Annotated in this window: 86 protein-coding genes, 1 tRNA gene and 1 riboswitch; of the genes, 61 read left to right on the forward strand and 26 right to left on the reverse strand. The window is 71.4% G+C overall.

The genetic code is table 11. The annotated features are described in order from the left end of the window. Window positions 1-917: 917 nt before the first annotated feature. Both C7444_RS16210 and C7444_RS16215 read right to left on the reverse strand, forming a co-directional pair. Window positions 918-994: transfer RNA gene (locus tag C7444_RS16210), tRNA-Pro, on the reverse strand. A gap of 28 nt (window positions 995-1,022) precedes the next feature. Beyond that, window positions 1,023-1,964, reverse strand: coding sequence for a polyprenyl synthetase family protein (locus C7444_RS16215; protein ID WP_110401899.1), 942 nt, complete (start codon window positions 1,962-1,964; stop codon window positions 1,023-1,025). 343 nt (window positions 1,965-2,307) lie between these two features. On the opposite strand from C7444_RS16215, the gene rplU reads away from it, so the two are divergent. From rplU to C7444_RS16250, 7 genes are all read left to right on the forward strand, one after another. Next, complete coding sequence (gene rplU / locus C7444_RS16220; protein WP_110401900.1) at window positions 2,308-2,619, forward strand: 50S ribosomal protein L21; 312 nt, start codon at window positions 2,308-2,310, stop codon at window positions 2,617-2,619. A 30-nt stretch (window positions 2,620-2,649) separates the two neighbouring features. Continuing rightward, window positions 2,650-2,907 (forward strand): 50S ribosomal protein L27, encoded by a 258-nt coding sequence (gene rpmA, locus C7444_RS16225; RefSeq protein WP_110401901.1) that lies wholly within the window; start codon window positions 2,650-2,652, stop codon window positions 2,905-2,907. 154 nt (window positions 2,908-3,061) lie between these two features. Further along, window positions 3,062-4,165 carry an Obg family GTPase CgtA gene (gene cgtA / locus C7444_RS16230; RefSeq protein WP_110401902.1) on the forward strand — a complete coding sequence of 368 codons (1,104 nt, stop codon included), beginning with the start codon at window positions 3,062-3,064 and terminating at the stop codon, window positions 4,163-4,165. A 46-nt stretch (window positions 4,166-4,211) separates the two neighbouring features. Continuing rightward, window positions 4,212-5,330 (forward strand): glutamate 5-kinase, encoded by a 1,119-nt coding sequence (proB, locus tag C7444_RS16235; RefSeq protein WP_110401903.1) that lies wholly within the window; start codon window positions 4,212-4,214, stop codon window positions 5,328-5,330. A gap of 136 nt (window positions 5,331-5,466) precedes the next feature. Beyond that, on the forward strand, window positions 5,467-5,835 hold the full coding sequence (locus C7444_RS20315) for a hypothetical protein (RefSeq protein WP_170130778.1): 369 nt from the start codon (window positions 5,467-5,469) through the stop codon (window positions 5,833-5,835). A gap of 206 nt (window positions 5,836-6,041) precedes the next feature. Beyond that, window positions 6,042-6,692: a hypothetical protein gene (locus C7444_RS20320; protein WP_170130779.1), complete on the forward strand. Its 651-nt coding sequence runs from the start codon at window positions 6,042-6,044 to the stop codon at window positions 6,690-6,692. Window positions 6,693-6,733: 41 nt separating this feature from the next. Then, window positions 6,734-9,646, forward strand: a complete 2,913-nt coding sequence (locus C7444_RS16250; RefSeq protein ID WP_170130780.1) for a YjbH domain-containing protein — start codon at window positions 6,734-6,736, stop codon at window positions 9,644-9,646. Between the two features lie 7 nt (window positions 9,647-9,653). Here C7444_RS16250 and metH read toward each other — a convergent pair whose 3' ends face one another. Then, window positions 9,654-12,425, reverse strand: a complete 2,772-nt coding sequence (gene metH, locus C7444_RS16255) for a methionine synthase (protein ID WP_110401906.1) — start codon at window positions 12,423-12,425, stop codon at window positions 9,654-9,656. A 76-nt stretch (window positions 12,426-12,501) separates the two neighbouring features. Then, window positions 12,502-12,580, reverse strand: a riboswitch (S-adenosyl-L-homocysteine riboswitch). Window positions 12,581-12,659: 79 nt separating this feature from the next. Between metH and C7444_RS16260 the strand changes: the two genes are divergently transcribed. Beyond that, window positions 12,660-13,244: an OmpA family protein gene (locus tag C7444_RS16260; RefSeq protein ID WP_146219416.1), complete on the forward strand. Its 585-nt coding sequence runs from the start codon at window positions 12,660-12,662 to the stop codon at window positions 13,242-13,244. 9 nt (window positions 13,245-13,253) lie between these two features. Here the strand turns inward: C7444_RS16260 and C7444_RS16265 are convergent, their stop codons facing one another. The 3 genes from C7444_RS16265 to C7444_RS16275 all read right to left on the reverse strand — a co-directional run bounded on the left by C7444_RS16265 (window position 13,254) and on the right by C7444_RS16275 (window position 15,950). After that, on the reverse strand, window positions 13,254-14,324 hold the full coding sequence (locus tag C7444_RS16265; RefSeq protein ID WP_110401908.1) for a homocysteine S-methyltransferase family protein: 1,071 nt from the start codon (window positions 14,322-14,324) through the stop codon (window positions 13,254-13,256). 36 nt (window positions 14,325-14,360) lie between these two features. Then, window positions 14,361-14,624, reverse strand: coding sequence for a BTH_I0359 family protein (locus C7444_RS16270; RefSeq protein ID WP_110401909.1), 264 nt, complete (start codon window positions 14,622-14,624; stop codon window positions 14,361-14,363). 132 nt (window positions 14,625-14,756) lie between these two features. Further along, window positions 14,757-15,950, reverse strand: coding sequence for a hypothetical protein (locus C7444_RS16275; protein WP_110401910.1), 1,194 nt, complete (start codon window positions 15,948-15,950; stop codon window positions 14,757-14,759). A gap of 55 nt (window positions 15,951-16,005) precedes the next feature. Here C7444_RS16275 and C7444_RS16280 point away from each other — a divergent pair, with 55 nt between their 5' ends. From C7444_RS16280 to glcF, 6 genes are all read left to right on the forward strand, one after another. Continuing rightward, complete coding sequence (locus C7444_RS16280) at window positions 16,006-16,965, forward strand: fumarylacetoacetate hydrolase family protein (RefSeq protein WP_110401911.1); 960 nt, start codon at window positions 16,006-16,008, stop codon at window positions 16,963-16,965. Window positions 16,966-17,023: 58 nt separating this feature from the next. Next, window positions 17,024-17,992, forward strand: coding sequence for a PhaM family polyhydroxyalkanoate granule multifunctional regulatory protein (locus C7444_RS16285; protein WP_110401912.1), 969 nt, complete (start codon window positions 17,024-17,026; stop codon window positions 17,990-17,992). Window positions 17,993-18,002: 10 nt separating this feature from the next. After that, the gene (locus C7444_RS16290; protein WP_110401913.1) at window positions 18,003-19,211 is read left to right on the forward strand and encodes an FIST signal transduction protein; all 1,209 of its coding nucleotides are present in this window, start codon (window positions 18,003-18,005) and stop codon (window positions 19,209-19,211) included. A 244-nt stretch (window positions 19,212-19,455) separates the two neighbouring features. Continuing rightward, complete coding sequence (locus C7444_RS16295) at window positions 19,456-21,039, forward strand: FAD-linked oxidase C-terminal domain-containing protein (RefSeq protein ID WP_110401914.1); 1,584 nt, start codon at window positions 19,456-19,458, stop codon at window positions 21,037-21,039. 8 nt (window positions 21,040-21,047) lie between these two features. After that, window positions 21,048-22,172 carry a glycolate oxidase subunit GlcE gene (gene glcE / locus C7444_RS16300; protein WP_110401915.1) on the forward strand — a complete coding sequence of 375 codons (1,125 nt, stop codon included), beginning with the start codon at window positions 21,048-21,050 and terminating at the stop codon, window positions 22,170-22,172. Then, window positions 22,172-23,446 carry a glycolate oxidase subunit GlcF gene (glcF, locus tag C7444_RS16305; protein ID WP_110401916.1) on the forward strand — a complete coding sequence of 425 codons (1,275 nt, stop codon included), beginning with the start codon at window positions 22,172-22,174 and terminating at the stop codon, window positions 23,444-23,446. The genes glcE and glcF overlap by 1 nt, the downstream gene beginning before the upstream one ends. Before the next feature lie 4 nt (window positions 23,447-23,450). Here glcF and C7444_RS16310 read toward each other — a convergent pair whose 3' ends face one another. The 4 genes from C7444_RS16310 to C7444_RS16325 form a co-directional block, all read right to left on the reverse strand. Then, window positions 23,451-24,383, reverse strand: coding sequence for a diguanylate cyclase domain-containing protein (locus tag C7444_RS16310; protein WP_170130781.1), 933 nt, complete (start codon window positions 24,381-24,383; stop codon window positions 23,451-23,453). 173 nt (window positions 24,384-24,556) lie between these two features. Continuing rightward, window positions 24,557-25,963 (reverse strand): sensor histidine kinase, encoded by a 1,407-nt coding sequence (locus C7444_RS16315; protein ID WP_110401918.1) that lies wholly within the window; start codon window positions 25,961-25,963, stop codon window positions 24,557-24,559. Beyond that, window positions 25,960-26,622, reverse strand: coding sequence for a response regulator transcription factor (locus C7444_RS16320; RefSeq protein WP_110401919.1), 663 nt, complete (start codon window positions 26,620-26,622; stop codon window positions 25,960-25,962). The genes C7444_RS16315 and C7444_RS16320 overlap by 4 nt, the downstream gene beginning before the upstream one ends. 23 nt (window positions 26,623-26,645) lie before the next feature. Continuing rightward, window positions 26,646-26,999, reverse strand: coding sequence for a PepSY domain-containing protein (locus tag C7444_RS16325; protein WP_245909599.1), 354 nt, complete (start codon window positions 26,997-26,999; stop codon window positions 26,646-26,648). 175 nt (window positions 27,000-27,174) lie between these two features. Between C7444_RS16325 and C7444_RS16330 the strand changes: the two genes are divergently transcribed. The 3 genes from C7444_RS16330 to C7444_RS16340 are packed head-to-tail and all read left to right on the forward strand — an operon-like array spanning window position 27,175 to window position 28,892. Further along, window positions 27,175-27,594, forward strand: coding sequence for a DUF1924 domain-containing protein (locus tag C7444_RS16330; protein ID WP_110401920.1), 420 nt, complete (start codon window positions 27,175-27,177; stop codon window positions 27,592-27,594). Next, window positions 27,591-28,094 carry a diheme cytochrome c gene (locus C7444_RS16335; RefSeq protein ID WP_110401921.1) on the forward strand — a complete coding sequence of 168 codons (504 nt, stop codon included), beginning with the start codon at window positions 27,591-27,593 and terminating at the stop codon, window positions 28,092-28,094. Before C7444_RS16330 ends, C7444_RS16335 begins: the two co-directional genes overlap by 4 nt. A 21-nt stretch (window positions 28,095-28,115) precedes the next feature. Further along, complete coding sequence (locus C7444_RS16340; RefSeq protein WP_110401922.1) at window positions 28,116-28,892, forward strand: cytochrome b/b6 domain-containing protein; 777 nt, start codon at window positions 28,116-28,118, stop codon at window positions 28,890-28,892. A 39-nt stretch (window positions 28,893-28,931) separates the two neighbouring features. Here the strand turns inward: C7444_RS16340 and C7444_RS16345 are convergent, their stop codons facing one another. The 6 genes from C7444_RS16345 to C7444_RS16370 form a co-directional block, all read right to left on the reverse strand. Next, window positions 28,932-30,620, reverse strand: coding sequence for a toll/interleukin-1 receptor domain-containing protein (locus tag C7444_RS16345; RefSeq protein ID WP_110401923.1), 1,689 nt, complete (start codon window positions 30,618-30,620; stop codon window positions 28,932-28,934). Between the two features lie 67 nt (window positions 30,621-30,687). Further along, the gene (locus C7444_RS16350; RefSeq protein ID WP_110401924.1) at window positions 30,688-31,692 is read right to left on the reverse strand and encodes a caspase family protein; all 1,005 of its coding nucleotides are present in this window, start codon (window positions 31,690-31,692) and stop codon (window positions 30,688-30,690) included. A 163-nt stretch (window positions 31,693-31,855) separates the two neighbouring features. Beyond that, window positions 31,856-34,810, reverse strand: a complete 2,955-nt coding sequence (locus C7444_RS16355; RefSeq protein WP_146219417.1) for an EAL domain-containing protein — start codon at window positions 34,808-34,810, stop codon at window positions 31,856-31,858. Continuing rightward, a complete protein-coding gene (locus C7444_RS16360; RefSeq protein ID WP_110401926.1) occupies window positions 34,807-36,552 on the reverse strand; it encodes a FecR family protein in 1,746 nt (581 codons plus the stop codon). Before C7444_RS16360 ends, C7444_RS16355 begins: the two co-directional genes overlap by 4 nt. Window positions 36,553-36,883: 331 nt before the next feature. Continuing rightward, window positions 36,884-37,708 (reverse strand): segregation and condensation protein A, encoded by an 825-nt coding sequence (locus C7444_RS16365; protein WP_245909600.1) that lies wholly within the window; start codon window positions 37,706-37,708, stop codon window positions 36,884-36,886. 26 nt (window positions 37,709-37,734) lie between these two features. Then, the gene (locus C7444_RS16370; RefSeq protein ID WP_110401927.1) at window positions 37,735-37,935 is read right to left on the reverse strand and encodes a DUF3460 family protein; all 201 of its coding nucleotides are present in this window, start codon (window positions 37,933-37,935) and stop codon (window positions 37,735-37,737) included. Window positions 37,936-38,087: 152 nt separating this feature from the next. On the opposite strand from C7444_RS16370, the gene C7444_RS16375 reads away from it, so the two are divergent. Next, on the forward strand, window positions 38,088-39,641 hold the full coding sequence (locus C7444_RS16375; protein ID WP_110401928.1) for a CYTH and CHAD domain-containing protein: 1,554 nt from the start codon (window positions 38,088-38,090) through the stop codon (window positions 39,639-39,641). 68 nt (window positions 39,642-39,709) lie between these two features. On the opposite strand, the gene C7444_RS16380 is transcribed toward C7444_RS16375, so the two are convergent. Next, complete coding sequence (locus C7444_RS16380; protein WP_245909601.1) at window positions 39,710-41,446, reverse strand: SulP family inorganic anion transporter; 1,737 nt, start codon at window positions 41,444-41,446, stop codon at window positions 39,710-39,712. A gap of 47 nt (window positions 41,447-41,493) precedes the next feature. Beyond that, window positions 41,494-41,616: a hypothetical protein gene (locus tag C7444_RS20805; RefSeq protein WP_259372562.1), complete on the reverse strand. Its 123-nt coding sequence runs from the start codon at window positions 41,614-41,616 to the stop codon at window positions 41,494-41,496. 108 nt (window positions 41,617-41,724) lie between these two features. On the opposite strand from C7444_RS20805, the gene asd reads away from it, so the two are divergent. The 6 genes from asd (at window position 41,725) to C7444_RS16410 (ending at window position 47,089) form a co-directional block, all read left to right on the forward strand. After that, window positions 41,725-42,576, forward strand: a complete 852-nt coding sequence (asd, locus tag C7444_RS16385; protein ID WP_110401929.1) for an archaetidylserine decarboxylase — start codon at window positions 41,725-41,727, stop codon at window positions 42,574-42,576. A 51-nt stretch (window positions 42,577-42,627) separates the two neighbouring features. Then, window positions 42,628-43,212 (forward strand): IMPACT family protein, encoded by a 585-nt coding sequence (locus tag C7444_RS16390; protein WP_110401930.1) that lies wholly within the window; start codon window positions 42,628-42,630, stop codon window positions 43,210-43,212. Further along, a complete protein-coding gene (locus C7444_RS16395; protein ID WP_110401931.1) occupies window positions 43,209-44,132 on the forward strand; it encodes a bestrophin family protein in 924 nt (307 codons plus the stop codon). The genes C7444_RS16390 and C7444_RS16395 overlap by 4 nt, the downstream gene beginning before the upstream one ends. Before the next feature lie 290 nt (window positions 44,133-44,422). Next, window positions 44,423-45,439: an NAD(P)/FAD-dependent oxidoreductase gene (locus C7444_RS16400; protein WP_170130782.1), complete on the forward strand. Its 1,017-nt coding sequence runs from the start codon at window positions 44,423-44,425 to the stop codon at window positions 45,437-45,439. A gap of 7 nt (window positions 45,440-45,446) precedes the next feature. Next, window positions 45,447-45,632 (forward strand): DUF2256 domain-containing protein, encoded by a 186-nt coding sequence (locus C7444_RS16405; protein WP_110401933.1) that lies wholly within the window; start codon window positions 45,447-45,449, stop codon window positions 45,630-45,632. A 29-nt stretch (window positions 45,633-45,661) separates the two neighbouring features. Next, window positions 45,662-47,089: an FAD-binding domain-containing protein gene (locus C7444_RS16410; protein ID WP_245909602.1), complete on the forward strand. Its 1,428-nt coding sequence runs from the start codon at window positions 45,662-45,664 to the stop codon at window positions 47,087-47,089. 7 nt (window positions 47,090-47,096) lie between these two features. On the opposite strand, the gene metG is transcribed toward C7444_RS16410, so the two are convergent. Continuing rightward, a complete protein-coding gene (metG, locus tag C7444_RS16415; protein WP_110401934.1) occupies window positions 47,097-49,166 on the reverse strand; it encodes a methionine--tRNA ligase in 2,070 nt (689 codons plus the stop codon). A gap of 84 nt (window positions 49,167-49,250) precedes the next feature. On the opposite strand from metG, the gene C7444_RS16420 reads away from it, so the two are divergent. The 5 genes from C7444_RS16420 to apbC all read left to right on the forward strand — a co-directional run bounded on the left by C7444_RS16420 (window position 49,251) and on the right by apbC (window position 54,998). Next, window positions 49,251-49,550 (forward strand): 2Fe-2S iron-sulfur cluster-binding protein, encoded by a 300-nt coding sequence (locus C7444_RS16420; RefSeq protein WP_110401935.1) that lies wholly within the window; start codon window positions 49,251-49,253, stop codon window positions 49,548-49,550. 131 nt (window positions 49,551-49,681) lie between these two features. Further along, entirely contained in the window at window positions 49,682-51,553 is a 1,872-nt protein-coding gene (locus C7444_RS16425) for a sensor domain-containing diguanylate cyclase (RefSeq protein WP_170130783.1), read from the forward strand. A 110-nt stretch (window positions 51,554-51,663) separates the two neighbouring features. Then, complete coding sequence (locus tag C7444_RS16430) at window positions 51,664-53,070, forward strand: alpha/beta hydrolase family protein (RefSeq protein ID WP_110401937.1); 1,407 nt, start codon at window positions 51,664-51,666, stop codon at window positions 53,068-53,070. Between the two features lie 22 nt (window positions 53,071-53,092). Next, window positions 53,093-53,788 carry an OmpW/AlkL family protein gene (locus tag C7444_RS16435; RefSeq protein ID WP_110401938.1) on the forward strand — a complete coding sequence of 232 codons (696 nt, stop codon included), beginning with the start codon at window positions 53,093-53,095 and terminating at the stop codon, window positions 53,786-53,788. A gap of 109 nt (window positions 53,789-53,897) precedes the next feature. Then, on the forward strand, window positions 53,898-54,998 hold the full coding sequence (gene apbC / locus C7444_RS16440; protein ID WP_110401939.1) for an iron-sulfur cluster carrier protein ApbC: 1,101 nt from the start codon (window positions 53,898-53,900) through the stop codon (window positions 54,996-54,998). Window positions 54,999-55,004: 6 nt separating this feature from the next. Here apbC and C7444_RS16445 read toward each other — a convergent pair whose 3' ends face one another. Then, window positions 55,005-55,547 carry a hypothetical protein gene (locus C7444_RS16445; protein WP_110401940.1) on the reverse strand — a complete coding sequence of 181 codons (543 nt, stop codon included), beginning with the start codon at window positions 55,545-55,547 and terminating at the stop codon, window positions 55,005-55,007. A gap of 335 nt (window positions 55,548-55,882) precedes the next feature. Between C7444_RS16445 and C7444_RS16450 the strand changes: the two genes are divergently transcribed. From C7444_RS16450 to fdhD, 9 genes are all read left to right on the forward strand, one after another. After that, window positions 55,883-56,836 (forward strand): LysR family transcriptional regulator, encoded by a 954-nt coding sequence (locus C7444_RS16450; RefSeq protein WP_110401941.1) that lies wholly within the window; start codon window positions 55,883-55,885, stop codon window positions 56,834-56,836. Between the two features lie 116 nt (window positions 56,837-56,952). Then, window positions 56,953-57,522, forward strand: a complete 570-nt coding sequence (locus tag C7444_RS16455) for a formate dehydrogenase subunit gamma (protein WP_110401942.1) — start codon at window positions 56,953-56,955, stop codon at window positions 57,520-57,522. After that, window positions 57,519-59,108 carry a formate dehydrogenase beta subunit gene (locus tag C7444_RS16460; protein ID WP_110401943.1) on the forward strand — a complete coding sequence of 530 codons (1,590 nt, stop codon included), beginning with the start codon at window positions 57,519-57,521 and terminating at the stop codon, window positions 59,106-59,108. Before C7444_RS16455 ends, C7444_RS16460 begins: the two co-directional genes overlap by 4 nt. 10 nt (window positions 59,109-59,118) lie before the next feature. Beyond that, window positions 59,119-62,055 carry a formate dehydrogenase subunit alpha gene (gene fdhF, locus C7444_RS16465; protein WP_110401944.1) on the forward strand — a complete coding sequence of 979 codons (2,937 nt, stop codon included), beginning with the start codon at window positions 59,119-59,121 and terminating at the stop codon, window positions 62,053-62,055. Continuing rightward, window positions 62,052-62,336 (forward strand): formate dehydrogenase subunit delta, encoded by a 285-nt coding sequence (locus C7444_RS16470; RefSeq protein ID WP_245909603.1) that lies wholly within the window; start codon window positions 62,052-62,054, stop codon window positions 62,334-62,336. Before fdhF ends, C7444_RS16470 begins: the two co-directional genes overlap by 4 nt. A 284-nt stretch (window positions 62,337-62,620) precedes the next feature. Next, window positions 62,621-63,700, forward strand: a complete 1,080-nt coding sequence (locus C7444_RS16475) for a glycosyltransferase family 2 protein (protein WP_110401945.1) — start codon at window positions 62,621-62,623, stop codon at window positions 63,698-63,700. 5 nt (window positions 63,701-63,705) lie between these two features. Beyond that, the gene (locus C7444_RS16480; RefSeq protein ID WP_110401946.1) at window positions 63,706-64,836 is read left to right on the forward strand and encodes a DegT/DnrJ/EryC1/StrS family aminotransferase; all 1,131 of its coding nucleotides are present in this window, start codon (window positions 63,706-63,708) and stop codon (window positions 64,834-64,836) included. Between the two features lie 102 nt (window positions 64,837-64,938). Continuing rightward, the gene (locus C7444_RS16485) at window positions 64,939-66,348 is read left to right on the forward strand and encodes an ArnT family glycosyltransferase (protein ID WP_110401947.1); all 1,410 of its coding nucleotides are present in this window, start codon (window positions 64,939-64,941) and stop codon (window positions 66,346-66,348) included. A 54-nt stretch (window positions 66,349-66,402) separates the two neighbouring features. Further along, window positions 66,403-67,272, forward strand: a complete 870-nt coding sequence (gene fdhD, locus C7444_RS16490) for a formate dehydrogenase accessory sulfurtransferase FdhD (RefSeq protein WP_110401948.1) — start codon at window positions 66,403-66,405, stop codon at window positions 67,270-67,272. Window positions 67,273-67,290: 18 nt separating this feature from the next. Here the strand turns inward: fdhD and C7444_RS16495 are convergent, their stop codons facing one another. After that, entirely contained in the window at window positions 67,291-67,983 is a 693-nt protein-coding gene (locus C7444_RS16495) for a TetR/AcrR family transcriptional regulator (protein ID WP_110401949.1), read from the reverse strand. Window positions 67,984-68,174: 191 nt separating this feature from the next. Here C7444_RS16495 and C7444_RS16500 point away from each other — a divergent pair, with 191 nt between their 5' ends. After that, entirely contained in the window at window positions 68,175-69,824 is a 1,650-nt protein-coding gene (locus C7444_RS16500) for a putative bifunctional diguanylate cyclase/phosphodiesterase (protein WP_170130784.1), read from the forward strand. Window positions 69,825-69,928: 104 nt separating this feature from the next. Next, window positions 69,929-70,480, forward strand: a complete 552-nt coding sequence (locus C7444_RS16505) for a cell division protein FtsI (RefSeq protein ID WP_110401951.1) — start codon at window positions 69,929-69,931, stop codon at window positions 70,478-70,480. Window positions 70,481-70,486: 6 nt separating this feature from the next. Here the strand turns inward: C7444_RS16505 and C7444_RS16510 are convergent, their stop codons facing one another. Further along, a complete protein-coding gene (locus C7444_RS16510; protein ID WP_110401952.1) occupies window positions 70,487-71,215 on the reverse strand; it encodes a flagellar basal body L-ring protein FlgH in 729 nt (242 codons plus the stop codon). A 337-nt stretch (window positions 71,216-71,552) separates the two neighbouring features. Here C7444_RS16510 and C7444_RS16515 point away from each other — a divergent pair, with 337 nt between their 5' ends. The 4 genes from C7444_RS16515 to C7444_RS16530 all read left to right on the forward strand — a co-directional run bounded on the left by C7444_RS16515 (window position 71,553) and on the right by C7444_RS16530 (window position 73,533). Then, a complete protein-coding gene (locus C7444_RS16515) occupies window positions 71,553-71,954 on the forward strand; it encodes a hypothetical protein (protein ID WP_110401953.1) in 402 nt (133 codons plus the stop codon). Window positions 71,955-72,016: 62 nt separating this feature from the next. Further along, window positions 72,017-72,586, forward strand: coding sequence for a dCTP deaminase (gene dcd / locus C7444_RS16520; protein ID WP_110401954.1), 570 nt, complete (start codon window positions 72,017-72,019; stop codon window positions 72,584-72,586). Between the two features lie 87 nt (window positions 72,587-72,673). Next, window positions 72,674-73,072 carry a hypothetical protein gene (locus C7444_RS16525; RefSeq protein ID WP_146219419.1) on the forward strand — a complete coding sequence of 133 codons (399 nt, stop codon included), beginning with the start codon at window positions 72,674-72,676 and terminating at the stop codon, window positions 73,070-73,072. An 86-nt stretch (window positions 73,073-73,158) separates the two neighbouring features. Next, the gene (locus tag C7444_RS16530; RefSeq protein WP_110401956.1) at window positions 73,159-73,533 is read left to right on the forward strand and encodes a DUF1801 domain-containing protein; all 375 of its coding nucleotides are present in this window, start codon (window positions 73,159-73,161) and stop codon (window positions 73,531-73,533) included. A gap of 40 nt (window positions 73,534-73,573) precedes the next feature. Here the strand turns inward: C7444_RS16530 and C7444_RS16535 are convergent, their stop codons facing one another. From C7444_RS16535 to flgA, 3 genes are all read right to left on the reverse strand, one after another. After that, window positions 73,574-73,987, reverse strand: coding sequence for a hypothetical protein (locus C7444_RS16535; protein ID WP_110401957.1), 414 nt, complete (start codon window positions 73,985-73,987; stop codon window positions 73,574-73,576). A 53-nt stretch (window positions 73,988-74,040) separates the two neighbouring features. Then, window positions 74,041-74,361: a flagellar biosynthesis anti-sigma factor FlgM gene (flgM, locus tag C7444_RS16540; protein WP_110401958.1), complete on the reverse strand. Its 321-nt coding sequence runs from the start codon at window positions 74,359-74,361 to the stop codon at window positions 74,041-74,043. Window positions 74,362-74,665: 304 nt separating this feature from the next. Then, window positions 74,666-75,376, reverse strand: a complete 711-nt coding sequence (gene flgA / locus C7444_RS16545; protein ID WP_110401959.1) for a flagellar basal body P-ring formation chaperone FlgA — start codon at window positions 75,374-75,376, stop codon at window positions 74,666-74,668. Window positions 75,377-75,542: 166 nt separating this feature from the next. On the opposite strand from flgA, the gene flgB reads away from it, so the two are divergent. The 14 genes from flgB (at window position 75,543) to C7444_RS16615 (ending at window position 91,288) form a co-directional block, all read left to right on the forward strand. After that, window positions 75,543-75,947 carry a flagellar basal body rod protein FlgB gene (gene flgB, locus C7444_RS16550; protein ID WP_110401960.1) on the forward strand — a complete coding sequence of 135 codons (405 nt, stop codon included), beginning with the start codon at window positions 75,543-75,545 and terminating at the stop codon, window positions 75,945-75,947. A gap of 28 nt (window positions 75,948-75,975) precedes the next feature. Beyond that, a complete protein-coding gene (gene flgC, locus C7444_RS16555) occupies window positions 75,976-76,383 on the forward strand; it encodes a flagellar basal body rod protein FlgC (RefSeq protein WP_110401961.1) in 408 nt (135 codons plus the stop codon). Between the two features lie 54 nt (window positions 76,384-76,437). Then, complete coding sequence (locus tag C7444_RS16560; RefSeq protein ID WP_110401962.1) at window positions 76,438-77,118, forward strand: flagellar hook assembly protein FlgD; 681 nt, start codon at window positions 76,438-76,440, stop codon at window positions 77,116-77,118. A gap of 28 nt (window positions 77,119-77,146) precedes the next feature. Further along, a complete protein-coding gene (gene flgE / locus C7444_RS16565; protein WP_110401963.1) occupies window positions 77,147-78,391 on the forward strand; it encodes a flagellar hook protein FlgE in 1,245 nt (414 codons plus the stop codon). 20 nt (window positions 78,392-78,411) lie between these two features. Beyond that, the gene (flgF, locus tag C7444_RS16570; RefSeq protein WP_110401964.1) at window positions 78,412-79,137 is read left to right on the forward strand and encodes a flagellar basal-body rod protein FlgF; all 726 of its coding nucleotides are present in this window, start codon (window positions 78,412-78,414) and stop codon (window positions 79,135-79,137) included. A 22-nt stretch (window positions 79,138-79,159) separates the two neighbouring features. Continuing rightward, window positions 79,160-79,942, forward strand: coding sequence for a flagellar basal-body rod protein FlgG (gene flgG, locus C7444_RS16575; RefSeq protein ID WP_110401965.1), 783 nt, complete (start codon window positions 79,160-79,162; stop codon window positions 79,940-79,942). Next, window positions 79,939-80,619, forward strand: coding sequence for a flagellar basal body L-ring protein FlgH (locus tag C7444_RS16580; RefSeq protein WP_375136940.1), 681 nt, complete (start codon window positions 79,939-79,941; stop codon window positions 80,617-80,619). The genes flgG and C7444_RS16580 overlap by 4 nt, the downstream gene beginning before the upstream one ends. Before the next feature lie 44 nt (window positions 80,620-80,663). Beyond that, the gene (locus tag C7444_RS16585; RefSeq protein ID WP_110401966.1) at window positions 80,664-81,794 is read left to right on the forward strand and encodes a flagellar basal body P-ring protein FlgI; all 1,131 of its coding nucleotides are present in this window, start codon (window positions 80,664-80,666) and stop codon (window positions 81,792-81,794) included. Between the two features lies 1 nt (window position 81,795). Beyond that, window positions 81,796-82,752, forward strand: a complete 957-nt coding sequence (gene flgJ, locus C7444_RS16590) for a flagellar assembly peptidoglycan hydrolase FlgJ (protein ID WP_110401967.1) — start codon at window positions 81,796-81,798, stop codon at window positions 82,750-82,752. Window positions 82,753-82,765: 13 nt separating this feature from the next. Beyond that, window positions 82,766-84,688 carry a flagellar hook-associated protein FlgK gene (gene flgK / locus C7444_RS16595; RefSeq protein WP_110401968.1) on the forward strand — a complete coding sequence of 641 codons (1,923 nt, stop codon included), beginning with the start codon at window positions 82,766-82,768 and terminating at the stop codon, window positions 84,686-84,688. Window positions 84,689-84,699: 11 nt separating this feature from the next. Next, on the forward strand, window positions 84,700-85,938 hold the full coding sequence (gene flgL, locus C7444_RS16600) for a flagellar hook-associated protein FlgL (RefSeq protein WP_110401969.1): 1,239 nt from the start codon (window positions 84,700-84,702) through the stop codon (window positions 85,936-85,938). A 20-nt stretch (window positions 85,939-85,958) separates the two neighbouring features. Then, entirely contained in the window at window positions 85,959-87,158 is a 1,200-nt protein-coding gene (locus tag C7444_RS16605) for an EAL and HDOD domain-containing protein (protein WP_110401970.1), read from the forward strand. 130 nt (window positions 87,159-87,288) lie between these two features. Continuing rightward, the gene (locus C7444_RS16610; protein ID WP_110401971.1) at window positions 87,289-90,606 is read left to right on the forward strand and encodes a PAS domain S-box protein; all 3,318 of its coding nucleotides are present in this window, start codon (window positions 87,289-87,291) and stop codon (window positions 90,604-90,606) included. Window positions 90,607-90,688: 82 nt separating this feature from the next. Then, window positions 90,689-91,288, forward strand: coding sequence for an ANTAR domain-containing response regulator (locus tag C7444_RS16615; RefSeq protein WP_245909604.1), 600 nt, complete (start codon window positions 90,689-90,691; stop codon window positions 91,286-91,288). A gap of 12 nt (window positions 91,289-91,300) precedes the next feature. Here C7444_RS16615 and C7444_RS16620 read toward each other — a convergent pair whose 3' ends face one another. Further along, complete coding sequence (locus C7444_RS16620; protein WP_146219420.1) at window positions 91,301-92,662, reverse strand: sensor histidine kinase; 1,362 nt, start codon at window positions 92,660-92,662, stop codon at window positions 91,301-91,303. Window positions 92,663-93,036: 374 nt separating this feature from the next. Between C7444_RS16620 and C7444_RS16625 the strand changes: the two genes are divergently transcribed. The 3 genes from C7444_RS16625 to C7444_RS16635 all read left to right on the forward strand — a co-directional run bounded on the left by C7444_RS16625 (window position 93,037) and on the right by C7444_RS16635 (window position 98,678). After that, window positions 93,037-95,202, forward strand: a complete 2,166-nt coding sequence (locus C7444_RS16625) for a putative bifunctional diguanylate cyclase/phosphodiesterase (protein ID WP_110401974.1) — start codon at window positions 93,037-93,039, stop codon at window positions 95,200-95,202. Between the two features lie 132 nt (window positions 95,203-95,334). Then, complete coding sequence (locus tag C7444_RS16630; protein WP_110401975.1) at window positions 95,335-97,206, forward strand: GGDEF domain-containing protein; 1,872 nt, start codon at window positions 95,335-95,337, stop codon at window positions 97,204-97,206. Between the two features lie 260 nt (window positions 97,207-97,466). After that, window positions 97,467-98,678: a porin family protein gene (locus C7444_RS16635; protein ID WP_146219421.1), complete on the forward strand. Its 1,212-nt coding sequence runs from the start codon at window positions 97,467-97,469 to the stop codon at window positions 98,676-98,678. The last annotated feature ends 261 nt before the right edge of the window (window positions 98,679-98,939 follow it).

Genomic DNA, 98,939 nt, shown 5'->3' on the forward strand with positions numbered 1-98,939 from the left:
GCGGCAGCGGCGAGGGCGGTCAGGGCCAGGCGGGTGGCGGAACGGCTCATGGGTTTGTCTCCTGTGGTGTGGGCGGGAAAGTGCCGCTGTCGCGGTGCACTGAACATTAACGTCGGTTAACTTGTTGTTTATTCAGGGTTAACCTTGTGTCGGCGTGTGCTGTTGCTTTGAGGTGACACGCCGCTGACGCATTCTGCAAGTCAGTTCCGATCAGGCCTGAGCGGGTTTGCCTTGTGTACTGGGCAATTACCTGGGGGTTCCACGCCCGGGGGGCGCTCCCGCGCTGCATTCGTGGCGCTTCCCAGGCGTCGCGATGCTTGTTTAGTCGTGCGTGTATCTGTTTATCAGGGTAGGTCTGCGTCTGAGTTTCACGACATTTCAGCGTCGGAGGGGCTCCTGACGCGTCAGCAGACGTTCAGATGCCGGCTGGGCGTGATGACCCTCGGGTGAGGGGTGGGGGGGCGTGCCGCTGATGCGGGCCGTCCTGGTGCCGGGGTGCGGAGATCCGCGGGGGAAGGGTCCTGGAACGGGTTCGCCGTCCCGACGTCTCGCCGGCCATGTCTGCCTGCCTGCCTGCGTGCGGCCGTCCCCGGCTTTGCCTGGGTCGACGTCCGCGACGTGCCGGCGGCTGATGTCTCGTGGGGCCCGGGGCCCGGGGCCCGGTCAGCTTGGTGATGGATCCGCGTGCAGGCCGACGCGGACGACTCCGTGACGAGCGGGCCTTTGTCGGCCTGTCGGCCAATTTTGTCCACATCCAGGCGGAGCAGCCTGGTCACGCTGGCCCGAGGGGCGGTGGCCCATCCAGCGTGGATGTGAATGCATCGGCGGCGTGCGCGGCCGAGGTTGATGGTTCTTCCAGAAACGACAAAACCCCAACGAGTGGGGTTTTGTCTGCCCTTGATGGCCAAGGAAAATTCTGGTCGGGGTGAGAGGATTCGAACCTCCGGCCTCTACGTCCCGAACGTAGCGCTCTACCAGGCTAAGCTACACCCCGATTTTTCTGCTGTCTTCTTGGCAATTTTTTAGTTTTGCCTGTCAACTGCAGAGAGGCATAACTTTAGCAGTGAATTCTTGAATTGGGAAGGGGGTAGTGCAGAAATATGTGATTCCGCCCGGCTCGCCTCGGCGCGGGCGGCTTCGCGCGTGCCTTCCAGGGCGCCGGTCAGGCGCACGATCTCGATGATCTCGGGCAGGCGCTCGACCTCGCCGTGCTCGATGGCGTGGCGGATGACCTCGCGCTGGGCTGCGCTGCCGTTCGACATGGCCAGCAGCAGCGGCATGGTCGGCTTGCCTTCGCGCAGGTCGTCGCCGACGTTCTTGCCCAGCTGGGCGGCGCTGCCTTCGTAGTCCAGCAGGTCGTCGACCAGCTGGAAGGCGGTGCCCAGGCAGCGCCCGTAGGCCGCGCAGGCCTCCTCGACCTCGCTGCTGGCGTCCGCGAGCAGCGCGCCGAGGCGGGCGCTGGCCTCGAACAGCTTGGCGGTCTTGTAGCGGATGACACGCAGGTAGTCCTCGATCGAGATGTCGGGGTCGTGCATGTTGAGCAGCTGCAGCACCTCGCCCTCGGCGATCACGTTGGTGGCGTCGGCCAGCACTTCCTGCACGCGCATGCGGTTGACCGACACCATCATCTGGAAGGCGCGTGAGTACAGGAAGTCACCCACCAGCACGCTGGCGGCATTGCCGAACAGGGCGTTGGCCGTGTCGCGGCCGCGGCGCAGCTGGGACTCGTCCACCACGTCGTCGTGCAGCAGGGTCGCGGTGTGGATGAATTCGACCGTGGCGGCCAGCTCGAAGCGGGCGTGGCCCTCGAAGCCGAGCGCACGCGAGAACAGCAGCACCAGCAGCGGACGCAGGCGCTTGCCGCCGGCGCTCACGATGTAGTGCGAGATCTGATTGATCAGGACCACCTCCGAGGCCAGGCGCTGCTGGATGACGGTGTCGACCTGCGCCATCTCGTGCGCCATCAGGGCGGCTGGCGAAGGCGTCAGGGTGTCGGTGGTGGCTGAGCTCACGGGGGTTCTGATCGGGCAGGATATGGGGCGAAGGCGCGGTCGGCGCCCCCACGGATGGACCGGGCATTATAGGAAGCTCGCCTGCGGGCCCGACCTGGCGTGTGCGATCCTTGCGCAGTCCACGAGAACAGGCGCGTGGACCTGTCGGATTTTGTGCTATGCTGTCGGGCTTCGCGTGGGTCAAGTGTGAGTTGCGCCTGCATCATGGGCTCGTCCGTTCAGTGGATGGCGGGTCCGGGAGTGATGCAGCGCGCGACACATCCGCGCGATTGTTCTTTAGCTGGAAAGGGCTGATATGTACGCGGTCATAAAAACCGGTGGCAAACAATACAAGGTTGCTGCTGGCGAGAAGATCAAGGTAGAACAGATTGCTGCGGAAGTTGGCCAAGAGATTGTGATCGACCAGGTTCTCGCCGTGGGTAGCGGTGCGGAACTGAAGGTGGGCACGCCCTTGGTTGAAGGCGCAACTGTGAAGGCCATCGTGGTGGCCCAGGGCAAGCACGACAAGGTGCGCATCTTCAAGATGCGTCGTCGCAAGCACTATCAGAAGCGCCAGGGTCACCGCCAGACCTACACCGAGCTGGAAATCAGCGCGGTCCAGGCCTGAACGATCCTTCTGTCACCAAGGAGCTGATAAATGGCACAGAAAAAAGGCGGCGGTTCCACACGGAACGGCCGCGATTCCCAACCCAAGATGCTCGGCGTCAAGGCCTTCGGTGGCCAGGTCGTCAGCGCAGGTTCGATCATCGTGCGTCAGCGTGGAACCCGTTTCCACGCCGGCCCGAACGTCGGCATGGGCCGCGACCACACGCTGTTCGCGCTGGTCGACGGTACCATCTCGTTCGCCGTGAAGGGCTCGCAAAGCCGCAAGACGGTCGTCGTCACGCCGGTCTGATCGACCGCGTCGTCCTGACGAACCAAGCCCCGGCCTGCCGGGGCTTTTTGCTTTTCACCGCCTCGCTGCCATGCGTGACGGCGTCGGATGTCCGCCAGGAGGTCCTGCGGCGCCGTGACGCATGTGTGGTGAGTTGGTCTCTGGGAGACAGTCCATGAAATTCGTCGACGAAGTCACCATCGACGTGGCCGCTGGCAACGGCGGTGCAGGTTGCGCCAGTTTCCGGCGCGAGAAGTTCATTCCTTTCGGCGGCCCCGACGGCGGCAACGGGGGGCGGGGCGGCCATGTCTACGTGGTGGCCGACCGCAACCTCAACACGCTGGTCGATTTCCGCTACACCCGTCGCCACGAGGCCCGCAACGGCGAGGCGGGCCGGGGCTCCGACCAGTTCGGCGCCGCGGGCGAGGACGTCACGCTGCGCGTGCCGGTGGGCACCATCATCCGTGACGTCGAGACCGGCGAGATCATCGCCGAGCTGCTGACCCACGACGAGCGCATCATCCTTGCCAAGGGTGGCGATGGCGGTTTTGGCAACCTGCACTACAAGACCAGCACCAACCGGGCGCCGCGGCAGAAGACGCCCGGCTGGCCGGGCGAGATCAAGAACGTGCAGCTCGAGCTGCGCGTGCTGGCCGACGTCGGTCTGCTGGGCATGCCCAATGCCGGCAAGTCGACGCTGATCGCCGCGATCTCGAACGCGCGGCCGAAGATCGCCGACTATCCGTTCACGACGCTGCACCCCAATCTGGGCGTGGTGCGGGTCGGTCCGAGCCAGAGCTTCGTGGTCGCCGACGTGCCGGGGCTGATCGAGGGCGCGTCCGAAGGGGCGGGCCTGGGGCATCTGTTCCTGCGCCACCTGCAGCGCACCCGCGTGCTGCTGCACATGATCGATGCGGCGCCCTTCGACGAGGAGGTCGATCCGGTCGCCCAGGCCAAGGCCATCGTCAAGGAGCTCAAGAAGTACGACCAGGCGCTCTACGAGAAGCCGCGCTGGCTGGTGCTCAACAAGCTCGACATGGTGCCGGCCGAGGAGCGGGCCGCGCGGGTCAAGGACATCGTCAAGCGCCTGCGCTGGAAGGGTCCGGTGTTCGAGATCTCGGCGTTGACGCGCGAGGGCTGCGAGCAGCTGATCCGGGCGATCTACACCCACGTCGCCGCGCTGAACGCGCCGCCGATCGAGGTGCCTGACGTGCGTTTCGCGGCGCTGGACGAGGCCCCGGCTGCCCAGCCCGATCCGACCGATCCGCGTTTCCGCTGATCTTTTCGTTCCTTGTGTCCGTCCTGCAGCCCAGTCGAGTCGTCCCATGAGTGAGGTCCTGAAGAGCGCCCGTCGCATCGTCGTCAAGGTCGGTTCCAGCCTGGTCACCAACGAGGGACGCGGGCTGGATGCGCAGGCCATCGACGCCTGGTGCGTGCAGCTGGCGGCCCTGGTGCGCCAGGGCCGCGAGGTGGTGATGGTGTCCTCGGGCGCGATCGCCGAAGGCATGAAGCGGCTCGGCTGGGCGGCCCGGCCGAAGGAGCTGCACGAGCTGCAGGCGGCCGCGGCCGTGGGTCAGATGGGCCTGGCCCAGATCTACGAGACCTCGCTGCGCCAGCAGGGGCTGGGCAGCGCGCAGGTGCTGCTGACCCATGCCGATCTGGCTGACCGCGAGCGTTACCTCAACGCCCGCTCCACGCTGCTGACGCTGCTGCGTCTGGGGGTGGTGCCGGTGATCAACGAGAACGACACGGTGGTCACCGACGAGATCAAGGTCGGGGACAACGACACGCTCGGCGCGCTGGTGGCCAACCTGGTCGATGCCGATGCGCTGGTCATCCTGACCGACCAGAAGGGCCTGTACTCGGCCGATCCCCGCAAGGATCCCGAGGCCCGTTTCATCCACGAGGCCGTGGCGGGCACGCCCGAACTCGAGCAGATGGCGGGCGGGGCAGGCAGCTCCATCGGCAAGGGCGGCATGATCACCAAGATCCTGGCGGCCCGGCGCGCGGCGGGCAGCGGTGCCAGCACCGTGATCGCCTGGGGGCGCGAGCCCGACGCGCTGCTGCGGCTGGTCGCTGGCGAGTCCATCGGCACCCTGCTGGTGGCCACGACCCCGAAGGTCGCGGCGCGCAAGCAGTGGATGGCCGACCACCTGCAGATGCGTGGAGCGGTCGTGGTCGACGACGGTGCGGCCGTCAAGGTGCGCGACGAGGGCAAGAGCCTGCTGCCGATCGGCGTCGTCGAGGTGTCGGGCGACTTCGTGCGGGGCGACGTGATCGCGGTGCGCTCGCTCGCCGGCCTGGAGATCGCCCGTGGCCTGGCCAACTATGCGGCCAGCGAGACCCGCCTGATCGCTCGCAGGCCGTCGGCCCAGATCGAGGGCCTGCTCGGTTATGCCAACGAGGCCGAGCTGATCCATCGGGACAATCTGGTGCTGGTCTGAGCCTTGTCGCTGTGGTGTTCATGCTGCTCTGCAGCGTGATTCCAGGGGCCGATTCGTGTTTTGTGCACATGCACAACAACCATTCGATTGAAGGGTTGCGCAAGCACAAATCCATACGATCCACCTAGAGGGTTTGATGCTAGGATTTATCGAGAAGAGGGTTGGAATCGACTTTCTTTGGCATGTTCTGGTGCATGCAAACGCACTTTTTTCTCTGGGAAGGTTGATGATGAAAACGTTGATGTCTCTGGTGGCTTCGGCTGTTCTGTTGACCTCGGTGTCCGCCATGGCGCAGGCTCCGGCGGGTGGTTCGGGCGCGGCAGGTGGCGCGGTCGGCAGCATCGCCGGCGCAGCGGTCACGGGCACGGTGCTGGGCCTGGCGGCGATCTCCACGGCAACCGGCATCTCCAATTCGGGCGAAGGTGCCGTCGGCACTTCCGGCACGACGGGGACCGGCACCACGGGCACCGGCACGACCGGCACTGGCACGACCGGTTCGCGCTGAGCGGCCTCGGTCAAAAAAATGCCCCGGAAGGGGCATTTTTTGTTTCTGTTTGTATTTCTGGCCGCCGTCGTGCGGCTGCTGTCTGCCGGGGAGATCTCCTGTTGTCGCTGCGCGCTCGACCGACCTGCCGGGTATTGCTCGGTGCCGCCGTCCTGGCCCTGACCCTGACGGGTTGCCAGGTCACGCCCAGCCCCACGTGGCAGACCGTGCAGTCGTTTGCACGCTGGCCGGGCCGGGCTGATCCGCCTCCGGTGCTCAACCCGGACTACGAATACCTGGCGCTGACGCTGCGGGCCTCCACGGTCTACCTGGCGCTGGGCTACCGCTCCGAGTCGGTCGTGCCCGCGGTGGCACCGTCAGGGACTCCGGTGGTGCTGGAACACTGGTACAGCGCCCGCCGCGAACTGCTCGCCCTGGAAGACGGTCGGTTGCATCAGGTCGTCGGGGCGCCGGTCGAATGGCGTGCCCAGCGGGTCACCGGCCGGCCGAGCTGGTCGGCGCTGGTCGAGCCCGGCGCGGCGCCGGTGGCCTGGACCCGCAGCCGCGACGAGATGCCCGCCTACCGTTATGGCGTGGTCGACCTGATCCGCACCCGCCGCATCGATCCGGCCAAGGACCCGATGCCCGACGAGGTGCCGGCCGACCTGGCGCGTGGCGTCACGTCCGAGGTGGTCTGGGTCCACGACGACGTGCGCAGCACCCGGGCCGATGGCCAGCCCTGGCGGCATGCCCAGTGGTTTGCGCTGACGCAGGCTCAGGGACGCTGGCGGGTGCTGTGGAGCCACCAGTGCCTGGGGCCCGACTGGTGCGTGCAGCTGCGTCCGGTGGCGCCGGTGTCGCCACCGCCGGCGGGCTGATGCTGCCTTCCCCGTTCTTCCTCTCCTCATTCCGTCCGCGCATGACCGATTCGATCCTTGTTCGTGTGTTCACCCCGACCTGTGGCGTGGCGCTGGTCATCGCGACCCTGCTGTGCGCGCCCGCACGCGTCATGGCGGGTTCGCCGGACGAGCCGGTCGCTCAGCCCCAGCGCCTCAGTGCCTGGCTGGAGGCGCATGCGGCGGCGCTGGCCGATCGTTATCCGCTTGGCGCCATGTGGCTGGTCGATGCCGAACGGGTGAGTCAGCAGCAGGAGCGTGAGGCCTTGCTCACGCAGGTGGCTCGCCTGCGCCAGTCGCCCGCTTACCAGCCAGGGGACGTCGATCGCCTGCTCGAGGTGATCCGGGCGCTGCCCGCGACCGGCCGTGTCCGCACGGCGGCAGTCGATGGCCGCTGGCTGGAGGCCAATCCGGCCCGTGACCCGATGCTGCAGCCGGGGGACCGCCTGCATGTGCCGCCGCGGCCGCGCTCGGTGGCGGTGCTGCGCTCGGACGGCCGCTGGTGCCACGTCCTGCATGCCGCGGCCGCCACGGCCCGGACCTATCTGGACAGCTGCCGCACCCCCGAAGGGGCGTCGGCTGACTGGGCCTGGGTGGTGCAGCCCGATGGCCGGCTGCACAAGGCCGGGGTGGCCGACTGGAACACCACGTCACCGCTGTCGCTGGCTCCCGGTGCGTGGATCTGGGCCCCGCCTGCCGCCGACCACGACGCCGAAGCCACCCACGAGGCACTGGCCCGCTGGCTGTCCCTGCAGGGCGCGTCGGGCGATCCGCTGGCCGCCGGTCAGATCCTGCCGATCCGGTCCTCCGATGCCGAACTGCAGGCGCAGCGCAGCGAGCGCTCGCGTGAGGCCGGCAATCGCCCCACCGCCAGCGACTGGGGCTTCGTCGGCCTGATGCAGACCCCCACGGCCCGCATGCGCGAGCCCGGCGACTTCTCGCTGAGCTTCCAGCGGGTCTGGCCCTACACCAATGGCAACGTCTTCCTGCAGCCCTTCGAGGCGCTGGAGGTCGGCTTCCGCTACACCGACGTCGCCAACGTGGCCTACGGGCCGGAAAGCCTGTCGGGCGACCAGTCCTACAAGGACAAGAGCATCGACCTCAAGCTGCGCCTGTGGTCCGAGAGCCGCTGGGCGCCCGAACTGGCCGTCGGCGTGCTCGACCTGGGCGGCACCGGCCTGTTCGGCTCCGAATACCTGGTGGCCAGCAAGCGCTGGGGCGCCCTGGACTTCAGCCTGGGCCTGGCCTGGGGCTATCTGGGCCGACGGGGGGACATGGGCAACCCGCTGGGGGGGCTCAGCGACCGGTTCAAGGAACGCCCGGACAGCAATTCCTTGATGGGGCAGGGCGGCACCGTCGGCTACTCACGCTTCTTCCGGGGGCCGGTGGGCCTCATCGGCGGGGTGCAGTGGCAGCCTGCGGACGGGCCCGTGCTGCTCAAGGCCGAGCTGGATGGCAACGACTACCGCAACGAGCCGCATGGCAAGGCCTATGCGCAGAAGTGGCCGATCAACCTGGGGCTGGTCTATCAGGTGCACCCGAGCGTGGACCTGAACATCGGCTATGAACGTGGCAACAAGGCCTCGCTGGGCATCGCCTTCAAGGTGCCGCTGTCGCGCCTGAGTGCCCGCAAGACGCTCGATCCGGTCCCCGTGCCCGTGGTGGCCACACGCCCGACGGCCGCGCCGGACTGGTCGCGCACCGCGGCCGAGGTGGCCCGTCAGACCGGCTGGGCCCCCGAGGCGGTGACGCTCGACGCGCAGCGCCTGCAGCTCGACTTTGCCGGCGCCTATTCCACCTACGCCCGTGACCGGCTCGACAAGGCGCTGGCGGTGATGCACCGTGACGCACCGGCCTCGGTCGAGACGCTCGAGATCCGGCTGCGCTCGATGGACGAGGTGCAGATGAGCGCCCGCACCGACCGCAGCGAGTGGGTGCGCTCCATGACCGAGCCGCCCCGCACGGCCCGGCCGGCCGATCCGGTGCGCCTGGTCCAGGGCCTCCAGGCCGACGGCCCGCCGCCCGCCGACCGGGCGGCCGTGCGCACGGAGTTCGACCGTCCGCGTCTGGGGGTGCGTCCCACCGTCGACCTGATCCAGACCATCGGCGGCCCCGACGGCTTCGTGCTCTACCAGGTCAGTGCCGCGGCGCGGGCGTCGCTGCGCCTGCCGGCCGGCTGGCAGGCCCGCGGCCATGTGCGCCTGCGCCTGTTCGACAACTACGAGCGCTTCCGCTACGACGGCCCGAGCAACCTGCCGCGGGTGCGCACCCACCTGCGCGAGTACCTCACCACGTCGCGGGCGACCCTCGACAGCCTGACGCTGAGCCAGTCGGCCCGCCTGGGAGCGGACCACTACTACGCGGTCTACGGTGGTTATTTCGAGTCGATGTACGGGGGTGTCGGTGGCGAATGGCTGTACCGGCCGGCGGGCTCGCGCCTGGCGTTCGGCGTCGACGCGAACCGCGTGCGCCAGCGCGACTTCCATCAGGACCTGCGTTTCCGCGACTACCAGGTCAATACCGGCCACGCCACGCTGTACTGGGACACCGGCTGGAACGGCGTCAAGGCCAGCGTCAGCGCCGGCCGTTACCTGGCCGGCGACCGCGGCGCGACCGTGGTGCTGCAGAAGCTGTTCGCCAACGGCGTGTCGATGGCGGCGTTCGCCACCCGCACCAACGTCTCGGCGGCCCAGTTCGGTGAAGGCTCCTTCGACAAGGGCATCGTGGTGGGCATTCCCTTCGATGCCTTCCTGCCCCGCTCCAGCGCCTTGACCGCCAGCTTCCTGTGGCGCCCGCTGACGCGCGACGGCGGCGCGATGGTGGTGCGCCCGGTCAACCTGATGGGCGACACCGTCTGGCTGGATCCGACCGCGCTGTCCTACCGCAGCGCGCCGCTGCCCGACGGCGAGCTGCCGCCGGACGACCGCGCCGACTGAGCGGGGCTCAGTTCAGCACCGGCGCCAGCGCGCGCCGGGCGTCGGCCTCGTCCAGCGCCTGGCGGCGGGCGAAGTCCTCCAGCTGGTCCTCGCCGATCTTGCCGACGTTGAAGTAGGTGCTCTGCGGGTGGGCCAGGTAGAAGCCGCTGACGCTGGCCGCCGGGGTCATCGCCATGCTCTCGGTCAGGGTCATGCCGATGTCGGTGGCCTCGAGCACCTCGAACATGCCGCGCTTGACCAGGTGGTCCGGGCAGGCCGGGTAACCCGGCGCCGGGCGGATGCCGCGGTAGGCCTCGGCGATCAGCTGCTCGTTGCTCAACGCCTCGTCGGCGGCATAACCCCAGAGCTCGGTGCGCACCCGCTGGTGCAGCCGTTCGGCGAAGGCTTCGGCCAGCCGATCGGCCAGCGCCTTGAACATGATGGCGCTGTAGTCGTCGTGGTCGGCCAGGAACTGCAGCTCCTTCTTCTCCACGCCCAGGCCGGCGGTGACCGCGAACAGGCCGATGTAGTCGGGCCGCACGCCCCGGGGCGCGATGAAGTCGGCCAGCGAGCGGTTCGGCCGCTTCACGCCGTCGACCACCGGGCGCTCGCTCTGCATGCGCAGCGGCTGCCAGCGCAGCAGCACCTCGGTGCGCGATTCGTCGGCGTAGATCTCGATCACGTCGTCGTCCACCGTGTTGGCCGGCAGCAGGCTGATGACCCCGCTGGCCTGCAGCCAGCGGCCTTCGATCAGGCGCTGCAGCATGCGCCTGCCGTCGCTGAACACCCGCGTGGCCTCGGCGCCGACGACCTCGTCGCGCAGGATGTCGGGGAAGCGCCCGGCCAGATCCCAGGTCTGGAAGAACGGGCCCCAGTCGATGCACGAGGCCAGCTCGGCCAGGTCCTGGTTGCGGAAGACCCGGCGGCCGATGAACTTCGGGGCCGGCGGCTGGTAGGTCGACCAGTCGATCGGCGTGCGGTTGGCGCGGGCCTGCGCCAGCGTGACCATCGGCGTGGCCTTCCTGCCGGCGTGCTGCTCGCGCACCCGGTCGTAGTCGGCGCGCAGCTCGGCGATGTAGCGCGCGGCCCGCTCGTCGCTGAGCAGGTCGGAGCACACGCCCACGCTGCGCGAGGCGTCGGGCACGTAGACCACCGGGCCGTCGTACTTCGGCGCGATCTTCACCGCGGTGTGCACCCGGCTGCAGGTCGCCCCGCCGATCAGCAGCGGCGTGCCTTTGCTGCGGAAATACTCGTCGCGCTGCATCTCCGCGGCCACGTGCTGCATCTCCTCCAGGCTGGGCGTGATCAGGCCCGACAGGCCGATGATGTCCGCGCCTTCTTCCTTGGCCTTCTTCAGGATGTCCTGGCAGGCCACCATGACCCCCATGTTGACGACCTCGAAGTTGTTGCACTGCAGGACCACGGTGACGATGTTCTTGCCGATGTCGTGCACGTCGCCCTTGACGGTGGCGATGACGATCTTGCCCTTGGGCTTGACGTCGCCGCCGGCGCTGGCCAGGGCCAGCTTCTCGGCCTCGATGTAGGGCAGCAGGTGGGCGACCGCCTGTTTCATCACCCGGGCTGACTTCACCACCTGCGGCAGGAACATCTTGCCCGCGCCGAAGCGGTCGCCGACGATGTTCATGCCCGCCATCAGCGGGCCCTCGATGACGTGCAGCGGCCGTCCGCCCCGGGCGGCGATGGCCTGCCAGGCCTCTTCGGTGTCGAGCTCGATGAAGTCGGTGATGCCGTGCACCAGCGCATGCGACAGGCGCTCGTCGACCGACACCGGCTGCTCGGGCGTGCCGCGCCAGGCCAGGCGGGCGCTCTCGTCCTTGGCCGCGCCCTTGGCGCTGTCGGCGATCTGCACCAGGCGCTCGCCGGCGTCGGGGCGGCGGTTCAGCACCACGTCCTCGACGCGCTCGCGCAGCGTGGGCTCGAGATCGTCGTAGACGCCGACCATGCCGGCGTTGACGATGCCCATGTCCATGCCCGCCTGGATCGCGTGGTACAGGAACACGGTGTGGATGGCCTCGCGCACCGGCTCGTTGCCGCGGAAGCTGAAGGACACGTTGGACACGCCGCCCGACACCTTCGCGCCCGGCAGGTTCTGCTTGATCCAGCGCGTGGCGTTGATGAAGTCGACCGCGTAGTTGTCGTGCTCCTCGATGCCGGTGGCGATCGCGAAGATGTTGGGGTCGAAGATGATGTCCTCGGGCGGGAAGCCGACCTCGTCGACCAGCACCCGGTAGGCGCGCTCGCAGATCTGGATCTTGCGCTCGTAGGTGTCGGCCTGGCCTTGCTCGTCGAAGGCCATCACGACGGTGGCCGCGCCGTAGCGCCGGATCAGCCGGGCCTGGCGCTTGAACTCGGCCTCGCCCTCCTTCATCGAGATCGAGTTGACGATGCCCTTGCCCTGGATGCACTTCAGGCCGGCCTCGATCACGTCCCACTTCGACGAGTCGATCATGATCGGCACGCGCGCGATCTCGGGCTCGCCGGCGATCAGGTTCAGGAAGCGCACCATCGCCGCCTGGCTGTCGAGCATGGCCTCGTCCATGTTGATGTCGATGATCTGGGCGCCGTTCTCGACCTGCTGGCGCGCGACCGCGAGCGCCTGCTCGAACTGGCCGTTGAGGATCATGCGCGCGAAGGCCTTCGAGCCGGTGACGTTGGTGCGCTCGCCGATGTTGACGAACAGGCTGCCTTCGCCGATGGTCACCGGCTCCAGGCCGGACAGCCGCAGGGGCGGTACGGCGGCGACGGAGGTGCGGGCGGCGGAGGTCGATTCGGAGGTCATGGGCGTCGTGGCGGCAGGCAGGTCGGGACGGACCGGCCTGAGCGGCACACCACGGCTCACCCGCCGTGCCGATCAGGCCGGGTGAGCGTCGTTGACGAGGTCCCGAGCCTGGCGGCCGGCACCAGGGCCGGACCGTTGCAACGCTCCTCGGGAGGCCCCGATTGTACTGGCCTCGCCGCCGCGGTGGCGGCGGCCCGGCTTGTGGGCCCGCAGGGGAGCGCACACAATCGGATCGTGAAAAAAGTCACGATCCTTGTCGGTGGCCGAGGTCCTGTGCCAGCGCTGCTGCGCGGTGTGGCGCTGGCCGCGCTGTGCACCGCCTGTGCGGGTCCGCCCGGGCGGGCGTCGGATGTCGAGGGCGGCGCGCGCGTGCCGGCCGCGGCAGCCGGCCCGGCGGCGGCGGAGCCGTCGCCCTGGCCGGCACTGGTCGTGCAGCTGCAGCAGGACGCCGCCGGCCTGCCGGGGCTGCAGGCCGGGCTGATCGAGGAGGGCGGCGCTTCCGGCCTGTCCGGCCTGGACCTGCGCTTTTCCCGCGAGCTGATCTTCGAGCCCGGCCGTTCGCTGATCCGGCCCGAGGCGCGGGAGTGGCTGAACCGGCTGGTCGATCCGCTGCTGGCCCAGCCCCGCTGGCTCGTCGTGGTGGAGGCCCCCGGCGACCTGCCGCCCGGCCGCGAGCCCTGGCGCGCGCGCGACCGGGCCGATGCGGTGCGCGACTACCTGGTCAACCAGGGCGTGGCCGCCTCGCGCTTCCTGCCGCCGGCCTCGACCGAGGGCCCGGAGGTGGTGGTGCGCATCACCGGGCGGCGGTCGATGCGGTGAGCGTGCGCTTCAGTCCGCGGCCGGCACCAGGGTGCTGAACAGCTTCTGGTGCTCGCAGCGGGGCTGGTAGCGGCCGACCCGCTCGGCGATCGCGCGGATGTGCTCGGGCGTGGTGCCGCAGCAGCCCCCGGCGATGTTGAGGAAGCCCGCGCTGGCGAACTCCTCCATCAGCCGCCCCGTCACGTCCGGCGTCTCGTCGAAGCCGGTGTCGCTCATCGGGTTGGGCAGGCCGGCATTGGGGTAGCAGGAGATGAAGGTGCTGCCGGCCAGGCGCGACAGCTCCTCGATGTAGGGCCGCATCAGCGTGGCCCCCAGCGCGCAGTTCAGGCCGACCGCCAGCGGGCGGGCGTGGCGGATGCTGTGCCAGAAGGCGCCGACGGTCTGGCCCGACAGGATGCGTCCCGACGCGTCGGTCACCGTGCCGGAGATGATCACCGGCAGGCGCTCGCCGGTCTGCTCCATCAGCTCCTCGAGCGCGAAGATCGCCGCCTTGGCGTTGAGCGTGTCGAAGATGGTCTCGACCAGGAACAGGTCGACCCCGCCGTCGAGCAGGCCGCGGGCCTGTTCGAGGTAGGCGTGCCGGAGCTGGTCGAAGTCGACGTTGCGCGCGCCGGCGTCGTTCACGTCCGGGCTGATGCTGGCGGTGCGCGGCGTCGGGCCCAGCGCGCCGGCGGCGAAGCGCGGCTTGTCCGGGGTGTCGTGGCGCTCGCAGGCCGCACGCGCCAGGCGGGCGGCCACGACGTTCATCTCGTAGGCGATGTGGCCCAGGCCGTAGTCGTCCTGGGCGATCGAGGTGGCGCCGAAGGTGTTGGTCTCGATGATGTCCGAACCCGCCGCGAGGTACTGCTCGTGGATCTCGGAGATCACGTCGGGGCGGGTCAGCACGAGCAGGTCGTTGTTGCCCTTGAGGTCGACCGGGTGATCGGCGAAGCGCTCGCCGCGGAACGCGGCCTCGTCGAGGTGGTAGCGCTGGATCATCGTGCCCATCGCCCCGTCGAGGATGGCGATGCGCTGCTGCAGCAGCTCGGGCAGGCGGGTGGCGCGGGTGTAGGCGATCGAGGAGGCGGGCAGGGCGGTCATGGCCCGGATTGTAGGCAGTCGGCCCCGCCGGGCGCCTCAGTGCAGCAGCACCGGCTGCTGGGCCATCGCGGCGAAGCCGGAGACAAAATCGTCGATGTCGTCCTCCGACGGCGACTGGCTGATCAGCTGCTCGACCCCGTCCTTGAAGGACTCGGCCAGCGCGCCTTCGATGAAGATCTCGCGCCGGCTGAACTTGTCGACGATCTCGAAGCCGCCACGGGTCAGCCGCTCCATGCCGGTGGGCGCGGGGACGTCGAACTGGACCACGGCGAAATTGTCCGAGTTGTAGAGCATGTGCATGGTTCGGTACTCCTTGACGCGATAGCTGGGGGATGCGTGCGGAGTTTTCAACCCCGCGGTCTTGCAAGGGTTGTCGGCGCCGGCCGCCGCTTCTGTAGGGCGCGGCCCGTCAGGCGTGCGTCGGTCGGTGCCCTACAGCGGGCGCAGTTCCCGCAGCAGCAGCACCAGCGCCTCGCCGCCCGGGTCGCTGAGCACGACCTTGACCGGCCAGCCGTGGCGGGCCGGGTCGAGCCACACCTCGGAGCGGGTGTCGTGCTCATGCTCGGGTTCACGCACCAGGTGCACCCAGCCCTCGTCCGTCACGTCCATCACCTTGAAGCGCCAGCGCCGCACCGTGCCGCTGGTGCTGGCCACGTCCATGCCCAGCACGCTGCCCGCCGGCGGGGCGCCGTGGCCGTCGCGCGCCTCGTTCCAGGCGGTCAGCCGGGCGGCGAGCTGGGGCATCCAGCTGACCCGGTCCTGCGTGCCGGCGGCCAGCGGCTCGATCGCCTCGCTGGCCGAGAAGCTGATGCGGCCCGGCCCGTCGGGCGGCCGCGAGAAGTTCACCGCCCGTTCGCTGCGGCCGATGCGGCGCTCGGTGTGGCGCCGCGGCGCCAGCCCGTGGCGGTCGATCTCGCCCTGGCTGGTCTGGAGCAGGATGGAGCCGAGCACCGGCACCTTGCCCTCGAGCCGCAGCTCGTAGTGCCCGGCGTCGAGGCGCCACGTCAGCTCGCCGCGTCCGCTGATCGAGCCGCGGCTCATCGCGTAGACCAGCTGGGCCGAGGGCGGCAGCTCGGTCGGTGCGGCTGCGCCTCGGTCCGACGAGGGCGGGCGGGCCGACAGGGCCACCGCGGTCGCGGCGCCCGGCACCGCCGCCGCGCCGGCCTGCAGCGCGCTGTCGAGCTGGCCCGGCGAGGTGCCTCCGGGCGTCGGGGCCGGCACCAGCAGCGCCCCCGGGCCGGCCGGGCGGACCTCGCGGGCCGGCGGCCGGGCCTGGGCCGTCACGGCGGCGGCCGGTGCGGCGTCGGGCGTCCCGTCGCGCCCGGCGGGAGCGACCGGTGCCGGCGGGCGGGCGGGCTCGGCTGGCGTCGGCTCTGCCGGGGGCGTCGGTGATGTCGGTGGTGTCGGTGGTGTCGGGGCCGGATCGGCCGCGGCCTGCAAGGTCACGATCCGCACCGGCGTGCGGGTGCTGTTGCCGGTGCCCGTGCCGGGCCCGGCATCGGTGACGGCCCCGGGGCTCCACACCTGCCGCGCCAGCCACAGATGGGCGGTCAGCAGCAGCGCGGTCAGCAGCAGCAGGCCCAGACGGCGGCGGCGGGCGGGGCGTTCGGCGGCGTTCTCGAGCATGCGGCGACTCTACCGCGCGACGGCGACGGCCCGGCCCTGACGCGACAATGGCGCCATGAAACTTGCGACCTACCGGGACGGATCGCGCGATGGCCAGCTGGTCGTGGTGTCGCGTGACCTGTCGACCGCCCACTACGCCTCCGGCATGGCCAGCCGCCTGCAGCAGGCGCTCGACGACTGGAACTTCATCGCGCCCCAGCTGCAGGACCTGGCCCATGCGCTCAACCAGGGCAAGGCCCGCCATGCCTTTCCCTTCGACCCGGCCCAGTGCATGGCGCCGCTGCCGCGGGTGCCGCGCCGGGTGGGCGCGCAGGTCTGCCTGACCCATGTCGAGCGCCTGTGCGCCAGCACCGGCCGGGCGCTGCCGGCGCGTCTGCAGACCGAGCCGCAGCTGGCCGCGGCCAGTGGCGACCTGTGGCTGGGCCCGCTCGACGACGTGCATGCCGGCCCCGGCGAGGTCGGGCTCGACCTGGGTCCGGAGATCGCCGTGCTGTGCGGCGACATCGCCCAGGGGGCCAGCCCCGAGCAGGCGCTCGAAGGGGTGCGCCTGGTGATGCTGGTCAACGACTGGGCCCAGCGTGAGGTCCTTGACCCCGAACTGGCACGCCTGCCCCCTTCGGCCGCGCCGGTCGCGCTCAGCCTTGACGAGCTGGGCGAGGCCTGGTCCCGCGGACGGGCCGCGCTGCGGCTGCGGGTGCAGGTCAACGCCCGCCCGCTCGGCGAGCTCGACACCGCGGCCGATGCGCAGTTCCACTTCGGTCAGCTGCTGTCGCTGCTGGCGCGCCACCGGCGGCTGTCGGCCGGCACGATGGTCGGCACCGGCGTGATCGCCTCGCCGCAGCCCGAGGCCGGCGCGGCCTGCCTGCTCGACCAGCGGGCGATCGAGCGCGAGCGCGACGGCCAGGCCGTCACGCCCTGGCTGCGCGATGGCGACAGCGTGCGCATCGAGGCCTTCGACGCCCAGGGCCGGAGCCTGTTCGGCGCGATCGACCAGAGCGTGCTGTTTCGCGGCTGAGGCCGGGGGCACAATCGACGAGGACCCTTCTCGACCAACGATTCCGGAGCAGACCACCATGAGCGACGCACAACAGTACGGCGAGGCATTCGGCAAATTCATGCCGGGCTTCGACTTCCTGCAGGGCCTGATGAAGAACGCCGGCCAGGCACTGCCCCAGATGGGCCAGTGGATCGCGCCGTCGCTCGACCCCAAGGAGCTGGAGCGCCGCATCGACGAGCTGCGCACCGTGCAGTTCTGGCTGGAGCAGAACGTGCGCATGATCGCCGCGACCATCCAGGCGCTGGAGGTGCAGCGCATGACGCTCAACACGCTCAAGGGCATGAACGTCACGATGGGTGACCTGGCCGATGCGCTGAAGGCCCAGGTGCCCACGCCGGGCCCGGCGCCCGCCGCGCCGACGTCCGATCCGCATCACGCGCAGTGGCCGCGCAGCTCGCCCGCGGCCGCCCGCCCGGAGGCGGCCGCGCCCGCCGCGTCGCCAGCCCCGTCCCCGGCGCCGCAGGACGAGGCGCAGGCGCCCGCCCCCGGCCTGGGCGTCGATCCGATGCAGTGGTGGGGCGCGCTGACCGAGCAGTTCTCGCAGCTGGCGTCCCAGGCGGCACAGGTCACCACCGAGGCGGCCCAGTCGGCCAGCCAGGCGATGCAGGCGGCCAGTGCCGCCGCCGCCGAAGCGGCCGAAGCCGCCAGCAAGGCCGCCGAGCCGCTGGCCGAGGCCCAGGCCCAGGCCGCCAACCAGCTCAGCGAGGCCGCCCAGGAAGCCGCGCGCCAGGCCATGCGCATGGCCCAGGCCATCACGCCGGCGGACCGTCCGGAGCCGGCCGAGGCCGCGCCGGCACCCGCCGCGCCCGCTGCGCCCACCCGCAAGCCCGTCGCCAGGAAGGCGGCCCCGAAGGCTGCCGCGAGCGCGGCCTCCACCCCGCCCGCCGCAGCGCCGGCGGCCCCGGCCACCGCCCCGCGGCCACGCCGTGCACCGGCGGCCAAGAAGGCGGCCGCGGCACCGCGTCGCCGCCCGTCGGGTGCCTGAGAGCACGGTGATGAACACCTTCCTGCATGCCCACGCCACCCATCCCGACGCCCACATGGCGCTGGCGATGGTGGCCGCCCAGATCGAGTCGCAACGCCGCACCCGCGTCGAGGCCGGCACGCTCGGCCCGCTGAGCCTGGGCTGGGTCTACCTGACCGACCACCACGCGGCCCAGGCCGAATCCCTGCTCGATGACCTGAGGCTGCGCTGGCCCGAGGTGTCGTGGGTGGGCACGGTGGGGGTGGGCGTGGCCGCCAGCGGGGTCGAGTACTTCGACCAGCCCGGGCTGGTCGTCATGGTCGGCGACCTGCCGCCCGGCAGCTTCGAGCTGTTCAGCGGCGAGCGCCCGCTGGGGCGGGGCGCCGTCACGGCCCACACCGCCCAGGTGCATGCCGACGGCCACACCCACGACCTGGCCGAGCTGATCCACGAGCTGGCCGACCGCACCCGGGCCGGCTACCTGTTCGGTGGCCTGGCCGCCTCGCGCCAGCGCACGGTGCAGATCTGCTCGCCCGCGGGCAGCACCGATGCCGGGGTCTATGAAGGCGGCGTGTCGGGCGTGGCGTTCGCCGAATCGGTGCACCTGCTGTCGCGGGTCACCCAGGGGTGCCAGCCGGTCGGGCCGGCCCACACCATCACGCGGGCCCAGGAGCAGGTGGTGCTGACGCTGGACGACGAACCGGCGCTGGACGTGCTGCTGCGCGAGCTCGACATCGACCTGGGCCAGCCCAAGGAGGCCATGCCCCGGCTGCGCCAGACCCTGGTGGGCCTGACCGATGCCGAGGACGACGCGATGGGCCAGGGCGGGCAGTTCGGGGTCGACACCCGGGTGCGCCACCTGATCGGGCTCGATCCGCACCGCCAGGGCGTGGCGGTGGCCGACCACGTCGACTCGGGCCAGCGCCTGGCGTTCTGCCGCCGCCACGTCGAGGCCGCCCGCCGCGACCTGGTGCGCATCTGCGCCGAGCTGCGCGAGGAGCTCAGCCCCGAGGAGCTGGGGGATGCGCCGGTCGATCCGCTGCAGCGCGTGGCCGGGGCGATCTACGTCAGCTGCTCCGGGCGGGGCGGGCCGCACTTCGGTGCCGATTCGGCCGAACTGCAGCTCATCGCGCATGCGCTGGGCGACGTGCCGCTGGTCGGCTTCTTCGCCGGCGGCGAGATCGCCCGCCGTCACCTCTACGGCTACACCGGTGTGCTGACGCTGCTGCTGCGCGACTGAGCCCCCGGCGCCCCGCGCGCGAGCGTTGGGCATGCGCCACATCCGCGGTCGACCGGGCGGCGTGCGGCCGGTGCGCAAATGCCCCCGGCATCCGCCCGTCGGCTCGCCCGACCGCCCGCTGCGCGCACCGCCGGAGTGCGATTCCCCGCCCTTCGACGCCGGCATGCACCGCCCGGGGCATTACAGTGTCGGATTGCCGTGCGGCGTCCGGCGCCGCACGCCCCGCCTCCAAGGAGACCCGAACATGAATGCCCCCCTGCCGCACGAGGCCGCCGAGCCTGAAAGCAGCGTGGACATCGCCGTGGACACGCTGCCTGGCGCGCTGGCGCCCCAGGCCGTCGCGGCCCTGGTCGTCAGTGCCTCGTCGCGCGTGCGTCGCCAGCAGGAAGTCGTCTCGGCGCTGTCGGCCGTGCTGCCGACCCACGCCCTGCTGTGGCAGAGCGAGGACACCGTGCCCTACGAGTGCGACGGCCTGACCGCCTACCGCGAGCGCCCCCTGGTGGTGGCGCTGCCCGAGAACGACACCCAGGTCGCCGCGGTGCTGCGGGCCTGCCACCGCCTGCAGGTGCCGGTGGTGCCGCGCGGCGCGGGCACCGGCCTGTCCGGCGGCGCGATGCCGCACGCCATGGGCGTGACGCTGTCGCTGGCCAAGTTCAACCGCATCGTCGAGATCGATGCACGCGCCCGCGTCGCCGTGGTGCAGACCGGGGTGCGCAACCTCGCCATCAGCGAGGCCGCCGCGCCCCACGGCCTCTACTACGCGCCCGATCCGTCCAGCCAGATCGCCTGCACCATCGGTGGCAACGTGGCCGAGAACTCGGGGGGCGTGCACTGCCTGAAGTACGGCCTGACGCTGCACAACGTGATGCGGGTGCGCGGCTACACCGTCGAGGGCGAGCCGCTCGAGATCGGCTCGCTGGCGCTGGACGCGCCCGGGCTGGACGTGATGAGCGTGCTCGTCGGCAGCGAGGGCATGCTGGCCGTCGTCACCGAGGTCGCGGTCCGGCTGGTGCCGCGGCCGCGCCTGGCGCGCTGCATCATGGCAAGCTTCCCGACCGTGCAGAGCGCCGGCGAGGCGGTCGCGGCCATCATCGCCGCGGGCATCATCCCGGCCGGCCTGGAGATGATGGACAAGCCCATGACCGCGGCGGTCGAGGATTTCGTGCGCGCGGGCTACGACCTCGAGGCCGCGGCCATCCTGCTGTGCGAGAGCGACGGCACGCCCGAGGAGGTCGAGGAGGAGATCCAGCGCATGACCGTGGTGCTGCGCGGCTGCGGCGCGAGCCGGCTGGAGGTCAGCCGCGACGAGGCCCAGCGCCTGAAGTTCTGGAGCGGGCGCAAGAACGCGTTCCCGGCGTCCGGGCGCATCAGCCCCGACTACATGTGCATGGACTCGACCATCCCGCGCAAGCGCCTGGCCGACATCCTGGTGGCCATCGCCGAGATGGAGCGCAAGTACGAGCTGCGCTGCTGCAACGTCTTCCACGCCGGCGACGGCAACCTGCACCCGTTGATCCTGTTCGATGCCAACGACCCCGACCAGCTGCGCCGCTGCGAGCTGTTCGGCGCCGACATCCTCGAGACCAGCGTGCGCCTGGGTGGCACCGTCACCGGCGAGCACGGCGTGGGCATCGAGAAGCTGTCGTCGATGTGCGTGCAGTTCTCGCCCGAGGAGCGCACGCAGATGGAGGCGCTCAAGCGCGCCTTCGACCCGCTCGGCCTGCTGAACCCCGGCAAGGTCATCCCGACGCTGCAGCGCTGCGCCGAGTACGGAAAGATGCATGTGAAGAAGGGCCTGCTGCCCTTCGCCGATCTGCCCCGATTCTGAGAGACATCATGAGCAAGGCCTTGAACCGGCTGATCGAGCGGGTGCGCAGCGCCCGAGCGAGCGGCACCCCGCTGGCGATCCGCGGCAGCGGCACCAAATCCTTCTACGGCGAAGCCATCCAGGGCGAGCCCCTGGACATGCGCGAGCTGTCGGGCATCAGCAGCTACGAACCCAGCGAGCTGGTCATCACCGTGCGCGCGGGCACCGCGCTGGCCGATGTCGAGGCCGCGCTGGCCGAGCGTGGCCAGTGCCTCGCCTTCGAGCCGCCGCGCCATGCCGACCCCGAGCGGCCGGGGGTGCGTGGCGCCACCATCGGCGGCGTCGTGGCGGCCGGCCTGGCCGGCCCGGCCCGGGTGTCGGTGGGCAGCGTGCGCGACTTCGTGCTCGGGGCCACGCTGCTCAACGGCCAGGCCGAGGTGCTGAGCTTCGGCGGCCAGGTGATGAAGAACGTCGCCGGCTACGACGTCTCGCGCCTGCTGGCCGGCTCGATGGGCGTGCTGGGCGCGATCTGCGAGGTCTCGCTGAAGGTGCTGCCCGAGCCGGCCGCCTCGGTGACGCTGCGCATGGAGTGCGACGAGGCCCAGGCCATCGATGCGCTGCAGCGCCTGGGCGGCCAGCCGCTGCCCATCAATGCCAGCGCCTGGTGGCAGGGCTCGCTGGTGCTGCGGCTGTCGGGGGCGGCCGCCGCGGTCATCGCCGCGCAGCGCCAGCTGCACGGCGAGGTGATCGAGCCGCCGCTGTCGGACCGTTTCTGGACCGGCCTGCGTGACCAGACCGACGAGTTCTTCGTCGAGTCGCGCAAGTCGCTGATGAGCGAAGGGGCGGCGCTGTGGCGCGTCTCGGTGCCCGCGGGCGCCCCGCCGCTGCCGCTGCAGGGCGAGCAGCTGATCGAGTGGGGCGGTGCGCTGCGCTGGTGGGTCACGCGCGATGGCGCGGCACGGGTGCGCGAGGTCGCCCGCTCCGTGGGCGGGCACGCCACGCTGTTCCGCGCCCGCGACAAGGCGGCGGTGCTGCAGGGCGCCCCGGTGTTCGAGCCGCTCAAGGAGCCGCTGGACCGCATCCACCGCGAGCTCAAGCTGGCCTTCGATCCCGATCGCCTGTTCAACCGCGGCCGCTTCTACCCGGACCTCTGATGCAAACCCACCTGGCTCCCGAATTCCAGGGCACGCCCGACGGCGAGGAGGCCGAGGCCATCCTGCGCCGCTGCGTGCATTGCGGCTTCTGCACCGCGACCTGCCCGACCTACCAGCTGCTGGGCGACGAGCTCGACGGCCCGCGCGGGCGCATCTACCTGATCAAGCAGGTGCTCGAGGGCCATGAGCCCACCCGCAAGACCCAGGAGCACCTGGACCGCTGCCTGACCTGCCGCAACTGCGAGACCACCTGCCCCTCGGGCGTGGCCTACGGCCAGCTGGTCGACATCGGCCGGCGGGTGGTGGACGCCAAGGTGGAGCGGCCTGCGGCCGAGAAGGCCGTGCGCTGGGCGCTGCGCAAGGGCATGACCTCGCCGGCCTTCGGCACCGCGATCCGCATCGGGCAGGCGGTGCGGCCGCTGCTGCCGGCCTCGGTGAAGAACAAGGTGCCGCAGCGCACGAGCGCCGACCAGCTCGCGCGGGCCCACCGCTGGCCGACCCGCCAGCATGCCCGCAAGGTGCTGATGCTGCTGGGCTGCGTGCAGCCGACGCTGGCGCCCAACATCAACAGCGCCACGGCGCGCGTGCTCGACGCCTGCGGCATCCAGACCGTGGTGTCCGACGAGGCCGGCTGCTGCGGTGCGGTGCGCCTGCACCTGAACGACCGCGAAGGTGGCCTGGCCGACATGCGCCGCAACATCGACGCCTGGTGGCCCCAGGTCGAAGGGCTGGGCGGCGTGGTGCCGGTCGAGGCGATCATCTTCAACGCGACGGGCTGCGGGGTGACGGTCAAGGAATACGGCCATGCGCTGGCCCATGACCCCGACTATGCCGAGAAGGCCCGGCGCGTCAGCGAGGTGGCGCGTGACGTGTCGGAGCTGCTGCCCCAGCTGGTCAAGACGCTCAAGCAGCGCCTGCCGCACCCGCCGTCCGACGGCCGTCCCCGGGCCCGCCTGGCCTACCACCCGCCGTGCACGCTGCAGCATGGCCAGCAGCTGCGGGGCGGGGTCGAGGCGGCGCTGACCGAGCTGGGTTTCGAGGTCCACCTAGCGGCCCAGGAAAGCCACCTGTGCTGCGGCTCGGCCGGCACCTACTCGGTGCTGCAGCCGACGCTGGCCTACCAGCTGCGGGACCGCAAGGTCGGCCACCTGCAGGCCTGCCAGCCCCAGTCGATCGTCTCGGGCAACGTGGGCTGCATCCAGCACCTGCAGAGCGGCACCGACGTGCCGGTGCAGCACTGGATCGAGGCGCTGGACGACGCCCTCGGCGGCTGAGTCCTCAGGGGCGGCGGGGGTCGAACAAGGCCACCCGCTGCTGGTTGCGCCGGGCCTGTTCCATGCCGGCATGGGCCTGGCGCAGCAGCAGCATCGCGTCCTGGCCATGCTGCGGGCACAGCGCCACGCCGACATGGACCTCGAGCGGCTGCACCGGCCAGTGGCCGCCGGTCTGCTCGGCCTGCAGGCAGAGCGCGTCGGCCATGCGCTGGGCCAGCGTGATCGCGCCGGTCACCGAACCGTTGCCGGGCAGCAGTCCGGCAAAGCTCTGCGAGCCCATGCGGGCGTAGCTGTCCGAGCGCCGCCCGATGCTCTGCAGGTGGTGGGCCGTGGCCTCGACCAGCAGCGGGTCGAGCGTCGCCGGTGCGGCGCTGCCGCGGCCGGTCGGTCGTGGCTCCAGCCGGATCCAGAGCAGCGAGAAGGGGGCCGCTCCGCGCGACACGGCGGCACAGGCCTGTTCCAGGCGATCGAGCATCAGCTCCCGGCTGGGCAGGCCGGTGATCGGGTCCGACAGCGCCGCATCCCGGCGGCGGGAGGCGACCATCGCCTCGTCGAGCTCGGCCTGCGGCCGGCTCGGCGGGGGGGTCAGCGGTTTCAGCCGTTCGAGCGGGTCCAGCGGCATCGGCGCGGTCGTGCCGTCGCTGGACTGCAGCAGCACCATCATCGGCCCGCCGAGCTGGCGCTGTGCCTGCAGGGCCAGCGCCAGCACCGCTTCGTGCTCGTGCGATTCGCCCGGGTCCTGCAGTTCGCCCGCCTGGGTGTCCACGCAGGGCAGGCTGACCGCATGGCGACGCAGCAGCGCGGCCGTGGCCGCGCCGTCGAGGCCTTCGAGCTGGCGCAGGTCCAGCGTGGACAGGGCCGACGGGCCGCGAGGGGCCGGTCCCCCGCCGCCCACCGGCTCGGGCTCGTCAAGGATGATGATGCGCAGATTTTTCATGGAACAACATGTGCTCCGGTCAAGGTGTGCGTCCGGGAAAATGGCAACGATCCGAAACATCCTAGCACGCCACCCCGCGAATGAGGGGTAGCGTTCGATCTCCGTGATGCACCCGCTCGGGCCGGCAGGCCGTGTCGCCGGACCGGGCGGTGCCACGCTGCCCTGAGCGACGCTCAGATCGCCGGCAGGTCCAGCTGCACCCGCAGTCCCCCGCGTGGCGAGCCCGACAGCCGCAGCGCGCCGCCGTAGAGCCGGGCCAGGTCGTGCACGATGGCCAGGCCCAGCCCGGAGCCGGGTCGCTGCTCGTCGGCGCGGGCGCCGCGCGCGAGCATGCGTTCATGCTGCTGCGCCGGCAGGCCCGGGCCGTCGTCATCGACGACGAGGCACAGCGTGGCCGGACCGGGCCCCGCGGGCGCGCTGACGTCGATGCTCACCGTCGTGCGGGCCCACTTGCAGGCGTTGTCGAGCAGGTTGCCCAGCATCTCCTGCAGGTCCTGCTCTTCGCCGGCGAAGGACAGCGGGGTGCCGACGTGCGGGTCGATCGTCAGCGCCCGTTCGGCATGGACCCGCGACATCACCCGCACCAGGCCCGCCACGACGGGCGCGACCGGGGTGCGCAGGCCGGGCATGCCCGCCGAGGCGGCGGCCCGTGCCCTCGCCAGATGCCAGTTCACCTGCTGGCGGGCCTGCTCGACCTGCTCCTCGACCAGCCGGGCCAGCTCGCCCGGCGCGGCCTCGGGCCGGGCGGCCGCGTTGGCCAGCACGGCCAGTGGGGTCTTGATGGCATGGGCGAGGTTGCCGGCCTGGGTGCGCGCCCGCTCGACGACCTGGGCGTTCTGGTCGAGCACGCTGTTGAAGTCCTGGATCAGCGGCTGCAGCTCGGCCGGGAACTCGCCGTCGAGCCGCTGCAGGCGACCCTCCCGCAGGCCGGTGACCGCCGCCTGCAGGCTGCGCAGCGGGGCCAGCCCCACGGCCACCTGCGCCACGGCCGCGGCCAGCAGCGCGACCGCCAGCACCACCAGCGACGTCAGCAGCGCACCGACGAAGCGGCTCACCGCCTCGTCCATCTCGTGCGTGTCCTGGGCCACCCGCAGCATCCAGAGGGGCCCCGGATGTTCGGCCGAGCGCACCGCGCGCTCCATCACCCGCACCTTCAGGCCGCCGGGTCCGGTCGTCTCGTGCACATGGACCTGCCCGTCGGCGGCGACGTCGGCCGGCACGGCCAGCGTGGTGTCCCAGAGCGAGCGCGAGCGCAGCAGCGCGGCCTGCCGCGGGCCGTCGATCTGCCAGTACAGCCCCGACAGCGGCTGCCGCCAGCGCGGATCGGCCGGCTCGCTGACCAGCAGCGGCCGGCCATCGGCGCCGACCTCGAAACTGGCGGTGAGCTGGTCGAGCCGGGCCCGCAGGCCGGCATCGAACTGGTGGCTGACCTGCTCGCGGAACAGGTCGCAGAGCACGAGGCCGGCGACCAGCAGCGCCGCCACGACCCCCACCAGCGTGCCGGCGAACAGGCGCAGCCGCAGCGAGGCGATCGGCCTGCGCAGCACCGCCCTCCACCCGACGGGGCCGTCGGCCTTCATGCGCCGTCGCTGAGCCGGTAGCCCAGGCCGCGCACGGTCTCGATCAGCCGGGCCGGCAGCTTCCTGCGCAGGCGGCCGATGAAGACCTCGATGGTGTTGGAGTCGCGGTCGTGGTCCTGCGCATAGATGTGCTCGGTCAGCGTGGCCCGCGAGATGACCCGGTCCTGGTGGTGCATCAGGTAGTCCAGCACCTTGAATTCATGGCTGGTCAGCGTGACGGCCTGGCCGTCGACGGTGACCCGCCCGCTCAGCGTGTCGAGCTGCACCGGCCCGCACTGCAGCTGCGCGCTGGCATGGCCGCCGGAGCGCCGGATCAGCGCCCGCAGGCGGGCGAGCAGCTCCTCCATGTGGAAGGGCTTGCTCAGGTAGTCGTCGGCCCCGGCATCGATGCCCGCCACCTTCTCGTTCCAGTGGTCGCGCGCGGTCAGGATCAGCACCGGCATGGTCCGCCGCGCGGCCCGCCAGCGCCGCAGCACCGTCAGGCCGTCCAGCTCCGGCAGGCCGAGGTCGAGCACCACCGCGTCGAAGTCCTCGATGTCCCCCAGCGCCCAGGCCTGCCGGCCGTCGTGGGCGACGTCGACCGTGTAGCCGCCGTCCCGCAGGGTGCGGCACAGCTGGGCCGCCAGGGTCGGTTCGTCTTCCACCACGAGCAGTCGCATGGGTCGTCTTTCCTGGGTCGCGTTCAGTCGTGCGGGCGGGTCCGGCCGGCCTTGCGCCGCAGCACCTCGCCGGTGCGCGCGTCGAGCTTGAGCCGGGTGAGCACGCCACCGGCCTGCAGCACCTTGATCTCGTAGATCCACAGGCCGTCGTCGTCCTCGAGCTCGACCTCGAGCACCTGCCCGGGATGGTCGCGCTCGACCTGGGCCAGCAGCGTCTTCAGCGGCAGGATCCTGCCGGCGGCCACCGCCTGCAGCGCCCGGTCGTGGTCGCCCGGTTCACGCGCCCGGGCGGCGGGGGCGCCGGCCAGCATCAACAGCGCCAGCACCCCCAGGGCCAGGGGCCCGATCGTGTGCCGGTGCATCAGGGATCGAAGCATGTCTGCCACTGCGCAGGTGTGCACCACGGCGTGGTGCTTGTGGCGTGCATTGTGCGGCGATGAAGCTGAACGGCAGCCAAACGCCCGGTTCAGCTTCAGTACAGCGACGGCTTTCCACAATGCCTGCATCCCGACCCCTGCGCCGCTGCGGCCCCCGTCGCCCGGCCCCCGCACCATGAACCTGCATCGATTCTTCACCTTCCCGGGCGCTGCGCTGCTGCTCGCGGCCGGCGGCCTGGTGCCGCTGGCCGTCCGGGCCCAGGACACCAGCCCCGAGGCCCAGCGCCAGTTCTGGACGGCCCAGGCCGGCCGGCCCGCCGACGCCGAGCGCGGGCGCGTGTTCTTCACCAGCCGCCATGGTGGCGAGTGGTCCTGCGCGTCGTGCCACGGCAGTCCGCCGACCGACCCGGGCCGGCATGCCGCGACCGGCAAGTCGATCCACCCGCTGGCGCCGGCCTTCAATGCCCGCGCCTTCACCGACACCGCCAAGGTCGACAAGTGGTTCCGCCGCAACTGCAAGGACGTGCTCGACCGCGAATGCAGCGCGGCGGAGAAGGCCGACGTGCTCACCTACCTCACCCGCCTGAAGCCATGACCGTGATCCATCCCCTGCTGCCGTCCACCCGCCTGCGGCGGATGCTGCCCCTGTTCATGCTGGCGCTGGCCGGCCTGGCCCCGCCGCCGGTGCGGGCCGACGACGACCGCCGGCTCGCCGTGCCGCTGCTGCCCCTCTACCAGCAGGAATGCGCGTCCTGCCACATGGCCTATCCCCCCGGCCTGCTGCCGGCGGCCTCCTGGAGTCGCCTGATGGGCGGGCTGGATCGCCACTACGGCACCGACGCCTCGCTGGACGAGGCGTCGATCACCCGGATCAGCCGCTGGCTGCAGGCCCATGCCGGCACCGGCAGGCGTGTCCTCGAGCGCCCGCCCGAGGATCGCATCACCCGCAGCGCCTGGTTCGTCCGCCAGCACGACGAGGTCGCCCCGGCCGTCTGGAAACGGGCGTCGATCGGCAGCCCCGCCCATTGCATCGCCTGCCACGCCGGAGCCGACCGGGGTGACTTCGATGAGGACCGTGTCCGCATTCCCCGCTGAGCCCCGCCGGAGCCCGACCCCATGACCGCCTCTTCCACTTCTCCCGCCTCTTCCGCCTCTTCCGCCTCTTCCGCGCCTGCCCCCGCGGGGGGCTCGACCGCCCCGGCCACCGCGCCGACGCGCCGCGTCACCGACGCCCCCACGCGCACCTTCCACTGGCTGTTCGCGCTGTGCTTCACCGGGGCCTACCTGAGCGCCGAGTCCGAGCACTGGCGGCTGGTGCACGTCACGCTGGGCTACACCGTGGCCGGCCTGCTGGTCTTCCGGCTGCTGTGGGGCCTGGCCGGCCCCCGGCAGGCCCGGCTGGGCCCGATGCTGCGCAAGCTCGCCGGGCTGGGCCCCTGGCTCGACGGGCTGCGCCAGGGCCGGCCGAACTGGCGCCAGGCGCAGGGGCTGCTGATGACGGCGGCCGTGCTGCTGCTGCTGGTGAGCGTCGTGCCGCTGACGCTCAGTGGCTACGCCACGGACGCCGACTGGGGCGGCGAGTGGCTCGAGGAGATCCACGAGCTGGCGGCCGACGCGATGCTGGCGATGGTGCTGCTGCACATCGCCCTGGTCGCCGGCCTGAGCCTGCTGCGGGGCAGCAACCAGGCCCGCCCGATGCTCGGCGGGCGCATCCCGGGGGCCGGGCCCGACCTGGCCCGCCACAACCACGGGTGGATGGCGGTGCTGCTGCTGACCGCGGTGCTGGCCTTCTGGACGCTGCAGTGGCGCGACGCTCCACCGGACTCGCTCACGACGGCCACGTGGCTGGACGGCGGCGGCCGCCCGGGCGACCGGGACGACGACGAGGACTGATCCACCGCCCCGCGGGCCGACGGGCAGGGGCCCGGTGACTCAGGGGGCGCACTCGGCCGGCTCGTTGCCCAGCGCGCACAGGTCACGCGCCAGCCAGAGCTCGTAAGTGTCCCCGGGCGGATGGGCGCGCGCCAGCGTGGCCAGGCGCACGTTGTCGTCCTCGATCAGGCGGGCCGTGCTGCGGCGCAGCCAGCGGGCCAGTCCCTGGTGGCTGCTGCCCTGGCTGCGGATCTCGGTGGTCTGGGGCGAACGGGCGGTGTCGACCAGCTCGATCGGCGCCACCAGGTAACCGGCCGAGCTCAGGTCGGCGGTGAACTGCAGCGCCAGCGGCCGCTGGCGTTCGTGGGCGATCTGCACGTAGGCGACCGGGCGGGGCATGGGTTGCAGGGTCTCCAGCCGCTGGCGCAGCGCCGCGGCCAGCGTGCGCGCCTCGCCCCCCAGCGCACCGGCCTGCGCGAGCAGGCGCTCGATGCCCTCGCGCTGCAGCGCCAGCGTGACCGGGCTGGCGCTGCGGGCCAGCCCGAGCACCGCGACCAGGCCCTGATGGGTACTGCCGGCCGCCGGGGCCGTGCGCCAGTGCCGGTCGGCCAGATCCAGTGCCAGCAGCAGCGCGTCGGAGTTCAGCCCCGGCGTCAGCGCCAGCGTGCTGGCGGCATCGACATGGCGCTGCCGGTCCGGGTCGAACAGTCCGTCCACCAGCGTGCGGGCCTGGTGCTGCCGGTCGAGGTGGGGCGGCACCGCCGTGGCCTGCGTCATCAGCGAGGCCCGGGCGTCCAGCGCCTGGGCCTCGGCCTCGGCCCCCCGGTGCGCGACCAGCGCCTCGGCCTCGCCCAGGTCCAGCGTGTTCAGCAGCCGCTGGGCGGTTTCGCGCTGCCCGGTCGTCAGCGACTCCTGGTCCTGCAGCGCGGCCAGGAACTGCTCGCGGGCCTGGTTCGGGCGCTGGCTCTGCGCATGCACATGGGCGAGCAGGTAATGCGCGGCCCCGAAGCCCGGCCGGGCACGCAGCGCGTCCTGGTAGGCGTCGCGCGCGGCCTCGAGGTCCGGGTCGACGGCGAACTGGGCCTGCAGGCCGGCGGCCAGCAGCCGGCCGGCCTGGTGCTCCTGGTAGAAGCGGTAGCCGCCCCAGACCGAGGCCAGCACCCCGACCAGCACCAGCAGCCGCAGCAGTTTCAGCGGCGTCAGCAGCGGGGCGGCGCGCCGGAAGCCGACGGTGAGGCTGTCCTCGGCCTGTCGCGCCAGCGACCGCGCCGCACCACGCCGTGGATGCACCCGGCTGCTCAGCGGCACGCTGTCGAGCCACAGGTGGCTGTTGCGCACCGCCCGCAGGATCTCCTCGCGCACCACCGGGAAGGTGCTGCCGTCGGGCTCGCCCGCCCAGCCCAGCAGGTCCAGCGTCTGCAGCGTGCCGAAGCCGATCGGCACCTCGACGTCGGCGATGCGGATGGGCAGCAGCTTGCCGGCATCGCGGGCCCGGGTGCATTCGTCGCGCACGAAGGCCGAGCGCACCGAGTCGGGCGACCACAGCACGCAGGTCATGCGGGCGGCGGCCAGCCGTTCGGCGATGACCGGGGCGGCGTCCTGGCCGGCGGCCGCCTCACGGTCCCACCACACGGCCAGCCCCTGGGACTCGAGCGCCCGGGCGAGGGCCTGGGCGACCGGGCGGTCTTCTCTGGCACAGCTGATGAACAGATCGGGCGGGGCGGAGGCAGCGGAGGAGAGTCGGGGCATCGTCACGGTCGACGCCCGTCACGGGGGCCGTGCGGGCGTCGGGGAAAGAACAGCGGAGAGGGAACAGTCACCAGACGCTGAAGGGCGTCTGGGCGAGGAAACGTCGGGCGTCGCCGAGCACGAAGAGGTTGGGCGACTGGCTGGCGGGCAGGCCGGCCCGGATGCGCGAGTGGAACTGCCGGTAGCTGCCCTGGAACGCCCCGTCCCTCCAGATCTGCAGCAGGCTGCCGGTGAACGCGCCGTTGTGCTCGCCGTCCATCGAGGTCTGGTTGTCCTGGCAGCCCGAGATCAGGATGACCGCCGGCTTGAAGTCACCGACCAGCGCATTCAGCCGCGAGCTGTCGATGCTCAGGGCGGCGAGCGCGGCATCCGGATCGGCCAGCGGCCGGCTGCCGCTGGCGGCCAGCACCTCGCGCTGCAGGCGGTCGTAGAAGTCCTGGTGCGCCAGGTAGGTGCGTCGGGCGATCGCCGGGGGCATCGCGCGTGAACGGGCCTGGGCCTGGGCCGGCACCGGGATGCTGTCGCGCGTGACGGTGCCGCTGTGGCAGCTGTCGGACAGCACCAGGATGCGCACGCCGGCGGCGAAGCGGCTGAGCTCGAGGTAGAGCTCGTCGTCGATCAGCTGGCCGTCGTGGAGGCACCAGGTCTCGTCCTTGCGGTCGTCCTCCTCGCCGGTCACGTCGCTGACCTGGCCGCCGTGGCCGGAGTAGCTCAGCACGAACAGGTCGCCCTGGACCAGAGCCTTGGCGGCCGCCCGCATCGCCGCGAGCACCTTGGCCCGGGTCGCGCCGCGGCTCAGCAGCACGGTGGGCTTGATGCCGCGCGAGCGCGCGATGGTGGCCATGTCCTCGGCGTCGAACTCGCAGGCGGCCAGCTCGCCGCTCCAGCCGCCGTAGTGGGCCGGGCTGACCACGTTCAGGCCGATGTGCAGCGACAGCGCCCGGGGCTTGCGGGTCGCGACGGTGGCCTGCTGGAGCGCGACGCTCTTGGCGGCGACCACGCTGGCGGCTTTTGCCGTCTTGCGCGAGGGGGTCTTGCCGGACGGGGAAACGGCCTGGGTGCGACTCACCATGATGCTCTCCTTGGCGTGGTCCTTGCGGGAATTGCTGTTTCCGGCGAGTAGACCGCAGCGCGCCATGGCTGTCCATCCTGCAGCAGGTGGGCCGGGCCCGCCCGAGGCCCTCCATGGCCTCGGGTGTGTAGCAAGACGTAATGCAGGCGCGGCGCCGCCGGCCTCAGGCCGCGCGCGAGCGCCAGTGCGCCATCGGTTCGTCGAGGTCGCCGGGCTGCGTCTGCGCCGCGCCGCGGTAGACGGTGGACGGGCTGTGCTGGTGCTGCAGCAGGAAGCGGGTGGCCTCGCGCGCCGGCAGCGGCCGGGCGTAGTGGTAGCCCTGGGCGATGTCGCAGCGCTGCTGGCGCAGGAAGGCGATCTGCTGCTCCGACTCGACCCCTTCGGCGACGACGGGCACGCCCAGGCCATGGGCCAGCGCGATCATGGCCTGCACGATGGCGGCCCCGCTGGGGTCGTGCAGGATGTCGCGCACGAAGCTCGGGTCGATCTTGATCTGGTCGATCGGGAAACGCTTGAGGTGGGTCAGCGACGAATAACCGGTGCCGAAGTCGTCGAGCGACACGCCCACGCCCATCGCGCGCAGCTCGGTCAGCAGCGCCTTGAGCTGGCCGAGATCGGAGGTCGCCGTGCTTTCGGTCACCTCGATCTTCAGCAGCGACGCCGGCAGGTCCAGGCCTTGCAGCGCCTGGGCGATGTCGTGCACCAGGCTGCGGTCCAGGCACTGCCGGGCCGAGACGTTGACCGAGACCGGCGCCAGCGGCACGCCGTTCTCGCGCCACCAGGCCAGCTGGCGGCAGGCCTGCTGGATCACCCAGCGGCCCACCGGCAGGATCAGTCCGCAGGCTTCGGTCACGCCAAGGAACCGCGACGGGCCCCAGACGCTGCCGTCGGGCTGGCGCCAGCGCAGCAGCGCCTCCAGGCCGACCACCCGGCCGCTGTCCAGGTCGATCTGCGGCTGGTAGTGCAGCACGAAGCTCTCCTCCTCCAGCCCGTGGCGCAGGCGGGATTCGAGCGTCAGCCACTCCCGCGTCCAGGCGTGCATGCCCGAGGCGTGGAACTCGAAGCGCCGGCCACCCTTGGCCTTGCAGCGGTACATGGCGGTGTCGGCCGAGCCCAGCAGCGTGTCGACGTCCTGGCCGTCCTCCGGGGTCATCGAGAGGCCGATGCTGCAGCCGCATTCGACCTCGACGCCGTCGAGCTCGATCACCTGCGCGACCGCCTCGATCAGCGCCATGGCCAGGCCGGCGACGGCCTCGCGGCCGGCCATGCCCTGCAGCACGATCACGAACTCGTCGCCGCCCCAGCGGGCGATCATGTCCCGCGGCCCGCAGCGCGAGCGCAGGCGCTGCGCGACGATCTGCAGCACCTCGTCGCCCTGGTGGTGGCCGAGGCTGTCGTTGATGCGCTTGAAGCGGTCCAGGTCCATGAACAGCACCGCCACCGTCGACGCCGCGCCGTGGCGCCGGTCGAGCGCCTGCTGCAGGTGCTGGTGCAGCAGCGCCCGGTTGGGCAGGCCGGTCAGGTGATCGTGGGTGGCCTCGTGGTGCAGCCGTTCGGCGGCGCGCAGGCTGTCGGTCACGTCCGTCAGCGCCAGCACGGCGCCGTCGCGCACCAGCGGCCCGGGCCGCTCCCGCGCGCCGGTGCGCTGGCCCGACACCGGGCTGGCGATCAGCCGGACCAGGCGCTCGCCGTGTTCGCCGCAGTGCAGCCGCAGCGGCTGGCCCAGCTCGACGACACGGTGCTGCCCGATGCAGCGCCCGAGCGCGTCGAGCAAGGCCGGGGCGTCTCCCGGCTGCAGCTGCAGCAGGCGCTCGACCGTCTGTCCGCGGGCCGAGGCCAGCAGGCGGCCGACCAGCCGTTCGGCGCTCGGGTTCAGGTACTGCACCTCGTGGCGGGTGTCGATGGTGATCACCGCGTCGGTGATCGCGCACAGCGTGGTGTTGGCCTGTCCCTGGGTCTGCTGCAGGGCCAGGCGGGCGGCCCGGAGTTCGCGGACGTGCCACAGCAGCGTGGCGGCCAGGCCGCCGAGCACGGCGGCGGCCGGTGGCAGCCAGATCCGGGCGGTCAGCAGCAGCACGGCGCTGACGCCGATCGGCAGCAGGGTCAGGACCGGCAGCCAGTGCCGCGAGGGCGGGCGGCCCCGGACCGTGCCGAGGACCGCCAGCGCCAGCAGGGGCAGCAGGCTCAGCAGCAGCACCGTGCGCGGCGTGGCCACGCGGACCAGGCGATCGTGCACCAGCGCTTCGTAGGTCCGGGCATGGCGCTGCACCGCCGAGCCGTGCTGCATGCGGGGGTCGTCCGGGCTTGGCACCGGCTGGCCGAGGCCGGCGGCGGTCAGGCCGACCCAGACCACCCGCCCGGCCAGCGGCGAGTCCAGCGGCCGGCGGCGCAGCACGTCGATCGCCGACACCACCGGCACCTCGGCCGGGGTCGCGGGCAGCAGCCGTTCGCCTTCGTGCCAGGCCGGCCCCCGATCCGGTCCGGGCTCTGCGCCCGCAGCCCGGCCCGGCCCGATGACGGGCACCGCCGCCCGCCAGAGCGCCAGCTCCAGCAGATCCCATGGCCGCGCACCCTGGCCGGTGCGCAGGAACACCCGCCGGTGCATGCCGTCGTGGTCGAGCTCCGTGTCGACATGCCCCTGCGTCGTGACGGCCGCGAGGGCCGGCAGCGGCGTGATGAAGTCCGGCACGTCCGGGCCGGACCGCCGCGGCGAGGCCACCGGCAGCACGACCCGGCCGTGTTCACGCAGCGCGGTGGCCAGCAGGTGGTCGTCGGCGGCGGTCTGAGGAGCCGACAGGTCGGTGACCGGCAGGTCGTAGGCGATCACGCGGGCCCCGGCATGCGTGATCGCCTTCACCAGATCGGCCTGCAGGCTGCGGCGCCAGGGCCAGTGGCCCGCTTCCTGGAGGCTGCGCTCGTCGAGGGCGACGATGATGCTGCGTGCCGGCGGCGCCGGCTGGAAGGGCCGCACCAGATGCTGGCGCACCAGGTCGAGCAGGCTGGTGTCGATCCGCACGAGCAGCGCATCGCCGAAGGTGAGCAGCCCGGCCAGGACCACGACGGCCCCCCACCAGGGCTGCGACAGCAGGCGGTGGATCACGGCGCGCACCGGGCTCATCGTGCGGCGGCCGGATTCGAGGTCGACGGGCGCTGGCTGCCGTCCGGGCCGCTGCGGGCCACCTTCGCGCGGCTCAGCCACTCCAGCGGGCTGGCCAGCGTGGCACGGGCTTGGGCCGGCACGATCAGCTCGCGGGTCTCGCCCGACGGCATCGAGCGGCCCTCGGCATCGATGGCCAGCAGCCGCAGCAGGTACTGCCCGGCCGGTGGCCGGGGCAGCTCGAGCTGGCTGCCGCTCACCGGCTGGTCGATGATCGGCTGGGCGAACTCCGCATCACGGGCCATCTGCAGGCGCAGCGCGCCGATGCCGCCCGGATCGGTCCAGCGCAGCCGCAGCCGCTCGCCGAGTTCGGGCTCGGCCAGGCTGGGGATGCGATCGGGCACATGCATCGTGCGGGCTTCGCCGTACGGACCGATCCGGTCGCCATCGAGCTGGGCGACCCGCCAGTGGTAGAGGCCAGGCTCGAGCGGGCCGGTCGACCAGGTCGTCAGCCCGGTCCGGGCCTGGGCGACCAGGGTCTGGAACTGCGCATCACGGGCCAGCTGCACGTGGAAGGTGGCCGGCTGGTCGGCCCCCGGCGTGGCGTGGGCCTGCCATTCCAGCCGGGTGGCGCCCGACACCACCCAGGCGTCCACGGGCGGCCAGCGTGGGGTCGGTGGAGACGAGGGCAGCAGCAGCTCGATCGGGCGCGCGCTCTCGCGGCCCTCCAGCCCGAGCGGGTCGATGCCCCGGACCTGGACGATGTAAGGCCCCGGCGGCAGCGGTGCGCCCGCGGGGGGCATGACGGTGGCCTCGGGGCCGGTCCGCTCCATCACCAGTTCCGGCGCGGTGCCGTCCTCGGCGCCGGCGGGCGGGCGCAGCAGCCGGGTGCGGTAGCGCACCGCGCCGTCGACCGGGGCGTGGTGCACCGTCAGCGGCAGCCGTGCCACCGTCACCGGCAGGGCCGACAGGTCCGGCGCGCCCAGCAGCGTGGTGGCCGGCGGCAGGCCGGTGCCGGGGCGCGCCAGCACCCCCTGCGCCGGGCCCAGCTCGACCTCGCCCGCCGGCGACTGCAGGCGCGCCGTGCCCTCGAGCACCTCGGTGCGCGTGCCCTCGTCGTCCACCGTGATGCGGAAGCGGCTGCCGTGCAGGATGGCGCCGGTCGCGGTCGTGGTGACGAGCAGCCGCCCGCCCGTCGGAATCGGTGGCCGGTGTCCGCTTTCCAGCGCCCCGCGCATCAGCTCGATGGCGACCAGCGGCGTGTCCAGGCCGATCACGTCGGCGCCGAGCAGGCGCAGCTCGGACTGCGGGCGCACCTGGATCGTGCTGCCGTCGGGCAGCTGCAGCAGCACGCTGCCCCGCTCGCCGGTGCGCAGGGACTGGCCGGCGCGCAGGGTCAGCGTGGTCCGGGCCTGTTCGGCCAGCCGGGTCCAGGGGCCCTGCAGATCGGAGTCGACCGGCCCCGTCACCGCACCGAGCGTGAGCATCGAGGCCCGCGGCTTCAGCCACGACCAGGGCAGCTGCAAGGTGCTGCCGGGCGTCAGCGGCTGCTCGTCGGCGAGCTGGTTGTGGCGCAGCAGGGCGCTGCGGTAGCTCGGGTCGAGCAGCAGCGCACCGGCCACGCTGGCGGCGCTGTCGCCTGGACGCACCGTGTAGCGCAGCTCGTCGGCCCGGACCGGGCTGGCCAGGGTGGCGACGAGGGTGACGAAGGCGACCAGCGTGATGCGCAGCGGGGGGGGAGCGAAGGTGATGCGGACGTTCATGTCTCGGTCAAGCCACGAAGGCTGAGGTGCAGGCAAGGGCCACAGAGACGACCTTCCGATGCTTCGCCCCCCGCGAGCTCCGGTCAGGTACTGTCTGGTTCTGTTGCTGGAACGACAAAAGCATACCTGCCCGAAATCCACACTCACGTCCTGAAATGATCAATCCGGCAGCAAAGATGAAACAAGCGGTGTACTCGAACGCTAATTTGAGACATATCAAACGCCGGACTGGATTAATGCGTTGGCCCCTGCGGGGTCGGGCCCTCGACTGTGGTGCCGCGTCCTGACCACACCGGGCGGCGGGTGCCCTGGTACCGGACAGGCTGGCGCTTCAGCAGGGCTGGTAGGCCAGGCGCACGTAGATCGGCGCGAAGGCTTCGGCCTGGGTCAGCTCGAGCAGGCGCTCGCGCGAGAGTTCCAGCATGGCGATGAAGGTCACCACCAGCACCTGGGCGCCGCGGGTCGGGTCGAACAGCTCGCCGAACTCGAGGAAACGCTCGTTCTGCAGGCGGCGCAGCAGCTGCGTCATGTGCTCGCGCACCGACAGCTGTTCCCGGCTGATGCGGTGGTGCTGGGTCAGCCGGGTGCGCTTGAGGATGTCGGCCCAGGCCGAGCGCAGGTCGTCGGGCGAGACGTCCGGGAACAGCACGGCCACCGACTGCTCGACGTGCACCTGGGCGCTCAGGAAGTCGCGGCCCGCCAGCGGCAGCCGGTCCAGCCCCGCGGCGGCCTGTTTCATGCGCTCGTATTCCAGCAGGCGTCGCACCAGCTCGGCGCGCGGATCCTCGGGCTCGTCACCGTCGGGGTGGCGGCGCGGGGGCAGCAGCATGCGCGACTTGATCTCGATGAGCATCGCCGCCATCAGCAGGTACTCGGCCGCCAGCTCGAGGTTGTGCTTGCGGATCTGCTCGATGTAGGCGAGGTACTGGCGCGTGACATCCGCCATCGGGATGTCGAGGATGTTGAAGTTCTGCTTGCGGATCAGGTAGAGCAGCAGATCCAGCGGGCCCTGGAAGGTCTCGAGGAAGATCTCCAGCGCATCGGGCGGGATGTAGAGGTCCTGGGGCAGCGCGAACATCGGCTCGCCATAGAGCCGCGCGACCGCCACCGGATCGAGCTCGTCCGGCGGGGCCTCGTGATCGGGCGCGACCGACACCGGGACGAGCGCCTGGGGCCCGGGGCTCAGCCCTTGGTCTGGTAGACGTAGGGTTGCTGGGCGACCTTGGCGGCCTCGAATTCCTTCTGGGTCGAGCGGTCGACCGGGCGGTCCCACAGCAGGCTGCGGCCTTCGCGCTGGCGGGCCTCGAGTTGCGGGTCCTTCTTCTTCAGGGATTCGATGAACTGGGTGGCATCGGACTGGTACGGTTTCCAGAACAGCGGCATGGCGGGTCTTCTCTCGGACGGGTGCAGGGATCGACGGTGCGTCGACGAGCGCGCCGCGGCACGGCCGGGCAACCGCGGATTCTAGTGCGCCTTGTCATCAAATCCGGCGGGCGCGCCGCGAGAATCGGTGCTGTCATCCTTCCGTCACAGCCATGCAAGAAGTCGAGCTGAAGTTCCAGGTGCCTGCCGGCCACCGGTCGGCCCTGCGCCGCGCCGTCACCACCCGCCGTGCGCAGGTGACCGAGCTGCAGGCGCGTTATTTCGACACGCCGCAGCGTCACTTGGCCCGCGCGGGCTTCGCCGTGCGCCTGCGGCGCGAGAACGCCCAGTGGGTGCAGACGCTCAAGGGCGGCGGCGACGGGCTGATGAAACGGCTCGAGCACAACGCGCCAGTGGCGACGCCGCCCGAGGGCGAGCCGGGGCTGGACCTGTCGCGCCACGTCGGCACGCCCGCCGGCGACGCGCTCGAGGCGCTGCTCAAGCAGCAGGGCATCGGGGCGGCCGACCTGCAGCGCCAGTACGGCACCGACGTGCGGCGCACCCACCGCCTGCTGCGCCACGAGGGCGCGGTGGTCGAGCTGGCCTTCGACGAGGGCCACATCCTGTCGGGTGACCAGGCGGTCGAGCTGTTCGAGCTCGAGTTCGAGCTGGTCAGCGGGCCGGTGCCGGCGCTGCTGTCGCTGGCGCGGCGCTGGGTCGATCGCCACGGCCTGTGGCTGGACAGCCGCACCAAGGCCGAACGGGGTGACCGCCTCGTGCGGGGCCTGACCCACGGCCCGGCCGTCCGGGCCCGGACGGTGCAGCTGTCGCGCGAGACGCCGGCGGCCGAGGCGGTGCGCCGCATGATGCTGACGGTGATGCGCCAGGTGCTGCCCAATGCGTCCGACCTGGCCGACGGCCTGGGTACGCCGGAGCACCTGCACCAGCTGCGTGTCGGTCTGCGGCGCCTGCGCACGGTGCTGAAGGTGCACGGGCCGTGGCTGGCGGTGGACGACCCGGCCCGGCTGGCCGGCCTCGAGGCCGGCCTGGCCACGCTGTTCACCACGCTGGGCACGGCGCGTGACCAGGATGCGCTGGCCGAGTCGGTGCTGCCGGCGCTGGTGGCGGCCGGCTCGCCGGTGGGCCGCCTGCCGACGCCACCGGTCATGGCCGAGCCGGCCGGGCTGCTGCGCGGCGTCGCCACGCAGCGGCTCTGGCTGGAGGTGCTGGCGCTGGCGAGCGCGCCCGTGGCCGAGCGGCCGGTCGACGTGCCCGCCGGTGCGGCGGCCGAGGTGTCCGCTGCAGCGCCAGCCGTGCCCGCGCTGGAGCCGGCGGCCCGGGCCGGTCTGAAGGCGCAGCACCGGCGGGTGCTGCGCGATGCCGGGCGTTTCCTGGCGCTGGACGAGGCCGGGCGCCACGGCCTGCGCAAGCGCCTCAAGCGCCTGCGCTACAGCGCCGAGCTGGTCGCGGCGCTGTACGCGCCCAAGGCGGTCCGCGCCTACCTCGACGGCCTGCGGGCGGCCCAGGAGGTGCTGGGCCGCTGCAACGACCTGAGCGTGGCGCGCGAGCGTTTCCTGTCGGTGGTGGCGCAGCAGCCCGAGGCCTGGTTCGCGGTCGGCTGGCTGAGCGCCGAGCGGGACCGCGTGGTGGCCGAGGCGGCGCCGATCCTGGCCGAGCTGGTCGAGGTGAAACGCTTCTGGCGCGCCAGCGCCCGCCGCCGGCACTGAGCGCCCGGCCGTCAGGCCCGGGCTCGGGCCTGGCGGCCGGGCTTCGACGCGCTTGCCGCCCGCCTCGCTCAGGCGGGCACGGTGCCGGCCGTGGTCGCCTCGGGCCGCGCGCGGCGCAGCGCCTCCTCCAGCGTGTCCGTCGCCGGCGACTGGCCCAGCAGGTGGTCGAAGCCGGCGCGCTCCATCAGCGAGCGTGGCTGCTCGTTCAGGTCGGCCAGCAGCAGGCGCACGCCGCGGCGCTGCAGCTGGCGGTGCAGGCCCTTGAGCGCATCCAGGCCCGAGCTGTCGATCGCGATCAGCCGGCTGGCCTCGAGGATCAGCACCCGGCTGCCCTCGGGCATCTGCTCGGGCAGGGCCTCGATCTTGTCGACGGCGCCGAAGAACAGCGCGCCGTAGATGCGGCGCACGATCACGCCGTCGTCGCGGTTCAGCGCGGCCGGCTCGACCCGGAACAGCTGGCCCATGCGCCAGATGAAGAACACGCAGGCGAGGATCAGCCCGACCTCCACCGCCACCGTCAGGTCGAAGATCACCGTCAGCAGGAAGGTGCCCACCAGCACGATGCGGTAGGTCAGGTTGAAGTGGCGCAGGTGGGCGAACTCGCGCCACTCGCCCATGTTCCAGGCCACCACCAGCAGGATGCCGGCCAGCACCGCCAGCGGCACGTGCACCGCCAGCGGCGCGGCCACCAGGATGACCAGCAGCAGCGACAGCGCGTGCACCATGCCCGCGACCGGCGAAGCGGCGCCGGCGCGCACGTTGGTGACGGTGCGTGCGATCGTGCCGGTGGCCGGGATGCCGCCGAACAGCGGCGCCACCAGGTTGGCCACGCCCTGGGCCATCAGCTCCTGGTTGGGGTCATGGGCGCGGTGCTCGATCATGTTGTCGGCCACCCGGGCGCACAGCAGCGACTCGATCGCCCCCAGCAGCGCGATCGTGAGCGTGGGGATCAGCAGCTGCTTGGCGGTGCTCCAGGTGAACTCGGGCAGCGCGAAGGCCGGCAGGCCCTGCGGGATGCCGCCGAAGCGCGAGCCGATGGTCTCGACCGGCAGACCCAGCAGGCTGGCCAGCAGCGTCAGGCTGACCAGCGCGACGATCGGCGCCGGAATGCGCTGCACCGCCCGCGCGGGCGGGCCCTCGCGCAGGGCCGCGGGCAGGAAGCGGGCGGACTTGAAGAGCGTGCTCCAGAAGCTCAGCCCGGCCACGCACAGCGTGCCCAGCAGCAGCGCCCACGGGTTGAAGCTGTCGGCGTGGCGGGCCAGCGTGCCGATCTGCGCGAAGAAGTCCGCCGGCAGCTTGTCGATGTCCAGGCCGAGCAGGTCACGCACCTGCGACAGCGCGATCAGCACCGCGATGCCGTTGGTGAAGCCGATCACGATGGACACCGGCAGGTAGCGCACCAGCGCACCGAGCTTGAGCCAGCCCATGAGCATCAGCAGCACGCCGGCCATCATGGTCGAGATCAGCAGGTTGGCCAGCCCGTAGCGCTCGACGATGCCGTAGACGATGACGATGAACGCCCCGGCCGGCCCGCCGATCTGCACCTGCGAGCCGCCCAGCGCCGAGATCAGGAAGCCCGCGATGATGGCGGTGTAGATGCCCTGCTCGGGCTTGACGCCGCTGGCGATCGCGAAGGCCATGGCCAGCGGCAGGGCCACGATGCCCACGGTCAGCCCGGCGCCGACGTCGGCGCCGAAGCGGGCCTTGTCGTAGCCGTCCAGCGTGTCGAGCAGGCGGGGGCGGAAACGGTGCAGCCGGTCGGTCAGGCTGACGGGGGACGATTCGGAAGACGGGGGGGACGACACGGGGGCTCCAGCAGGGGGTCCGGCCCGTCGGTTGACGGGAGACGAGGTCAGGCGGCCAGGCAGGTGTCGATCGCGGGGGGCCCGCAGTGGTGCAGCCGCACATGCAGCCGGCGCCGCCGGCTGGGCGGCGGCGCGGCGCGGCGGGGAGGGCGGTTGCACGAACGCGGCATGTCGTCGATTGTGCGCTGCCGGCGCCGCCGCGGCGAGCCGCGGTTGTGCGGCCACGCGACAGTCGGCTCGATACAATCCGCGTCCTTCACTGCTTGCCCTCGATGCCCATGTCCGATCGCCTCGCGGTGCTGCCGCAGTACCTGATGCCCAAGAAGGCGCTGACGGCGTTTGCCGGATGGGTGGCATCACGCCGTGACGGTGCCCGCACGGCCGACCTGATCCGCTGGTTCATCCGCCGCTACGACGTGGACATGAACGAGGCGGCCGATCCGGACCCGGCGCACTACGCCAGCTTCAACGAGTTCTTCACCCGGGCGCTGCGCCCCGGCGCGCGCCCGCTGGCCCGGGCCGACCTGATCTGCCCGGTCGACGGGGCGATCAGCCAGTTCGGCCGCATCGAGCGGGACCGGATCTTCCAGGCCAAGGGCCACCACTACTCGACCACGGCGCTGGTGGGCGGGGACGCGGGCCTGGCCGGCCGCTTCGAGAACGGCCATTTCGCCACCCTCTACCTGAGCCCGCGCGACTACCACCGCATCCACATGCCCTGCGACGGGCGGCTGCTGCGCATGATCCACGTGCCGGGTGACCTGTTCTCGGTCAACCCGACCACCGCGCGCGGGGTGCCGGGCCTGTTCGCCCGCAACGAGCGGGTGGTGTGCCTTTTCGAGTCGGCCCGGCTGGGCCCGTTCGTGCTGGTGCTGGTGGGCGCGACCGTCGTCGGCAGCATGGCCACGGTGTGGCACGGCGTGGTCAACCCGCCGCGCGTGGGCCAGGTGCGCGAGTGGCACTACCACGACCAGTCCATCGTGCTGAAGCAGGGCGAGGAGATGGGACGCTTCCTGCTCGGCTCGACCGTGGTGGCGCTGTTCCCGGCCGGCCCGCTCGCCTTCACGCCGGACTGGGCGGCCACCCGCCCGGTCCGCCTGGGCGAGGCGATGGCCGGTCTCGGCGCCTGAAACCACCGACTCCCGCCGCATCGCCCCACCTCATCCAGACCCGACCACCGGATGGCCCAGACCCTTTGCGCGCCGGTGCACAGCGACCTGCTGATCCGCAAGAGCCGCTTCATCGGCTGCGTCGAGCCGATGGCCGACCGGGCCTCGGCCCAGCGGCGCGTCGCCGAGCTGCGGGCGCTGCACCCCGGGGCGGCCCATGTGTGCTGGGCCCTGCTGGCCGGGGGCCAGTCGGCCGCGGTCGATGACGGCGAGCCGGGCGGCACGGCCGGCCGGCCGATGCTCGACGTGCTGCGCCACCAGGACCTCGAGGGCGTGGTGGCCACCGTCGTGCGCTACTTCGGCGGCGTCAAGCTGGGCGCGGGCGGGCTGGTGCGGGCCTACACCGACTGCGTGGCGCAGGCGCTGCTGACCGCGCGGAAGGTGCCGCTGCAGCGCATGAAGCGCCTGTGCTGCACGGTGCCGTATGCGCTCGAGGGGCTGCTGCGGCGCGAGAGCGAGGCCGCCGGCGTGCAGCTGCTCGAGGTGCGCCACGGCAGCCTCGTCGAGCTGGACCTGAGCCTGCCCGAGCCCGAGGCCGCCGCCTTCGTGCAGCGCATCAACGACATCGGCCAGGGCCGGGTGGGCTGGCTCTCATGATCCTGCGCCCCCGGCTCAACTGGTGGCGCATGCTGCTGGTCTGGCGCGGCTCCATCCTCAAGCGCATCGCCCCGCAGCTGCTGTTCGTGGCGGCCCTGTCGGCGCTGGTGGTGCGCTTCCACGGCGAGCTGCTGCACTGGAAGGTGACGCTCACCGCCGTGCCGTTCTCGCTCGTCGGCGTGGCGCTGGCCATCTTCCTGGGCTTTCGCAACAGCGCCAGCTACGACCGCTACTGGGAGGCGCGCCGGCTGTGGGGGCGCCTGCTGACCGACAGCCGCACGCTGACCCGCCAGGCCCTCACCTTCGTGGCCGGCGCCGACCGCGACCCCGACCTGGTGCGGCCCTTCGTGCTCGGCCTGGCCGCCTTCGTGCACGCGGTGCGCCACCGCCTGCGCGGCAGTCCGGCCCGTGCCGACCTGCAGCGCCTGCTGCCCGCCGAGGTGCTGGCCCAGGTCGGCGACGCCCGCCACCCGCCGATGCAGATCCTGCTGTGGCTGGCGCACTGGCTGCGCCAGCAGCGCGAGAGCGGCCGGCTCGACCCGCTGCTGGCCGTCGAGATGGACCGCGGCCTGACCGGCCTGAACGACGCGCTGGGCGGCTGCGAGCGCATCGCCCACACGCCGCTGCCCTTCACCTACTCGGTCATCCTGCACCGCACCGTCTACCTCTACTGCATGATGCTGCCCTTCGGGCTGCTCGACGCCATCGGCGTGATGACCCCACTGATGGTCACCTTCGTGGCCTACACCTTCTTCTCGGTCGAGGCGCTGGGCGAGGAGATCGAGGAGCCCTTCGGCCTCGAACCCAACGACCTGGCGCTCGACGCGATGGCCATCGGCATCGAGATCTCGGTGCGCGAGCTGCTGGGCGACGTCGACCTGCCGGTGGCCCCGGTGCCGGTGGACTTCATCCTGACCTGAGCGCGGCCGCCGCGGCCCGGCGGCTCCGGGCGCCTTCGAGCCGAGGCACCGGGTCCGCACCTGCACGGCAGGACCTCGTGTCTGAATCGGCTTTGAATCGCAATGTCGCAGCGGATTGGCGGGTGAATCGATTCAATGCGGTGTCATGGCCGAGTTTCCACTATGGTTTGCGACCATGAATGGAGTGCAGCGATGACCGGATGCCGTGTGTCGAGATCGATCAGGGGCGGGGCTGGAGGCGGGCGTGCCGGTGCGGGCGCCGCTTGCCTGGCGTCGGCCGGGAGGGCGTGATGCGGGTGGCCATCGTCGGGGCGGGCGTGGCGGGAGCGGCCTGCGCCGCCGCCCTGGGGCAGGCCGGCTGGACGCCGACGCTCTTGGACAAGTCACGCGGGATCGGCGGGCGGCTGTGCACCCGGCGGGCCTCTTGGACCGACGCCGCAGGCGCCCGGCACGACAGCGTGTTCGACCATGGCGCGCAGTACTTTACCGCCCGCGATCCCCGTTTTGCCGCCTGCCTCGAGCGGGGCCGGCGCGAGGGCTGGGTCGCGCCGTGGCCGCTGCGGGTGCGGGCGGCCGATGGCTCGGCTGTGCTCGAGGCCGCCGACGCGCAGGTGGCCGTGCCCGGCATGCCGGCGCTGGTGCGGGCGCTGGCCGACGGGGTGCCGGTGCAGCTCGGGCAGGCCGTGACGGCGCTGGAGCGGCGGGCGGGCGGCTGGGCCCTGCACCTCGGGCCGGACGAGCCGGTCGCCGACGGCTTCGACGCGGTGGTGGTGGCCGTGCCGCCGTGGCAGGCGGTGCCGCTGGTGCAGCCGGTGCGGGCCGACTGGGCGCGCCAGCTCGCGGCGATCGACCTGCAGCCCTGCTGGACGCTGATGGCCGTGGCGCAGGACCCCGGCGGCGAGGCCGCGCCCTGGGAGGTCGTGCGGCCGGCCCGGGGGCCGCTGAGCTGGATCGCCCGCAACGACCGCAAGCCGGGGCGCACGGTCGTGCCGGGCCAGGTGCACTGGGTGGCCCAGGCCGATCCGGTCTGGAGCCGGCAGCACCTCGAGCACGATGCGGCCACCGTCGAGGCCCTGCTGCTGCAGGCGCTGGCTGATCAGGTCGGCGGCACGTCGCCGGTGGTCTGGCTGCACCGGACGGTGCACCGCTGGCGCTACGCGCTGGCGCCCCGCCGGCCGGCCGGCTCGCCACCGGCCTGGTGGGACGGGCGCAGCGGGCTGGGCGTGTGCGGCGACGGCCTGGGCGGCCCGCGCGTGGAGGCCGCCTTCCTGTCCGGCCAGGCGATGGCCGAGGCGATGCTGCGCTGAGGTCGACATGAGCCGTGCGACCGGATTCAAGGGCAACAAGGCCGAGCTGCCCAGCAAACCCTGCGCGACCTGCGGCCGCCCGATGAGCTGGCGCCGTCGCTGGGCGCGGGTCTGGGACGAGGTGCGCCACTGCTCCGAGGCCTGCCGCCGCCAGCGGGGCGGATCGGCCCCTGGCGCGGGGGCGCGACCATGACGCCGGGCACGCCGGACAGGGGGCTGGGCATGGGGACGCTGGACATGGGCATGTCGGTGCGACTGGAGTCGCTGCGGCATTTCGAGCCGCGCCGGGATGCGGCCTGGCAGCGGCTGCGGGCCGTGCAGCCCGCCGCGTATGCCCGCAGCCGCAACCACCTCGACGGGGCGGCCACCGGCCTGTCGCCCTACATCACCCATGGGGTGCTGAGCCTGCCCGAGGTGCTCGGGGCCGTGCTGGCCGGGCCGGGTGACGCCGCGCGCCTGGAGGTGCAGCACAAGCTGGTCTACGAGCTGGGCTGGCGGGCGTATTTCCAGCACGTGCGGGCCCGGCGCGGGGAGGCCATCCTGCAGTCGCTCCACCCCGGCCTGCTGCCCGATGAGGCCTATGCCCCGCAGGTGCCCGACGACGTGCGGCAGGCGCGCACCGGCGTGCCGGTGATCGACCAGGCGGTGCGCTCGCTCTACGCCTGCGGCCACCTGCACAACCACGCCCGCCTGTGGCTGGCCAGCTACCTGGTGCACCTGCGCAAGGTGCACTGGCGTGCGGGCGCGGACTGGCTGATCGGCCACCTGCTCGATGGCGACGTCGCCAGCAACCACCTCAGCTGGCAGTGGGTGGCGGCCACCGGCAGCCACAAGCCTTATCTGTTCAACGCCGACAACGTGGCCCGTTTCGCGCCGCCGTCGTGGCACAGCCCCGGCACGCCCCTCGACACCGACTACGCCACGCTGGAGGCGGTGGCCCGCGACCGGGCCGCCATGCCGGTCGTGGCGCCGACGGACGATGGCGTGATCGAGCCGCCCTGTTCCCGGCGGCCACCGCCGCAGGCCGGTTTCACCGCGCTGGCCGACGCCCCGGACCGGCTGGCGGGCGATCTGGCCGGACGGGACGTCTGGCTGGTCCATCCGTGGTCGCTGGGTCGCCGCCCCGAGGCGCTGCCGGCGCAGGCGGTGCCCGTGGGCGCGGTCATCGACGAGCTGCACCCGCAGGCCTGGCGCGATGCCCGCTGGGCTTTCGTGGCCGGCCTGATGGAGGAGCTGGGCGCCGCCCGCTGGCACGGATCGGCCGCCGACTGGTCGGCGGCGCTGCGCACGGCCCGCTCGGTGCACCTGGTCGACGACCTGCACCTGGGGCCTGCCGTGCAGGCGCTGCTGCCGCCCGGACCCGGCGCGCCGGCGTGGTTCCGCCACGATCCGCCGGCGCTGTTCGCGCCGGTGTCCGCCGATTGCGCCTCGTTCTCGAAGTGGTGGGCGGCCGCCACGCGCGGACTGCAGCACGCGGCGCAGCTGCCCGGGCTGGCCGCCACCTTCTGCGCCCACGCGGGCGGGCCGAACGTCGACACCACGCTGGCGCTGCCGTTCGATCAGGTCGACGGGCCCATCGGCAGCGGCCGGGCCACCTGGGCGGCCGATCCGCTCACCGACCGACCCGGTTCACGCCTGCGCCATCGCTGAGGGGCGTTCAGCGCACCCGCATGCCGGGCTGCGCGCCGGGGAAGGGCTCGAGCACGAAGACGCCTGGGTTCTTCTTCTCGTCGGCGTCGCTGGCGGCCAGCACCATGCCTTCGCTGATGCCGAACTTCATCTTGCGCGGCGCCAGGTTGGCCACCATCACCGTCAGCTTGCCTTCGAGGTCTTCGGGCTTGTAGGCGCTCTTGATGCCGCTGAAGACATTGCGCAGCCGGCCTTCGCCGACGTCCAGCGTCAGGCGCAGCAGCTTGTCGGAGCCGTCCACATGCTCGGCCTTGACGATCCTGGCGATGCGCAGGTCGACCTGGGTGAAGTCGTCGATCTTGATCTCGGGGGCCAGCGCCTCGCCGCCGGGGATGAGCTTCTCGGGCTCGGGCGCGGCGAACAGTTCCTCCAGCAGCTTGGCATCCACGCGCTGCATCAGGTGCTGGTAGGCGCCGATGGTGTGGGCGCCCAGCGCGCGGCTGGCGCCGTGGAAGTCCAGTGGCTCGACCTGCAGGAAGGCCTCGACGTGGGCGGCCAGCGCCGGCAGCACGGGCTTGAGGTAGATCGTCAGCAGGCGGAAGGCCTCGATGCACACCGAGCAGACGTCGTGCAGCACGGCGTCCTGGCCCTCCTTCTTGGCCAGCTCCCAGGGCTTGTTCTGGTCGACGTACTCGTTGACGCGGTCGGCCAGGGCCATGATCTCGCGCAGCACCTTGCCCAGTTCACGCGACTCGTACAGGCCGGTGATGGTGTCGCGGTGGGCGCGCAGCGTGTCGAGCAGCGTGCGGCCCTCGACGCCCAGGTCGCCGCTGAGCCGGCCGCCGAAACGCTTGGCGATGAAGCCCGCCGCGCGCGAGGCGATGTTGATGTACTTGCCCACCAGGTCGGAGTTGACGCGGGCGACGAAGTCCTCGGGGTTGAAGTCCACGTCCTCGACGTGCGAGTTCAGCTTGGCGGCGATGTAGTAGCGCAGCCACTCGGCGTTCATGCCCAGCGACAGGTACTTGAGCGGATCCAGGCCGGTGCCGCGGCTCTTGCTCATCTTCTCGCCGTTGTTGACGGTCATGAAGCCGTGCACGAAGACGTTGTTGGGCGTCTTGCGGCCACTGAACTGCAGCATCGCCGGCCAGAACAGCGTGTGGAAGTAGGTGATGTCCTTGCCGATGAAGTGGTACTGCTCGACGGCCGGGTCGGCGATGAACTGGTCGAAGCTGCGAGCCTCGCCGTACTTGGCCTTGGGGCCACCCTGGTCGAACCAGTTCTTCAGCGAGGCCAGGTAGCCGATCGGCGCGTCCAGCCAGACGTAGAAGTACTTGCCCGGCGCGTCGGGGATCTCGATGCCGAAGTAGGGCGCATCCCGGCTGATGTCCCAGTCGCCCAGGCCGCCCTGGCCGTCCTCGTCCTTGGTGAACCATTCCTTGATCTTGTTGAGCACCTCGGGCTGCAGGCGCTCGGACTCGTGCGTCCATTGCTGCAGGAAGTCGGCGCAGCGAGGGTCGCTCAGCTTGAAGAAATAGTGGTCGCTGGTGCGCAGCACCGGCGTGGCCCCGGACAGCGCCGAGTAGGGGTTCTTCAGCTCGGTGGGCGCGTAGACGGCGCCGCAGGACTCGCAGGAGTCGCCGTACTGGTCCTTGGCGCCGCACTTGGGGCATTCGCCCTTGATGAAGCGGTCGGGCAGGAACATGCCCTTGTCGGGGTCGAAGAACTGTTCGATCGAGCGCACCTCGATCAGGCCCCGGTCGCGCAGCGCGCGGTAGATGTCCTGCGCCAGCTGGTGGTTCTCGACGCCGTCGGTCGAGTGCCAGTTGTCGAAGCTGATGTGGAAGCCGTCGAGGTATTCCTTGCGGCCCGCGGCGATGTCGGCCACGAACTGCTGCGGCGTGATGCCGGCCTTCTCGGCGGCGATCATGATCGGCGCGCCGTGCGCGTCGTCGGCGCCGACGAAGTGCACCTGATGGCCCTGCATGCGCTGGAACCGCACCCAGATGTCGGCCTGGATGTACTCCATGATGTGGCCGATGTGGAACTTGCCGTTGGCGTAGGGCAGGGCGGTGGTGACGAAGAGCTGGCGGGTCATGTGGGGGCGCATCGGGTGGCCGGGCACGCCGGGCGGCGCGCCATGCGGCGAAGCCGTCGATTTTAGGGCGGCTACGATCGTGGCATGGACGCTTTTCCCTCGAGCTGGCCGGTGCGGTTGCTGCCGCTGGACGTGCAATGGGCCGCCCCGGCCGATCAGACCCTGCTGGCCAGCGCGCAGGCGGCGGGCCTGGTGCTGCCCAGTTCCTGCCGCAACGGCACCTGTCGCGCCTGTCGCTGCCGGCTGCTCGAGGGCCGGGTGCACTACACCGTCGACTGGCCCGGGCTGAGCGCCGAGGAGCATGCGGACGGCGACGTGCTGCCCTGCGTGGCCCGGCCCGGCAGCGCCGTCGTGCTGCAGGTGCCCGGCGCCCGGCGGCGCTGACCCGGCGGCGCGCAGCGGACCCGATGAACGGGGCCGGACCCCGTGCTGTTCCGGGGATCGCCCGCCCGGCGATCGGTGCCCAATCCCACTCATGCCCCGGACCCGTGTCCGGCTCTCCTGGTGGTGTGTGCATGTTCTTCTCCGTCCGTCGTCGTCGACTCGACCCGCTGATGTGGCGAGGCCTGCGCCATGGCCGTCACCTGGCCCGTGGCCTGCTGAGGCGCACGCTGGTGCTCGCGGGCGTGCTGGTCCCGCTGCTGTGGCTGGTGCTGTGCCTGCCCGTGGAGGCGGGCTCGACGCCCACCCCACGCCTGCGCCTGATGATCGACGACCGCGCTGCCGTCACGCTCGACCAGGCCTTGTCGCGCCTGCGCGAGGACCGCTGGTGGCATCCGGTGGCCTCGGACCGCATCACCTGGGGCTACACCTCGGCGGCCTACTGGTTCCTGATCGACCTGCCGCCCGCCGGCCCGGCGCCGGGCGCGGCCGAGCGCCTGCTGGAGGTGGCCTATCCGGTGCTCGACCATGTCGACATGGTGCTGCTCGACGAGCAGGGCCGGGTGCTGCGCCGCCAGATCACCGGCGATGCGCTGCCCTTCGTGCAGCGCGCCGTCGCCCATCGCCATTTCCTGCTGCCGATCGATCAGCCCGCGGCCCGGCAGGTGCTGGTGCGGGTGCAGACCACCAGCTCGATGCAGTTTCCCTCGCGCCTGTGGCAGCGCAGCGAGTTCGAGGACCACAGCCAGGCCGACCTGCTCGTGCAGGGTCTCTATTTCGGCGTGATGCTGGGCATGCTGGCCTACAACCTCTTCCTGTTCTTCGGCCTGGGCGAGCGGGTCTACCTCTGGTACGTGCTCTGGGTGGCCTGCATGACGGCCTTCCTGGGCTCGCTCAACGGCCTGAGCTTCCAGTACCTGTGGCCCGAGGCGGTGGGCTGGAACGACACCGCCATCGTGTTCTTCCTGGCGCTGGCGATGGCGTTCGCCGGCCGCTTCATGATGGTCTTCATGGACCTGGGCCAGCGCCGCGGCTGGATGCTGCGGGTCATGCAGGTCTTCCAGGTGCTGACCTTCCTGTCGGCGGCGCTGGCCTTCGTGCTGCCGTATCTGCAGGCCATCGTGCTGCTGATCAGCCTGGCCATGCTCAACATCGCGGTGGCCATGGTGGTCTCGACCGCCCGTTCCCGCGAGGGCTTCGCGCCCGCCCGGGTCTTCATGATCGCCTGGGGCCTGGTCTTCCTGGGCGGCATGCTGCTGGCGCTCAACAAGTTCGGCCTGCTGCCGCGCAACCTGGTGACCGAGAGCGGCTCGCAGATCGGCTCAGCGGTGGAGGTGGTGCTGCTGTCGCTGGGCCTGGCCGCACGCCTGAACAACGAGCGCCGGCTGCGCGAGGCGGCGCAGGCCGAGGTCATCGTCACCCAGCGTGAGGCCAACGAGCGCCTGGAGGCCCGGGTGGCCGAGCGCACCAGCGAGCTCGAGGGCCTGAACCGCCGGCTCGACGAGGTCAGCCGCACCGACGGCCTGACCGGGGTCTACAACCGCCGCCATTTCGACGAGTGCCTGCAGGCCGAGATCCGCCGCTCGATGCGCAGCCAGCGCCCGTTCGCGCTGGTGCTGCTCGACCTCGACCACTTCAAGCGGCTCAACGACGAGCATGGCCATCAGGCCGGGGACGAGTGCCTGCGCATCACCGCGCGGCGCGCCCGTGGCGTGGCGCTGCGCCAGTCCGACGTGGTGGCCCGCTACGGCGGCGAGGAGTTCGTCATCCTGCTGCCCTGCACCGAGCTCGACGGCGCGATGCAGGTCGCCCGGCAGCTCTGCCAGGCGCTGGCCGCCCACCCGGTGGCCTTCGAGGGCCTGCAGCTGCCGATCACGGCCAGCCTGGGCGTGTGCGGCCGCATCCCGGTCGACCTGCAGGACGGCCTGCAGATGCTGAGCGACGCCGATGCCGCGCTCTACCGGGCCAAGCGGGCCGGTCGCAACCGGGTGGAAGCCGCTTTCTAGAGTCAGGCCTCCATGCCGGAGGCGGGTTTGCCCGCTCGATGGGCCCCCTGGTGATCCGCCTACCATCGCTTCCGGAAAAAAAGAACGATCGTGCTTTTCAAGGAGACGAGATGCCCCGTACCACTCCCCATCGCCCTTTCCGGCTGGCCCTGCTGGCCGCGGCCACGCTGCTGGGCGCCTGCGGCGGAGGCCGCGAGGACGACGATGCGCCGCCGGCGCGCGCCACGATCGTGATCGCCCAGCAGGTGGGCCAGGCGACCCGCGCGCAGATCGACGCGGGCACCAGCGCCTCGGGCGCGCAGGCGCTCACCGGTGCGGCGCGCTGCGACGTCACCGTGCGCTACGTCCACTACATCACCCGCGACCCGCTCGGGGCGCCGACCACCGCTTCGGCGGGCGTGCTGGTGCCCACCGGCAGCGACGGCGCCTGCACCGGCGAGCGGCCGGTCGTGCTCTATGCCCACGGCACCAGCACCTCCCGTTCGAAGAACATGGCCGCCGTCAGCACCGACGGCGAGGCCGCGCTGGTGATGGCGATGTATGCGGCGCAGGGTTTCATCGTCGTGGCCCCCAACTACCAGGGCTACGAGCGTTCGTCGCTGACCTACCACCCCTACCTGAACGCCGAGGCGCAGGCGCTGGACATGGTCGACGCGCTGCGGGCGGCCAAGGCCCACATCACGGACTCCGGCTCGACGACGCAGGCCTCGTCGAAGCTGCTGCTGACCGGGTATTCGCAGGGCGGCCACGTGGCGATGGCCACGCACAAGGTCATCGAGCGTGACCATGCCGGCGAGTTCACGGTGACGGCCACCGCCGCCTTGTCCGGCCCCTACAACCTGGTGGGCATGAACGACGCCGTCACGGCCACCGGCGGCACGGTCAACGCGGGGGCCACGCTGTTCGCGCCGCTGCTGCTGACCAGCTACCAGCGCGCCTACGGCGGCATGTACGGCCAGCCGACCGACGCCTACCAGAGCCCCTGGGCCACGACGATCGAGGGGCTGCTGCCGTCCGACGACAGCGTCAGCACGCTGATCGCCGCCGGCAAGCTGCCGGCCGACCCGACCTTCACGGCGCTGTGGGGCAGCGGCGGCCTGCTGACCGATGGTTTCCGCGCGGCTTATGCCGGCTCCGCCTTCCGCCGCGCGCTGCAGGCCAACACGCTGCTGGGCTGGACGCCGCGCCGGCCGATGGCCCTGTGCGGCGGTGCCGGCGACCCGAGCGTGTTCTGGGCGCTCAACGCGCCGGCGGTCCAGGCCGACTTCGCCACCCGCGGCGTCAGCGTGCCGGCCTGGGACCTCGAGTCCGCCCCCGCCACCAGCGACGCGACCCATCCGGTCTATGCCGGCTTCGCGCAGGCCAAGGCGGCCACCGCCGCGGCGGCCGTCGCCGCCGGAGCCACCGACGGCGGGCAGGCTGCCGTGCGGTCGGCCTACCACGGCACGCTGGTGCCGCCGTTCTGCAACGCGCTGGCGCGCGGCTACTTCCAGCAGGTGCTGGCCGCGGGCCTGTGACGTGATCGAGCAAGGAAAACCCATGAAGCTTCCCCTGTCCCCGCGTTCGTCGCTCCGGCTGGCGCTCGCGCTGCTGCCGGCCCTGACGGCGCTGCCGGCGGCCGCCCAGCACAGTCTCTACATCGGCGGCGCCTACTTCGACATCGCCAGCAAGGCCGACGCGTTGCAGGGCGGGCCGGCCACGCCCGCCCCCGGCGTGCGCCTGCGGGTTGGCGATGCGGCCACCGTCGGATTCGGCTACGTCTACCGCCCGGTGGACCGCTGGGCGGTCGAGCTCGCGCTGGGCGTGCCGCCGGCCCACAAGGTCTACGGCGAGGGGGTCATCCAGCCCTTCGGCCAGATCGCTTCGGTCGGCCAGGTCTGCCCGACCGTGTTCGTCAACTACCACCTCGGCCAGCCCGGTGACCGGGTGCGTCCGCTGGTGGGGCTGGGACTCAACCACACGCGCTTCCAGAAGATGCGCAGCACGGCGTCGGGGGATGCGGCCAGCGGCGGGCCCACCACCATCGAGCTGAGCGACTCCTGGGGCCTGGCCGCCCACGCCGGCGCGGTCTGGCAGCTCGATCCGCAGTGGTCGGTGGTCGGCACGGTGGCGGCGGCCGACGTGCGCAGTGATCTGCGCGCCACCACCCGCACCGCCTCCGGCGAGGTGGTGCGCACCACCCGCATCGATTTCAGGCCGGTGGTCTACTCGCTGTCGCTGGGCTACAGCTTCTGACGCCAGCGGGCTGACCGGGGGCGACGCCGGTGCTTGGCCCCATGGCCGACGCCGGCGCGGCGGCTTCGCTAGACTGTGGCCATCCTGAACGATGAGTCCGTGTCGCCCCATGTCCCTGAATGAACAAGCCGTGCGCGCTGCCCTGCAGGCGGTGATCGATCCCCACACCGGCCAGCCGCTGGTCGGGGCCAAGGCGCTGCAGACGTTGAAGACCGATGCCGGTGCCGGTGCCGTTTCCCTGCGCGTGGAGCTGGGTTACCCGGCCCGCAGCGCCTGGCCCGCGCTGGCGGCGCTGGTCGAGTCGGCGGTGAAGGCCGCCGACGCCGGCGTGCGCTCGGTGCAGGTCGACTTCGACACCCGCATCGTCGCGCACGCCGTGCAGCGTGGCGTGCAGCTGCTGCCCGGCGTGAAGAACATCATCGCCGTCGCGTCTGGCAAGGGCGGGGTGGGCAAGAGCACCACCGCGGCCAACCTCGCGCTGGCGCTGGCCGCCGAAGGGGCGCGGGTCGGCGTGCTCGATGCCGACATCTACGGCCCCAGCCAGCCCACGATGCTGGGCGCGCAGGGCCGCCCGCAGAGCGAGGACGGCAAGACGATGGAGCCGATGCAGGCGCTGGGCCTGCAGGTCATGTCGATCGGCTTCCTGGTCGACAACGACCAGGCGATGATCTGGCGCGGCCCGATGGCCACCCAGGCCCTCGAGCAGCTGCTGCGCCAGACCCGCTGGCACGACCTCGACTACCTGGTCGTCGACATGCCTCCGGGCACCGGCGACATCCAGCTGACGCTGTCGCAGAAGGTGCCCGTCACCGGCGCGGTCATCGTCACCACGCCGCAGGACATCGCGCTGCTCGACGCCCGCAAGGGCGTGAAGATGTTCGAGAAGGTCAGCGTGCCCATCCTCGGCGTGGTCGAGAACATGGCGGTCTACTGCTGCCCGAACTGCGGCCACGTCGAGCACATCTTCGGCCACGGCGGCGGCGCGCGCATGGCCGCCGAGTTCGGCCTGGCGCACCTGGGCGAGCTGCCGCTGAACCTGTCGATCCGCGAGCAGGCCGACGCCGGCTGCCCGACCGTCGCGGCCGAGCCGGACGGCGAGATCGCCGGCCTCTACAAGGCGCTGGCGCGCCGGGTCGCGGTCAGCGTGGCGCGCAGCGCCAAGGACTACTCGGCCCGTTTCCCGACCATCACGGTGTCGGCCGGGACCTGAGCCGGCTCAGTCGGCCCGGCGTCGCATCTGGTCCGGGTCGATCACCTTGATGCGCTGCCAGTAGCTGCGCGGGGTGACGATGGTGATCAGGCACGAGCGTGATCCCCTGGCCTTCGTGGCCGTGTCGACCTGTTCGTCGACCGGCCAGTACAGCACCCCGCCCGACAGCATCAGGCCCCGGGCCGGCGACGTGAGCCGCACGTCGTGCTTGCCGGGGGCCGTCGCGTAGAGCAGCACCTGCTGGCGCGACCAGTGCACCTTGCGCCCGGCGGCGGCCTCGATCGTGCTGTCGGGCAGCGTGCTGTCCCATTCCTTCTGCGAGTCGATGTTGAGCACCGTGCGCCGTTTGCCCGCCAGCGGGCACTGCGCATGGAACTGGCTCGCCACCACCCGCACATGGCGCGGCGTGGCCTCGCCGCTGGCCGCCTGGCTCGGCAGCGCACAGGCCGTCAGCAGTGCACCCGCCAGCAGCGCGGCGTTCGCGACGGCGAGTGCGCTCAGCCATCTGGCACCCTGCACCAGGGAGAAGAAGAGGGAAGTCGTGAGCATCCGGCGTGGGGCGGTGGAGCCGGGCTCCGGCCCACGGGCCCGGAATCCGGCACGATCTGGACGCAGGGCATGGCCCCGGCCCTTGAGCGGCGCACTGTACCCCAGGCCTGCGGCCCGGCGCGGGCGTGGACTCGGCCCGGGTGGACGGTCATGATGGCGGGAGGTGTCGGGTCTGATGCCGGAGGCGGTTCCGGCGGCTCTGGCACCACGGGCCAGCATGGATTTCGTGAATAAATGCATACTTATCGTGGTTATATCACTGCCGAATGCGGCGCTCCTGACGGGGTGATGGCCGCGCCAGCCGGCCGAAGCCGGCTCCGGTCGGGGGTGGCCCGATGAACCTGCTCGACGCCATGCGCTACCTGGTGGCGCTGGAGCAGCAGCGCCATTTCGGCCGCGCGGCCCAGGCCTGCCACATCACCCAGCCGGCGCTGTCGAACGCGCTGCGTGCGCTCGAGGCCCGCTACGGGGTGACGATCGTGCGCCGGGGGCGGCAGTACGAGGGGCTGACCGAAGAAGGCGAGCGTGTGCTGGCCAGCGCGCACCGGCTGCTGCACGAGTGCGAGGCGCTGTCGCAGGAGCTGTGTGCCGCGCGTGAGCAGCCCGGCGGTCGCCTCGTGCTCGGCGCGGTGCCGACCGCGATCCCGGTGGCCACCCGTTTTGCCGCGCACCTGCACCGCCGCCATCCGGGCCTGCAGCCGGTGGTGCGCTCGTTGAGCTCCCCCGAGATCGAGCAGGGCATCGGCAGCCTGTCGCTGGACCTGGCCTTCGGTTATGTCGATCGCCCGGGTCGCCAGGGCGACCCGGGCACCGCCCGAGCCGCCGCTCCGCGGGTCGTGGCGCAGTACACCGAGCACTATTTTTTCCTGACCCGCGCGGGCGCCGACGGGGCCCCCGCTGGCGGGCTGGCCGAGCCCTGGCGCTGGCGCGAGGCCGCCCGCCAGCCGCTGTGCCTGCTGACCCGGGAGATGCACAACCGCAGCATCATCGACGACGCCTTCGTGCGCGCGGGGGCGGCGGTGCAGCCGGTGATGGAGACCAATTCGGTGCTGGCGCTGCTGCTGGCGGTGCAGTCGGGCGAACTGTGCAGCGTCGTGCCCGGCTCGCTCGCGGCGCTGGTGCTGCAGCACGCGGGGCTGGCGCTGCATCCGCTGATCGAGCCCGAGCAGACCACGCCGGTGGGCCTGATGGTGCCGGCGCTGGCCCGGCTGTCGCTGGCCCAGGAGGCGGCGATCGCGCTGGCCATCGGCGGGGACTGGCGCAACGAGTTCTCTCGACCGGCGGCCTGAAGGGCGCTGTTGCGCTGCAGCATTCAAGGATTGAATCGACCCGTTTCCCGATTCCATTGGACGCCGCCGGCCGGCCGGCCGATAGTGGCCGCCTGAAAAGACAGAGGAGACCGGTGATGCCCAGCACCCCCCAGCAGCACGCACCGCAGCGGCGCCCCGGCGCCGTGGCCGTGCCCGACGGCACCGACCCGGCCGGTGCGCTCGATCCGGCCCATGCCGAGGTCGTCGACGCGGTGCTCGCGGCGTGTGCCGGGCTGGAAGGCCCGCTGCTGCCCATCCTGCACGGCATCCAGGACCGGCTCGGCCATGTGCCGCCGGCCGCGCTGCCGCGCATCGCCCGGGCGCTGCACCTGTCGCGCGCCGAGGTGCACGGGGTCGTCTCCTATTACCACCACTTCCGCAGCCGCCCGCCGGGGCGCCGGGTCGTGCAGGTCTGCCGTGCCGAGGCCTGCCGCTCGATGGGCGCCGAGGCGCTGCTGGCGCAGGCCCGCCAGACGCTGGGCTGCAGCGAGGCCGAGCCGACCAGCGCCTGCGGTGGCCACACGGTCGAGGCGGCCTACTGCCTGGGCCTGTGCGCGATGTCGCCGGCGCTGGTGATCGATGGCCAGCCCCATGCCCGCATGACACCGCAGCGCCTGGACACGCTGCTGGCCGTGGCCCCCGCGGCCGAAGGAGCGCCCGCATGAGCCTCACCCTCCACGTTCCGCGCGACAGTGCCGCGCTGGCCGTCGGCGCCGATGCCGTCGCCGAGGCCCTGCGCGCGCAGGCGCTGGCCCACGGCCTCGAGGCCCGCGTGATCCGCAACGGCTCGCGCGGCCTGCTCTGGCTGGAGACCCTGGTCGAGGTGACGACCCCGCAGGGCCGGGTCGCCTACGGTCCTGTCGCGCCGCAGGACGTGCCCGGCCTGTGGCCGGCGCTGGTGGCCGAAGCGGGCGGCCAGGACGGCAGCCACCCGCTGCGCCAGGGCGTGACCGAGCAGATCCCTTACCTGGCCCTGCAGGAGCGCCTGACCTTCCGCCGCGTCGGCCTGACCGATCCGCTGTCGCTGGCCGACTACGAGGCCCACGAGGGCTGGGCCGGCCTGAAGGCGGCGCTGGCGATGGCCCCGCCGGACATCCTGCACGAGGTCACCCATTCCGGCCTGCGCGGCCGCGGCGGAGCGGCCTTTCCGGCGGGCATCAAGTGGAAGACGGTGGCCGGGGCCGCCAGCGAGCGCAAGTACGTCGTCTGCAATGCCGACGAGGGCGACTCCGGCACCTTCGCCGACCGCATGGTGATGGAGGGCGATCCGTTCATGCTGATCGAGGGCATGGCGATCGCCGCGCTGGCCGTCGGTGCCGAACGAGGCTACGTCTATGTGCGCTCCGAGTATCCACACGCCGTGGCCACGCTGGCCGAGGCCATCGCGCAGGCCACCGCCGCGGGCTGGATCGGCGAGCGCATCGGGGGGACGGACCGGTCCTTCCACCTCGAGGTGCGCATGGGCGCGGGCTCCTACGTCTGCGGCGAGGAGACCGCGATGCTCGAGAGCCTGGAAGGCCGGCGCGGCATCGTGCGCGCCAAGCCGCCGCTGCCGGCGCTGCAGGGCCTGTTCGGCCAGCCCACGGTCATCAACAACGTGCTGACCTTCGCCGCCGTGCCGCTGATCCTCGCCCGTGGTGGCGCGTTCTACCGCCATTTCGGCGTCGGCCGCTCGCACGGCACGCTGCCCTTCCAGCTGGCGGGCAACATCCGCCGCGGCGGACTGGTCGAGAAGGCCTTCGGGCTGACGCTGCGCGAACTGCTGCACGGCTTCGGTGGCGGCACCGCCAGCGGGCGGCCGATCAAGGCGGTGCAGGTGGGCGGCCCGCTGGGCGCCTACGTGCCCGAATCGCAGTGGGACGTGCCGCTCGACTACGAGGCCTACGCCGCCATCGGCGCGGTGGTCGGCCACGGCGGCCTGGTGGTGCACGACGACACCGCCGATCTGGCCGGCCTGGCCCGCTACGCGATGGAGTTCTGCGCGCTGGAGAGCTGCGGCAAGTGCACGCCCTGCCGCATCGGCTCCACGCGTGGGGTCGAGGTGATCGACCGCATCGGCGCGGCCCGCCACCAGCCGCAGGTCCGCGAGCAGCAGGTCCTGCTGCTGCGGGACCTGTGCGACACGATGCTCGGCGGCAGCCTGTGCGCGATGGGCGGCATGACGCCTTATCCGGTGCTGTCGGCGCTGAACCACTACCCGGCCGACTTCGGCCTGGCGCCCGCCGAGGCCGCAGCGCCCGCGGCCCACTGAGGAGAACGCCATGAACGCTCCCGCCCGCCCGATCCATTTCCATCCCGTGCGTCCGCGCACGGCGACGTGCCACGACGTCGACCACGGCACGCCCGCCAGCACCTCGAGCGAGTCGCTCACGCTGACCATCGACGGCTTCGAGGTCACCGTGCCCCGGGGCACCTCGCTGATGCGCGCGGCGGTCGATGCCGGCATCCAGGTGCCCAGGCTCTGCGCCACCGACAGCCTGGAGCCCTTCGGCTCCTGCCGGCTGTGCCTGGTCGAGATCGACGGCCGGCGCGGTTACCCGGCCTCGTGCACCACGCCGGCCGAGGCCGGCATGAACGTGCGCACTCAGAGCCCGAAGCTGCAGGACCTGCGCAAGGGCGTGATGGAGCTCTACATCAGCGACCACCCGCTGGACTGCCTGACCTGCGCGGCCAACGGCGACTGCGAGCTGCAGGACATGGCGGGGGTGGTCGGCCTGCGCAACGTGAGGTATGGCGTCGGCGAAACCGCGGTGGCGGGCATCACCGGCCGGCACCACCTGGCGCACGCCAAGGACGAGTCGAACCCGTATTTCACCTACGACCCGAGCAAGTGCATCGTCTGCAACCGCTGCGTGCGCGCCTGCGAGGAGACACAAGGCAGCTTCGCGCTGACCCTCTCCGGCCGCGGCTTCGAGTCGCGCGTGTCGGCCGGCATGGACGAGCCGTTCATGCAGAGCGAATGCGTCAGCTGCGGTGCCTGCGTGCAGGCCTGCCCGACCGCGACGCTGACCGAGAAGACCGTCATCGAGCTCGGCCAGCCCGAGCACGCCATCATCACCACCTGCGCCTACTGCGGCGTGGGCTGCGGCTTCAAGGCCGAGATGAAGGGCACCCAGGTCGTGCGCATGACCCCCTGGAAGGACGGCAAGGCCAACGAGGGCCACAGCTGCATCAAGGGCCGCTTCGCCTGGGGCTACGCGACCCACAAGGACCGCCTGACGAAGCCGATGATCCGCGAGAAGATCACCGACCCGTGGCGCGAGGTGAGCTGGGACGAGGCGCTGGACCACGCGGCCGGCGAGTTCCGCCGCATCCAGGGCACCTACGGGCGCGATGCGGTCGGCGGCATCACGTCGAGCCGCTGCACCAACGAGGAGACCTACCTCGTGCAGAAGCTGATCCGCGCGGCCTTCGGCACCAACAACGTCGACACCTGCGCCCGCGTCTGCCACAGCCCGACCGGCTACGGCCTGGGCCAGACCTTCGGCACCTCGGCGGGCACGCAGACCTTCAAGTCGGTCGAGCACAGCGACGTGGTGATGGTCATCGGCGCCAACCCGAGCGAAGGCCATCCGGTCTTCGCCTCGCGCCTGAAGAAGCGCCTGCGCCAGGGGGCCAGGCTGATCGTGATCGATCCGCGCCGCATCGAGCTGGTCGACAGCCCGCATGTGCACGCCGACCACCACCTGCAGCTCAGGCCCGGCACCAATGTGGCGGTGATCAGCGCGCTGGCGCACGTGATCGTCACCGAAGGGCTGGTCGACGAGGCCTATGTCGCCGAGCGCTGCGACCCGAAGAGCTTCGCCCAGTGGCGCGACTTCGTCGCCCGCCCCGAGAACTCGCCCGAGGCGATGGCCGAGGTCTGCGGCGTGCCGGCCGAGCAGCTGCGCGGCGCTGCGCGGCTCTACGCCCGCCGGGGCAACAGCGCGATCTACTACGGGCTGGGCGTGACCGAGCACGCGCAGGGCTCGACCATGGTCATCGGCATCGCCAACCTCGCGATGGCCACCGGCAACGTCGGCCGCGAAGGGGTGGGCGTCAACCCGCTGCGCGGCCAGAACAATGTGCAGGGCAGCTGCGACATGGGCAGCTTCCCGCACGAGCTGCCCGGCTACCGCCACATCTCCGACACGACGGTGCGCACGCAGTTCGACGCCGCCTGGGGCGTGACGCTGAACCCGGAGCCGGGCCTGCGCATCCCCAACATGCTCGATGCCGCGCTGGAAGGCAGCTTCAAGGCGCTCTACGTGCAGGGCGAGGACCCGGCGCAGTCCGACCCCGACACCCGCCACGTCGCCGCCGCGCTGTCGGCGATGGAGTGCGTGGTGGTGCAGGACCTCTTCCTCAACGAGACCGCCAAGTACGCTCACGTCTTCCTGCCGGGCGCGTCCTTCCTGGAGAAGGACGGCACCTTCACCAACGCCGAGCGCCGCATCAGCCGGGTGCGCCAGGTCATGCCGCCGCTGGCCGGCCTGGCCGACTGGCAGGTGACGCAGAAGTTCGCCAACGCGCTGGGCTACCCGATGCACTACGAACATCCCGAGCAGATCATGGCCGAGATCGCGGCGCTGACGCCGAGCTTCGCCGGCGTCAGCTACGAGAAGATCGAGCGGCTGGGCAGCGTGCAGTGGCCCTGCAACGACGACACCGCCGAGGCCGGCACGCCGATCATGCACGTCGACCACTTCGTGCGCGGCCAGGGCCGTTTCCTGATCACGCAGTACGTGGCCACCGACGAGAAGGTCACGCGCCGCTTCCCGCTGATCCTCACCACCGGTCGGGTGCTGAGCCAGTACAACGTCGGCGCCCAGACCCGGCGCACCGACAACAGCCGCTGGCACGAGGAGGACCGCCTCGAGATCCACCCGCACGATGCCCAGGAGCGTGGCATCCAGGACGGTGACTGGGTCGGCATCGGCAGCCGCTCGGGCGACACCGTGCTGCGCGCCGACGTGACCGAGCGGGTCCAGCCCGGCGTGGTCTACACCACCTTCCACTTCCCCGAGTCGGGGGCCAACGTCATCACCACCGACTCCTCGGACTGGGCCACCAACTGCCCCGAGTACAAGGTCACGGCGGTGCAGGTCAGCAAGGTGAGCCAGCTCAGCGGCTGGCAGCAGGACTTCGCCACGTTCAGCCGCGAGCAGCAGGACCTGCTCGCCCGGGCCCGCGCGGCCGAGCCGGAGGTCGCCAAGTGACGGACCCCGACGACGTGCACCACGACCCGGACCTCACCCTGGTCCGGCTGGCCAACCGCATCGGCGACTTCTTCGCCTCCTTCCCCGACCACGAGGAGGCGATCGACGGCGTCACCCAGCACCTGCGCAAGTTCTGGGAGCCCCGCATGCGCCGCCGCCTCTACGCCTACCTGGACGGCCCGGCCGGCGGGGCCGGGCTGAGCGATCTGGTGCGCGAGGCGGTGATCCGCGCCCGCGGCATCCTGGCCCCCGCCGACCGGGAGCCGTCGCTGCCTCGCTGACTTCGCCAGCCTCCGTCCGTGACACCCCGCCCGGCATGACCGGGCTTTTTTGCGCCCGAAAGACCGGCACCCCCGCAAATGGTTGTTTTATTGCGCTGCTGCTGCAAGGTGATGGAACGGTGCGAAATGTCACGAATTGCTCGGTATCCTGAGATACAAATGAACACATCCGGTACGGGTACCCATTCCAACGACAGGGCTCGGCCGAAGTGATCGGGTGCCCTCGCACATGTCGTGGAGCGGGTCGCCGAGGTCGTGTCGTTCAGGGTGAGGGGGGAGATCCAATGCGCGTCAGCGTCGTCATCGACAACTACAACTATGAGCAGTTCATCGCCCAGGCGATCGAATCCGCGCTGGCCCAGACCCACGACGATGTCGAGGTCATCGTCATCGACGATGGTTCCCGCGACGGGTCGATGGAGGTGGTGCGGCGTTATGCCGACCGGGTCAGGATCCACGAGAAGCCCAACGGCGGACAGGCGTCGGCCTACAACCTCGGCGTGACGCTGGTGAGCGGCGAGCTGGTGATGTACCTGGATGCGGACGACTGGCTCTACCCCGGGGCCGTGGCGGCCCTGGTGGCGGCCTGGCGCCCGGGCGTGAGCAAGCTGCAGTTCCGCATGGACATGGTCGATGACCAGGGCCGGCCGACCGGCCGGCGCCTGCCCACCGACCTGCACGACCGCGACGCGCTCGAGCGGGTGAGCCGCTTCGGCTCCTACGGCTCGCCGCCGGGGTCGGGCAATGCCTACCACGTCGACTACCTGCGCCAGGTGCTGCCGATGGACGAGGGGCCGTGGCGCATCGGTGCCGATTCGGTGCCGATCCTGCTGGCACCGGCCTATGGCGACATCGTGTCGCTGGCTGAACCCCAGGGGGCCTACCGCGTGCACCGCAGCGCCGATGACCGCTCGCTGATCTTCAACAACTCGCCCACCGGACTGCGCTCCGAGTACGAACGCATGCAGAGCGCCAAGGTCATGGTCGAGGCCGGCCTCGACCGGGCCGGCGTGGCTCGCCAGCATCCGCTGCTGCTGGCGCCCTGGGAGGTCCGCACGCTCGTGCTGTGCCTGCGTTTTGGCGGTGATGCGCTGGCGCAGCAGATCGGCCGTGACCATCCGCGGCTGTGGCCGCTGCTGCTCGATTCCATCCGCCAGTGGCCCTCGCTGTCGCTGGCGCGCAAGGCCGTGCTGGGCACCTGGGTGCTGGGGGTCGCCTTCCTGCCGATGTCGATGGCCTTCGAGGTCGCCCGACTGCATCGCAAGCGCGCCGGTGCGCTGGTGCGCCGCCGTCCGGCCGCCCCGGCCGTGACCGCCGGGCACCACGCCCTGATCGACACCCCCAGCGTGACCCGGCGGACCTGAACGCCATGACCACCAATCCCGTGCTGCCGCCGAAGGCGCCCATCTACGTCACCCAGCCCTTCCTGCCGCCGCTCGAGGAGTTCATGCCCTCGCTGCGGGCGATCTGGGATGCCAAGGTGCTCACCAACGGCGGTCCGTTCCACCAGCGCCTGGAGTCGGCGCTGGCCGAGTACCTGGGGGTCAGGCACATCGCCCTGTTCACCAACGGCACGCTCGGCCTGCTGACGGCGCTGCAGACCCTGAGGGTGTCGGGCGAAGTCATCACCACGCCGTACTCGTTCGCGGCCACGGCCCATTCGCTGCTGTGGAACGGCCTGAAGCCGGTGTTCGCGGACATCGATCCGCTGACGCTGAACCTCGACCCCGACCAGATCGAGGCGGCGATCACGCCGCAGACGACCGCGATCATGCCGGTGCACTGCTATGGCACGCCCTGTGACGTCGATCGCATCCAGCGCATCGCCGACACCTACGGCCTGCGGGTCATCTACGACGCCGCCCACGCCTTCGGCGTGAAGCACCAGGGCGACAGCGTGCTCAACCGCGGGGACCTGTCGGTGCTGAGCTTCCATGCGACCAAGGTCTTCACGACCGTCGAGGGCGGGGCGATCGTCTGCCCGGATGCCCGCACCAAGCAGCGCATCGACTACCTGAAGAACTTCGGCATCGCCGACGAGGTGACGGTGATGGCCGCGGGCATCAACGGCAAGATGAACGAGATCCAGGCCGCCTTCGGCCTGATGCAGCTCGAGCACGTCGACCGCTTCATCGCCCGCCGCGGCCAGATCGCCGCGCACTACCGCCGTCACCTGTCGGGCGTGAAGGGCATCCGCGTGCTGGACGTGCCGGCGCACACGGTGGCCAACCATTCCTACTTCCCGATCTTCGTGGACGAGCAGTACGGCCTGTCGCGTGATGCGCTGTACGAGCGCATGCGCTCCCGCGGCGTGCATGCGCGGCGCTATTTCTACCCGCTGCTCAGCGAGATGCCGATGTACCGCGGCCTGCCCTCGGCCGCCCGCGACCGCCTGCCCAACGCCCGCCTGGCGGCGCAGCAGGTGCTGTGCCTGCCGATCTATCCGGCGCTGGAGGACCTGGACGTGCAGCGGGTCATCGACCTGATCGTCGAGCGCTGACGCGACGGACCACCGGATGGCTGGGGCCGGTCGGCCACGGTGGGGCTGATAATGTAAGCTGATGTATCTGCCGCCGTTCCCCCTGCGCCCCACGGATCCGCCATGAGCCTGCCTGCCACGTCCTTGCCCCTGCACCGTGGCGGCCGGGTGCGCCCGGATGACCGCGCCTCGAGCGTCGAGGTGCGGCAGATCGTGCTGCTGTTCGTCGCGGCCCTGCTGCTGAACCATCTGGTCGGCACCTGGCTGCTGCAGGACGCGCCGGTGATCGGTGATGCGCTGCAGTACCTCGAGCGGGCGCGCCAGCTGTTCCGTGGCGAGGACGACGGCCTGCCGCACTACTGGCCGCCCGGGGCGCCGCTGGTGCTGGCGGGGCTGTTCACGCTGCTGGGCCGTGCCGACATGGCGATCGCGCAGGTCTTCATGTCGGTGCTCAGCGCGCTGACGACCGTGCTGGTGTTCCTGCTGGCCCACGAGTGTCGCGGGCGCCGGTCGGTCGCCTGGGGTGCGGCGCTGCTCCACGGCCTGAGCCCGACCACGCTGTGGATGGCCCGCCAGACCGAGACCCACACCTTCTGTGCGCTGTGGATCGCCGCGGCCAGCCTGTTCGCCGTGCGTTTCCTGCGCCGCGGGGCCTGGACCGACCTGCTGCTGGCCGCGGTCTACGCCGCCGCGCTGGTGCTGACCCGCCCGGGTTCCGCGCCGCTGCTGCTGCTGCTGGCCGCGCTGCCGCTGGTGCGCACGCGCCGCTGGCCGCTGGTGCTGCCGCAGACGGCGGCGGTGCTGCTGGTCGCGCTGGTCTTCCTGCTGCCGGTGCTGCAGTTCAACCATGCGCGGGGCGCGGGCTGGGTGCTGTCGACCAACAACGAGCGCAACTTCTTCATCGGCAACAACCCCCACACCCCGGCCTACAAGACCGGCCACCTCGCGTGGCGCCCGCTGGAGGCATTGCCGGCGGACACCCAGGCCTATCTGCGGCGGCACTACGAGGCGGCCGATCCGCGCCAGGCGATGATGCAGTCCAGCCTGGCCTACCTGCGCGAGGCGCCATGGGCCTTCGTGCAGCGCTGCGCCAGCCGCTTCCGCAACTACTGGGCCTTCGATTACGAGCAGGGGCGGCGGCTGCAGATCCATCTGGCGGCGCTCGGTCCGGTGTCGTGGGTGCCTGCCGTGCTGCAGGCGCTGGGTTCGGCCGCGCTGGTCTGGCTGTTCGTGCTCGGCCTGCCCGCGCTGGTGCGCCAGGGCCAGGGGCGCTGGGTCGGCGGCGTGCTGCTGGTCTGCCTGCTCTACCAGCTGCCGCATGTCGTCGCGTTCTCCTCGCCGGTGTACCGTGCGGGGCTCGGCCCGCTGATCTGCGTGCTGGCCGCCGCCGGCTGGCAGGCGCTGCGGGCCGAGCGCACCAGTGGCCTGGCGCGGCCTTCGCACCGCTCGCGCCTCACCGTCGCCGTGCTGAGCACGGTGCTGCTGCTGGCCATCCACGTCGAGGCCGCCTGGCATCTGGTGGCGCTGCGCTGAGCCGGCCCCCGGTCCGGTCGCCGAGGGCGGGCCGCAGGTGCCAGAATCGCCGGCATGTCGCTCGATGATTCCCTTGCCTGCGCCACGCCCCCGGCCTCGCGCCTGGCCGTGACGCGCCTGGATGCCGGGGCCCGCCTGCCCGCCGACGAATGGGTGGCCGAGGAGGTGCCGGTGGCGCTGGTCTACAACGGCGTGTCCCACGCGGTGATGCTGGTCACGCCTCAGGACCTGGAGGACTTCGCGCTGGGTTTTTCGCTGTCCGAAGGGCTGATCGATCGCCCTGAGGACCTGCTCGACTGCGAGCTGCAGTCGCCCGATCCGGCCGATGGGCCGGCGCACGGGTCCGGCGAGACCGCCGCGGGCCTGATGCTGGCGCTGCAGGTCACGCAGCGCTGCATGGTCCGGCTCAAGGAGCGCCGGCGCTCGATGGCCGGGCGCACCGGCTGCGGCCTGTGCGGCACCGACAGCCTGGACGAGGCGGTGCGTCCGGTGTGCCGCAGCGTCGCCACCAGCGCGGTGGACGCATCGGCCCTGGAGCGGGCGATGGCGGGGCTGGCCGCCGGGCAGTCGCTGCAGCAGCTCACCGGGGCGACCCATGCCGCGGCCTGGTGCGACCTGGACGGCGAGGTCCGGCTGGTGCGCGAGGACGTGGGCCGCCACAACGCGCTGGACAAGCTGGTCGGCGCGATGGCGCGGGCCCGCATCGATCCGGCCTCGGGCTTCGTTGCGGTGACCAGCCGGGCCAGCTACGAGATGGTGCACAAGACCGCCAGCGCCGGGGTCGGTCTGCTGGTGGCGATCTCGGCGCCGACCGCGCTGGCGGTGCGCACCGCCGAGGCGGCCGGCCTGACGCTCGCGGGCTTCACGCGCGGCCGGCGCAGCGTGCTCTACAGCCAGCCGTGGCGGGTGCGCAGCCCGGTCTGAGCAGAGCGGCGACCCGGTTCAGGCCACGGTATCGGCCGGCTGCAACGACGGGTGATGGGCGGCCAGGGCCAGCACCACCGAACGTGCGCCCTGCAGCGCGCGTTCGGGCTGCAGCCAGTCGCTGCCGGCGGTGCTCAGCAGCGTGTGCAGCAGGCCGCGCAGGTAGATGCTCAGCTGCTCGATCGCCGCGGCCGGATCGGCGCCCTGGATCGAGCGGCTGTGCCAGCAGTCCATCAGCAGCGAGCCCATCAGTCCGCGCACCCGCGCCGGCCCCGGCGCGGTGCGCCAGAAATCGAGCTCGGACTCGCCTTCGGGGTCCAGCGCCGGTTCCACGTAGATCATGCGGAACTGCTCGGGTCGGGTGGTCCAGTAGGCGACATGGGCATCCAGCACCGCCAGCAGGCGGTCCTCGGGCCGGCTGCGCGCCGAGACGGCCTCCTCCATGAAGGCGGCCAGTTCATGGAACACGTCGTCCCAGAGCTGGCTTAGCAAGGTCATGCGGTTGGGGAAATAGCGGTAGACCGCCATCGGCGAGATGCCCGCCGCGCTGGCGATGGCCCGGATGGACACGCCTTTCGAGCCCTCGCGGTTGAACAGCTCCAGCGCGATCCGGACCAGTTCTTCCCTGAACAGAGCCTTGGCGGCCTCTCCGCGGCGACGGCTGGCGGGGGGCTTGCTGTCGGTCGACGGCGATTCGGCTTTGTCACTCATGGATACAACTATGCCGGCTTTTTGTGATCTTGGTAACGCTTGAGCGTGGGTTTGTTGCACAAATCGTTACTGATAAAAATGATCTACGCGAACGCATAATCGAAGGGTTGCCGCCGGAGGAAGCGGTCCACTTCGGTGTCCTTCCCATGATTCCCATGAGTCAGTCCGTTCTCCCGTCCGTGTCACCCGGTGTGATCGGGTTGCTCCCGGCGCTGCTGCAGGTGTTCGAGTCCACCAGCGATGGCATGCTGCTGCTCGATGAGCGGATGACCGTGATCGCAGCCAATGCGGCCGCGGAGGCGCTCTTCGGTGCCGGTCCCGGCGAGCTGGGCGCTGCGGCCCTCGTCTGGCTGCTGCCCGGGGGCCTCGGGGGCGGCCGGCACCCCGATCGACCTGAGCGATCCGATCGCACGGCCGGCTGGCCCACGCCGCTGCGGATGGCCCGTCGTCTCGACGGACGGGCCTTTCCGGTCGAGCTGACGGTCACCCGCCTGGCGGGCTCGCCGATCGCGGCCTGCCTGCTGGTGCGTGACGCGGACGGGCTGGCCCGCTGCGAGGACCGGCTGACCTTTCTCGCCTGGCACGATGCCGTCACGGGCCTGCCCAACCGTCGCCTGCTGCACGAGCGGCTCCGGGCGATGCTCGCCGACCCCGGTCCGCGGACTGAACCCGTCGTGCTGGTGGCCGTCAGCCTGCAGCCCTGGCGCCGGCTGCTCGACGCGGACCGCTTCGATCAGGGCCTGCGGCGGCTGGTCGTCTGCCTGCACGAGCTGGTGGGGCCGGACGAAGGCCTGGCCAGCCTGGGCAGCGACACGCTGGCGTTGCTGTGGCGGCTGCCGCAGGCCCAGGCTCTGCAGGGGCGGCTGGATCGACTGCGCCGCCTGCTGTCGGTCGAGGGCTCGCCGATGGCGGGCCTGCACCATGCCATCGGCGTGGCCCGGTCCGCCCCCGGGCTGGGCACGCCGGCCGAGCTGCTGCAGCAGGCCGAACGGGCGCTGCTGCGCTCGCTGGAGGAGGGGGCCGTGGCCTGCTGCTTCTACAGCGCGAGCTGGATGGCCGAGGTGGCCGAACACCACGAGCTCGAGGTGTCGCTGCACCATGCGCTCGAGCGTGGCGAGCTGACGCTGCACTACCAGCCCAAGGTCGACCTGGTGTCGGGCCGCGTGCGGGGGGCGGAGGCCCTGATGCGCTGGACCCGCGCCGATGGCCGGGGGGTCGAGCCGACCCGTTTCATCGCGATGGCCGAAGCCAACGGGGACATCCTGTCGCTGGGGGCCTGGGCCCTGCAGCGCGCCTGCGCGCAGGCGCAGCGCTGGCAGCGGCTGCAGCCGGGTTTCCGGATGGCGGTCAACCTGTCGCCGTGCCAGCTGGCGGATCCGGACCTGTGCCCGCTGGTGGAGCGGCTGCTGGCGCAGCACCAGCTGCCGCCGTCCTGTCTGGAGCTGGAGGTCACGGAGTCGGTGATGATGGACCGCCCCGAGCAGGCGATCGCCGTGGTCCGGCAGCTGCGCCAGCTCGGCGTGCGGGTGGCGCTGGACGACTTCGGCACCGGGCACTCCAGCCTGTCGCACCTGAGCACCTTCGATGTCGACACCCTGAAGATCGACCGCAGCTTCGTCGTCGACCTCGCGCAGGGCGGCCGGCGCGTCGATGTCGTGCACCTGATCATCTCGCTGGCGCGCACCCTGCAGATGCAGGTCGTGGCCGAGGGGGTCGAACGACCGGAGCAGCTGGCCGCACTCGCCCGGCTCGGCTGCGGGGGTTATCAGGGTTTCCTGTGCAGTCCGGCGGTGGCGGCGGAACAGTTCGAGGCGATTTTCCTGGCGGGTATCGACCGGTGAGGCCGGTCGTCGCCGCTGCGGGGTATTTCCCCGGTTTTCCCGGGATCGCCCGGCGGGCCGGTTCATAGAATTGATGCCGTCCCGCCATCACCCGGAATACCTCTGTGCCGCCCTTTTCCAAGTTTCGACCGACCCGGTGGCCCTGGGCCGTCCTGGCCCTGCTGCAGGGGGGCTGCTCGATCCTCAGCCCGGCCCCGACCCTCGAGTTGCTGAAGGGGGTCGGCGGGGCGGTCGGCACGGCGGTGACGGTGGCCTCGCCGTCGGCGCGCGATACCGTGCACCACCTGCAGGGACGGATCGAGTCGATCTGCATCCAGCTCGAGCCCGACGTGCTGCTGGCCGACGTGGTGCCGGCGCTGCAGCTCGAGCTGCGGGAGCAGGGGGTGTCCAGCCGGGTCTACGACGGTGCGGGCCTGGGGGCGGACTGCACCGTCTGGCTGCACTACAGCACCGGCATCGAGTGGGATGTGCCGCCGCTGGCCTCGGAGCACCGGCCCTACCTGAGCCGCGCCCAGCTCGTGCTGAGGGGGGCGGACGGCCGGGTGCTGTCGAGCAGCGGCTTCGAGATCAATGCCCTCGGCATGGGCAAGTGGGCCAGCACCCGGCGCAAGCTCGCGCCGGTGGTGAAGGCCCTGGTCACGGGCTTCGAGGGCTGAGCCGCCTCACCAGACCGTCAGCGCGTTGGTCAGGGCCCGCTGCAGCCAGCCGCGGGTGTTGGCGTCGGCCATGTCGCCCTGGCCGAGGTGCTCGAAGCGGGCATCGACCACGTCCGTCGAGGCCACGATGCCGCCGGGCTGGATGTCGCGCGGGCTGACGACCCCGGAGAAGCGCAGCGTGCTCACGTTGCCGTTGAAGCCGATGCGGCGTTCCCCGGCCACGACCAGGTTGCCGTTGGGCAGCACGTTGATGACGGTGGCGGCCAGCTTGCCCTTGAGCTGGTTGGCGTTCTCCAGCTTGCCGTTGCCCTTGAACGAGTCGCTGCCGCTGGCGCTGGCGTCCATGTTCAGCAGGCCGGTCAGGATGCCGTTGAGCGAGGTGTCGCCCGAACCCGGCCCCTTGGAGGCCACCTTGTTCTCCCGGCCGGTCTCCATCGTCTGGCGGTTGCTCGCGCTGAGGCTCTCGGCGATGTCGACCTTGAGCGTGTCGCCGATGCGGCGGGGCTTGCTCTGGTCCGAGAACAGCCAGCTGGTGCTGGCATTGGGCTGGAAGATCGCGCCGGTGTGCAGGCGTTCGACCTGGGCCATGGCCTGCACCGGCGGTGCCGAGGTCGGTCCCTGGACCACCTGGGGCGGCGAGCTGCAGGCCGCCAGCAGGCCGTGCAGGGCGGTCAGCCCCAGCAGCGCGGCACGGCGCAGGCCGGGGACGGGGCGGGGGGTGTGGCGCAGCGGCATGGTCAAGTTCCTGTGTCGGGGCATGCAGGCATGTTGCTGGCGCTGGCGTGCGGTGATTTAGTCGCTTTGCAAAGATAAGTGAAAACCCTGCAAACTCGATTGAAGTTCGTCACCGGTTCTGGTCGGCGTATCGACAGAGTTTTCCAGTTGGAATGTCCGTGGTGGTGTCCCGATGGTATCGGGGCGGTATCGGCCATGTTTCCGGGGCTGGTCCTTGTTCACGCCGGAAAGGTCGGTCGGTCGCATGGAATCAATTCTTCACACAACTTCGCGGGGTGTTTGCAATGGCGCCGCAGCCTGCATTTTCCAGCGCATCAGACACATCGGAGGTATCAGCATGAGCATCGGTTCCATTTCTTCGACGCGTGCCACGCCCCACAGCAACACGCAGCTGAAGGCCGCCCGCAACGAGACCGGATTCGCCGCCCGCATCTCCCAGCTCGGCCCGACGCTGGGCACGGCGGTGGCCACCGGCGAGGCCTTCAGCGACGTGGCCAAGGCGGCCTATGCCGCCGCGGTCGACGGGGTGCAGCAGCTGGACCAGGGCGCGCAGACCGCGCTGAAGGCCGCGACCCAGGCCTTCGAGGACATCGGCGAGGCGGCCGAGGACGCGGGCGAGGCGATCGAGTCGGCCGTCTACACCGTGGCCGACACGGTCGGGGATGCGGCCTCGGCGGTTTCCAGCACCTTCAGCAAGGGGTTGGACCAGCTCGGCAAGCTGGTCGACTTCAGCGCCTGAGCAGCGGCTTCGCCTAAAATGGCCGGTTACGCCAGCAGTGGGGCCGCACGGCCTGCCAGAACATGAGCATCAAGAGCGACAAGTGGATCCGCCGCATGGCCGAGCAGACCGGGATGATCGAGCCCTTCGAGCCCGGCCAGGTGCGCCAGTCGGCCGACGGCCAGAAGATCGTCAGCTACGGCACCTCGAGCTACGGCTACGACATCCGCTGCGCGCGCGAGTTCAAGGTCTTCACCAACGTGCACTCGACGGTGGTGGACCCGAAGAACTTCGACGAGAAGAGCTTCGTCGACATCGAGGCCGATGTCTGCATCATCCCGCCCAACAGCTTCGCGCTGGCGCGCACGATGGAGTACTTCCGCATCCCGCGCAACGTGCTGACCATCTGCCTGGGCAAGAGCACCTATGCCCGCTGCGGCATCATCGTCAACGTCACGCCCTTCGAGCCCGAGTGGGAAGGCTACGTGACGCTGGAGTTCAGCAACACCACGCCGCTGCCGGCCAAGATCTACGCGGGCGAGGGCTGTGCCCAGGTGCTGTTCTTCGAGAGCGACGAGGTCTGCGAGACCAGCTACCGCGACCGCGGCGGCAAGTATCAGGGCCAGGTGGGCGTGACCCTGCCCAAGACCTGAACGGTGGACCGCCTGTTTTTCCGGGGATCGCACCGCCCTGTGCCTGACTATCTTCAGGCCACCCGGTTCGATGACAGGAAAGACACGATGAACAGTCGCAAGAGGCCTCGGCCGCGCGCCCAGGAGCGGGACGTGGCCGAGGCGGCGCCGAGCGATTCGACGGTGCTGCGCAGCGCCTTCGCCACGCTGGCCGATCGCTGGCGCCAGGAAGCCGGCCCGCAGGCCGACGAGTCGCTGGCCGAGGATGCCGACATCGCCTCGTTGCCCTGGCACCTGGCGGCGCCGACGCTGCAGCTGCGCAAGTGCGAGCGTTTTTCACGGCTGATGGCCGAAGCGGGCTGGGACGTGCAGCGCACCCGCATGCACTACGACCACGACTATGCGCGCGAGATGCTGAGTCTGGGCCACCTTCAGGGGGACCGGGATCTGCAGCGGCTGTCGCTGGAACTCTATCGCCTGTTCGACGCCCAAGCGGGCAGGCACTGAACGAGCAGGCGCTGCCCCGGTACTGCGGGGCGGCGTGCAGGGCTCACCGATCCCTTTGCAGTCACCTGGGATGAAAGGTTGCAGTCATGCGCCATCTGATTCGACCGGCCGCGCTGGTCGCCACTTATTTCGACACCCTGCAGCCGGTGCAGGAGCCGACCGCACGGGCGGTGTCGCGCACCATCATGGCTGCCGTGCCCGAGCTGGAGCAGGCCGTGAAGTGGGGCAACCTGACCTTCCAGCTGGCCGGGCGCAATGTGCTGGCCCTGGTCATGCACAAGGGCCATGCGCACCTGCAGGTGTTCAACGGGGTGTTGCTGACCGAGCGTTTCCCGCAACTCGAAGGCGCGGGCAAGGGGCTGCGCCACGTCAAGCTGCGGTATTCGATGCCGCTGGACATCGAGCTCGTCGAGGACCTTGCCCTGGCGGCGGTGGCCGCGGGGCTGGTCCGGGAGGACTGAATCACCGGCGTCGGTTCCGGCCCGACGGCCGGGTCCGCCGTCAGTTCGAGTAGAGGCTCAGGCCCCGTGCCACGCGGTTGTTGTAGACCGGTGCGGCGGCGCTCGCCTGTTCGGGCAGCAGGATGTCGATGGCGCGGTCCAGCGCCATCGTGGCGCGCACCAGGGTCTCGCGCTGCGCGGCGACCTGGCCGCTGGCCTTGACCAGCCGGTGGCGCAGCGGGGGCGGGATCTCGCCGACCCGGGCCGCCAGGCTGAAGCCGGCCACGGCACGCTCGAGCGCCCGGTGCAGCTGCTGGGCGTGGCCCTCGATCGCGTGGCTGTCGCGCAGGCGCAGCGCGTCACCCAGCGCGCCGAGCTGGTCTTCGACCCCGCACAGCATCTCCTCCAGGTCGCTGTCCATCACGGCGCTGCTCACGCTGGCGCGGCCGGGGGCGAACTGGGTCGAGGTGGTCATGGTGCGGTGCTCCCGAGGGGTGGGCGTGGACACGGAATTCAGGTGTGCAGGATTCAGCGCGAGGCGTCGATCTTGCCGAGCACTTCCTGTGCGTTGGCGATCAGCTTGTCGGCGATGGCGTCGGCGTTGACCTTGTACGTGCCGTCGGAGATCGACTGGCGCACACGCTGGACCTTTTCGGCGTCGAAGCCGCCGTCGGCGCCATCGAGCAGGGCGGTGGCTGCGCTGGACAGTTTCACGGTGGTGCTGCCTTCCGTGCCTTGGGTGCCGCGGGTGCTGCCGCCCTTGGCGGCTTCGGAGGCTTCGCGGGGGGCTGCCGCCGCGCCACCGACCTGACCTGTCGCGACGGGTGATGTCGTATTGCCGATTTTCATGACGTACTCCTTGGGCCCGAGAGGGGAACCGCGATGAGATCCGGAGAGTGACTGTCGAATCTGCCGATTCTGCGTCAGCCTGACGCGAGACTGCTTCGAGCGACCGGTGCAGGTGGCTGTCGGCGGGTCCCGGAACGCGACGCAATGGGCATTTGTGCGCTCTCCAGTATCTTATCGGTCCATCCCGGAAGAACTTGAGGAACTTCGTCAGCCGAACTGTGCGTCGTTCTTCCTGTCCTGTTTTCGGCGCCGCGCGGGCGGACTTGATGGTTTGTCAACGGATGATGTCCGGACCGGCGGCGGTTCACTGGCGGACCTCCACGCGGTTGTCGCCGACCGGCCAGGCCAGCAGGACCCGGCCGCCGTCGGTGCGCACGCGCACGGGCTGGCCTTCCTGGCCGGCGGACATGGCCTGCCCGGTCACGCTCACCGCGTAACCCTGGCCACCGGCGAGCACCGTCACGGTCTCGCCGGCGGCGAACCAGCGGCGCGCCTTCAGGTGCTGTTCGCGCACGGCCGTTCCGGGGGGCAGTGCATTGTTGAGCTGGCGGCCCACCAGGGCCTCGATCCGGTCGTGGGTCGGGCTCGGGTGGGCGGCGATGTCGGTCTCGGCGAGCTCGAGGTCGCCGGCCTCCAGCGTCGCGCCGGCGGCCAGCGCGGTGCGGCTGACCCAGGCGGGCGCCCACACATGCACGGTCACCGGCAGGTAGACGTTCCAGGCCACCGTGCCGGAGGTGCAGCGCAGCCCGACTCGGGTGCGGCCCCAGGGGGCCGATCCGGGGGGCAGGTAAGGCTCGACCTTGCGGCAGGGCGCCAGGCGCAGCCGGGGATCGAGTCGCCCCGGCACGACCTCGACCCGGGTGCCGTCGGGGGTCTTCATCGCCTGCCGGGTCAGCTCGACGGCGGCCTGGACACTCGTCTCGGTGTCGACGCCTTCAGGCGTCGTCTGGGCTCGCGCGGGCGCGAGCGACGAGGTCGCGAGAAGCGCAGCCAGGGCGACGTGGCAGGTGGTCATGGGTGCACTGTAGGACGTCGACGCCGCCCGGCGACGGCGGAGATGCGCGGTGTTGCCCCTGCTTATCGGGCCCTGGTGCGGGGGGCATGACGTCAAGAATTCACGTCATCGCCCAGCCCGGTGCACTCAAGTCCGGCGGGGCAGCGACGACGCGGGAGAGCCCGACATGCTGGATCGAATCACCAATACGCTGAATTTCCAGTCCGAGGCGCTGGTGCTGCGCTCCGAGCGCCAGCGCCTGATCGCCAGCAACATCGCCAACGCGGACACGCCGGGTTATCAGGCGCGCGATTTCGACTTCGCCTCCGCGCTGCGTGACGCCACGGGCACGGGCTCGGTCACGGGCCGGCTGCAGACGACCCATGGGGCGCACATTCCGGTGCCCACCCTCGGCGCCTCCGGCGATCCGCTCAGGCATGCGCTCAACAGCCAGAGCAGCCTGGACAACAACACCGTCGACATGGACCGCGAGCGCGCCTCCTTCGCCGACAACACGGTGAAGTACGAGGCCACGCTGCGCTTCGTGAACGGCCAGATGAAGACCCTCACCGACGCGATCAAGGGCCAGTGAGGCCTGAGACGAGCGCAGGAGCCATCCCATGTCCATGATGAACATCTTCAACGTGTCGGGCAGCGCCGTCAGCGCCCAGAGCCAGCGGCTCAACACGGTCGCGACCAACCTGGCCAACGCCGACACCGTGGCCGGCCCGGACGGCAAGAGCTTCAAGGCCCGTCAGGTCATGTTCCAGTCCGTGCCCATGGGCGACAAGGGCAGCGCGGGGGTGCAGGTCACCGAGATCCGCGAGGACCAGACCGCCGGGCGGCGGGTGCACGACCCCAAGCACCCGAGCGCCGACGAGCAGGGCTACGTGACCTACAGCAACGTCAACGCGGTCGAGGAGATGGTCAACATGATCTCCGCCTCGCGCTCCTACCAGAACAACGTCGAGGTGATGAACACCGCCAAGAGCCTGCTGCTCAAGACCCTGCAGATGGGCCAGAGCTGAACACCGCGGCCGGCCTGAGGCCGGCCCGTCTCCATTTTCTCCACGGGATCCTTCATGAGCACCACCTCCACGGTCGGCACCACCTCGAGCGGCACGAACTCCATCTATTCGCAGCTCTCGGGCACCAGCGGGTCGAACACGACCCAGTCGGCCCAGGAAACCTCCGACCGCTTCCTCAAGCTGCTGGTGGCCCAGATGAAGAACCAGGACCCGCTCAGCCCGATGGACAACGCCCAGGTCACCAGCCAGATGGCGCAGATCAACACGGTGTCGGGCATCGAGAAGCTCAACGGTTCGGTGACCTCGCTGGGCTCGCAGCTGATCCAGTCGCAGACGCTGCAGGGCGCCAGCCTGGTGGGCAAGGGCGTGCTGGTCGAGGGCAGCAAGCTGGCGCTGGACGCGGGCAAGGGCAGCGGCGCGTTCGAGCTCGCCGGTGCGGCCGACAGCGTCAAGGTCGAGGTCCTGTCGTCGGCCGGCCGGGTGATCGACACCGTGGACCTGGGCACGCAGACCAGCGGGCAGCACCACTTCGACTGGTCCGCGCCCGCCTCGCTGGCCGACACGACCGGGCTGACCTTCCGCGTCGCCGCGACCCAGGGCACGGCGGCCGTCACCAGCACCGCGCTGATGCGTGATGCGGTGCAGTCGATCAGCACCAGCGGCAGCGACCTCAACCTGAACCTGGCCAGCGGCACCACGGTCGCCTACGGCAAGGTCAGGGCCATCTCCGAATGAAGCACGCAACCCACCGAAGGAATCCGACATGAACTTCCAGTCCGGCCTCTCCGGTCTCCAGGCCACCAGCAAGAACCTGGATGTCATCGGCAACAACGTCGCGAACTCGGGCACCTATGGTGCCAAGTCCTCGCGCGCGGAGTTCGCCGACCTGTACGCCAACGCGATGAACGGCGCGGGCAGCGGCTCGGTGGGCATCGGCGTGACGGTGGCCAACATCGCCCAGCAGTTCACCCAGGGCACGATCACCAGCACCGAGAACCCGCTGGACCTGGCCATCAACGGCTCGGGCTTCTTCCAGGTCAAGGACTCGGCCGGCTCGATCTCGTACACCCGCAACGGCCAGTTCAAGCTCGACAAGAGCGGCTACATCGTCAACAACGCCGGCCAGCAGCTGCAGGGCTACAAGGCCAACGCGTCGGGCGAGATCATCCAGGGTGCGGCCACCGCGCTGCAGCTGCCCACCGCGCCGATCGCGCCCAAGTTCACCGAAGAGGTGGCCATGGAGTTCAACCTGGACTCGCGCGGCGACGCGACGCAGACCAGCACTCCGGCGGTGATCGACTTCGACGATCCGAACACCTACAACAACGCCACCTCGACGACGGTGTACGACCAGCAGGGCAATCCGGTCTCGCTGTCGATGTACTACCAGAAGAGCACCACGGCCAACACCTGGAACGTCTACGTGACCGCGGACGGCACGTCGCTGTCGGGCACCTCGCCCTACACGACGATGGAATTTGCCGCCGACGGCACCACCCCGACGATCCCGGCGGCGGGCCAGTTCCTCAACATCCCGGCCTCGGCCACCGGCGCGCACCAGGCCATCAGCAACATCGCGCTGGACATGAGCCAGGCCACGCAGTACGGCGCCAAGTTCAGCGTCACCGACCTGACCCAGGACGGCTACGCGCCGGGCTCGCTGTCGAGCCTGTCGATCGACGACACCGGCGTGATCTCGGCCAACTATTCCAACGGCCTGACCAAGGACGCGGGTCAGCTGGAGCTGGCGACCTTCCGCAATCCGCAGGGGCTGCAGGCCGTGGGCGGCAACGTCTGGGTGCAGACCTACGCGTCCGGCGACCCGGTCGTGGGCACGCCCACCAGCGGCACGATGGGCTCGCTGCAGGAAGGCTCGCTCGAGGAGTCGAACGTGGACCTGACCGGCGAGCTGGTGAACATGATCACCGCCCAGCGGGCCTATCAGGCCAATGCCCAGACCATCAAGACGCAGGACTCGGTCCTGCAGACCCTGGTCAGCCTGCGTTGATCGACCGCTGAGGACACGCCATGGACCGTCGTATCTACCTGTCGATGGGCGGCGCCAAGGCCGCGATGCAGCGTCAGGAGACGCTGGCCAACAACCTGGCCAACGCGTCCACGACGGGCTTCCGCGCCGAGATGCAGGCCTTCCGTTCGGTGCCGGTGCAGGGCGATGGCGCCAGCACCCGTGCCTACGGTCTGGAGACCACCACCGGCTACAACCCCGAGCCCGGCCCGATCACCGCGACCGGGCGCAACCTGGACGTGGCCGCCCGCGGCAACGCCTGGATGGCGGTGCAGGCCCTCGATGGCACCGAGGCCTACACCCGCGCCGGCGCGATGGAGGTGTCGCCCGACGGCACGCTGGTCAACTCGGCCGGCCTGCCGATGCAGGGGGACGGCGGGCCGATCACCGTGCCGGCCAACGCCCAGGTCCAGGTCGCGCCCGACGGCACCGTGACCGCCAAGGTCGGCGAAGGCCGGCCCCAGGCGATCGGCAAGCTCAAGCTGGTGACGCCCGAGGCGCCGCTCAAGCGGGGGGATGACGGGCTGTTCCGTGCGCCCGCCGGAGATCTCGAGGCCGACCCCGCCGCCCGCGTGCAGGACGGGGCGCTCGAGGGCTCCAACGTCAGCGCGGTCGAGACCATGGTGGCGATGATTTCGGCGGCCCGGCAGTTCGAGATGCAGATGCGCTCGATGCAGACCACCGAGAAGGACGAGCAGCAGGCTGCCCAGCTGCTGTCGATGAACTGAAGCTGAAGCAAGGACTCCCGCCATGATGCGCGCGCTCTGGATTTCGAAGACCGGCATGGAGGCCCAGCAGACCCAGCTGGACGTGACCTCCCACAACCTCGCCAACGTCGGCACCAACGGCTACAAGAAGTCGCGGGCCGTGTTCGAGGACCTGATGTACCAGACGCTGCGCCAGTCCGGCGCGGCCAGCTCCGAGCAGACCCAGCTGCCCACCGGCCTGCAGGTCGGCCTGGGCGTGCGCACGGTGGCGACCTCACGCGAGTTCACGCAGGGCACGCTGCAGCAGTCGAGCAACACGCTGGACGTGGCGATCAAGGGCGGTGGCTTCTTCAACATCCAGATGCCCGACGGCACGACGGCCTACACCCGCGACGGCTCCTTCCAGGTCAGCGCCAACGGCCAGCTGGTCACCAACAACGGCTTCACCGTGCAGCCGGGCATCACCATCCCGGCCAACGCCCAGTCGGTGACCATCGCCGCGGACGGCACGGTCAGCGTGCAGGTGCCGGGCCAGACCGCGCCGCAGGGCGTGGGCCAGATCGAGATGAGCAACTTCATCAACCCGGCTGGCCTCGACCCCAAGGGGCAGAACCTGTTCGCCGAGACCGCCTCGTCGGGCACGCCCAACACCGGCGCGCCGGGCAGCAACGGCATGGGCACGCTGGCCCAGGGTTTCCTCGAGACCTCCAACGTCAACGTGGTCGAGGAGCTGGTGGCGATGATCCAGACCCAGCGGGCCTATGAGCTGAACTCGAAGGCGATCTCCACCTCGGACCAGATGCTCGCGCGTCTGGGACAGCTGTGAGGCGCCTGATCCTGCCCCTGCTGGGCGCGGCCCTGGCACTGGGCCTGGGCGGCTGCCGGCTGATGCCCACCGTGGCCAAGGTCGATGTCGTCGAGCCCACGTCGGCCCGGCCCGTCCCGGTCGCGCCGGTGGTGCAGGCCAACGGATCGATCTTCCAGACTGGCCAGTACCGGCCGCTGTTCGAGGACCACCGCGCCCGCATGGTCGGCGACACGGTGACGGTGCAGATCATCGAGAAGGTCAGCGCCAGCGCCAAGTCGACCAGCTCGGCCGAGAAGAGCGGCTCGGTCTCCGGCGCGGTCACGGCCTTCCCCTTCCTGCCGGCCACCGCGCTCAACAAGCTGCAGGCCGGGGGCAACAGCGCCAACACCTTCAGCGGCAAGGGCGGCACCGAGAACTCCAACGACTTCAGCGGCACGATCACCGCGACGGTGATCGAGCTGCTGCCCAACGGCCACCTGGTGATCGCCGGCGAGAAGCAGATCGGCGTCAACGACAACGTCGACGTGCTGCGCTTCTCCGGCCAGGTCGATCCCCGGGTCATCCAGGCGGGCAACACGGTCGCCTCGGCGCAGATCGCCAACGTGCGGCTCGAGCAGCGTGGCCGGGGTGCCCAGGCCGATGCGCAGGAAATAGGCTGGTTGTCGCGTTTCTTTTTGACGGTCATGCCCATCTGATCGCCTCGCACAATGGGGCTGTCCCTTCAAGGATCGAGCGCCCCATGGAAACGCAGGAACGATTACTCAAGCTGGCCGTCTGGCTCACCCTGGTGCTGGCCAGCGCCGCCCTGTGGTGGCCGCTGGGCGCCCATGCCGCGCGCATCAAGGAAGTCGCCAGCGTGCAGGGCGTGCGCAACAACCAGCTGATCGGCTACGGCCTCGTGGTCGGCCTGGAGGGCACCGGCGACCAGACCACCCAGGCGCCGTTCACCACCCAGAGCCTCAACGGCCTGCTGCAGCAGCTCGGCGTCACCGTGCCGGCGGGCACCAACATGCAGCTGCGCAACGTCGCGGCGGTGATGATCACCGCGGTGCTGCCCCCGTTTGCCCAGCCCGGCCAGACCATCGACGTCACCGTGGCCTCGATGGGCAACGCCAAGAGCCTGCGCGGGGGCACGCTGATCGCGTCGCCGCTGCGGGGCGCCGACGGCCAGATCTACGCGCTGGCCCAGGGCAACCTGGTGGTCGGTGGCGCGGGCGCCTCCGCCGGGGGCTCCAAGGTCCAGATCAACCACCTGCTGGCAGGACGCATCCCCGAGGGCGCGACCGTCGAGCGGGCCGTGCCGACCGCGCTGGGCCAGAGCGACACCGTGCAGCTCGACCTGCGCTCGTCGGACTACAGCATGGCCCGCGAGGTGGTGAAGGCCATCAACGACCGCTTCGGCACCGGCACGGCCGCAGCGGTCGATGGCCGCGTGGTGCGCGTCAAGACCCCCGGCAGCAGCGATGCCCGCGTGGCCTTCCTGGCCGACATGGAGGAGCTGGTGGTCACGCCGGCCAAGCCGTCGGCCCGGGTCATCTTCAATCCCCGCACCGGCTCCATCGTGATGAACCAGGCGGTGACGCTGGGGCCTTGTGCCGTCGCGCACGGCAACCTGTCGGTCACGATCACCAGCAACCCGCAGGTCAGCCAGCCCGCCCCGCTGTCGCAGGGCCAGACCACGGTCACCGACCAGGTCGACATCAAGCTCAACCAGGGGCCGGGCAACTTCGCGGTCCTGCCCGCCGGGGCGCAGCTGACCGACGTGGTCAAGGCGCTGAACGCGCTGGGGGCCAATTCCACCGATCTGCTGGCCATCCTTCAAGCGATCAAGGCGGCCGGTGCGCTCAACGCGGAGCTGGAGGTGATCTGACATGCGGACCGAATCGTCTTCTTCGCAGCAGCAGCTGGCGGCCAGCTCGACGGCCCTGAACGGGCTGCGCGCGAGCGCGCAGCGTGACCCCAAGGGCGCCATCAAGGAAGCGGCCAAGCAGTTCGAGGCGCTGTTCATGCAGGAGCTGATGAAGAGCATGCGCTCGAGCAGCATGTCCTCGGGCATGCTCGACAACAGCGGCACCGAGATGGCCACCGGCATGCTCGACCAGCAGTACGCGACCCAGCTCAGCGGCGGGCGCGGCGGCCTGTCCGAGGCCATCGTGCGCCAGCTCGAGCGGCAGATGGGCGGTGCCACGACCGAGGCGGCGGCGGGCAGCGCCTCGCTGTCCTCGTCGCGTGACCTGCGCGCGGCCGCGGCGACCCGCCAGGCCGCTGCAGCGGCCGCCGCACCGGCCGTGACCCCGGCGGCAACGGTGCCGGCCTCGTCGGGCGGCACGGCCCAGACCTTCGTCAACCGCCACGGCGCGGCGGCGGCGGCGGCCGAGGCGAGCAGCGGCATCCCGGCGAAGTTCATGCTGGCCCAGGCCGCCCACGAGACCGGCTGGGGCCGGCGCGAGATCAAGGGCCAGGACGGCACGAACTCCAACAACCTCTTCGGCATCAAGGCCGGTGCGGGCTGGAACGGGCCGACCGTCACGGTCACGACGACCGAATACATCAACGGCCAGGCGCAGAAGGTGCAGGCGCGCTTCCGGGCCTACAGCTCGCCCGAGGAGAGCTTCCAGGACTACGCCCGCATGATCAGCAGCAGCCCGCGCTACGCCAAGGTGATGGAGTCGACCGGTGACGCCCAGGGTTTCGCCCGCGGCCTGCAGCGCGCCGGCTACGCCACCGATCCCGAATACGCGCAGAAGCTCGGCCGCGTGATGCAGACCACCGAGCGGCTGCAGCGTGCCGCCGCGTCGGTGCAGACCGCCCGGAACCTGACCACCTGAGGCGGACGCGACCATGAGCACGTCCTCCCTGCTGTCACTCGGCGCGAACGCGATGTTCGCGGCGCAGTCCCAGCTGCAGACGACGGGACACAACATCTCCAACGCCAGCGTGGCGGGTTATTCGCGCCAGGAGGCCAAGCTCTCGACGGTCCAGGGCCAGTACACCGGCTCCGGTTATGTCGGTCGAGGCGTGTCGGTCCAGACCGTCACCCGTGCGGTCAACAGCTTCCTGACCGACGCGGCCGCGCAGACCAGCTCGGTCGCGGCGGCCGACAAGGCCCACAGCACGCTGCTCGCTCAACTGCAGGACAGCATCGGCATCGGCGAGCAGGGCCTGGGCCAGGCGGCCACCAGCTTCTTCAACGCGCTCAACGACGTCGCGGCGCTGCCCTCCGACACCTCGGCGCGCCAGGTGGCGCTGGCCCGTGCGGACGACCTGGCGTCGATGTTCCGCTCGACCAGCGACCAGATCGAGTCGCTGCAGTCCTCGGTGACGCAGGACGTGATGAACTCCGTGGGCACGGTCAACGAGCTGTCCGAGCGCATCGCCCAGCTCAACGGCGCGATCGCCGGCACCAACGGCGGCACCCACTCGGCCAACGACCTGCTGGACCAGCGTGACCAGCTGATCAAGGAGCTCAGCCAGTATGTGCAGGTCAGCCGCATCAGCCAGGACGACGGCTCGGTCAACCTGTTCATCGGCGGGGGCCAGAGCCTGGTGCTGGGCAACCAGTCCAACGGGCTGAAGGCCAGCCTCGACCCCTTCGACGCGACCCGGGTGCAGATCGAGGTCGAGGTCTCGGGCGTGAGCCGGCCGCTTTCGGAGGCCTCGCTCGGCGGCGGCTCGCTCGCCGGCCTGATGCGTTTCCAGGAGCAGGACCTGAACGCGGCGCGCGCCCAGCTGGGCCAGCTGGGCGCCGGCCTGACCGCCGCGGTGAACGGCCAGCAGCGCGCCGGCTTCACGCTCGACGGCGTGGCGGGCTCGGCGATGTTCACCGAACTGGCCGGCAACGTGATCGCCTCGCGCGACAACGCCGGCAGCGGGCTGGCCAGCCTGCAGGGCCTGATGAGCCTGAGCACGCCGTCGGCGCTGCAGGCGGCCGAGTACGAGCTCAAGGCCGGCGCCTCGGGCACCTTCACGCTGCGCAAGCTGCCCGATGGCGATCCCGAGACGGTCACCGATGGCCAGGAGATCGACGGTTTCACGCTGGAGCTGTCGGCGGCCACGTCGCCCGCGGTGGTCGAAGGCGACCGTTTCCTGCTGCAGCCGGTCTCGCTGGCGGCGCAGAAGATGAGGCAGGTGCTCAACGATCCCGACGACGTCGCGGGCGCCAACAGCGTGGTGCTCAAGGCGGGTTCGTCCAACACCGGCACGGCGACGATCAAGTCGGTGCTGCTCGACGGCAGCTCGACGCCCACCGGGGTGTCGATCGCCTTCGGGGCCGCCACGGCCGACGGGGCGCGGGCCTACACCCTGACCGACAGCGGCACGACGCCGGCGACCACGGTCAGCGGCAGCTGGAAGGCGGGCGAGTCGGTCAGCTACGACGGCATGACGGTGACCTTCGACGGCGTGCCGGCCCAGGGCGACACTTTCACCACGCAGGCCACCAGCCAGTGGGGGGCCAACAACGGCAACGCGCTGGCGCTGGCCGACCTGGCCAACGGCAAGCTGGTCGACGGCAGCACCTTCACCGACGCGTTCTCGCACCTGCTGTCGGACATCGGGGCGCGGGTGCAGACGGCCGAGACCGCCTACGAGGTCTCCAGTGGCGTGGCCACGCGGGCCGAGGAGCAGCTCGGTGCCAGCACCGGCGTCAACCTCGACGAAGAAGCCGCCAAGCTGCTGCAGTACCAGCAGGCCTACCAGGCGGCGGCCAAGATCCTGCAGGTGGCGCAGAAGGTGTTCGACACCGTGCTGTCCCTGGCGAACTGAAGAGGCTGATCATGAGACTGTCCACCGCCACCAGCTACGCCTCGTCGGTCGGCACCCTGCAGCGGCGCCAGGAAGAGCTGTCGCAGGCCCAGGAGCAGATGACCAGTGGCAAGCGCATCAGCCAGGCCAGCGACGATCCGGCCGGCATCGCCCGGGCCGAGCGGGCGATGGTGGAGGTCTCGCGCGGCAAGGCGCTGATGCGCACCGTCGAGACCAGCCGCACCGTGATGACCCAGGCCGAGACCGCGCTGGGCGATGCGGTCGGGCTGACCCAGACCGCCCGCGAGGCGCTGGTCGCCGCGGGCAACGGCAGCTACACCTTCGCCGAGCGCAAGGCGCTGGTGGTGCAGCTGCAGCAGCTGCGCGGCCAGCTGCTGACGGTGGCCAACCAGAAGGACGGCGGCGGCAACCACCTGTTCGGCGGCCAGGGCGCGACGACCGCCCCCTTCCTCGACCTGGTCGGCGGCGTCGACTGGTGGCAGCAGGGCGGGGCGGTGCAGACCGGCTACAGCGACGGCCAGATCAACGGCTCGCTGACCGAGAACGTGCCGCTGACCATCGACGGCCTGCAGACCTGGCTGCGTGCGCCCACCGGCAACGGCACCTTCGCCACGTCCGCCGGGGCCGCCAACCAGGGCGAGGCCTGGATCGACGACGGCAGTGCCACCGACTCGGCGGCCTACAAGGCCCTGGGCCAGGACTTCTCGCTGGCCTTCAGCACCAATGCCGGCAAGCTGCAGTACACGATCACCGGCAACGGCACGCCGGCGGCGAGCTACGGCCCGACGGACTACGTCGCGGGGAAGGCCATCACCGACGTCCCGGGCGCGTCGTTCACGATCAGCGGCACGCCCGACCCCAGCGACACCTTCACGCTGAAGGCCTCGACCACCGACCTGAGCGTCTTCGATGCGCTGGACAAGGCGATCGCGGTGCTCGGCGACGAGTCCTCCAACAACGGCCAGGTGATGCAGTCGGTGCAGTCCGGCCTGCTCGACCTGGACCGGGTGCTCGGCAATTTCGAGGCCAGTCGTGCCGTCGTGGGCGAAACCCTCAACCAGCTCGACGGCCTGGGCGACCGCACCGGCGCCAGAATCCTGGGGGCGCAGACCGAACGCTCGAACATCGAGGACCTGGACATGGTGCAGGCCGTCTCCGAGTTCACCAACAAGCAGACCAGCTACCAGGCCGCCTTGCAGTCCTACACGATGGTGCAGAAGCTGTCGCTCTTCAACTACATCGGCAACTGACGCCGCAAGAGAACCCGCTCATGGACGCCTCCATCCTCGGCCAGATCGCGCTGAGCTACTCCCCGATCATCGACCGGGAACGCAATGTCATGGCCACCCGCCTGACCGTGGCGCCGCTGAACCCGGGCCAGCGCCTGGCCGTCGACGAGCTGCTGGAGACCGTCAGCGGGGTCTGGCCGGCCGACGGATCGCGGGTCTCGCTGTCGGTGCGCAGCGAGAGCCTGCTGGCCGATCTGCTGGCGGTGCAGCCCACCGCCAACGTGATCATCGAGATCCCGAAGTTCATGGCCAGCGATCCGGTGCATCGCGACGACATCCTCAAGCTCGCGGCCAACGGCAACATGCTGCTGCTGTCGGGGCGACCGGACCTGCCGCTGCCCCGCGAGGTGCTGCCCGCGTTCCGCTACTCGATCATCGACCTGGCCGATGACCGGCGCCTGCACGAGAACGGTCTGCCGGCGGGCGTGCAGCGCTCGATCGGCTTCTTCCAGGACGGCGTGCATTCGCTGGCCGACATGGAAGGCGCCTTCCGGCGCGGCGCGATCGCGGTGCTGGGCTGGCCGATGGACGACGTGGTGCAGGGCAAGGCCTCGCGCACCGGCTCGGCCACCCGACCGGACCTGCAGGTGACGATCGAGCTGATCAACCTGGTCGACGACGAGGCCCCGCTGCCGCAGATCGAGGCCGCGCTCAAGCGGGACCCGACGCTGGCCTACAAGCTGATGCGCTACATCAACTCGCCGCTGTTCGGGCTGCGGGTGGAGATCAGCTCGTTCACGCACGCGGTGATGATGCTGGGCTACCAGCGCCTCAAGCGCTGGCTGGCGCTGCTGCTGGTCACCGCCGGCAACGACGTCAACCTGCGCCCGGTCATGTTCGCCGCGGTGCGGCGCGGCCTGCTGATGGAGGCGCTGGCCGAAGGCACGGCCGACGAGACGATGCGCAGCGAGATGTTCATCTGCGGCGTGTTCTCGCTGCTCGACCGCATCTTCCAGCAGCCTTTCGCCGAGCTGCTCAAGACCATTCCGGTGCCCGAGCAGGTCGTGCGGGCGCTGGCCCATGGCGACGGGCCCTACATGGGCAGCCTGGAGTTGGTGCGGGCCATCGAGGGCGGCACGATGCACGACATCCGCGAGCACGCCGAACAGTCGATGCTCGACATGCGCACCGTCAACCGGGCGCTGCTGAAGTCGCTGTCCGGCGCCTTGCAGCTGAGCTGAGGGCCGATGTCGCGGCCTCGGCCGTGACATCGGTCTCAGGAAACGTTTCCTCACGTTTTTGCGTCACCCGTCGCGGCGTGGCGGTGCAGTCGCGCTCCTACACTGCGCACTCCTCCGATCGTGCGGCTCCATGAGCGTCATCCCACCTGTCCTGCGACTTCCCCAGCCCCTGCTGGACGCCCTCGTCGAACCGGTGCTGGTGCTGGACGCGACCGGGGTGATCCAGTTCGCCAACCAGGCCGCACTGCGCCTGCTGACCTGCGAGCCGGGCTCGGTGCTGCGCGAGCTGGTGCCGGTGCTGGGCGGCGAGGTGGTCTCGTGGCTGCAGTCCTGCCTGCGCGGACGCGACCAGCCCGCACCGGTGGCCGCGCCGGGCCGGGTGCTGCCGCTGCTCAGTCCGATCGACCGCAGCCTCTGGGCCCTGATGCTGCCCACCGGCGCGCTGCAGCCGCCGCCCCAGCGGGTGGTCGCGCCGCCGCCGCCGCAGGTCAATCCCGTCGACGACCGGGCCCTGCGCGAACTGCACTCGATGCTCTGGGGTGCGCCCTTCCCGGCGCTGCTGCAGGACGAGTCCTTCCGCATCATCGACGCCAACCAGGCCTTTGCCGACCTGGGGGGCTGGTCGCGCCAGGGCCTGGCGGGGCTGGACCTGATGGCGCTGCAGCCCGAGTCCGAACATGCGGCCACGCTGGCCGACCGCCGGCGCCTGCTGGCCGATCCGCAGCAGGCCGACGTGCCGGTGCTGATGGAGCAGCGCCTGGTCGATGCCCGCGGCCAGGTGCATTGGGTGCGGGCCGCGCGTTACCTGACGCTGACCTCCGACCGCCGCCGCCTGCTGCTGACGCTGATGCAGGAGACCACCGCCGAACACGCCGCGCGCGAGCAGGCCGAGCGTTATTCCCGCGAGCTCGACCAGTGGTTCGACCTCAGCCCGCTGGGCATGGTGCTGTTCGACGAGGCCGGGCTGGTGCTGCGCTCCAACCATGCGTTCGAGCACCTGATCGGCCAGGCCGTGGTCGACCTGCGCGAGACCTCGCCCGAGGTGCGCACGCTGCTGCAGTGGCCGGTGCCCGACGGTGACGAGCGCGGTGCGCCCGACGGCGCCGCCCACGGCTGGTTCAGCAGCGAGGGTCCGCTGCAGCAGGCCGATGGCTCGAACCGCTGGGTGCGCGCGCTGTGCCGGCGCATCGAGGTGCGGGGCGCGCAGCGGCGCTGCATGTGCATGCTCGAGGACCGCACCGCCGAGGAGGAACGTGACCTCGCCCAGCTGCAGCTGGGCGCGCTGGTCGACACCGCCGGGGTCGGCCTGGCGACCTACCGCGGCATGGCGCTGTCGGGCCGCACCGCGCTGAGCAACGGCCAGCAGGCGCCGCTGCAGGGGGTGCGGCGCGAGCTGGTGCTGGCCTCGTCGCTGCCCGAGTTCGAGCGCCTGCAGCGTGCGCTCAAGCAGGGCGACCGCTGCGAGGTGCGTTATGCCATCCAGCACCCCGAGCTCGGGCAGCGCTGGCTGGTCACGCGGGTCGAGCCCGGCCAGCTGGCCTCGGGCCGCCCGACCACCTCGGTGGTGACGCTCGACATCACCGAGCAGCAGAGCGCCCAGGAGCGTGCCGAGCAGGTGCTGGCCGAGCTGTCGACCATCCTCGAGAGCTCGCCCGCGGGCATCGCCTCGATGCGCGGCTACACGCTGATGCACTGCAACCGCCGCTTCGAGCGCATGCTGCGCCTGCCCGCCGGCGCGGCGGTGGGCTCGGACATCCGTGCGCTGCTGGCCACCCAGGCCACCGGCATGAACGCCCCCGACGCGCTCAACGACACGCTCGACCAGGGCGTGCTCTACGAGGCCGAGCTCGAGGTGCGCGGCGACGACGGCCAGCAGCACTGGTATGCGCTGTCGATCCGCCGCACCGCCCCGGGCGGCTCGGCGCCGCAGTCGATCGCGCTGCTGTCGGAGATCACCCGGCTGAAGGTGCAGCAGGCCCAGCTCGAGGCGCTGGCGCGCGAGCGCGAGCAGATGGCTCAGGTGCTGGGCCAGCAGGCCGACCGCAACCGGGCGGTGCTCGACTCGGTGCTGGTGGGCATCGTCACCGTCAACCAGCAGGGTGACATCACCTGGCTGAACCGCTCGGCGCGCCGCATGTTCGGCGGCGACCTGGGCGACTTCCTCGGCCAGCCGCTGGTGGCGGTGGCCAACGGCGACCAGACCCATCCTTTCCAGCACTGCCTCGACCTGTTCGAGGAGCTGCGCGACGGCGAGGCGGTCAAGTTCGAGTGCCGCCTGCAGGCCCGCGACAGCCGCACCTTCTGGGTGGTGGGCAATGCCGTGGCCACCGTGGGCGCCAGCGGCGCGCGCGAGCTGACCTATGCGCTGATGGACATCGAGCAGCGCCGCCAGGCCGAGGCGCGCATCGCCGAGGCGCGGGCCTCGCTGCAGCGCATCATCGAGGTCGCGCCGATGGCCATCACGCTCTACGACGCGCAGAGCCTGGCCGTGCTGCAGCTCAACCGGGTGGCCGCCGCGCTCAGCGGGGTCGGGGCCGACCAGGCCATCGGCCGCCTGCCCGAGCAGCTCTATTCGGCCGACCAGGCCCAGCGCGTGCGTGCCGACCTGCAGGCCGTGCTGTCCGGGACCGAGGCGGTGACGCAGCGGGAGTACAGCTTCGAGTCGCCCGAGCTGGGGGGCGTGCAGGTGTGGGATGCCCGCTACCTGCCACTGTCGCGCGTGGCTGGCCAGGTCAGCCAGATCCTGATGGTCGCCTCCGACGTGACCGCCCAGCGGGCGGCCCAGCGGGCCGAGCTGCAGGCCGCGATCGCCCAGCGCGAGATGCTGGTGCAGGAAGTGCACCACCGCATCAAGAACAACCTCCAGGGGGTGGCCGGCCTGATGCAGCAGGTCGCGGCGCGCCGGCCCGAGGTCCAGCCCATCATCGCCGAGGTGGTCGGCCAGGTGCAGGCCATCGCCCAGGTCTACGGGCTGCAGGTCGGCGCGATGGGGCCGCTGCGGGTGCGCAACGTGGTCGAGGCCATCGCCCAGTCGGTGCAGCGCACCTTCGGGCGTGGCATCGAGTTCGAGGTCGAGGGCCCGTCGCCCCAGCAGTGGGCGCTGCCCGAGGCCGAGTCCATCCCGATCGCGCTGACGCTCAACGAGCTGCTGACCAACGCGATCAAGCACAGCGACGCCGGCACCACGATCGGCTGCCGCCTGGTCACCGAGGAGGGCGGCGTGCGCGTGGAGATCTCCAACCAGGGCCAGCTGTCGCCGGGTTTCCGCATCGATCATCGCCCGGCCGCGGTGTCCGGGCTCGGGCTGGTGCGCGCGCTGCTGCCGCGCCGCCACGCGAGCCTGGGCATCGAGCAGCTGGGCTCGCGCGTGATCGCGACGGTCACGCTGTCGATGCCGGTGGTGATCCGTTTGTTACACAATGCCGCAGCTGCACCCGGCGCAGCATGACCCAACCGTGACCCTCGACGTGGCCCTCCATTCCTCTTCTTCCCCCGCATCCGCACCTGCCTGCCAGGGTCGTATCCTGGTCGTGGACGATGACCGCCTGGTGCTGGCCACGGTGGTGCACGGCCTGGCCCAGGCCGGCTTCGAGATCTACGACGCCGACAACGGCGACGACGCGATCCTGCTGGCCCGCCAGCACCGCCCGGATCTGGCGCTGCTGGACATCCGCATGGACGGCATGAGCGGCTTCGACGTCGCCGCCTACCTGCGCGACCACCTGCAGATCCCGTTCATGTTCCTGTCGGCGTTCTCCGACGAGGCCACCGTGGCGCAGATCCGCGCGCTTGGCGCGCTGGCCTACCTGGTCAAGCCGCTGGACGTCGGGCAGATCGTGCCGGCGGTGGCCGCGGCGTTCGCCCAGGTGCGCGAGCGCCAGCCGGCCCGCACGGGCACGCCGGCGGCGGTCGCGGAGCCGGCGCCTGCCGTGGTGGCCGAGGCGGTCGATCCGCTGAAGCAGGTCGTGCCGCTGGCCGTGGGCGTGCTGATGCACCGCTACTCGCTGGCCCGTGGCCCGGCGCTGGAGCGCCTGCGCCGCCTGGCCCAGCAGGAGGGCCGCCCGCTCGAGGAGACCTGCCGCGCCATGGTCGGGGCGATCGAGCAGCTGGCGCTGCCCGGCGGGCTGTGAGCGGGGCCGGCCTCAGCCGGCGCCGAGCGTGAAGTAGAAGGTGGCCCCGGCGTTGACCGCCGCTTCGGCCCAGACCTGACCGCCGTGGCGGCGCACGATGCGCTGCACCGAGGCCAGCCCCACGCCCGTGCCAGAGAACTCGCTGGCGCTGTGCAGGCGCTGGAAGGCACCGAAGAGGCGCTCCGCGTAGCGCATGTCGAAGCCCGCGCCGTTGTCGCGCACGAAATACACCGGCACCCCGTCGCGCTCCATCACGCCGAACTCGATGCGCGCCAGCTCGCGCCGCGCGCTGTACTTCCACGCGTTGACCAGCAGGTTCTCCATCAGGCAGTGCAGCAGCGTCGGATCCCCCTGGACCCGCACGTCCGGCGCGATGCGGGTCTCGACCGCCCGGGTGGGCGAGGGCAGGCGCAGCTCGTCGAGCACCTGGCGGGCGATGTCCGACAGCACCACCGGCTGGCGCCGGAACGGCTGGGTCGACAGCTGCGACAGCGCCAGCAGCGCGTCGATCATGCTGTTCATGCGCGCGGCCGCGCCCAGGATGCGCTCCAGGTGGTCGTTGCCGACCCGATCGAGCAGGTGGCCGTAGTCCTCGCGCACGATGCGGGTGAAACCCTCGACCACCCGGATCGGGGCCCGCAGGTCGTGCGAGACGGCGTAGGCCATGGCCTCGCGGTCATCGGCGGTCGCCCGCAGCGCGCCGTCGTCCTGGCTGCTCTCCGGCTGCAGCCACAGGATGCGCCAGTCGTCGTTCCAGGGCAGCCAGATGCCGCGGTCCTCGGCCTGCCGGGGCAGCGCGGTGCGCAGCTCGCCCAGGCGCGCCGGCAGCGCGGGGGCCTGGGCACGCGCCAGCAGCTCGAGCGCGCTGCGGCTGGCCTCGACGATCAGCAGGCCTTCCGGCGCCTCGCGGGCCACCAGGGCACAGCCCGGCAGCGCGTTCACCAGCGCCATCGGCGGCGGGGTGTCGTGCCGCTGCGGCACCGCTGCGGCCGGGGCGGGCGTCGCTTCGGCGTCGCTCGAGGCCTCGAGGGCCTCGGGCAGCGCCGCCGGCTGGGTCTCGGCCCAGGCCTGAAAGATCTCGATCGTCGACCGCCCTCCGGGCACGCCCTGCTGGCGCCGGCCGACCAGCAGGGCCGCGCAGGCGATGCTCATCACCAGCGAGCTGGCCGAGATGGCCCACCAGGCGGCATCGGGCAGGCGCAGCAGCGGCGCCAGCACCACGGCGCCGCACAACAGCCCGACCAGCCCCGCGGCCAGTCCGATCGTCAGGAACAGCGGCGTGGCGCGCCGGCCGGCTGCCGTCGACGCGGGCTCGCCGACCTGCCTCGTGGGAAGGGGGCGAGGCAAGCTCGGGGACACGGGGCCTGAGGACATGGCGCCGATTGTAGGGATCGCATCCCTCGATCCGAGGGGGCGCGTGGAGGTCCGTCGAGCCGGCGGCGCCAGGCCGGGCAAATTGCGCGACTTCGTCGACCCCCGGGGTGCCGAATCCGGCACGGGGGCGGCGCCTGAGGTCCGTGTGCAACACCCTGCGGGCCGGGATCGGCGGCGGCGGGGCCGGTCCGGCGTGACGGAGTGGACAGGGTGTTCCCGGCCGCGGCCGACCCCCGTCGACGGGCCCGGATCGGCCCGGGCCCCGGGGCAGAATGCCGGACCGTGTATCGATCCGCGCTGCCGCCACCCCCTGCCCGCCCACCGCTTGCGGCCTGCCGCTTGGTGACGTTCCCCCGATCGTGGCCAGGGTGCGCATGAGCATCGTCCCGGCCTCCACCCCCGACACGCCGGCGCGCCGGCTGCTCGTGCTCGACGCCGACGAGCGCTCGCGGGCGGCGATCGCGTCCGGCCTGCGCCAGCGTGGCTTCGAGGTCGGCGAGCTCGCCGGCGTCGACGCGCTGCGCTCCATGCTTCCCGTCGAGCGCCCTGCCGATCTGATCGTGCTGGTCGAGTCGGCCGCCGGCCCGTCCGCCGAGGCGGGCTGCCGGCAGCTGCGCCTCGGGGCCGCCTCGCGCAGCGTGCCGATCCTGGTGCTGATGGAGCGGCAGGACGAAGCGGCCATCGAGGCCGTGCAGCAGGCCGGTGCGTCCGATTTCCTGTCGTGCTCGAGTCCGCCCAGCGCCTTGCTCGGGCGCATCCGCCAGCTGCTGCGCAACGCCCGCACCCACCTCGAGCTCGAGCGCAGCCGCGTGCGCCTGGCCCATGCCCAGGACCTGGCCCGCATGGGCAGCTTCGACTGGCGCGTCGGCCCGCCCGGCCTGCGCCTGGAGCCCGAGGCGCTGCGGGTGCTGGGCCATGCGGTGCCGGTGCAGGCCAGCGCCCGGCAGCTGCTGCGCCTGCTCGGCCTGCCCGAGCGCCAGCGGCTGCTGCGGCTGGTGCGTGACGTGATCCACCATGCGACCGTGCTGGATGCGGACGCCTGCGTGCAGCTGCCCGACGGCCGCGAGCGGGTGCTGCACATCGAGGCCGAGCCGGAGTTCGACGTGCAGGGTGGCCTGTGTGCCTACACCGGGGTCATCCAGGACGTGACCGACCGGCGCCTGATCGAGGACCGGGTGCTGCAGCTGGCCAACTTCGACGCGCTCACCGGCCTGCCCAACCGGCGCCAGCTGCTGTGGCGTGCCGAGCGGGCGCTGGACGAGGCGCGCCGCAGCGGCCACCAGTGCGCGCTGCTGCTGATCGACCTGGACCGCTTCAAGGTCATCAACGACACGCTGGGTCACCGCGCCGGTGACGACGTGCTGGTCGTGCTCGGCCAGCGGCTGCGCGCCTGCGTCGCCCACAGCGACCTGGTGCTCGAGGGCCGCGTCGACACGACCCCGATGGGCTCGCACGAGCTGCTCGAGTCGGTCGGCCGCCTGGGCGGCGACGAGTTCGTGGCCCTGCTGCCCGAGGTCGGCGGCGAGGACGAGGCCGCCGGCATCGCCGCCCGCATGCTCGAGGCGCTGCGCGAGCCGGTCGACCTCGAGGGTTCGGACTACTTCGTCACCGCCAGCGTCGGCGTGGCCGTCTACCCGCGCGACGGCACGTCCGTGCTCGAGCTGCTGCGCAGCGCCGACCTCGCCATGTACGCGGCCAAGGCGGCCGGGCGCAACGCGACGCAGGCCTTCCGGCCCCACCTGGCCACCCGCGGCCGCGACCGGCTGGTGCTGGAGACCGCGCTGCACCGCGCGATCGAGCGCGGCGGCCTGACGCTGCACTACCAGCCCAAGGTCGACGTCTCCGACCAGCGTGTGGTCGGGGTCGAGGCCCTGATGCGCTGGCAGCGCGACGGCCAGCTGCTGCAGCCGGCCGACTTCATGGCGGTGGCCGAGGAGACCGGCCTGATCGTGCCGATGGGCGAATGGGCGATCGACGAGGCGGCCCGCCAGGTGCGCCAATGGCGCGACAGCGCCGGCATCGACCTGACGGTGGCCGTCAACCTGCCCAGCGTCGCCTTCGAGCGCTGCGATCTGGTCGAGCAGATCCGCGCGGCCGCGGGCCGCCACGGCGTGCCGATGCGCTGCCTGCAGCTCGAGATCACCGAGACCGGCCTGATGAAGGACCTGCAGGACGTCATGCCCGCCCTGCAGCGGCTGACGCGCAACGGCGTCGAGATCTCGATCGACGACTTCGGCACCGGCTACTCCTCGCTCGCCTACCTGACCCAGCTGCCGATCAGCGAGCTGAAGATCGATCGCTCCTTCGTCCGTGACCTGGGCGTCACCGAGCAGAGCGCGGCGGTGGTGAACGCCATCGTGGCGCTGGCCCGCTCGCTGGGCCTGCGCGTGATCGCCGAAGGGGTCGAGACCGAGCGCCAGCGCGACGTGCTGCTGCGCCTGGGCTGCAGGACGATGCAGGGTTTCCTGTTCGCCGGGGCGCTGTCGGCCGCCGACCTCACGCCGTGGCTGCGGGCCCGCTCGCCGCGTGAGCGCGCCTGACGCGCCGGGCGTCCGGCGCGGCCCTGCGTCGGCCCGTCCAGCGCACGGTTAGGCGGGGGAGAAGGGCGGTTTTCCAGCCTTCGTCGCGGGCCGGCCTCTGTCATCCTGCGGGCAACTTCACGAGTGCCGGATATGGAGAAACCTCGCAAGGATGTTGTGCCTGCGCCGACGCCGTCGGTCGCGGATCTGGCCAAGGCCACGCTGCGGCGCCTGGCCATGGCGCGGCTGGAGCCCACGCCGTCGAACTACGCCCGCGCCTGGCGCGAGGAGGGCGGCGCCGACGTGGCCGAGCCGCTGCCGGAGGCCGCCCGCACGGCCATCGACCAGATGGCGCAGCGTTTCCTGCCGTCGGGGCCGGCGCGCAGCCGTTTCCAGGAGCAGCTCATGGCGCAGCGCTGGACCGAGCTGCAGGCCCTGCTCGAGGCCGAGGTGCCACCGAACGCCCAGCAGGCCCGCACCTGGGCCGAGCTGATCGAGCAGTCGGTGCGCCAGCTCGAGCGCAGCTCCCGGCTCTGGCCGACCGGCCGGCGCAAGGACAGTTTCCAGCACGTGCTGAACTCCGCACGCAGCGACACCCAGCGCCTGCAGCAGCGCCTGCGCCAGCTGCTGACCAGCTGGTCCGAGGACACCCAGCCCGAACCCGAGGCGGAGCTGCCTGAAGCAGCGGTCGCGGCGGCGCCATCGGTCGGCGCGCCGACGGCTGTCGAGGCCGGTGCGGGCATCGGTGCCGCGGCCGTGCCGGCCGAGCTCGTGGCCGAGCCCGCGGCCGGAGCCGAACCGGACGGTCCGCCCGAACTCGAGGTTCATCGCCAGTCGTGGGTGCGGGCCGTGCAGGCCCTGCACCTGACGGTGCGCGAGGCCCTGCCGACCGGTGATCCGCGTGCCGACGAGGTCGGCGGCCAGCTGCACGAGGCCGCCGCCGGGCTGACCGGTGCGCCCGATCCCGCCACCCCCTGGCTCGAGCCGCTGGAGCAGGTCTGCGACGACGTGCGCCGGGTGCTGCAGCTGCGCCACCACCTGGTCTCGCAGCTGGGCGGGCTGGTGCTCGAGCTCACCGACGGCCTGGGCGAGCTGGCCGAGGACGATTCCTGGGTCGAGGGCCAGTGCACCGCGATGCGCGACCACCTGGAGCTCGGCCTGAGCACCCGGGGCGTGCGGGCGGTCGGCGACCTGCTGCGCGACACCCGGCTGCGCCAGCAGACGCTGCGCCAGGAGCGCGCGCAGGCCCGCGACGCCCTCAAGCACCTGATCCACCAGATGCTGCAGGACCTGGGCTCGCTGGGCGAGCACACCGGGCGCTTCCACGACAGCATGGGCCGCTACGCCCAGGTCATCGGCGAGGCCGACAGCCTCGAGAGCCTGGCCGGCGTGGTGCGCGAGATGGTCGAGGAGACCCGCACCGTGCACGGGCTGGTCAGCCAGACCACCGCCCGCCTGCAGGAAGAGCACAGCCGCGCCAGCGAGATGGCCGATCGCATCCGCTCGCTCGAGGACGAGCTGCGCCAGCTCGCCCACGAGGTCAGCACCGACCAGCTCACCCAGATCGCCAACCGCCGCGGGCTGCTGCGCTGCTTCGAGGTCGAGCAGTCGCGGGTCGAGCGGGGCGAGGCCGAGCTGTCCATCGGCCTGCTCGACATCGACAACTTCAAGAAGCTCAACGACAGCCTGGGCCACCAGACCGGCGACGAGGCGCTCAAGTTCCTGGCCACCCGGGTCGGTGCGGCGCTGCGCCCCACCGACACGCTGGCCCGCTACGGCGGCGAGGAGTTCGTCGTGCTGCTGCCCGGCACGCCGGTCGACGAGGGCCAGCGGGTGCTGACCCGGGTGCAGCGCGCGCTGTCGGCCGAGCTGTTCATGTACGAGGGCAAGCAGGCCTTCGTGACCTTCTCGGCCGGCGTGACGCTGTTTCGGGTCGGCGAGAGCATCGAGACCGCGCTGCAGCGGGCCGACGAGGCGCTCTACGAGGCCAAACGGTCGGGCAAGAACCGCACGTGCATCTGCTGAGCCGAGGGAGCGGCGCACCGGTGGCGTGGCGGCTGTTGTTTGTCCGCCACTGGGCATCCGCGATCTCTCACCGCCCACGCCGGGTGCCGGCGTGCGGCGCGACCCCCCGGATCGATGGCTGAGTCCGGAGCGTCCGGTCTGTCGCATACGATAGCGGCTGTCCATGCAAGAGGCCTGCGCCGCGCCCCGCGCTGCGCAGTGTCGCCAGGACGGCCCGATCGATGCCGTTCGACCGCAACGCTTACCCAGCCGCCATCACCATGAAACACGTCCGTCCCGTTCCGGCCCTCCCGTCCCTGATCGCGCTGGGCGCGCTGCTGGCCTGCAGCGTGAGCGCGCAGGCCGAGACCAGCCCCTATTACATCGGGGCCTCGCAGTCCTTCACCAGCGACAGCAACGTGCGCCGCGCGGCCACCGGCAACGAGAGCAGCGACGTGATCTCGGCCACCGGCCTGCGCGCCGGGCTGGACCAGCCGCTGGGCCGCCAGCGCCTGTTCGCCAACCTGTCGGTCGACTCGAACCGCTACAACAAGACCAGCGAACTCAACCACACCAGCTACGCCGTCGGCGCCGGCCTCGACTGGGAAACCGTCGAGCGCCTGTCGGGCAAGCTGTCGCTGGATTCGCGCCAGAGCCTCTACCGCGACACCTCGCAGGTGCTGGTGCGCCGCAGCCTGGTGCGCTCGGACACCGCCGGCTTCGAGGCCCGCCTGGGCACCGTCACGCTGTGGAGCTTCGACGCCGGCCTGTCGGCCGGCCGGGTGCGTTATTCGGACGACATCTATCGCGCCTCCAACCTGTCGCAGCACACCTTCAGCGCCGGCGCCCGCTACCAGCCCTCGCCGGACTGGAACGTGCGCCTGGGCGTGCGCCGCACCGATGGCAAGTACCCCGACGCGACGGTGCAGGATGATTTCAGCCGCAACGACTTCGACGTCACCACCCGCCTGCAGCTCAGCGGCGCCAGCGTCGTCGACGCCCGCCTGAGCCGCACCAGCGAGAAGCACAGCATCGCGACGAAGACCGACGTCAACGGCTTCACCGGCTCGCTGGGCTGGACCTGGCAGGCCTCGGGCAAGTCGAGCCTGGGCGTGGTGCTCAGCCGCGACAGCAGCGTCGGCTCCTACGACACCACCGCCGTGGCTTCGGCCAGCGACGCGAACACGACGCTGACCAATTCGCTGGCCGTGCGCGGCACCTGGCAGGCCACCGCCAAGATCCGCCTGAACGCGACCCTGGGTTATGCCCAGCGCACGCTGGACGGCAACCTGATCGCCACCGGCGCCCGCATCACCGATGCCAAGGACTCGTTCCGCCGCGCCGGCCTGTCGCTCGACTACGCGCTGCTGCGCAACGTCGACCTGGGCTGCGCGCTGAACTGGGAAGAGCGCTCGGTCCAGGAGCAGATCACCCAGACCTACGCCTACAACGCCAAGACCTTCGGCTGCTTCGGCCAGATCTACCTGCGCTGAACCGGTGCGCTGCAGCGTCGGCTGCAGCCGACGCAGACGAAGAAGGACGGCCTCGGCCGTCCTTCTTGCCTTGAGGGCTCGGGGGCTCGGGGACCTGAGGGCGCTGGACCGCCGCCCTGGTGCACGGCGTCCCTGCAGCGCTCAGCGCCGCCCGATCGAGAAGTACTCCAGCCCGAAGCCGCGGATGAGCGCGGGCTCGTAGAGGTTGCGCCCGTCGAAGACGACGCGGTCCTGCACGGCCTCGCGCATCGCGTCGAAGTC

It is taken from the genome of Sphaerotilus hippei (assembly GCF_003201595.1).
In the GTDB taxonomy this organism is placed as follows: Bacteria; Pseudomonadota; Gammaproteobacteria; order Burkholderiales; family Burkholderiaceae_C; genus Sphaerotilus; species Sphaerotilus hippei.

What these genes read in the sequence shown, in the direction of transcription:
- C7444_RS16290 (WP_110401913.1), top strand. Translation starts at nt 18,003, where the DNA reads ATGAACACCTTCCTGCATGCCCACGCCACCCATCCCGACGCCCACATG.
- flgA (WP_110401959.1), bottom strand. Translation starts at nt 75,376, where the DNA reads ATGACCACCTGCCACGTCGCCCTGGCTGCGCTTCTCGCGACCTCGTCG.
- C7444_RS16410 (WP_245909602.1), top strand. Translation starts at nt 45,662, where the DNA reads ATGGGGACGCTGGACATGGGCATGTCGGTGCGACTGGAGTCGCTGCGG.
- C7444_RS16270 (WP_110401909.1), bottom strand. Translation starts at nt 14,624, where the DNA reads ATGCACATGCTCTACAACTCGGACAATTTCGCCGTGGTCCAGTTCGAC.
- C7444_RS16610 (WP_110401971.1), top strand. Translation starts at nt 87,289, where the DNA reads ATGAGCGTCATCCCACCTGTCCTGCGACTTCCCCAGCCCCTGCTGGAC.
- rplU (WP_110401900.1), top strand. Translation starts at nt 2,308, where the DNA reads ATGTACGCGGTCATAAAAACCGGTGGCAAACAATACAAGGTTGCTGCT.
- C7444_RS16405 (WP_110401933.1), top strand. Translation starts at nt 45,447, where the DNA reads ATGAGCCGTGCGACCGGATTCAAGGGCAACAAGGCCGAGCTGCCCAGC.
- C7444_RS16635 (WP_146219421.1), top strand. Translation starts at nt 97,467, where the DNA reads ATGAAACACGTCCGTCCCGTTCCGGCCCTCCCGTCCCTGATCGCGCTG.
- flgE (WP_110401963.1), top strand. Translation starts at nt 77,147, where the DNA reads ATGAACTTCCAGTCCGGCCTCTCCGGTCTCCAGGCCACCAGCAAGAAC.
- C7444_RS16630 (WP_110401975.1), top strand. Translation starts at nt 95,335, where the DNA reads ATGGAGAAACCTCGCAAGGATGTTGTGCCTGCGCCGACGCCGTCGGTC.
- C7444_RS16420 (WP_110401935.1), top strand. Translation starts at nt 49,251, where the DNA reads ATGGACGCTTTTCCCTCGAGCTGGCCGGTGCGGTTGCTGCCGCTGGAC.
- C7444_RS16360 (WP_110401926.1), bottom strand. Translation starts at nt 36,552, where the DNA reads ATGAACGTCCGCATCACCTTCGCTCCCCCCCCGCTGCGCATCACGCTG.
- C7444_RS16285 (WP_110401912.1), top strand. Translation starts at nt 17,024, where the DNA reads ATGAGCGACGCACAACAGTACGGCGAGGCATTCGGCAAATTCATGCCG.
- C7444_RS16435 (WP_110401938.1), top strand. Translation starts at nt 53,093, where the DNA reads ATGAAGCTTCCCCTGTCCCCGCGTTCGTCGCTCCGGCTGGCGCTCGCG.
- C7444_RS16215 (WP_110401899.1), bottom strand. Translation starts at nt 1,964, where the DNA reads ATGGCGCACGAGATGGCGCAGGTCGACACCGTCATCCAGCAGCGCCTG.
- C7444_RS16335 (WP_110401921.1), top strand. Translation starts at nt 27,591, where the DNA reads ATGACCGTGATCCATCCCCTGCTGCCGTCCACCCGCCTGCGGCGGATG.
- C7444_RS16620 (WP_146219420.1), bottom strand. Translation starts at nt 92,662, where the DNA reads ATGTCCTCAGGCCCCGTGTCCCCGAGCTTGCCTCGCCCCCTTCCCACG.
- C7444_RS16450 (WP_110401941.1), top strand. Translation starts at nt 55,883, where the DNA reads ATGAACCTGCTCGACGCCATGCGCTACCTGGTGGCGCTGGAGCAGCAG.
- asd (WP_110401929.1), top strand. Translation starts at nt 41,725, where the DNA reads ATGTCCGATCGCCTCGCGGTGCTGCCGCAGTACCTGATGCCCAAGAAG.
- C7444_RS16430 (WP_110401937.1), top strand. Translation starts at nt 51,664, where the DNA reads ATGCCCCGTACCACTCCCCATCGCCCTTTCCGGCTGGCCCTGCTGGCC.
- flgK (WP_110401968.1), top strand. Translation starts at nt 82,766, where the DNA reads ATGAGCACGTCCTCCCTGCTGTCACTCGGCGCGAACGCGATGTTCGCG.
- C7444_RS16515 (WP_110401953.1), top strand. Translation starts at nt 71,553, where the DNA reads ATGAGCATCGGTTCCATTTCTTCGACGCGTGCCACGCCCCACAGCAAC.
- flgF (WP_110401964.1), top strand. Translation starts at nt 78,412, where the DNA reads ATGGACCGTCGTATCTACCTGTCGATGGGCGGCGCCAAGGCCGCGATG.
- C7444_RS16390 (WP_110401930.1), top strand. Translation starts at nt 42,628, where the DNA reads ATGGCCCAGACCCTTTGCGCGCCGGTGCACAGCGACCTGCTGATCCGC.
- C7444_RS16375 (WP_110401928.1), top strand. Translation starts at nt 38,088, where the DNA reads ATGCAAGAAGTCGAGCTGAAGTTCCAGGTGCCTGCCGGCCACCGGTCG.
- C7444_RS20315 (WP_170130778.1), top strand. Translation starts at nt 5,467, where the DNA reads ATGCTAGGATTTATCGAGAAGAGGGTTGGAATCGACTTTCTTTGGCAT.
- rpmA (WP_110401901.1), top strand. Translation starts at nt 2,650, where the DNA reads ATGGCACAGAAAAAAGGCGGCGGTTCCACACGGAACGGCCGCGATTCC.
- proB (WP_110401903.1), top strand. Translation starts at nt 4,212, where the DNA reads ATGAGTGAGGTCCTGAAGAGCGCCCGTCGCATCGTCGTCAAGGTCGGT.
- C7444_RS16495 (WP_110401949.1), bottom strand. Translation starts at nt 67,983, where the DNA reads ATGAGTGACAAAGCCGAATCGCCGTCGACCGACAGCAAGCCCCCCGCC.
- metH (WP_110401906.1), bottom strand. Translation starts at nt 12,425, where the DNA reads ATGACCTCCGAATCGACCTCCGCCGCCCGCACCTCCGTCGCCGCCGTA.
- C7444_RS16460 (WP_110401943.1), top strand. Translation starts at nt 57,519, where the DNA reads ATGAGCCTCACCCTCCACGTTCCGCGCGACAGTGCCGCGCTGGCCGTC.
- C7444_RS16485 (WP_110401947.1), top strand. Translation starts at nt 64,939, where the DNA reads ATGAGCCTGCCTGCCACGTCCTTGCCCCTGCACCGTGGCGGCCGGGTG.
- fdhF (WP_110401944.1), top strand. Translation starts at nt 59,119, where the DNA reads ATGAACGCTCCCGCCCGCCCGATCCATTTCCATCCCGTGCGTCCGCGC.
- flgJ (WP_110401967.1), top strand. Translation starts at nt 81,796, where the DNA reads ATGCGGACCGAATCGTCTTCTTCGCAGCAGCAGCTGGCGGCCAGCTCG.
- C7444_RS16475 (WP_110401945.1), top strand. Translation starts at nt 62,621, where the DNA reads ATGCGCGTCAGCGTCGTCATCGACAACTACAACTATGAGCAGTTCATC.
- C7444_RS16400 (WP_170130782.1), top strand. Translation starts at nt 44,423, where the DNA reads ATGCGGGTGGCCATCGTCGGGGCGGGCGTGGCGGGAGCGGCCTGCGCC.
- flgM (WP_110401958.1), bottom strand. Translation starts at nt 74,361, where the DNA reads ATGAAAATCGGCAATACGACATCACCCGTCGCGACAGGTCAGGTCGGT.
- C7444_RS16455 (WP_110401942.1), top strand. Translation starts at nt 56,953, where the DNA reads ATGCCCAGCACCCCCCAGCAGCACGCACCGCAGCGGCGCCCCGGCGCC.
- metG (WP_110401934.1), bottom strand. Translation starts at nt 49,166, where the DNA reads ATGACCCGCCAGCTCTTCGTCACCACCGCCCTGCCCTACGCCAACGGC.
- C7444_RS16585 (WP_110401966.1), top strand. Translation starts at nt 80,664, where the DNA reads ATGGAAACGCAGGAACGATTACTCAAGCTGGCCGTCTGGCTCACCCTG.
- C7444_RS16345 (WP_110401923.1), bottom strand. Translation starts at nt 30,620, where the DNA reads ATGCCCCGACTCTCCTCCGCTGCCTCCGCCCCGCCCGATCTGTTCATC.
- C7444_RS16330 (WP_110401920.1), top strand. Translation starts at nt 27,175, where the DNA reads ATGAACCTGCATCGATTCTTCACCTTCCCGGGCGCTGCGCTGCTGCTC.
- C7444_RS16605 (WP_110401970.1), top strand. Translation starts at nt 85,959, where the DNA reads ATGGACGCCTCCATCCTCGGCCAGATCGCGCTGAGCTACTCCCCGATC.
- fdhD (WP_110401948.1), top strand. Translation starts at nt 66,403, where the DNA reads ATGTCGCTCGATGATTCCCTTGCCTGCGCCACGCCCCCGGCCTCGCGC.
- C7444_RS16445 (WP_110401940.1), bottom strand. Translation starts at nt 55,547, where the DNA reads ATGCTCACGACTTCCCTCTTCTTCTCCCTGGTGCAGGGTGCCAGATGG.
- C7444_RS16315 (WP_110401918.1), bottom strand. Translation starts at nt 25,963, where the DNA reads ATGAAGGCCGACGGCCCCGTCGGGTGGAGGGCGGTGCTGCGCAGGCCG.
- C7444_RS16265 (WP_110401908.1), bottom strand. Translation starts at nt 14,324, where the DNA reads ATGACCGCCCTGCCCGCCTCCTCGATCGCCTACACCCGCGCCACCCGC.
- C7444_RS16310 (WP_170130781.1), bottom strand. Translation starts at nt 24,383, where the DNA reads ATGAAAAATCTGCGCATCATCATCCTTGACGAGCCCGAGCCGGTGGGC.
- C7444_RS16320 (WP_110401919.1), bottom strand. Translation starts at nt 26,622, where the DNA reads ATGCGACTGCTCGTGGTGGAAGACGAACCGACCCTGGCGGCCCAGCTG.
- C7444_RS16560 (WP_110401962.1), top strand. Translation starts at nt 76,438, where the DNA reads ATGAGCACCACCTCCACGGTCGGCACCACCTCGAGCGGCACGAACTCC.
- C7444_RS16425 (WP_170130783.1), top strand. Translation starts at nt 49,682, where the DNA reads ATGTTCTTCTCCGTCCGTCGTCGTCGACTCGACCCGCTGATGTGGCGA.
- C7444_RS16625 (WP_110401974.1), top strand. Translation starts at nt 93,037, where the DNA reads ATGAGCATCGTCCCGGCCTCCACCCCCGACACGCCGGCGCGCCGGCTG.
- C7444_RS16280 (WP_110401911.1), top strand. Translation starts at nt 16,006, where the DNA reads ATGAAACTTGCGACCTACCGGGACGGATCGCGCGATGGCCAGCTGGTC.
- cgtA (WP_110401902.1), top strand. Translation starts at nt 3,062, where the DNA reads ATGAAATTCGTCGACGAAGTCACCATCGACGTGGCCGCTGGCAACGGC.
- C7444_RS16370 (WP_110401927.1), bottom strand. Translation starts at nt 37,935, where the DNA reads ATGCCGCTGTTCTGGAAACCGTACCAGTCCGATGCCACCCAGTTCATC.
- C7444_RS16350 (WP_110401924.1), bottom strand. Translation starts at nt 31,692, where the DNA reads ATGGTGAGTCGCACCCAGGCCGTTTCCCCGTCCGGCAAGACCCCCTCG.
- C7444_RS16325 (WP_245909599.1), bottom strand. Translation starts at nt 26,999, where the DNA reads ATGCTTCGATCCCTGATGCACCGGCACACGATCGGGCCCCTGGCCCTG.
- C7444_RS16295 (WP_110401914.1), top strand. Translation starts at nt 19,456, where the DNA reads ATGAATGCCCCCCTGCCGCACGAGGCCGCCGAGCCTGAAAGCAGCGTG.
- C7444_RS16395 (WP_110401931.1), top strand. Translation starts at nt 43,209, where the DNA reads ATGATCCTGCGCCCCCGGCTCAACTGGTGGCGCATGCTGCTGGTCTGG.
- C7444_RS16250 (WP_170130780.1), top strand. Translation starts at nt 6,734, where the DNA reads ATGACCGATTCGATCCTTGTTCGTGTGTTCACCCCGACCTGTGGCGTG.
- C7444_RS16355 (WP_146219417.1), bottom strand. Translation starts at nt 34,810, where the DNA reads ATGAGCCCGGTGCGCGCCGTGATCCACCGCCTGCTGTCGCAGCCCTGG.
- C7444_RS16535 (WP_110401957.1), bottom strand. Translation starts at nt 73,987, where the DNA reads ATGACCACCTCGACCCAGTTCGCCCCCGGCCGCGCCAGCGTGAGCAGC.
- C7444_RS20805 (WP_259372562.1), bottom strand. Translation starts at nt 41,616, where the DNA reads ATGCCGCGTTCGTGCAACCGCCCTCCCCGCCGCGCCGCGCCGCCGCCC.
- dcd (WP_110401954.1), top strand. Translation starts at nt 72,017, where the DNA reads ATGAGCATCAAGAGCGACAAGTGGATCCGCCGCATGGCCGAGCAGACC.
- flgG (WP_110401965.1), top strand. Translation starts at nt 79,160, where the DNA reads ATGATGCGCGCGCTCTGGATTTCGAAGACCGGCATGGAGGCCCAGCAG.
- C7444_RS16530 (WP_110401956.1), top strand. Translation starts at nt 73,159, where the DNA reads ATGCGCCATCTGATTCGACCGGCCGCGCTGGTCGCCACTTATTTCGAC.
- C7444_RS16480 (WP_110401946.1), top strand. Translation starts at nt 63,706, where the DNA reads ATGACCACCAATCCCGTGCTGCCGCCGAAGGCGCCCATCTACGTCACC.
- C7444_RS16525 (WP_146219419.1), top strand. Translation starts at nt 72,674, where the DNA reads ATGAACAGTCGCAAGAGGCCTCGGCCGCGCGCCCAGGAGCGGGACGTG.
- flgC (WP_110401961.1), top strand. Translation starts at nt 75,976, where the DNA reads ATGTCCATGATGAACATCTTCAACGTGTCGGGCAGCGCCGTCAGCGCC.
- glcF (WP_110401916.1), top strand. Translation starts at nt 22,172, where the DNA reads ATGCAAACCCACCTGGCTCCCGAATTCCAGGGCACGCCCGACGGCGAG.
- C7444_RS16510 (WP_110401952.1), bottom strand. Translation starts at nt 71,215, where the DNA reads ATGCCGCTGCGCCACACCCCCCGCCCCGTCCCCGGCCTGCGCCGTGCC.
- apbC (WP_110401939.1), top strand. Translation starts at nt 53,898, where the DNA reads ATGTCCCTGAATGAACAAGCCGTGCGCGCTGCCCTGCAGGCGGTGATC.
- C7444_RS16340 (WP_110401922.1), top strand. Translation starts at nt 28,116, where the DNA reads ATGACCGCCTCTTCCACTTCTCCCGCCTCTTCCGCCTCTTCCGCCTCT.
- flgB (WP_110401960.1), top strand. Translation starts at nt 75,543, where the DNA reads ATGCTGGATCGAATCACCAATACGCTGAATTTCCAGTCCGAGGCGCTG.
- flgL (WP_110401969.1), top strand. Translation starts at nt 84,700, where the DNA reads ATGAGACTGTCCACCGCCACCAGCTACGCCTCGTCGGTCGGCACCCTG.
- glcE (WP_110401915.1), top strand. Translation starts at nt 21,048, where the DNA reads ATGAGCAAGGCCTTGAACCGGCTGATCGAGCGGGTGCGCAGCGCCCGA.
- C7444_RS16275 (WP_110401910.1), bottom strand. Translation starts at nt 15,950, where the DNA reads ATGCTCGAGAACGCCGCCGAACGCCCCGCCCGCCGCCGCCGTCTGGGC.